The organism is Maribacter vaceletii (assembly GCF_003634105.1).
Lineage (GTDB): Bacteria > Bacteroidota > Bacteroidia > Flavobacteriales > Flavobacteriaceae > Maribacter_B > Maribacter_B vaceletii.
Genome location: NZ_RBIQ01000008.1, coordinates 461,374 through 576,716, shown reverse-complemented (window position 1 = coordinate 576,716; position 115,343 = coordinate 461,374). Strand labels below are relative to the sequence as shown.

Here is a 115,343-nt window from a genome sequence, read left to right as displayed (position 1 = left end):
CTATTTTAAGCATATCAAAAGTACTTATTGACTCCATAATTCATTTTGTTATAAATACAACTCAACGGGTAAATATACAGACTAATTTCACATTTGTTGATAATTATTTATATGGATTTTTTACTTATTTTTGGAATATATCCATATTTTTACACTATGGAAACATTCTCTCATGGCAAAGTTAAAAAGCTAGAAAGGCAACACATGCCCGAAGTATCTAAACAAACAGGCTTTCCTAGTCCGGCTACGCACTATATGGAGCCTAAGATAAGTTTAGAACAAGAATTAATTACGAATAATGATGCTACTTTTTATGTACGTATAGACAGTAATGCGTTACAAGAGTTTACAATTTTTAAGAATGATGTTTTAATTATAGACCGTTCCTTTTATCCAAAAAAAAATAGCTTAGCAATGGTGGTTATAGATGGGGAGTTTAAAGTTATTAAAATTGAATTAGAAGCTAAAGAAAAAGAATTTACACTTTGGGGTGTTATTACATATATAATACATGCTTGTAAATGATAGCACTGGTAGATTGTAATAGTTTCTATGCGTCTTGTGAATTGGTTTTTAGGCCAGATTTAGTAGGTAGGCCTGTAGTGGTTTTAAGTAATAACGATGGTTGTGTTATTGCAGCAAATAAAGAGGCGAAGGCTTTAGCAGATATTCCAATGTTTGAGCCTGTTTTTAAAATTAAAAAACAACTTATAGCTAATAATGTAGTCTTTTTTTCGTCTAATTATACGTTGTATGGAGAAATGTCGCAACGCGTAGTTAATATATTAAAAACATTTTCTTCTAAAGTAGAAGTTTATAGTATAGATGAGTCTTTTATAGATTTAAGTACCGTTCCTCATGAAGAATTAGAAGCCTTTGGGCATCAAATAAAAAATACAATATATAGATTAACAGGTTTACCAGTAGGTGTAGGTATAGCAAAAACAAAAGTGTTGTCTAAGTTGGCTAATAAAATGTCAAAAAAAATTCCAAATAAAAATCATGTATGTGTCATAAATTCTGATGATGATAGGGTAAAAGCCTTAAAATGGAGCCCTGTTACAGGTGTATGGGGTATTGGTAAAAAACATAGTGAGCGTGTTATAGCTATAGGGGTAGCAACAGCTTATGATTTTACACAGTTGCCTATGGCATGGGTTCGTAAAGAAATGACCGTAGTAGGGGAGCGTACTTGGAGAGAGTTGCGAGGAGAGTCTGTAATGGAGTTTATTACAGAGCCTAAAAAGAAAAAGGCAATAGGTACGGCAAAATCTTTTGGTAAAAAATTAGAGAGTTTAGATATAATAGAAGAAGCATGCTCTTATTATGTAGGAGAGGTTGCAGAGGTTTTACGAGCACAAAATTCTTGTGCGAGTGCTATACATATTTTTTTAGTAACCAATTTTTTTAGCACAAAGGATAAACAGTATTCCAACAGTATTACCGTAAAATTAGCAATGCCAACGAATGATACTTTTATATTAGTAACCGAAGCTAAAAAAGCATTACATCTTATATATAAGGAAGGGTATAAGTATAAGAAAGTAGGGGTAAACCTTCTTGGTATTACTCCAGAAGAATATGTGCAAGGAAATCTATTTAAAATACCAACGGAATCTAAAAAGACCCTTACAAAGGTGGTAGATGAGCTAAATGTTAAGTTTGGAAAATTAAAAGTGTCTTCGGCTTTAGTAGGTACACGGGTAAAAGAGTGGGAGCTTATAAAAGAAGAGCGGAGTCCGCGTTACACAACACAGTGGAAAGAAATACTCACATTAAAAGATACATAACAAAGAAATTTAAAATTGTAGTAATACGTATAAAACTGTCATAATTAATTTATGGGGGTAGGGTAAATATAGTTGTAATGGCAGTACTAATGGGGTTCTTGCTACTCATTGTTCATGCTTATTAGTGTAAAAATGACAACCTGTCAGTTTTTTTTGCTTGGCATATTGTTTGTCGTTTACAAATCGATATAAAAAATTGCACTAATAATTTAAAACATATATAATGAGCAAAATTATAGGTATAGATTTAGGAACAACCAACTCTTGTGTTTCTGTAATGGAAGGTAATGAGCCTGTTGTAATCCCAAATGCCGAAGGAAAAAGAACAACACCATCTGTAATCGCTTTTGTAGAAGGTGGTGAAATTAAAGTAGGGGATCCTGCAAAAAGACAAGCAGTAACTAATCCACACAACACTATATACTCTATAAAACGTTTTATGGGGAATAAATTCTCAGAATCTAGTAAAGAGGCTGGTAGAGTTCCTTATAAAGTGGTAAAAGGAGATAATGATACTCCAAGAGTAGATATTAACGGTCGTTTGTATTCTCCTCAAGAACTTTCTGCTATGATTCTTCAAAAAATGAAGAAAACTGCGGAAGATTATTTAGGACAAGATGTGTCTAGAGCTGTAATTACAGTTCCAGCATATTTTAACGATGCGCAAAGACAAGCAACAAAAGAAGCTGGTGAAATTGCAGGTTTAACTGTAGAGCGTATTATTAATGAACCAACCTCTGCTTCTTTAGCATACGGTATGGATAAGAAAGATACAGATCAGAAAATAGTAGTTTTTGATTTTGGTGGTGGTACACATGATGTTTCTATCTTAGAATTAGGAGACGGTGTTTTTGAAGTACTAGCTACAGATGGGGATACACACTTAGGTGGTGATGACGTAGATCAAAAAATTATAGACTGGTTAGCTGAGGAGTTTAAGGCTGATGAAAATATGGATTTACGTGAAGATGCTATGGCATTACAACGTTTACGTGAAGCTGCAGAGAAAGCGAAGATAGAATTATCTTCTTCCGCGCAAACAGAAATTAATTTACCATATGTTACAGCAACAGCTTCAGGACCTAAGCACTTAGTACGTACGCTTACATTAGCTAAATTTAATCAGTTAATAGATGATTTAGTAAAAAGAACAATAGAGCCTTGTGCAACAGCATTAAAAAATGCAGGACTATCTAAGAGCGATATAGATGAAATTATCTTAGTTGGTGGTTCTACAAGAATACCAGCAGTACAAGAAGCAGTAGAAAAATTCTTTGGAAAAAAACCATCAAAAGGAGTTAACCCAGATGAGGTTGTTGCAGTAGGTGCAGCTATTCAAGGTGGTGTTTTAACTGGTGATGTTAAAGATGTATTATTATTAGATGTTACACCATTATCTCTAGGTATAGAAACAATGGGAAGTGTAATGACTAAATTAATAGAAGCAAACACTACTATCCCTACTAAAAAATCGCAAGTATTCTCAACTGCTGCGGATAACCAGCCTTCTGTAGAAATTCATGTTCTACAAGGAGAGCGTCCAATGGCAGGAGATAACAAGACAATAGGCCGTTTCCATTTAGATGGTATTCCACCAGCGCAAAGAGGAACACCACAAATTGAAGTTACTTTTGATATTGATGCTAATGGTATAATAAAAGTATCTGCAACAGATAAAGCAACAAATAAAACGCAGGATATTCGTATAGAAGCTTCTTCTGGATTAACAGAAGAAGAAATTGCAAAAATGAAAGCGGAAGCTGAGGCAAATGCTGAAGCGGATAAAGCTGCTAAGGAAACTGCAGATAAATTAAATGAAGCAGACGGAATGATTTTCCAAACAGAAAAGCAATTATCTGAATTTGGAGATAAGATTTCTGATGCTAATAAGAAGCCAGTAGAAGAAGCTTTAGAAGAGCTTAAGAAAGCTTATGAATCTAAAGATTTAGCGGTTATTACACCAGCTTTAGAGAAAATAAATGAAGCTTGGAAAGGTGCCTCTGAAGAAATGTACAAAGCACAAGCAGAAGCACAACAAGGAGGAGGAGCTGCTCCTGAAGGTGATGCTGCTGGAGCTACAGGCGGAGAAGAAGGAGATAATGTAGAAGACGTAGACTTCGAAGAAGTTAAGTAATTAAAATTACTTGATAACACACAAAAAGGGTTTGAATATATATTCAAACCCTTTTTCTATATAATATGTTTAACTAACTATTACCCTTCAAAGTCGTAATCATCCTCTCCACCTTCTCGATTTCCTCGTTCTCTTTGTTGTTGCTTTTGATTAAACCTATATCTGAAAGAAAGCGTTATTTGTCTTTCTCGCCTTTGAAATTCGCTATACGTTTCTACATTTAATGTAGTGGCTTCAGTTCTTCTTTTGCGAGTATTAAATAAATCGCTAACATTTAAGGATAATGATGCTTTGTCTTTTATAACATCTTTACTAAAACCTAAGTTAGTGCTAAGCACGCCTTTGTATCTATTTTGTGCATTAGAATTTGGGCCTCTATAAAATAAATTGGTCTGAAAATCTATTTTTGCAGGTAAAGGAATTTTTGCACTTAAGCGTGTAAACCAAGCAAAATTATTAGAATCAAAATTTTGAGTTATAGATTCGTTTAGAAAATTAGTGTAGGTATAGTCTCCTTTGCCAATTTGTTGAAACAAATTTACATTCCAAGTTAATCTCCAATTTCTTTTAGGAGTATAGGTAGTAGTTAGCTCCATTCCATATCTTGTGTCTGTAGCTAAATTTATAGGAGTTCGTACTTGTACTGGTACTAAAATGGGATTCGCCGTATCGTCAGGGTTTTCAATTTCTACAAAATCCCCTCTTTCTTGTGTAATAAACTGAAATACACCAGTAGATCGGTTGTAATATGCCGAGGTGGTGAAACTAATATTATCCCATCTTTTTAAATACCCTAAATCAAAAGCATTTGTATAAGTTGGGTCTAAATCTGGATTTCCTTGAAATAAATTTGTATTACTGGATCTAGACGGAAAAGGATTTATATATCTAGAACGTGGTCTTCTTAGTCTTCTACTATAGCTTAATGTAAATTGTTCTTTTTCAGAAAATTCGTATCCTAAAAATATGGAAGGAAACCAGTCAACATATTTTTTATTTGATATGTCATTGGTGTTAACTAATTCAATACCAATGTCTGAGGCTTCCATTCTTAACCCGCCAAGGATATTGAATTTATTAATTTTTGTACCTAATTGCATATATGCGGCATTTACATACTCTTTATAATTTAGCTCATTACTAAACTGGGGGTCACTATTGAATATGTTTTGTTCTAAAATCCCAAAATCAAAATCGGTATTAAAATTATTAAAGATACCGCGGTAACCTAATTCTAATTGGGAACTATTATTTTTTCCAAAAGGTAAAACGTAATCTAATTGTACTAATTGATTTTTTTGAGATTCATCATTAATAGTCTGTTCTGTATCTAATTGACTATTATCATTTAAAACCACTTCGTTTATTATAGAATTTTCTATGTCAATACCTCTAGAATACTGGTAGTCTATTTTTAATTCGTGGCCATCCTTATTAAATTTCTTTAGATAATTAACAGCGTACTGTACGTCTTCCTGTTCTTCCGCTTCATTTGTGTATCTGTTTCTTTGTATAGTAGGGTTTCTATTGGCGTCAAAATTAAAAAAATCAATATCTACAGTATTATCTCCATTAGATTTTCTGTAGACTAAAGAGTTTGTAATACTACTGGTAGAGTCAATAAATAATTCAAAACCAATATTGGTATTAAAACCATCGCTTTGCCTGTTGTAACCCCTTATTTCATCTTGATAGCTAGCGGTATTGCCTTGGGTGTCAAAATTTTCTTGTTCAAAGAGAGCGTTACCTGGAGAATCCCTATAACGATAAGAGGTATTGGTGAAAATGTTGAAGTTTTTTCGCCTTAAGTTTAGATTTACAGATGCGCCGTTATTTTTTGGATAACCAGTATAAACACTAACAGAACCATTTAACCCAGTAGTTTTACTTTGTTTAAGAATTATATTTAAAATTCCTGCAGTACCTTCAGCATCATACCTAGCAGAAGGGTTTGTAATAACTTCTACTTTTTCTATAGATTCTGCTGGGAGTTGTTGTAGCGCATCAGAGCTTAAACCAGATAGGGCAGAGGGTTTACCGTTTATTAATATTCTAACACTTTCGTTTCCTCTTAGGCTAATTGCACCTTCTTCATCTACAGTTACAGATGGTACATTATCTAAAACATCGGTAACAGAACCTCCTTTCACTGTTAAATCTGACCCAACATTATATACTTTTTTGTCTAATCTTAATTCTACAGTAGTTTTTTCTCCTACAACTTCTACGCCTTCAAGTTGTTCTAAATCTGGAATAAGTTTTATTATTCCTAAATCTTTAGATGCTCTTAAAACTTGTTCTTTTTGTTCGTAAGATTTATAAGATAAGTATTCTATTTTTATATTGTAATTTCCTGGAAAGGTTTCTATGGAAAATTGTCCTTTTTCATTTGTTATACCACCTGTAATGCGTTCAGGGTTTCTAACACTTTGAAGAATTAAAGTTGCGTATTCTAAAGGTAAATTGTCGTCTTTGTCTAAAACGGTTCCTGTTATTGTAATTGGGTTGGGTTTTTTGCCATTTGGTCTTTGCGCGTTAGAAATGCAGATTGTAAAAATAGCAAGCAATAACAGAAGTGTTTTTTTCATATCAATCTTTTTTTCGTTTCTTCTTCTTTTTCTTTTTGTTTAATTTTTTTGTCTTAGCAATGCCCTTTTTTTGCATTTCAACAAAAGCATCATATTTGTCTTGAGGTAAACCAGCTTTTAATTCTTTATCTTGGTTTTTTGTAATCTTTTCTAGACCCTCACGCATTTGCTCTGGACTTAATTCTAATATTCGCATTTCTATACGTTGTTGCAAATATTTTTTTAGCACAGAACTTAAAACAGCAGTTTCAAATTCATTTAAATTTAATGCCTCTGTAATATTTGGCATTTCATTATCTACAATTTGTGCAGCAGTTTTTGGCTCTTCCTTTTTAGGAGTAGATTCTACTTGTGGAAGATTGTTTCGCTGTCTCCCGTATCCGCCTCTATTTCCATATCCATAACCACCACCGCCATAGCCGTATTGAGCGTGTAATTCACTTCCTAGTAAAAAAAGAACTGCAAAAGCTAAAAAGCATTTTATATTAATTTTCATGCTGTAATGTTTTGTTAGATTAAAAAAAACTTAAGAGGTTTAATTGTGTCTAGTTAAAACTTTCTTAAAGTGTTTAATGGTTTTATTAAAGTTGAACATTCAATAAATGTACCATAATTTATTTTGGATGAAATAAAAAGCTAGTTACCTAACAGTTTTGTAATGTTTTCTAAAGGACGACCAATTACTGCCTTATCATTCTTAATTACGATTGGGCGCTCTATTAATTTTGGATGTGTAACCATAGCTTTTATAATATCGGCATCAGATAAAGATTTTCCTTTATATAGTTCTTTCCAAATAGCTTCGTTTTTTCGTACTAATTCTAGAGGAGAAATTTCTAATTTTTGAATTATGTCTTTAAGTTCTTTTTCAGAAGGGATATCTTCTAAATATTTTTTTACTGTAAATTCTTTTCCAGAATTTTCTAAAGCTTGTAATCCTTGTCTAGATTTACTACATCTAGGGTTGTGATATATTGTAATCATATTTTTTAATTTTCTTCTTCTTTTTGTCCCATCATCATTAAATAGGCTTTTAAAAACATATTTATGTCTCCATCCATTACAGCGTCTACATTACCTGTCTCTTTAGTAGTCCGTACATCTTTTACCAACTTGTAAGGGTGCATTACGTAGTTTCTAATTTGTGATCCCCATTCTATCTTCATTTTAGAGGATTCTATCTCTTGTCTTGCTTCCATTTTTTTACGCAATTCTATTTCATATAATTGCGATTTAAGCATTTTTAAAGCAGTAGCTCTATTGTCATGCTGGCTTCTAGAATCGGAACAAGAAATTTGAATGCCGCTTGGTTTATGTGTAAGTTGTACTTTGGTCTCTACCTTGTTTACATTTTGACCACCAGCCCCACTAGAACGTGCTGTAGTAATTTCTACATCCGCAGGGTTTATAGCAATTTCAATACTATCATCAACTAAAGGATACACATACACAGAAGCAAAAGAAGTGTGTCTTTTTGCATTACTATCAAAAGGGGAAATACGTACTAATCTATGTACGCCGTTTTCTCCTTTTAGCCAACCAAAAGCAAATTCGCCATCGATTTCTAAAGTAACTGTTTTAATACCTGCAACATCCCCTTCTTGGTAGTTAAGTTCTTTTACTTTGTATCCATTTTTTTCGCTCCACATCATGTACATACGCATGAGCATAGCTGCCCAGTCACAACTTTCTGTACCACCAGCACCAGCGGTAATTTGAAGTACAGCAGTAAGTTCATCGCCTTCTTCAGAAAGCATATTTTTAAATTCTAAATTTTCTAGAGAATCTAAAGTTTTTAGGTAATGTGTATGCACTTCTTCTTCGGAAACTTCTCCTTCTTTTAAAAATTCTACAAGAACTTCTAAATCGTTTACTAAAGTTTCTGAAGAGAAATAATCATCTACCCATTTTTTTTTAGATTGAATGAACTTCATGTGTTCTTGGGCTTCCTGTGCGTTATCCCAAAAATCTGGCGCTAAAGTTTTTTCCTGTTCATTCTCTATTTCAATAAGTTTCGCATCAACGTCAAAGATACCTCCTTAACGCACCAAGGCGATCTAAAAGACCTTTGTAGTGGTCTGTAGTAATTGTCATTCTAAATAATTTTAAGCAAAAATAGCGCTCTTTTTGTTTTAAGAGAAAGATTGTAGCGTTTTACTAATGGTTTAAATATAATATTTACTATTTTTTGATGCATATTAGTAAATAAAGGTAGATTTTAAATATGAATATTAATTTAATAAGTGATACCGTTACCAAGCCATCTCCAGAAATGTTGCAAGTCATGTTTTCTGCTGGTGTTGGTGATGATGTTTTTAAAGAAGACCCTTCTGTAAATTTATTAGAAGAAAAAACAGCGAAACTATTTAATAAAGAAGCAGCATTATTTTTTCCAAGCGGGACAATGGCAAACCAAACCGCTATAAAACTACATACGCAACCTGGAGAACAGCTAATTTGCCACGAATATTCTCATATTTATAATTATGAAGGAGGGGGAGTAAGCTTTAATAGTGGGGTTTCTTGTAAATTACTAAAAGGGAACAAAGGTTTTTTTGATGCAGAGCAAGTGGTTAAAGCAATTAATCCACCAGAGTTTTATCATAGTCCGCTTACAACTTTAGTAAGTATAGAGAATACAACCAATAAAGGAGGAGGGTCTTGTTGGGATATAGAAGAACTAAAAAGCATAAAAAAAGTTTGTACGGCTAATAAATTGGCTTATCATTTAGATGGAGCAAGATTATGGAATGCTCTGGTGGCAAAGAATGAAAAACCGGAAGAATACGGGGCAATTTTTGACACCATTAGTGTATGCTTAAGCAAAGGTATGGGGTGTCCTGTTGGTTCTGTATTAGTAGGTAGTAAAGAGCAAATGAATAAAGCTTTAAGAATAAGGAAAATTTTTGGTGGAGGAATGAGGCAAGCAGGATATTTAGCCGCTGCAGGAGTTTATGCTTTAGAAAATAATATAGAAAGATTAAGGGAGGATCATAAAAAAGCAAAAGAAATTGGTGAGGTGTTACGCACATTAACTTTTGTTAAAATGGTAGAGCCTATAGAAACTAATATTATAATTTTTGAAATTGATGATGCGTATAAAACAGAAAAAGAATTTTTAGAACAACTCTTAAAGCATGGCGTTTCTTTAATAGGAATGGGGGAAGGTAAATTAAGAATAGTTACACATTTAGATTATACTTTAAAAAAACATGAGGTATTTTTAAAAATCTTAAAAAATATATAACTTTTAAGAGATAGAAAAAATACTTTCTTTAGTATTAGTAATGCCATTTTCTAACCCGGCTTCAGAATCATATAGTTTACTTGAGCCTATAAGTTGTCCTTTTCTGTTTTTAAGGTTAAAAAGAAACTTACCATCAAAATTAGTTTTTCTTTCAAAAATGAGTTCTTTCTCATTGGTAGATTTTAAGTTATTAACGGTCTTTGCTGCTTCTACCTTATGATTAAAGGTAATGCTGTTAAGTAGTATGCTGCCACTTTTTGCTTTTAAGTTAAAAGTGTATTTATTATTAGCATCTTTTTTTATAGTAATCACCATTGTTAAATTTAGTCAATTAAAGTTATATAATTTTTCTTCACTTTCAAAAAGACATTATTAGGATTAAAAGTTAATTTTTTCTAAACAAAAAATGTATTTCATCGATGATTTTTGTGATTTTGTCTATTAAAATACTATTTTAGCCTTTAGTTGTCGGTATTTTTTCTTCTAAAAGTTAAATTAGCGGCAACTATATATTTTAACATTAATAAACACTATTACCATTATGAAAAAAATTTTATTTCTTTTTGCAGTTATGACTGCATCTGTGTCTATGGCACAAGATTTACCTGCAAATCCAGAACCTGGAAAGTGCTACGTTCGTTGTACAACTCCAGATGTTTATGTAAATGAGACTGTTACTTTAACAGTTAAACCGGCTTATAAGGTTTTAAAAACTGTTCCTGCAACTTTTAAAACAGTTACAGAAAGAGTAGAAGTTAAAGCTGCTGGAAAAAAATTAACAGTAGTTCCAGAAAAATGGGGAACAGAAACTGTTTCTTATGTTTCTAAAGAAGGAGGTAATACTTTAAGAATTACACCTGCTACTTTTAGACCATCTTCTGAAACTATTGAAATTAAGCCAGCATATGCGCAATGGGAATTAGGAGCTTCTGCACCTGATTGTGCTTCTGGTAATCCAGATGATTGTAGATACTGGTGTTACAAAGGATATCCTGCTGAATTTACAACTATAGATACGCAAGTTTTAGGAGCAGATGCTTCTGTGTCTAAAACACCTATTGGTTCTAAAAATGCAAGTTATACTAAAAGAGTTCTTATTTCTCCTGCTAAAGTAGTAGAAGAAGTTATTCCTGCAGAATACAAGACTATTACTAAAACAGTTTTAGATAAAGATGCATTTACATCTGAAGAAACTGTTCCTGCTGTTACAAAAACTGTTTCTAAAGAGGTTTTAAAACAAAAAGGTGGTTTAACTACTTGGAAAGAAGTGGAGTGTTCTTTAGTTGAATATCAAGCTTTACCAATAAGCTGGAACTTAGGTAGTGCAACTTTAACTTCAGCAGCAAAAAGTATTATTGATAATCGTTTAATGCCAGTTTTAGCTCAAAACCCAGGTGTTAAGGTAGAGTTAGCTTCTCATACAGATGTAAGAGGTACAGCGTCATCTAACAAAGACCTTTCAGAAAGAAGAGCTAAAGCGGTTGCAGATTACTTAATTTCTAAAGGAATTAATTCTAGTTTATTAGTAGCTAACGGTTACGGTGAAACTAAAACTAAGAACAGATGTAAAGAGGGTGTTTCTTGTACAGAAAGAGAGCACGCTGTAAACAGAAGAACTGAATTTAGATTGATTAACAACTAAATTTTAGTAACCAACCAAAAAAAAAGAGCCTCCGAAAGGAAGGCTCTTTTTTTATTTTATATCGTTTTGTTAGAGGTTGTTTTTTAATAAATCTAAATGGTATTTTACTTCTCCATTCATAGCATAACCAGAATACTCATCTAAAACATCTCCTTTAGAATCAATAATTTTAAGTAAAGGAAAAACGCCTTTTTTATTAAGCTTAGGTAATAAACTTTTGTTGTGGCTATATTGTTCTTTAGATAATAAATCCTGATTTCTTGGCATATCTATATACAATAATATATAATTGTCTGCTAAGGTTTTAAATTCCGAAGTTTCAAACAAATCACTTTTTAGCATTTTACACGGTGGGCACCAATCGCTGCCTGTAAAATATATCAATACATTTTTATCTTCTTTTTTAGATTTTTTTATAGCCTTATCATAATTAGTTAGCCATTTTGTATCTGAAGTAGCCTCTATGGTAGACTGGGCACTTAGTATAACAGGAAATAATAATAAAAATAAAAAACGCTTCATATTCTATCTTTTTAAAGTTTAATACAAAAAACTTGCCATTTTATTTAAATAACGAATCCATTCCCGGAATATTGGGCATACCATCTTTGGCAACAGCAGCAAGTTCCGTTTCATTTACTTGGGTTGCTTTAGCAATTGCACTATTAATAGTAAGTATAAGATAGTCTTCTAGTTGCTCTTTATCTTTCAATAGACTATCGTCTATAGTAACCTCTTTAAGGACTCTGTTAGCAGTAATAGTAACATTTAATAAGTTATCTGATGAACTTTCTTGTAGGGTTACAGTATCTAATCTTTTTTTTGTGGCTTCTACTTTAGCTTGGGTTTCTTTTAATTTACCCATCATTCCCATCATATCTCCAAACATGTAATTTGTTTTTATTGTTAATAACTTCAAAATTACTAAAATGATTGGATTTATAATTTTATTTAAGAAATGTATAAGAAATTAGATTTTTAAATAGTATTACTTTTGCATCTTTCTTTTTAAAATGAAATAGATACGCATGACTAAAGTTAATATTCCAGTAGTAAAAAAAATACCTAAAGAATTGGTTAAACATAATGATGTTAGGGTAGATAATTACTATTGGTTAAATGATAAGGAGAATAAAGAAGTTATAAATTATTTAAACGATGAAAATTCTTATTATGACTCTTTAACTGCACATACAAAAGATTTTCAAGAAGAACTCTTTTTAGAAATGAAGGGCAGAATAAAAGAAGACGATTCTTCTGTGCCATACAAGAAAAACGGCTACTGGTATGTAACTAGATTTGAAAAAGGAAAAGAGTACCCTATATTTTCTCGTCATAAAGAGACATTAAAGGCTCCAGAAGAAATAATGTTCAATGGCAATGAAATGGCTAAAGGACATGAATATTTTAAAATTGGAGGAATATCTATAAGTCCAGATAATACTTTGGCTGTTTTTGGAGTAGATACTGTTTCTAGAAGGCAATATACATTACAAATTAAAAACCTTGTAACAGGGGAAGTTTATACAGATAAAATAGAAGACACAACTGGAGGAGCAGTTTGGGCAAATGACAATAAAACTTTTTTTTATACTAAGAAGGACAGTGTTACATTACGCTCCGATAAGGTGTATAAACATACTTTTAATACAGAGGAAAAAGAAGATATTTTAGTTTTTCATGAAAAGGACGACACTTTTGGCGCTGGTGTTTACAAGACTAAATCTAAAAAATATATTGTAATAATCTCGTATAGTACTTTAACCACCGAGATGCGAATCTTAAATGCAGATACTCCAGAAGGAGATTTTGTAGTTTTTTCACCAAGAGTTAGAGGTTTAGAATATTCAATTTCTCATTATGAGGATTGTTTTTATATTTTAACCAATAAAGACCAGGCAACCAATTTTAAACTTATGAAAGTTAAAGAAGGAGAAACTTCTCATGAGTATTGGCAAGAATTTATACCGCATAGAAAAGAAGTGCTTTTAGAAGATGTGGATATTTTTAAAGATTATTATGTTTTATCTGAAAGGGAAAATGGATTAAATGCGATAAAAATTATTAGATGGGATAATACAAATAGTTATTATTTACCTTTTAATGATGAAACCTATACTTCTTATATAGGCACAAACCCAGATTATGATACTTCTATTTTAAGATATGGGTATAATTCTATGACAACACCAAGTTCAGTTATAGATTTTAATATGGATACCAAGGAAGAATTTGTACAAAAGGAACAAGAAGTTCTAGGAGGTAAATTTTCTAAAGAGAATTACAGTTCTAAAAGAATTTGGGCTACAGCAAGAGACGGGGTAAAAGTGCCTATGTCTATAGTATATCATAAAGACACCAATATAAATGAAGAAACTCCTGTTTTACAATATGCTTATGGTTCTTATGGGTCTACTATAGATCCTTATTTTTCTAGTATACGTTTAAGTTTATTGGATCGTGGATTTATATTCGCAATTGCGCATATAAGAGGTGGGGAATATTTAGGAAGACAATGGTATGAAGATGGAAAGCTTCTTAAAAAGAAAAATACTTTTACAGATTTTATAGATTGTTCTAAATACTTAATAGAAAATAAATATACAAGTAAGAATCATTTATATGCAATGGGAGGTTCTGCAGGAGGTTTATTAATGGGGGTGGTCATGAATATGGCTCCAGAATTATATAATGGTATAATTGCATCCGTACCATTTGTAGATGTGGTTACAACCATGTTAGACGATTCTATACCTTTAACAACTGGGGAATATGATGAATGGGGAAACCCAAATGATAAACAGTATTACGATTATATGAAAGACTATTCTCCTTATGATAATATTGCAAAGCAAGAATATCCTAATATTTTAGTTACAACAGGGTTGCATGACTCGCAAGTGCAGTATTTTGAGCCCGCAAAGTGGGTAGCAAAGCTTAGAGAGTTAAAAACAGATTCTAATATTTTAATTTTTCAAATTAATATGGATGCTGGTCATGGTGGAGCTTCAGGAAGGTTTGAAGCGCTAAAAGAAGTAGCCCAAGAATATGCATTTATGTTAGATTTAGAAGGGAAAACACCAAAAAGTCAAAAAAAATAGTAATTTTGTACCTGAATTTTTGTCAAAAAGATACTTTGATTAGTTCATGAACTTAGAAACCATTTTATGGAAAATAAGATAAATGCTTATAATAATATCCTAGAGTTAGTAGGAAATACCCCCCTTGTTAAGCTTAATAAAGTAGCTAAAGACTTTACAGGTAATTTTTACGCTAAAGTGGAGGCTTTTAATCCAGGACATTCTTCTAAAGACCGTATAGCTAATCATATAATTGAAGAAGCAGAACGTAAAGGTATATTAAAAAAAGGAAGTACAATAGTAGAAACAACCTCTGGTAATACAGGATTTAGTATTGCTATGGTTAGTATCATAAAAGGATACAAATGCATATTGGCAGTTAGTTCTAAATCTTCTCCAGATAAGATAGATATGCTAAGAGCAATGGGAGCAATAGTTTATGTTTGTCCTGCTCATGTTAGCGCAGACGACCCACGTTCTTATTATGAAGTTGCAAAAAAGATACATAAAGAAACAAAGGATTCTGTATATATTAATCAATATTTTAATCAACTAAACGCAGATGCACATTATAAATCTACTGGTCCAGAAATTTGGGATCAAACAAATGGAAATATTACCCATTTAGTAGTTTGTAGTGGAACTGGAGGTACAATTTCTGGAACTGGAAAATATATAAAAGAGCAAAACCCTAATGTAAAAGTTATTGGAGTAGATGCTTATGGTTCTGTTTTAAAAAGTTATCATGAAACAGGAAAGATAGATCAAGAAGAAATTTACCCCTATAGGATAGAAGGGTTAGGAAAAAACTTAATTCCTACTGCTACAGATTTTTCGGTAATAGACAAGTTTATTAAAGTTACTGATGAAGAAAGTGCACATATGGCTAGAACTATAGCTAAAACAGACGGTTTATTTGTTGGCTATACTAGTGGAGCTGTAATGCAAGCTGTAAAACAGTTAAGTGAAGAAGGAGAATTTACAAAAGATAGTAATGTTGTTGTAATTTTTCCTGATCATGGATCGCGTTATATGAGTAAGGTATATAGCGACCAGTGGATGGAAGCACAAGGCTTTTTAAACAAGCAGGCTGAAGAACAACCACAAGAAATACAATTTATTAAATAACAAGAAATTTTAAATTATATAAAAGCAGCAACTTTTAGGTTGCTGTTTTTTGTTTTCTAATATTTTATGAAACCTTAGTAAAAATCTTTATTTTTGCAGGTAGAACCAACTTAGTGCGATGAGAGACTTATTTGAGAGAATTATTGAGAATAAAGGGCCTTTAGGAAAATGGGCTTCACAGGCGGAAGGATATTTTGTTTTTCCAAAATTAGATGGTCCAATATCTAATAGGATGAAATTCCAAGGAAAAGATGTAATTACTTGGAGTATAAATGATTATTTAGGACTTGCAAATCTTCCTGAAATAAAAAAGGTAGATGGAGAAGCAGCTCTAGAACATGGTGCAGCTTACCCTATGGGGGCAAGAATGATGAGTGGACATACAGAGTTTCATGAACAGTTAGAGAACGAACTAGCAGCTTTTTCTCAAAAAGAAGCTTCCTATCTTTTAAATTTTGGATACCAAGGTTTTATGTCTGTAATAGACGCTTTGGTTACTAAAGATGATATTATCGTTTATGATGTAGATTGCCATGCATGTATTATAGATGGTGTGCGTTTACACATGGGTAAGCGTTTTACTTTTGTACATAATGACCCAGAGAGCTTAGAAAAAAACTTAGAGAGAGCAACAAAAATGGCAGAACAAACTGGAGGAGGAATTCTAGTTATTTCGGAAGGTGTTTTTGGAATGCGCGGTGAGCAAGGAATATTAAAAGAAATTGTAGCTTTAAAGGAAAAATTTAATTTTAGATTATTAGTAGATGATGCTCATGGTTTTGGAACCTTAGGAAAAACAGGAGCAGGAGCAGGAGAAGAGCAAGGAGTACAAGATCAAATAGATGTGTACTTAGCAACTTTTGCTAAATCTATGGCTAGTATAGGAGCTTTTGTAGCTGCAGACCAGGAAATTATAAATTACTTGAAATATAATTTGCGTTCGCAAATGTTTGCTAAATCATTACCAATGGTTTATGTAAAAGGAGCATTAAAACGTTTAGATATGTTGCGTACACAGCCAGAACTTAAAGCCAAACTTTGGGAAAATGTTAATGCATTACAGTCTGGTTTAAAAGAAAAAGGTTTTGATATTGGAACTACTACAAGTTGTGTAACTCCGGTATATTTAAACGGTAGTATACCAGAAGCTATGGCTTTGGTGAAAGACTTAAGAGAAAATCATGGAATTTTCTGTTCTATAGTTGTTTATCCGGTAATTCCTAAAGGATTAATATTATTACGTTTAATTCCTACTGCTACGCATACACTGCAAGATGTAGAAGAGACTTTAGTAGCTTTTTCTGCTATTAGAGAGCGTTTAGAGAATGGAACGTATAAAAGACTTTCTGCGGCTGTTTCTGCAGCTATGGGAGAATAATTTTTATAAAGAATTAATTATAAGCAAAAAAACCAAACTTGATAAGAGTTTGGTTTTTTGTTTTATAAGTTCTTTTTGTAGGTTCTTCTTCGTTTGTAAATTTCTGGTTTAAAATGTTTCCATATTTGTTTTATGGCAACATTGTCCTCCAATTCTGGGGTTCGTATACAATTAACAATTCCTTTTTCACTAAAAGTCTTGTGGTATTGATTAAACATAACTGCAGTAACACCTTTGTTTTGATATTCGGGTAGTACACCAATTAAATAAAAAATTACATCTTTACTATGTTTTTTGGCTTTTAATAAGTGATAAAAGCCAAAAGGAAATAATTTACCTTTTGCTTTTTGTAGCGCTTCAGAAAAAGAAGGCATAACAATACCAAAAGCTATTAGTTTATCCTCTTTATCTAAAATAAATTTGATATACTCTGGATTTATAAAACTTATATATTTCTTTTTAAAATATGCTTTTTGAATTTCTGTAATAGGAACAAAGGAAGATAACTGTGAATAGGTTTCGTTAAATAAATCAAACATTTTGTCTGCCATAGGCATAACCTCTTCTGTTTTAGTAAAACTTAAAGGTTTAACACCATATCTAGTTTGTACTAGCGAATCCACTTTTGTAAAAAACTTTGGGTCTGCATTAGAAAAAGGAAAACGATTTTCCATGTATTCTTTTTCTTTTACAAATCCTAACCGTTCATAATGCTCTTGGTAGTAGGCATGGTTATACCAAGTTATCATGGTTCCCATTTCAGAAAACCCTTCAATTAAAACACCAACTTTATCTAAATTAGAAAATCCTACAGGGCCTTCCATATATTCTAACTTATGTTCTTGACCTATTTCTTTTACTTTATTTAAAAGAATTTCAGAGACTTCCGTATCATCCACAAAATCGAACCAGCCAAAACGCATTTTTTTTATTCGCTGCTGTTTTATCTCAATCCAGTTTACAATGGCAGCTATACGACCTACTATTGTAGTACCTCTATAAGCAAGAAAAAAACGAGCTTCTGCATCTTTAAAAGCTGGGTTTTTATCTTTGTTAAAACTATCTAGTTCGTCATTAATTATAGGAGGAACCCATTGTTTGCAATCTTTGTAAATGCTAAAAGGAAATTTTACAAATTTCTTTAAATCTCCTTTAGTTGTAGCTTCTTTTAAGATTATCATGACATTTTGTTAATATAGCATAAAAGGTAAAAGTACAAATAACCAATAGTAATAACAGATTTATTATACTAAGTTTTTTTAGATTTTTATGACTGTAGAATTAGTCATAAAATAATCTTTTAAACGATCTAACTTTGGATTTAATTTTTCTGCTAGTATTACATACTGGCATTTTTTTATACTTTCTGATGTTGTTGTTAAAGAAGTAATTTCTTTACGCTGTATTAAGAAATCAGCATCATCAACAAAAAATATTTTTAATTGTGATATACTAACACCATTAGTTAAAAATAATTTCTGAAGGTTTTTTGGTGTGCTAATGAGTATGTCAATCCCCATATAGATTTCAGATTTTTGAATATCTATATGTAGTTCTTCATACCCCATATACACTCTAAGGTCTGTATATTTTGTAAATTCTAAAAATTTAGAATGTAACTCTTGCGCTTCTTTTTTATTTTCTACTATACTAATTGCTCTTGGTGCATCTCCTTCTGCCTTACACAGTAGTTTTTGTATGGTGTTAATAATCATAGCCGTAGTTTTACCACTTTCTTTGGGGGCTATGCCAAATATATTTGCGCCACTTTTTATTTTAGGAATTGCATTTTTTTGAAAAGTTGTTGCAGATTCTATTTCTAATCTTTCTAAAGCCTCTTTTAGAGAGGGATGGAGTTTTTTAAATGGCATTTACTTTGAGTTTAAAATAATTACCTATCTGTATAAAATGATAGAAGAACAAAGATAGTTGAAAAGTGCAACTAGCAGTGTTCTTCTTATTAAATGAATTTAAAAAAAGATTGGGTTTGTTCTTCTAAATTAAAACTCAATTACCCCATCCTCTTTTTCTTTTTTCTTGTTTTTAGCTTTTTTGTTTTCTTCTTTTTTCAATTTTTTTAATTGCTTTTTAGAAGGACCTAAGTCAATATCCTCTGCTCCTGAACCTTTGTTTTTTTCTTTTTTCTTCTTTTTCATGGAGTTCTTTTTAATAGGACCTCCATTTTGCCCTGCTTTTTGCTCATCTATAGAAACCTCAGGGTCTTTGTGAAAATCAAATCTATAAGAAGCTCCTAAAGAAATAAAAACTCTAGAAGGTGTGTTTTTAAAACTTGCGCCTAAATTAATATCAGCTTGTAGTCTTTCGCTAAGTAAGTGTGCTACACCTCCTCTAAGAAGGTTATCTGCATAACGGTCACTTTTAATCCCTTGGTTTTCTATAAAAACACTCCATTTAGGGTTTCTAAAGGCATGAGATAAAGATACTAAATAACTCATTTCAGGAAAATCTGTACTTATGCGATCGTATGCAAAATTAGTAATTAAGACAAATCTGGGAGTTAATCTACTTTGTGTTGCAACCATAGCTCTGTAAGATAAGTTAGGGTCTCCCACGTAAAAAGGGTTATCTCCAAATAAATAGTTTACACCAGCGTATACAGAAATGGCAGGTACTAAATTATCTAAGACAAATTTATTATTAGCTTTCCAGCTATATAAATTTGGGTTTGCTCTTTTTGGATTTATAAATGGGTCAAAAACTAAAAATTTTAAACCAATACGATTTCTAGAAAAGTTAGTATAGGAATCTTCTGTACCGTTATTCGCAAATGTAATATCTTGATTTTGAAATATGCCTTCCCAATTTATTTCCAATCTTTCAAAAAGAAGACCATATCGTAATGAAAATTCTGTGGCCCAAATATTAGATTGGGTGTTTAGTAGGTTATGGTCTTGTTGTTCATAGAGCAAACCAGCTTCTAACTGAACAACATTTTTCCCAACAGCAAATGCACTTACAGACTGCCCTGGTCTATTAGAGTTTATTACATTTGTATATTGCGAAAAACCTATAATAGGAATTGCAAAAAAAAGTGTAAAGAAAATATTTTTTAGCTTTTTTTGTTCAAAAGAACTTGCCATGGTCATGGTTTTAGTATTATTTTAAGACTTTTGCTCAGTAAGTACAACGCTAGAATTGTATTTTTGATATAAATTTTCACAAATAAAAATGGCATTTTTAAAGACAATTTTAATTATTCTTTTATTCTATTATTTATTTAAAATAGTAGCAAAATGGTTTGCGCCTAATATTTTAAGGTATGCTGCAAAAAAAACCGAAGCTCATTTTAAAGAAAAAATGAATGATTTTTCGCAGCAAAACAATGTTAAAGAAGACCCTATAGGTGATGTTATAATTAATAAAAAGACAACTCAAAAGAGGAGTAACGGTAAAAAAGTTGGAGAATATATAGATTTTGAAGAGGTAGAGTAACTATCTTTACAGTACTAACGACTATCTTATTTTAATGAAATTAGGTTTTAAAGCACTTTTTGTACATTTTTTTGTTCTTGTTTTTTTTGTAATAGCAGCTTTGCTATATTTTAACCCTGTTTTACAAGGGAAGGTTATACAACAATCAGACATTGTACAGTATACAGGTATGGCAAAGGAGCAGAATAACTTTAGAAAAGTTACTGGCGATGAACCGTACTGGACTAATAGCGCTTTTGGAGGTATGCCAACATTTCAATTAGGAGCGTATTATCCACATAATTATGTAAAAAAATTAGATAGTTTAATTCGTTTTTTACCCCGCCCTGCAGATTACTTATTTGTTTATTTTTTAGGGTTTTATATTCTTTTATGTTGCCTTAAGGTTGATTATAGGTTAGCTGCTTTAGGTGCATTAGCTTTTGGTTTTTCTACCTATTTAATTATAATTCTTGGAGTAGGGCATAATGCTAAAGCACATGCTATAGGCTATTTACCTATGTTGTTAGGCGGTATTGTTTTAGTTTTTAGGAAAAAATATATTGGAGGTTTTATACTTACTGCAATTGCAATGGCATTAGAAGTAGGCGCAAACCATTACCAAATGACGTACTATTGTATGCTCCTAATATTAATTATGGGAGCTGTTTATTTAGTAAACGCTATTCTTAAAAAGAAGTTTAAACACTTTGTAATTTCAATAGGAATATTACTATTAGCCGTAGCATTTGGTATTGCTACAAATGCCACAGGTTTAATGGCTACAAAGGAATATGCAGATTGGAGTACCAGAGGAAAGTCAGAACTTACAATTAACCCTGATAGTTCTCCTAAAGAGAATAAAGGCGGACTTAGTAAAGAGTATATTACACAATATAGTTACGGAATTGTAGAGTCTTTAAACATTTTTGTTCCTAGATTATTTGGAGGTTCTAATGGAGAAAATTTAGGTGAAAGCTCTAAAACATTTAATTTTTTAACCGATCAAGGAATAACAAGAACACAAGCAATCTCTTTTTCTAGTAGGTTGCCTTTATACTGGGGAGACCAGCCTGGTGTAGCTGCGCCAGCTTATATTGGAGTAGTTATCTTTTTCTTATTTATACTAGGATTATTTTTAGTACAGCGCAAAGCTAAGTGGTGGTTACTTGGTGGTACAATTATGTCTTTAATTTTATCTTGGGGAAAGAATTTTAGCCTATTGACTGATTTTATGATAGACTATTTTCCGTTGTACGATAAATTTAGAGCAGTGTCATCTATACAGGTAATATTGGAACTTTGTACTCCAGTTTTGGCTATTTTAGCAATAAACGAATTATTTAAAAATAAGGTTGCATCAGCAAAAAAAATAAATGCTTTAAAAATTTCAGCAATTACGGTAGTTTCTATTTTAATTGGTTTATTACTTTTTAAAGGAATGTTTAATTTCTCTGGTAGTGATGATGCTTTTATAAAACAAAATTACGGAGATGAATTAATGGCGTTGATTAAGCTGGATAGGGAAGCTGTGTATACGAATGATACGTTACGTTCTCTTTTATTTGTTGCTCTAGCATCAGTAGCTTTATGGTTGTATATTAAAGGTAAGGTAAAAGAAAATCTTCTTGTTTTAGGGTTAGGAGTTTTAATTCTGGTAGATTTAGTAGGTGTAGATAAGCGCTATGTAAATAAAGATGATTTTGTTAGTAAAAGACAAATGAATGAACCTTTTAGACAAACTGCTGTAGATAAACAAATTGCAAAAGATAAAGGTAATTATAGAGTATATGACCCTCAGGAGGGATTAAATGGTGCTCGTACTTCGTATTTTCATAAATCTATAGGAGGGTATCATGCTGCTAAACCTGCTGGTATTCAAGATTTGTTCGATTTTCATATTTATAAAGGTAAAGTAGGCGTGTTAAATATGCTTAATGTTAAGTATGTTGTACAGCAAGATGAAGAGGGTAGAAGTTACCCAGCAGTTAATCCAGAAGCTAATGGTAATGCATGGTTTATTAAAAAGCTAGTGCCTGTTACTACAGCAAATGAAGAAATACAGGGGTTAGGTACTTTAGATAATAAAAACGAAGCTATTTTTAATACTTCAAATTTTCCAAATATAAATAGATTCGCTTTTCAAACAGATTCTACAACAACAATTCAACTTACAGATTATAAACTAAATTATTTAACCTATATTTCTAAAAATGAAAATGCAGGTGTAGCTGTATTTTCCGAAATGTATTATGGTAATGGTTGGAATGCTTATATAGATGGTGTATTAACAGACCATTTTAAAGTGAATTATGTTTTACGAGCATTAAAAATACCAGAAGGGGAACATAAAATAGAATTTAAATTTGAACCTAAAGTTGTAAAAGACGGTAGTACAATAGCCCTAGCAAGTTCCTCATTATTAGGATTTTTAATAGTACTAGGAATAGGTTTTACTTTTTGGCGTTCTAGAAAAAAGGAAAAAGTGTAATGAAAAAAGTGCTGATAATAGCATATTATTGGCCGCCTGCTGGTGGGCCAGGAGTGCAGCGTTGGCTAAAATTCATTACATACCTAAGAGATTTTAATATAGAGCCTGTTCTTTATATTCCAGAAAACCCGCATTACCCAATACAAGATACTAGCCTTTTAAAAGAAATTCCCGAAGGAATTTTTATTTATAAAAAACCAATTTTTGAACCTTATAAATTGGCAGGTATCTTTTCATCAAAAAAAACAAATAGAATTAGTTCTGGATTAATTCAAACAAAAAAGCAATCCTTTTTAGAAAAAGCCTTTCTATGGGTTAGAGGTAATTTGTTTATTCCAGATGCTCGCAAATTTTGGGTAGAACCTTCTATTTCTTTTTTAGAAGATGTTATTAAAAAGGAAAAAATAGAAACAATTATTACTACAGGACCACCACATAGTGTACATTTAATTGGTTTAGGTTTAAAGAAAAAATTAAATATTACATGGATTTCAGATTTTAGAGATCCCTGGACAACCATAGGCTATCATAAAAAACTAAAGTTAACAGAAGCATCCAAAAGAAAACACAAGCTATTAGAAAGCAAAGTTTTAAATAGTGCAGACAAAATTATAGTAACTAGTGCTACAACTAAAAATGTGTTTAAAGCAATAACAAAGCAGCCTATAGAAGTAATAACAAATGGTTACGATATTCAAATAGCTAACGATGTAGCTTTGGATTCTAAATTTACAATAGCCCATATAGGTTCGTTATTAACAGGACGAGACCCTAATGTTTTGTGGCAAGCTTTATCTGAGTTACTTATTGAGAATGCTGATTTTAAAAAACTTTTTAGCTTGCAATTGGTAGGTGTTGTTAGTGATGATGTTCTAGAGAATATAAAAAAATATAGTATTCATAATAATACTGAAATTGTTGGTTATTTGTCTCATAACAATGCTATTTCGTTTCAAAGAAAATCTCAGGTATTACTTTTAATTGAGATAAATTCAGAAGAAACCAAAGGAATAATACCTGGGAAAGTTTTTGAATATTTAGCAGCTAAAAGACCTATTCTTGGGGTAGGGCCTAAAGACTGGGAAGTTGGACAATTAATAAAAGAGACCAACGCAGGAGAAGCTTTTACCTATGATAGTAAGGAGAAATTAAAAGAGATTATTCTAAAATGGTTTAACTTGTATCTTGTTAATAAATTAAAAAGTACTTCTAATAGTATAGAAAAGTATAGTCGTAAAGCATTAACAGAACAATTAGCTAAGCATCTTTAATGGGAATAGTATTAAAACAGTCATTAAAAAACACATTAGTAACCTATTTAGGTTTTGCTATTGGGGCTATAAATACATTGTTTTTATATACTAGTTTTATGAAAGAGGAGTATTACGGTCTTATTCAAGTAATATTATCTATTTCTGCTGTTTTAATGCCACTTATGGCTTTTGGAGTACCAAATACTTTAGTGAAGTTTTATAGTGGTTTTAAAGAAGGTAAAAGCAAAGAGTCTTTTTTAACTTTAATGTTATTTCTTCCTTTTTTGTTTATAATACCTATAGCACTTATTAGTTTTTTCGCTACAGATATAATAGGAAATATACTTTCTGCTAAAAACCCAATAGTAAAAGAATATGTTTGTTATATTTTCTTAACAGGAATGGCAATGGCTTATTTTGAGATTTTTTTTGCTTGGGCAAAAATTCAAATGAAATCTGTCTTTGGAAATTTTATGAAAGAGATTTTTTGTAGAGTAGGGCAAACCATTCTATTACTATTGCTATGGAAAAAAATAATAACAATAGATGTATTTATAAAAGCTTTAGTTGGGTTTTATATTCTTAGAACCGTTGTTATGAAGGTCTATGCTTATAAATTACGCATGCCTAAATTAATGTTTAGCTTACCAAAAAACACAAAAGAGATTATTAAGTATAGCACTTTAATTATTTTGGGAGGGTCTACGGCAATTGTATTATTAGAGGTAGATAAAGTGATGTTAAATAATTTTCTAGAAATAGAGAACGTTGCCTATTATGCTGTTTCAGGTTTTATAGCCACAACTATAGCAGTGCCATCTAGAGCAATGCATCAAATTACATATCCAATAACGGCAACATATATTAACACAAAAAATTATATTTCTTTAAAAGAGTTGTATCAAAAAAGTTCGCTTACTCTTTTTATTATTTCAGGCTTATTATTTTTATTAATTATAATAAATATTAAAGATTTATATTCTTTTTTGCCAGAAGCATATAGTAATGGTTTTCTTATTGTTTTTTGGATAGGTTTAGCAAAAGTTTACGATGCTCTTTTGGGGAATAACAATTCTATTTTGTTTAATTCAGATTATTATCGTTCTGTTTTATTTTTAGGGGTTCTATTAGCTGTTTTAGCTGTAGGGTTCAATTTTTGGTTAATCCCAGAATTTGGAATAAAAGGAGCTGCAATAGCTAGTTTTTCTGCTTTTTTTGTTTATAATTCTTTAAAATTACTTTATGTAAAAGCTAAATTTAAAATACAACCTTTTACTAAAGAGACTTTGAAAATTTTAGGATTATTAATAAGTATAGGGTTTGTATTATACTATATACCATTAAATCTCTCTCCAATTTTAGCGATACTAATTAAAAGTAGTTTGGCATTTATTTTATATACAGGAATGTTATATAGATTTAATATTTCTAGAGATGTAAATATTTTAATTGATTCTATTATTAATAGAATATTTAAGTAACTTGTTTGTAACAAAACAAGTAATATAAACTCTTTTGTTGTAAACTATACTTGTATTAAAAAAACAAAAAATTTCTGAAAATGAAAACTAGAAGAGAATTTACTAAGCTCGCTGCATTAGGAGTTTTAGGAGCAATACCTTTTAATGGTTTAGCTAACCCTTTATTTAACTCTGTAGTAGATCTGAATACAGGTTTAGACATTTCTATATTTTCTAAACATCTTCAGTTTTTAGATTATGAGACTACAGGGGCAATGGCTGCAGAAATGGGATTTTCTGGTGTAGATTTAACAGTGCGGCCAAAAGGTCATGTATTGCCTTCTAATGTAGAAAAAGACCTTCCAAAAGCTATTGCAGCAATAAAAAAAGGAGGCTCTTCATGTAAAATGATTACAACGACTATAGAAAATGCCTCTAAACAATTAGATATTGAAGTTATAAAAACAGCAGCCAAAGAAGGGGTAATGTTTTACAGGTCCAATTGGTTTGCTTATAAGAAAGAAATTTCTATGGAAGATTCTTTAGCTTTTTATACAGAAGAAATCCAAAAATTAGGAGAATTAAATAAAAAATTTGGAATTATTGGTTGTTATCAAAACCATGCAGGTTTAAAAATTGGAGGTTCGTTCTGGGAAGTAAAAAAAATTTTAGAAACAGTAGATTCTAATTATTTTGGTGTACAGTATGACATTAGACATGCAACTGTAGAAGGAGGTGGGTCTTGGAAAAATGGGTTAGCATTGTTACAATCTTATATAAAAACTATAGTCCTTAAAGATTTTAAATGGGCACAAATAAAAGGTAAATGGAAGCTTGTTAATGTGCCAATAGGAGAAGGTATGGTAGATTTTGATGCTTATTTTAAATTGTTAAAAAAGTATAGTTTAAAACCACCGGTTTCTTTACATTTAGAATATGATTTAGGAGGTGCAGAGAAGGGCAAGCATAGTATAACAGTAGATAAGAAAGTTGTTTATGATGCTATGAAAAAAGATTTAAAAACAATTAACACTTTGTGGAAAAATGCATAAAAAAGAAACCCCGTAGCATATAAATTTGCTACGGGGTTTACAACCAACCTAAAAACTTTCTTTATTTTCTTCTGCTACTTCTAGTAGTTACAGATTTAGAATTGCTTCTAGAACTTCTAGAAGGAACTTTTGTTACTCTTTTAGAACTACTACTTCTTGAAACTGTATTTCTACTTCTAGTAGGTGTTCTGCTAATCGTTCTTTTATTATTAGAACTTCTTGTAGATACACCAGTACTTCTAGAGTTTCTTTGTGTATTATTGTTTCTTTTTGCAACGGTTCTATTTGTTGTTCTAGATACAGGTTTTCTATAGTTCTTAGTAGTACGTGTTACCGTAGTACTTCTAGGTGTTCTTGTTACTTGTCTTTTTGTTACCGTATTTCTTCCAGAATTGCTTCTATATGTTTTTGTATTACCTCTTTGAGCTGTACTTCTTTTTATAGAAGTATTATTTTTTCTATTTGCTCTATGAGTAATGTTTCTATTTGTACTTCTACTTCTAGAAGTGTTAGAACGTACAGCAACTCTTTTGTCATTTCTATAAACTTTAGATCTAGTATTACGCATTTTATTGTACCTGTGTTCACGTCCAATTTTAGCGTACACTCTTCTTGTATTATGTCTATATGGTCTATGATATGTATAACGAGTAGGAGTGTAATACCTTCTATATGGTCTGTTAAATACTAAACATAAATTAATAGATGGTCTTAAAAATAACCTGTGAAAAGGTCTAAAAACATAGGTTCTATTATACCTGTTAATATAACCAGTATGGTAGTTAAAAATTCCTCTTTGGTTATAGTATACATGCATACCACCAACTCTAAATACTCGTCCGTTTCTATATGCAATATCTATATTTCCTATGTTAGATACACGTCCGTAATAATCATAAAATACAGGAACATTTTCTACTTGTATTACAGCACCATAATCATCATATTGTGCGTAAGGGCTATAATCATAACCAGAGTTAAATGTTACATTTCTATTTGTTCTTCCTAAACGGTTATCTATATAAAAATCGAATTCACCATCTGGGAATACAGAAAACGTAATGCCATTTTCTACAAAAATAAATGAGTTGTTGTATTGATAAGCATTGCGTGTTGCAACCTTATCATCAGTTGTACTAGCGTAGCTACTTAATGTGCCTAAAACAATCGCTGTAAAAAGGAGTACTAATTTTCTCATGATATAAGGTTTTAAATTCTGAATGCAACTATTTACATTCTCTTAGTACATACCAAACAGCGTGCCAAAAAAATAGTATTATGTTTAAGTTACTTATAATCAGTAATTTAAAATATAATTTATCAATATTTAATTATACTAATTTCTCTTTTAAATAAGGTGCGGTAATAGATTTTTTGTTTTTTACTAGCACTTCAGGAGTGCCTTGCGCAATTAATTGGCCACCATTATCACCACCTTCTAACCCTAGGTCTATAATATAATCTGCACATTTAATTAGTTCTATATTATGCTCAATTACTACAATAGAATGTCCTTTTTCTATTAAAGCTGTAAAAGATTTTAGTAGTTTTTTAATATCGTGGAAATGTAAACCAGTGGTTGGTTCATCAAAAATAAATAAGGCTTTGTCTTTTGTTTTTCCTTTTACTAAGAAAGATGCGAGTTTAATACGCTGTGCCTCGCCACCAGAAAGGGTAGAAGAGGATTGGCCTAAAGTTACATAGCCTAAGCCTACATCTTGTAAAGGTTGTAGTTTGTTTACTATTTTATTTTGCTCGTGAATTTTAAAGAATGCAATAGCATCATCTATTGTCATAGTTAAGACATCATCTATACTAGCATTTTCAAATTTTACCTCTAATACTTCTTTTTTAAAACGCTTGCCGTTACAAACATCACATTCTAAATGTACATCGGCCATAAACTGCATTTCTACAGTAATTTCACCATCACCTTTACATTTTTCACATCGACCACCATCTACGTTGAAAGAAAAGTGTTTGGCTAGATACCCTCTAATTTTGCTTAATTTTTGTCCGGCAAATAAACTACGAATATCATCATAAGCTTTTATGTAGGTAACAGGATTAGATCTAGAAGATCTACCAATTGGGTTTTGGTCTACAAACTCTACATGTTTAATATCCTTATACTTTCCTTCTACAGATGTAAACTGTCCTGCCTTTTCTCCATAACCCCCAACTTCTTTTAATAATAAAGGGTACAGTAGTTTTTTTACTAATGTACTTTTTCCGCTACCAGAGACACCAGTAACTACGGTAAGTACATTTAGAGGAAAGAGGACATCTATATTTTTAAGATTATTTTCTCTAGCTCCTTTAATTTCTATATAATTAGAGAATGGCCTCCTTTTTTTTGGAACTTCAATTTTCATAGTACCATTAAGGTAACTGGCAGTTAAAGAATCGGTTTTTAAAACTTCTTTTAGCGTTCCATTAGCAACAACTTTTCCGCCATGAGTTCCTGCTTTTGGGCCTATATCTATAACCTGGTCTGCAGCTTTCATAATATCTTCATCATGCTCTACAACAATAACGGTATTGCCCAGGTCTCTTAAAGATTGTAATACTGTAATTAAGTTTTCGGTATCTTTTGGGTGTAGGCCTATACTTGGTTCATCTAATATATACATGGAACCAACTAAGCTACTTCCTAAAGATGTAGCTAAATTTATACGCTGACTTTCCCCACCAGAGAGGGTGTTAGATTTTCTGTTTAAAGTTAAATAATTAAGTCCTACATTGCTTAGGAAACCTAATCTAGAATTTATTTCTTGTAAAAGTCTAGTAGCAACTTTTGTATCGTGTTCATTTAGTTTTAAAGTGGAGAAAAAAGCAATTAACTTTTCTATAGATAAATTAACAAGTTGGTTAATAGATGTATCGCTAACCTTTACATAATTGGTTTCTTCTCTTAACCTACGCCCTTTACAAACCGGGCATTTTGTTTTTCCTCTATATCGAGAAAGCATTACTCTGTTTTGTATTTTATAACTCTTTTCTTCTAACATAGAGAAAAAACCATGGAGTCCAGTAAAATAAGAGTTGCCATCCCAAACCAGTTGCTTTTGTTCATCAGATAGTTGAAACCAAGGTTTGTGAATCGGAAAATCAAACTTATAGGCAGCATTCACCAAATCATCTCTGTAGGCGCTCATGCTTTCTCCTCGCCAAGCAAATATGGCATTTTCATATACAGAGAGAGCGGTATTGGGAATAACTAAATCCTCATCTATACCTATAATATCTCCATAACCTTCACATTTAGGACAGGCTCCATATGGATTGTTAAAACTAAAAAGATGTACATTGGGTTCTAGAAAATGTATTCCGTCTAATTCAAACCTATTACTAAAAAAGCTTTGTTTTTGTGTGTCTAATTCTTCTATAATACAACTGCCTTTGCCTTCAAAAAAAGTAGTATCTATTGCATTTGCTAGGCGATTATAAAAATCTTCATCATCTTTAGTAATAATACGATCTATTACTAAATAAAACTCTTTTCCAATATTTTCTGGAGCTTGGTCTATTCGTAAAACTTTATCCTTATACTTAATTCTTGCATATCCTTGTTTAGAAAATAGCTCTAAAGATTTAATAGCATCTCTGTCTTCTGCGATAGTTATAGGAGCTAATAAAAGTAACTTGGTATTCTCTGGGTAACTCTTAACATGGGTAACCACATCTGTAACCGTATGTTTTTTTACTTGTTTACCAGAAATTGGGGAATAAGTTTTACCAATACGCGCAAATAAGAGTTTTAAATAATCATATATTTCTGTAGTTGTTCCCACAGTGGATCTTGGGTTTGTAGAATTTACTTTTTGTTCAATTGCAATAGCTGGAGCTATGCCTTTTATATAATCTACTTTTGGTTTATTAAGTTTTCCTAAAAACTGTCTTGCATAAGAGGATAAGCTTTCTACATAACGCCTTTGACCTTCAGCATAAAGTGTATCAAAAGCTAAACTAGATTTTCCTGAACCTGATAATCCAGTAATAACTACCAATTTATTTCGTGGAATTACAACATCTATATTTTTTAAATTGTGCAGTTTAGCACCTTTAATTATGATGTTTTCTTTTGGATTAACTTCTAGAATTGTAGACATGATATTATTTAGAAAAACAAAGATACAATATGCCTTTAATTTATACGCAAAGTAATTAAACTCGGGGGCTAAAAGTTATATATTATATAAAGTCATTTGTTTTTAACATTTAATTTTTAGTATATTTGACAAACACTAAATGTTAATACGCCTATAGAAACAAGATTACTTTTTAAAGTTAGAATAGTACCCACAAGACCTTTTCACATGAAAAGGCCCCCAATTTTGACACTAAAAAGTAAAACTCTATGGAACTACAAATTAACGATTCTCTACTAGTAAAGCAATTTATAGATGGCGATGAAAGAGCATTAGAAGCTCTTATAAACAAACATAACAAACGTATTAACGGTTTTATTTATTCCAAGGTCGGTGACCGTGAAGTAACCGAAGATATTTTTCAAGATACTTTTATGAAAGTTATAAGAACCCTTAAAAGAGGGGCTTATAATGAAGAAGGTAAATTTTTACCTTGGGTAATGCGTATTGCGCATAACTTAATTATAGACCATTTTAGAAAAACGAATAGAATGCCAAAGTTTGATGGCTCGGATAGTTTTAGTATTTTTTCTATGATTGGAGATGATAAGTTAAATATTGAAAAACAACTTATTAAGGATCAAATAAATTCTGAACTTTCTCAATTAATTAAGGAATTGCCTAAAGATCAACAAGAAGTTTTAGAAATGCGTATATATAAGGATATGAGTTTTAAAGAAATATCTGATAATACAGGTGTAAGTATTAATACAGCTTTAGGAAGAATGCGCTATGCATTAATTAACCTTAGAAAGATAATTGAGGAGCATAATATAGTTTTAACGAATTAATAGGTAAAAGGTCGACTAGTTTTATTACATTGTGCAATGATGGCGTTCTACTATTGAAACAAAATCAAAAGTACTATGGAAAAAATTTACACTAAAGCACAAAAAGAATGTGAACTTATAAAGGCGCAACCAGAAACGATTCAGTTTTTATTAAACTATTCAAAGTCTTTAAAAGTTACAGAAGCTAAAGGAATAAAATTTGAGAGTAACCTAAACTAGTTGCCACTACAATATATATTAAAAGCCATTAAGAAATATTCTTAATGGCTTTTTTGTTTTTACTACTCTCTTTATTATTAAAGAGTGCTATTTATATAGTATAACGTTGTGCTACATTGTTAATAGTAAATCTTCTTTAGCAACTATACATATGTTAAAATATTGTGTAAAAAATAGAAAACAGCACTTTCACATCAAAAAGTAGGGGTTTTACAACATACTTTTTATGAAGGCCTATGTTTTATATAGTTTTAGACTGTAATTAAGAAATCCTATTGATTTTTTATTAAACAAATAAAATAACCATTAACTAAGAAAAGCCCCCTGATCTTAAAAATTAAAAAAAATCATATGTCAGTACAAATTGAAGATTCAGAATTAGTAAGAGATTATATTAGCGGTGATGAAAAAGCACTAGAAATACTAATCAACAGACACAACCAACGTATTACTAGTTTTATCTATTCCAAAGTATTAGATAGAGATATTACGGAAGATATTTTTCAAGACACATTTATTAAAGTTATTAAGACTTTAAAAAAAGGTAGATATAGTGAAGAGGGTAAATTTTTACCATGGGTTATGCGTATTTCTCATAACTTAATTATAGATCACTTTAGAAAGAACAAAAGAATGCCAATGTTTGAGGGGAGCGATGATTTTAATATTTTTTCTGTTATTGGTGATGATAAATTAAATGCGGAAAAGCAATTAATTAAAGATCAAGTAAATTCTGATTTAAGAATATTAGTAGAAGAATTACCAGATGATCAGAAAGAAGTTTTGTTAATGCGTATTTATAAGGATATGAGCTTTAAAGAAATTTCTGAAAACACTGGAGTAAGCATAAACACTGCTTTAGGAAGAATGCGCTATGCATTAATTAATCTTAGAAAAATCATAGAAAAGAATAATATAGTACTTACAAGTTAAAATTACTTTAGAGTAGTGAAGCAATATTTCTAATTTAGTGCCGTTATCTCTGTATAACAATATTAGAAATATGGAAAAAATTTACTTTGAGTACCAAAAAAAATTCAGTCCGGTAAAGGCAAGTACAGAAACTATAGAATTTCTAATAAGTTATTCTAGAGCACTTTACACTGTGAAACATGAAGATCTAAAATTTGATATTCTGTTAAACTAAAAATATAAGCCCGTTATTTACGGGCTTTTTTACTTTTATAATAGTCGTTTAAGATTGTTTTTCTTCCAATAGTTTTTGTAATTATATCATTTTCTAAATTCCACCCCCTAGCTGGGCTATAATCACGGCCATACCAAATTATTTGCAAATGCAAATCATTCCATAATTCTTTCGGAAATAACCTTTTTGCATCTTTTTCTGTCTGCACTACATTTTTACCATTAGTTAATCCCCATCTATATAATAGTCTATGTATATGTGTATCTACAGGAAAAGCGGGAATACCAAAAGCTTGAGAAACAACAACACCTGCAGTTTTATGACCAACTGCGGGAAAAGTTTCTAATATTTCCATTTCTTTAGGAACAATACCATTGTGATTCTCTACTAACATTTTAGAAAGCCCATGAATCCCTTTAGCTTTCATAGGAGAAAGACCAATTGGTTTTATAATTTCCCTAATCTCATCTACCGTTAATTTTATCATATCATAAGGATTGTCCGCTTTTGCAAAAAGTAACGGAGTAATTTTGTTAACCCTAACATCTGTACTTTGGGCAGACATAAGTACTGCAATTAGTAGGGTGTAAGGGTCTTTGTGATCTAAGGGTACAGGAATAGTAGGGTATAATTCTTTAAGCGTAGTAATTACAAACGGAACCTTTTCCTTTATTGTCATATTTGGTTTATTTTTATACAGAAATAGAACTATAAAACTAAATAAAATTATATATGAAAACATTAAAAGTAGGGGATAAAGTTCCAGATTTTTCTGTTAAAGATCAAGATGGTAATACTGTTAACCTATCGGACTATAAAGGAAAAAAACTTATTGTATTTTTTTACCCTAAAGCAAGTACACCTGGTTGTACAGCAGAAGCATGTAATTTAAGAGATAATTATGCAGAATTACAAGCGCAAGGTTATAGTTTACTCGGTGTTAGCGCAGATTCAGAAAAAAGGCAAGCCAAATTTAAAGAGAAATACGATTTTCCTTTTCCGTTACTTGCAGATGAAGATCATACTGTAATTAATGCATTTGGTGTTTGGGGACTTAAAAAATTTATGGGTAGAGAATATGACGGTATTCATAGAAAAACCTTTAAGGTAAATGAAGATGGTGTTGTAACTTTAGTTATAGATAAAGTAAAAACTAAGGACCATGCTGCACAACTTTTAGAGTAAAAAAAAGCATCAGATGTTTATCTGATGCTTTTTTTATGAGTTTTTACAAGAAAATTATTTTTTCTTAGTTACAATTTCATCTGGTTTTCTAACAAAAAGCTGCTTTTCTTTTATCATTTCGGCAAGACCTTTTGGTATCATTTCTTCCCATCCTTCTTCATTGTTTGTTATTTTTTTAAGAACATCTCTAGAGAAAATATGCATAATTTCTGGGTCATAATCAAAAATATCCATAACCTTTCCGTTGTATTTAAAGAACTTATAGAGTTCTTTCATTCTTGGATGTACTTTAACATTATTACTGGTCATTACTTGCCCAGTTTCTGCGTTTTTCATTGGGTATAAATAAACTTGTAAATCTTTAAAGAATAATTTACCAAATGCTTCTAAAATACCACCACTTAAATGTCTATAGTATTTTTCGTCAAAGATGTCTACTAAATTATTAACCCCCATTGTAAGGCCAATTCTAGCTTTGGTATAATTATTAAAATATTCTACAAGTTTGTAGTATTCTTGGAATTTAGAAATCATTACAGTGTGCCCTAAAGAACAAAGTAATTGAGCTCTATCCATAAAATCTTGTTCGTCAATCTCTCCAGAAGCTTTTAGGTTAGATAAGGTTATTTCAAAAATAACAATAGTTTTTTCTTGATCAACCATTTTGTCTCGTATGAAAATATCATACGATTTTTTAAACATATCTTCGTTAACCTTAGTTACAGGTCTAAAACTACCTCTAAGAGCTAGAATATTCTTTTTATATAAGACTGCGGCAGGTAATAAATTATTACCATCAGGCCCAAACATAACAGCATCTGTCATATCATTCTTAATAAGCCTTAAACTCATTAAGCGGTTATCTACATTTTCAAAATTAGGGCCAGAGAAATTAATCATATCAATTTCAACAGTATCTTTATCTATGTGATCGTATAGGTATTGTAATAATTTTTTTGGATTGTGGTATTTGTAAAAAGCACCATATATTAAGTTAACACCAAGAATACCTAAAGTTTCTTGTTGTAAGCGAGCTTCATTTTGTTTAAAACGAACATGTAAAATGATTTCGTCTAATTCTTTTTGTTTTGGGTCTAGTTGAAAACGAATACCAATCCAACCATGACCTTTATAACGCTTAGAAAAATCAATAGTTGCAACAGTATTTGCATAAGAGAAAAACAGACGATCTGGGTGGTTTTCTCTACTAATACGCTCTTCCATTAATTGCATCTCATAATCTAGCATTGTTTTTAAACGTGCTTGAGAAACGTATCGACCATCATTTTCTACCCCATAAATAGCATCACTAAAATCTTTATCATAGGCACTCATTGCTTTTGCAATTGTACCAGATGCGCCGCCTGATCTAAAAAAATGCCTTGCAGTCTCCTGACCTGCACCAATTTCAGCGAAAGTTCCATATATATCTGGGTTAAGATTTATACGTAATGTTTTTGCTTTTATAGAAGGAACGTTTTCAAATATATTATTATCCCTTTTAAGAACTGAAGCCATTTTTTAAAATTTAATTTTCACAAAGTTAGAAAGTTTGCGCAATCAATTAAATATTTATGTTATAAATTTGAAAGAAAATAATTATAGTTTGAAAATTACTTTTTTGGGAACAGGAACTTCGCAAGGAATCCCAGTTATTGGGAGTACGCATCCTGTATGTTTAAGCAGTAATCCAAAAGATAAAAGACTTAGAGTATCTGTTCTAGTTCGCTGGGAAAATTATAATTATGTAATAGATTGTGGACCAGATTTTAGACAACAAATGCTTTCAAATCCTATTTCTAGACTAGATGGGGTGTTATTTACACACGAACATGCAGATCATACTGCTGGTATAGATGATATTAGACCTTTTTTCTTTAGACAGGGAGATATTTCTATTTATGGGCATAAAAGAGTTTTAAAATCTTTAAATAAAAGATTTGATTATATTTTTGCACAGGAAAATAGATATCCTGGTGCTCCTGCAGTTTCTGCTAATGAAGTTATAAATAATAAAAACATACCTCTAGGAGGTATAGAAGTAATACCGATAGAAGGTGACCATAATAATTTACAAGTTTTTGGCTACAGGTTTCTAGATTTTACTTATTTAACCGATGTTAAGTATGTAGCAGAGGAAGAAATAGAAAAAATAAAAGGGTCAAAAGTTTTAGTAATTAATGCACTTAGAGAAGAAGCCCACCATTCTCATTTTAATTTAGAAGAAGCTTTAGCTTTTGTAAAAAAAGTGAGTCCAGACAAAGCTTATTTTACACATATTAGTCATCTTTTAGGTTTTCATGATGATGTGGAAAAAAAATTGCCAGAAAACGTACTTTTGGCTTACGATAACCTTACCCTCACTATTAAATAAAACCAAATTCATGAAAAATAAACTTTTTCTTTATCTATTTATTTTTGCATCTTTAATAGCATTATACCTTTTTGTTAGCGGCGGCTCTATGGTAGATGCCAAAGAAAAACGAATTGTTGGGCTAGAGAATAAAGTAATTCAATTACAAGATTCTGTACAAGTAACAGAACTTAAGGCGTTAGAAATGCAATATTTTTCTTTAGAAAATAATGACGATGCATTGGCATACTACGATCATTTAAATATAAAAGATGCAACACGTTACATTTCTGATAAATTACTAGAAACAAACGAGACTAAAGGAAATAATCCTTTAATACCTTATGAAGGTATGGAGAACGATTTTAAGATAAACAAGATTAAAATCTTAAATCACAAATGGATTATTGCCGATTTCTCTGATGGCAAATATTGGGGAGAGGTTCTTATTAAATATGAGCTTAAGGATGATTTAGGGGTAGATTTTTCTCTTGTTGATAACCTATTATACACTAGAAGCAATTAAATTTTATCTTCTAGCCACTTTTTAAAAGAATAGAAATTTTGTGGCGCTACACCATGACCTACAGGAAATTCTTCATACACATGTTCTATTCCTAAATTAGAAAGAAAAGGTGCCGATTTTTGTGCCCATTCTACAGGAATTACTTGGTCTACAGAGCCATGAGAAGCATATATATTTAAAGAAGTATGTAATTTTTTTGTATAACCTTCTTTTAAAATTGCTTCATTAATGTAGCCACTTAAAGCTATTACATTTTTTATTTTTTCTGGGTAGGATAAAGCAACAGCATAACTAAGAATGGTACCTTGGCTAAATCCTAATAAAGTTACATTGTCTTTGTCAAGACTATAGGTTTTGCAGGCTTCATCTATAAAATTTATTATTTTATCTCTAGATTCTATAGCTTGTTTATCATCACTCCATTTTCCTTTTTCTGCATCAAAATTAATCGCATACCATGCATTACCTTGTGGTTGCATAGGGTAGGGAGCTCTTACCGATATTATGCAAAGTTCTTCTGGCAATTCTGGAGAAAAAGAGTATAAATCTTCTTCATTACTACCGTAACCATGAAACATAAATAAAACCGGAATTTTTCCTTCTGTAATAGTAGAAGGTTTAATTAAGTGTTCTAGAGATAATGGAGCTGTTGTCATAAATTATTGAATAAAAGTAAACCATTTTTGAAATAAAGGACCTAAAACAGGAACCGATTGTTTTTTATCTGTAATAGCACCAATGAAACCATATCCCCATAAAATAATATAAAAAATATACAATCCATACCATGCATAGGTATTAAACCATTGACTTAAAAATAAGGCAAAACCTAAAAAAGTAATATGTAAACCAAAAGCTTGTCTAGTATGAAACCTAGCATAATCATGCTTTGGCTCTAAATTCATGGTAATTGCTATTAAAGCACCTACAATAGTAAAGTATGCTGTTATTGCTGTAGTTTTTCCTTCAGGCATTCTTGAAATTTTTTGCAAGTTATACATTTTGAAACTAAAAAAGAGGTGCAATTTGCACCTCTTTTTGTTATTCTATAAAATAGAATACTTTATTATCCAATATCACCAATAATTGGCAATTTTTCATCTTTTAAGTTATTAGCATTCATTACCCCTAATACCATAAAAACTAGTGGTGCATAGGATAAAAACCTTAGGATAGAAAGCCCAGTAACAGATATTATAATTCCAATAGAAACAGATATTATTATCCCTAGGATAAATACTCTTAAAGATTGCCCTATATGGAAAGAAACAAACTCATTTTCTTTATCCCCTCTGGTGCTAAAATATGCTATTAACAATCCAATAACAGTAATGTAGCTTATTATAGCCATTGTTTTTCCTTGTTCTTTTGTGCTCTGATCCATTTTGTTTAGTTTTTAGTGGTTGTTATTATAATATTTAAAGGTAGTTAAAAAAGAACTTCATTATTGGCAATAATACCATATGCTTTTCCTTTAAGTTCTTTTCCTATAAATGCAGAGTTTTTACTAGTAGAAACGCTCTCTTCTCTTTTAAAGATAAAAGTTTCTTCCGGGTTAAAAAGCGTAATAAAAGCTTTTTCTCCTTCTTTAAATTTAAGAGTCTCTAAGCCATATCTTTCCCTTCCTTTTGTTAAAAGTTCAATAGTTTTTTCTAATCCAAAAAGAAGATTAAGAGAACCAAAAGCACTTTCTAAACCAGTGGTGCCATAGTCTGCATTATCAAACTCTACTTTCTTATTTTCAATATTTATTGGTGTGTGGTCCGATGTTACAAAATCTATGATTCCGTCTTTAACTCCTTTTACTAAAGCTTTACAATCTTTATTAGTTCGTAAAGGTGGCATTACTTTGTAATTACTATCAAAATCATGTAAAACAGTATCGTCAAAAATTAAATTATGTATGGCAACACTACAACTTACATTAAGTCCTTTCTTTTTTGCGTCGGCTATTAATTTTACTCCGTTTGCTGTAGATATTGTTGGTATGTGTAGTTTGCCTCCAGCATATTCCAATATAAATAAATCTCTAGCTATTTGAAGTTCTTCTGCTAGTGCAGGAATACCTTTTAATCCTAATTTTGTACTAACGGTTCCTTCGTTTACAATACCTTTACCTGCTATTTTTTTGTCTAAAGGATAAGAGTATACTAACCCTTCAAAACTTTCGGTATATTGTAAAGCAATTTTTAAAAGATTAGGATTGCTTATTGGGTGTTTTGCATCATAAAAACCAACTGCACCCGCATTTTTCATATCAAATAATTCTGCTAAAGATTCTCCCTTTGCATCGTTAGTTAGGCATCCTAAAGGGTATAAATTTACTCCTTTATTTTGGGCAGCATTTTTTAAGAAAACAATATCAGAACTAGTATCTGGAACAGGGGTAGAGCTAGGGTTTAGAACTAGGTCTGTAAAACCGCTTTTGGCAGCAGTTGCTATTCCATTAGCAATAGTTTCTCTTTCCTCATAACCTGGTTCCCCAAAGCTTACACTACTATCAAACCAACCAATAGATACATGTAAATTTTTTAGCTTTATTTCTTTTGTATTTGCTGGAGTATCTATTTTAGATGCTATAGAAATGATGCTTCCATCCTTTATAAGAATATCTCTTTTTTTAAGATGAAGTGCTTTATTGGAACTATCGACTATTATGGCAGATTTTAAAAGTATATTCATAATACGTTGCTTTTCTTTTAATCGGTCTTTTTTAGTGTAAAAAGATATATCTTACTTTAAAAATTTTTGAAATATTATTTCAAGAAATACAAAAAGCAATGCTAAAATAACAAACCATTTCCAAAGGGCATTTATAGAGTTGTTTTTTTGCATTTCTGTAAAAAGGTTTTCTATGCTTGATCCAACACTTTTTGCATTTAAATTTTCTAGTGGTACATAAAGTAAATTACTTTCCTTACGAGGATAATTAAAACTTATGTTCTGTATTATATTCTCTTTATTTATTATTTGATATGTACCATCTTGCGTAGGATTATCAAAAAAGGATAAACTTACTTTATTAGCAAGAGATATTTGTCTTGGTATAAATTGATATTCCCCTTTTTTTACCTTTAAAATTTGGTCTTTTCCTAAAGAAACGTTTAAATCTAAAGTTGTATTAGTTCCTAGTTGTGTATATAATTTTGGCAATTTTAAACTTTGTGTAGCCATAGAATAAAAAGTAGGGACAATTAAAGGCGAATTTTTAAAATTAGAATTCTCCTTGGAAAGCGAAGCAGAAAAAAGATAAAACCCTTTAGAACCTATTAAGAATGCTGCATTATTTTGATAAGATAATACTGTAGGGGCATTAGAGTTTATAGTATAATTAGTTTTAGTAATTGGGTTTTGAAAATTGGTTACTTTTTTCTCAAATACATTAGTATATAAAGGGTGATTAAAAGTAATGTTTGCTATTTTTTGCTCTTTGTTTATGTTTTTTTGTAGACTACTATTATAATAAGATGATGTTAATGTTTTATAAGAGTTTGTATTAATAGTAACGTCTGGAATAATAATTAATGTTCCTCCTTCTTTTGTAAACGAATGTAAAGCAGTAGTTAAAGAATTAGGAATGGTAGCCAACTCATTAAGAACTATAGTGTTTTGCTTTTGTAATAAACTATAGTTGAGATTTTTTAGAGAAAGGGATTTGAGACTAAATTTATCTTTGGTATATATTCTATTAAGGAAAGAATTATTTTTTCCTATTACTAGCACCTTTATTTTAGGAGCAATAGCTAAGTTAAAATATAAGTTGTTATCGTATTTAAGTCCTTTATCTACAATATGTAATTTCCCATGTATAGTTTCGTTTTTTGGGATAGTAAAAGTTACGGTTGCTTTTTTGTTATTATTAAAAACGGCTGCGGTTTTGGCAATAAGTTTGTTATTGTTATAAAGAGAAACTGGCGTACTTTCAGTATCTGTAGCACTAGTTAACTTTGCAATAATATTTAAGTTTTCATCTCGAACTTCCTTTAAGTAAAGAGAATCTATGCTAATATTAGATATGTTACTTGGTCTTTTAACAATAAAGTTGGTATTACTTTTTTGTAAACTATCTAGCTTTATAGCAGCCATGTTTTCTTGAAAATCAGAAATTACTATGCTATTTTTTATAGAGGAAGTATTATCAGAAAAAAGGGTGCTTGCTTTTAATAAAATAGCATCTAAAGGTAACTGTGAGGTACTATGTTCTAAAGAAAGTAAGTTGTTTTGAATTTCTTTAATGGTTACATTTTTATAAACTTTATTGTTGGTAAAAAGACTTATTTTTTCATTCTTTGGAATGGCTTTAAGTAATTCTTGAATACTAGAATTTAGTAAAGTTCCATTCTCTGTAGTTGCTTGCATGCTAAAAGAATTGTCTATATAAATTACAGTTTCTTTTTTAGCTAAAGCTGTTTTACTTGCTAAAAAAGGTTGTGCAAAAGCAAGAATTAATGCTGCAATAATTCCTAATCTACTTAATAATAATAACCATTTTTTTATAGAACTGCTTTTTCTGGATTCAGCAATAACTTCTTGTAAAAGTTTTACATTGGTAAAAGGTGTTTTTTTAAATTTTCGAAGCTGAAAAAGATGAATAATAATAGGGATAACTAGTAGAAAAAGCCCCCAAAGAAGATCTGGATATTTAAACAGCATTCATCATATTAATTTCCCAAAGATACTTAAAAAATTAAGCATAAGTTTCTTTTTTTATTTAAGAAATATTCTAGCAAAAGATAAAGTAATCTTTTCCCTGTTGTTTGTTTTTTTCTAAGAAAAATTTTTTAATTTTTAGTTGTTCTTCTTCATTTGCAACAGTGATTATACATTGCGGATTTTGTAACTCAGAAATAGAATTAAAATGCTCTAGGGTTTTGTTATAAATTTCTTTCCCAATTTTTTTTGGGTTATCGCAATGCCAAGTAAATGGAATGTTTTTTGAGTTTAAAATTTTAGCTATTTCCTTTCCTTTATTTCCTGCACCCCAAAGGGCAAGAGGTCTATTCGCATTAAAATCTAATTCTAAAAAATAATGCATTTTTAGATCAATAAAGTAATTAGCTGCATAATGTTCACTAGTTCTAGAAGTTCGGTAACTATAATCTCGCCAATGGTGTAATACTATATTGCAAGGAATTACTTTTAAATCATTTTTGTAAAATCTAAAAGCTAAGTCGTAATCTTCAGGATATCTACTAGAGAAAAAAGCACCACTAGTATCAAAATCATCCTTGTGTACCATCCAACAAGGAGAAGGGATTACACATTCTTTATATATTTCTTTAAAATTATCGCCCTTTTCGGTTAGAGAGTTTAGCCAAGATTCGTAACGGGCATAACCATTGCTAATACCTTCTTTAGCAAAATAATGTACTTTACCTGTAGCCAAATAACCAGTTCCTTTTTCCGTTAAACTTTCTACCATAATAGAAAGTTTATTTTTTGGCATAATATCATCAGAATCCATTCTTGTAATAAAATTTCCTGTGCTTTTTGCATAAGCTAATCGTAATGCGTCAATAATTCCTGTTCCAGAATTAGAATACACTTTAATTTTGTTACAATTTTTTGCATATGTCTTTAAAATAGATAAGCTAGAATCTGTAGAGCCATCATCGATAGCTAAAACTTCCCAATTTTTATATTCTTGTTGTAGTATAGAATCAAGGCACTCTTCTAAAAATTTTTCTGTGTTTTTTACCGGAATAAGGATGCTTACTAAAGAATTTTGCATGGGTGCAAGGTAATTAAAAGGAAAAATAAAATATTGTTCTTTTGTATTCTTCCTTTTAATTATATGTGAAATTAGGAGTGACTATTTTTAATTGGCACTAAAACTCCATACTTGACCTATAGCTTGTCCACTGTTAGTATCTTTAGAAACAATTTGCCAATAATAGGTGGTAGCTGTATTTATGTTAACATTTAAAGACTCCGCAGTTTGGTTGTCACCAACTTTAGTTACAGGAGGATTTACAGTGTCAAAATATACATCATAAGTAAGAGGGTCATTGTCAACGTCACTGCCGCTCCATTCTAAATTAATAGATACACCTGATACATTCTCATCAATTGCTGGTGCAATTAACTTAGGTGAAAAGGGTAAATGATTTGTTTCTCCTACACCCTCTGTATAAAACTGATATGTTGTAGAGTACTCACTACTTAAATTTTTACTATCTATTGCTTTAACACGCCAGTAGTATGCAACCTCTTTTTCTAAAGTTACCATTTTAGAAGTTGTAGAAACGTCATAGGAATTATCTATGGTAGAAAATGCATTGTTTTTTGAAATTTCAAGCAAGTAAGAGACACTATCGCCATCTGGGTCTGTAGAAGCTTCCCATTTAAAATCTAAAACGTTTGTAATACACAATAGATTATTGGTTGGGTATGTTAAAGAAGAAACTGCAGAAGGTGCGTGGTTTTCTGGAGGTGGTGTGCCCGGTTTATCATCACCTTCAGAACCATTTCCACTTTTTGAGCATGAGAACAATAAGCCCCCAATTATAATTAATAAATTTATTTTTTTCATTGTTTTTAGTTCTTTATAATTTGGAAATACGTAGGTTTTTTTCCTTTAATTTTTACAAAATATATTCCTGCAGGGTTGTTTTCTAAATTCAGATTTACTTTTCCTGATTGTATTTTGTATACTTTAGAAGAGACTAATTGAGAATTTATATTATATAACTCTATAGAAATATTGCCCTCATTCATAGGTAATGAAAGTTGAAAAGCATTGTTTGTTGGATTAGGATAAGCTATTGTTGTGTGTAATAAATCAATAGATTTAACAATAGTTCCTTCACATAAAACACCTGATTTTACTTTAACAACATCACCATGATTAACATCTACAGAAAAAGAGTTGGATAGTGTTTCGTATACTACTTGGTCGTTTATAGAAACACTAAAAGGAGCTGTTCCTTTTTCTATATTTAAAGAAAATTTGTGTTCACTTAATAAAGATATTCCTTGAATCTCTGCGGCTTCTTTTATTTCAATATTAAAACATTGACTTTCTGTTTTTCCGTCTATAGAAATACATAAATTATAATTGCCAGGTTCAATATTTTCTAGTGTAATATCTTTAGTGAAATCTGTAGTAGTACCATTAAAAGAAACAATGTAATCATTACTACTATTGGCAACAATATTTATTTTACCATTGTTTTGATTAGGACATGTTTCGGTAGTTATTGCTATAGTAAAATCAGCGTCAAATACCGTTTTTTCTACGGTAGATATTTGAGCTTTGTACCATCCACTTCCCCAACCAGCAGACCAAATAATATTTTGATCATAAGGATCTGGTTTAAGGTCAACTATTCTATCAGAATGTGCTAAGCCTTTATTTATTTTTGTCCAAGCAGTACCACCATCAAGAGAAAGGTAGGCACCAGGGTTTTTAAAATCATTAGCCTTTGTGTAAATTTGAGTAGCAGCAGAAATTAAAATAATATTAGAGTCTAAAGGAGACGTTTCTGTTTGCCATATAAAAGGCGCTTCAAAAATACGATCCCATGTAGCTCCATCATCAGTACTTTTCCAAACACCACCTGCATTAAATACTCCAGAACGAGAACCTGCAGATAAAAACATGTCTTTTGTATTTCTATCAATAAATATATCGTTAACAGATGCTATTTCCGAAGGTATTGTCATTGGTGTCCAGCTAACAGCACCATCAACAGATTTGTATAAAGCTCCTACAGGATGATTTAATGTTGCAAAAATTGTTTGTGGGTCATCAGGATGCATAGCAATCTCACTTACGCTAGTATTAGATAGGGGACTAGGGTTATTAACATTCCATGTAACCCCGCCATCATTAGATCTATAAACTCCATATTGTCCTTGAGTTAAAGTTGGACCAGGACCAGAGCCACCAACACCTCTTACATTTCTATTTACAGCAACAAAATACATGTTATTTGGAGTAACCGGATCTATTAGTAGTGAACGTTGATGTGCAACACTGGATGAGATTCCAGAAGCTGCATCAAAAATAGTAGCTATGTTTGACCATGTTTGTCCTCCATCTGTAGACTTACGTACTTTACCTCTGTGGGTTTGACGATCTACTAAAGTATAAATAGTGTTTGGGTCATTTGGGTGTACTGCTACCGCAGAGATAGAATGTGCAGATTTGTAACCTCCAGTATCAAAAGTTTGACCTTCAATTTGTTCTATTACTACAGCATCTGGATTTGCCCAGCCATCTAAATCTGTTGTTTGCCATAAACCATGCTCGCCACTACATAGTAGTTTACGATTTTGTATACCAGTTTCTAATAACATAAATCTTCCTGGAAGCGCATTATTACCTCGTCCAACCCATTTGTTACTTCCTGAATTGGTTTCAAAATCATCTATTTGTTCCCAGCTATTTCCACTATTATTTGTTCTAAATGTTTGTTGAGCGATAACGGTAAAAACATCACCATTGGCATTTATAGCTAGTGCTCGTGTACCTTGGATTTCACTTAAATCATCCATTTCTGTTTGTACATGAGAAAAATCCATATTAGCAGTAGTTGTACTAAGGCCTGTTTTGTTATTCCAATAACTAGCATTACTGTTATTTAGCCAATATTTCCCGTTTCTAGCGCAGGGAAACCAAGTAGTTCCTCCATTTTCTGTTTTCCAAATATCTCCAGGGCCAAAACCATAGTCGTGTTTTGTGTTTTGAGAAATGTAAATTTCATCTTTGTTTAATGGATTAACAACGATTCTATTAAAGACAGATAGTACATTAGACGGATAGGTAGTATGTGTAGCTTTAGAATCATTTATAGACATACCAAACCAATAGCCTAATGATCTGTGGTAGCGATTACGTGCAGACCAGTCTGTAACTGTTGTAAAATCTATACCTAAATCACCAGTAATACTTGTCCAGCTTGCGCCATTATCGGTACTCTTATATACCCCTCCTGTAGAGTTTATAGCGCTACCACTAGCTGTAAAAACAGTTTGTTCTACAAGAAATAAAGTAAAAGTTCCTGTGCTTGATTCGTAATGAGATGTTAAGTCACGAGGTAAGTTATTAGGTAAACCTGTTGAATTTGCAGTCCAAGTGTCTCCAGTGTCGGAACTTACATAAACACCATGACTAGTTGCCATAATCATATTTTGTGGGCTACTAGGGTTGAATATAATTCTACCTACATCTAAATCATTAGAAAGATTAGTAGCTACTTTTGTCCAGTTAGCTCCTTTGTCAGTTGTTTTCCATACATAACCATAACTAGCTCTACTTTGTTTTCCTCCGTTTGGATTTGCTTGACTTCTACGTACCGCTTTAACGTTCCAGAAATCACCAGCACCTAAAAACCAAATATTATCATTTGTAGGGTGTATAGCAACTTTAGAATGTACCAGCCCCATGTTGGAAACTGAACTCCAAGTTTTTCCTCTATCATTAGTTTCATAAATTTCACCTCTTGTATTACTGGATGTTTGGTTACTGGAAAAGGCTATTCCTAAATCTGGATTTTGTGTTGAAAATTGAATGTCAATCACACGTCTCATTTCTAGTCCAGAACCATCGTAATCTTTTAGTGTCTGCCAAGTTAGACCGCCATCCCATGTACCAAAACTAGCGTGCATATCTGGACCACTAAACATAACGTTTGTATCTGTTGGGTGACACCAAAATTCTTCACAATAACCAGATGTGCCAGGAGCAAAGCTTTCCCACTCTATATCTGGGTCAGATACAACACGCTCTGTTTTTATCTTATTAAAGAAATCAGGGTCGGTTTGTGCACGTGCACTAAATTGAAAAAATACTATGGTAAGAAATAGGATTATTTTTGTTGCTATTTTCATTTAATTAAATATTATAATATTGCAGAATAGCTGCTAATTTTTGGTAACTATAGAATGCGTTTCAAAAAACTATTAGGCATATAAAAAGTTTTTTAATTATCGCATACCTATTTGTTACAAATTAAGTGTACATCGGGTTTTCGTAACGATTTTTATGATTGTTTTTTTACACCATATGATCAAAATTATAGGGTTTGATATATGGTAGTACGAATGTCTTTTGTTGATATTAACCCTTCTTTTGGCGTCTTTTACGAAAGAATTTTACAAGAATGTACAAGGCAATTACAACAAAAAATAAAATAATACTCTTTTGTATTTTTGCTTGTATTTTTTATATACATTTACAGGGTAAACTTTAGGGGTGTTCCTTTTTTGGGACTGAGACATACCCTTTGAACCTGATGCGGTTAGTACCGCCGAAGGGAAAAGTTGAAAAACGTATTGCAATATACGTTTGCAACATTTTCATAGAATGCACCTTATTTTCTTCCGGTGTATGTTTATTTCAAAGTCGTTTTAGCCCTTTAAGATTTACAGCATATTTTAAATATACTGTATATGATTACTATTTATGTTAATGATTCTCCGTTAGAGATACGGAAAAATACCAACGTTTTAGAGCTTTTAAAAGAACTAAAATTTCCTATTCAAGGAGTTGCAGTAGCAATAGATAATACGGTTATACCAACTGCTACTTGGGAAACACATCTCTTAGACACTAATAATAAAGTTTTAATAATTCAGGCTGCACAAGGCGGGTAAAAAAGTAAAGAGTAATTAGTATTAAGTACTAAGTAGCTCATTTTAATAAAAAATATATAATCAAGGAATACTTAGTACTTAGTACTCAGGACTTAATACTTTCAAAGAAATGAAAAACAAAGACACAGCACCAAAAGAAGGGCAAATAACCAGAAATCCCTTTCCAAACTCTAAAAAGATTTATGTGCAAGGAAAAATTCACCCGCAAATTAAAGTTGCAATGCGTGAAATTTCTTTGAGTGACACTAAAGATTCTATGACAGGAAAATTGACTCCAAACGAGCCGGTTACAGTATATGATACTTCAGGGCCTTATACAGACCCAAGTAAAGATATTAATGTACATAATGGTATTGAAAGAATTAGGGAGCAGTGGATATTAGATCGTGAAGATGTAGAGGAATTAGATGCTTTCACTTCAAAATATTGTAATGAGCGTTTAAACGATTCTAGTTTAGATCATATGCGTTTTGATTTAAAGCATAAACCTAAGCGTGCTAAAAAAGGGCAAAACGTAACACAATTGCATTACGCTAAAAAGGGAATTATTACCCCTGAGATGGAGTATATTGCTATTCGCGAAAATCAGCGAATTGATGAAATGACGGAGATAAGAAAGCAACACAAAGGAGAACACTTTGGGGCTTCTATTCCAGATAAAATCACACCAGAATTTGTGCGTTCAGAAGTAGCAAGAGGTCGTGCCGTAATACCATCAAACATAAACCACCCAGAAGCGGAACCGATGATTTTAGGCCGTAACTTCTTAGTAAAAATAAATGCAAATATTGGTAATTCTGCCACCACTTCATCCATTGAAGAGGAAGTAGAAAAAGCGGTATGGGCTTGCCGTTGGGGAGCAGATAATATTATGGATCTGTCTACAGGACAAAACATTCATGAAACTCGCGAGTGGATTGTGCGTAACTCACCAGTTCCAGTAGGGACAGTACCAATTTATCAAGCTTTAGAAAAAGTAAATGGTGTTGCCGAAGATTTAACCTGGGAAATTTTTCGTGATACGCTAATAGAACAAGCAGAACAAGGTGTAGATTACTTTACCATTCACGCTGGTGTTTTGTTGCGTTATGTACCAATGACCGCAAAACGTGTAACAGGAATTGTATCTCGTGGAGGTTCTATTATGGCAAAATGGTGTTTAGCACACCACAAAGAAAGTTTCTTGTATACTCATTTTGAAGAGATTTGCGAGATTTTAAAATCTTATGATGTGGCTTTCTCTTTAGGAGACGGATTACGTCCAGGTTCTGTAGCAGATGCTAATGACGAAGCGCAGTTTGCAGAATTAGAAACTTTAGGAGAATTAACGCAAATAGCTCGTAAGCATGAAGTTCAGTGTTTTATAGAAGGGCCAGGTCACGTGCCCATGCATATGATTAAAGAAAACATGGAAAAACAAATCGAGGTTTGTGATGAAGCTCCTTTCTATACCTTAGGGCCTTTAACAACAGATATCGCTCCAGGTTATGACCATATTACTTCCGGTATTGGAGCAGCAATGATAGGATGGTATGGTTGCGCTATGTTATGTTACGTAACACCTAAAGAACACTTAGGATTACCAAATAAAGAAGATGTACGTGTAGGTGTGGTAACTTATAAGTTGGCTGCCCATGCTGCTGATTTAGCTAAAGGTCACCCAGGGTCTCAGCATAGAGATAATGCTTTGAGTATGGCGCGTTTTGAATTCCGTTGGGAAGATCAGTTTAACTTAGGATTAGATCCAGAGCGTGCTCGCGAATATCATGATGAAACCTTACCTGCAGCAGGAGCTAAAGTTGCGCATTTCTGTTCTATGTGTGGCCCAAAATTCTGTTCTATGAAGATTTCACAGGAAGTTAGAGATTTTGCTGCAGAGAATGAAATTGTAGATAATGAAGTTATTGCAAAAGGATTCGAAGAAAAATCTGAAGAATTTAAAGAAAAAGGTTCAGAAATATACCATTAGTAAATAATACAATTGGCAATGTGCAATTAACAATAACTCTTGAGTTATATATTATTGTTCATTGTTCATTGTCAATTGTACATTGTTAATTGACAAAATGATAGTTTTAATAGCACCAGAAAACGATGTTGCCAACGAAATTGAAATATTGAACCAGTTATTTCAAGAAGGTTTACAGTATTATCATTTAAGGAAACCTAATAAAAACTATGCGGAACATTGTGCGTATTTAAATCTAATACATTCAAAATACCATAACCGCATAGTAGTGCATTATTTTCATGAGTTAATAAATGAGTTTTCTTTAAAAGGAATTCATTTTCAAGAACAGAAAAGAATAGACCATATAGATAATCCTGGGCAGTATTTTTTAAACTTAAATATGTATGGAAAAACAATTAGTTCTTCTTTTCATGAACCGAAAGTGTTAGAGAATTGCGATTTTGAATTTGATTATCATTTATTAAGTCCCGTGTTTTCATCCATATCTAAAAAAGGCTATGAAGGTCGTGGTTTTAATGTGAATAATATTGATAAAAGAATTGTGGGTATGGGAGGTGTAACTACTACGAATCTATCTGAGTTTGATAAACTAGGTTATAAAGGTGTTGGTGTTTTAGGGGGAATTTGGAATAGTAATGAACCAGTGGAAATTTTTAAAACAATGAAACGTCACTTCAATTAACAATGTACAATTGGCAAAGAACAATTTACTATGAGTAAAAATATTATTTTAGATAAAACCTATGACTTTGCAGTGGAAGTAGTTAAACTTTCACAGAAATTAGTTTCTGAAAAGAAAGAATACGTTTTGTCTAAACAAATACTACGCTCGGGAACTTCAATAGGAGCGAATACGGAAGAAGCTATTGGAGGGATTTCTAAAAAAGATTTTATTTATAAATTATCAATTGCCTATAAAGAAGCTCGTGAAACCAAATATTGGTTAAGAATATTAAAAGATACTGGATACATCAACCAAGAAGAATTTAAAATTTTGTTTGATAAAGTTGAAGAAATCCTAAGGATATTGTACAAAATCATCAATTCATCTAAAAACAATATCTAATATGGGGAAAAGGAATTGTTCATTGCCAATTGATAATTGCATATTGACTATAGCTGGTCACGACCCTTCAGGGGGTGCTGGTTTAACTTCAGATATTAAAACATTTGAAGCGCATGGTTTGTATGGACTTTCTGTTTGTAGTGCGATAACAGTTCAAAATGATATTGATTTTAAAGCATGTATTTGGACAGACACAGAAGTGATTTTAGCTCAAATTGAAACACTTTTTGAGCGTTTTGAAATTTCAGTTGTTAAGATTGGAATTATTCAGTCTTGGGAGATATTGTCAGAAGTTTTAGATAAGTTGCATATCTTAAATTCAGAAGTTAAAATTATAGTAGACCCAATACTAAAAGCAACAGCAGGTTTTGATTTTCATGCAACCGAAAATCAAAATTTGTTAGACTGTATTTGGGATAAGTGCTTTTTAATCACACCCAATTACGATGAAATTAAGCTGCTATACCCAGAAAAAGATATAGAGGCAACCATTGCGCATATTTCAGAAAAAACAAATATCTATTTAAAAGGCGGACATAGAACCGATAAAAAAGGTTGGGATGAATTGTATTATAATAAAATTGTTCAAATCAATATAGAACCTAAAGCAAAAAGTGTTTATGAAAAACACGGAAGTGGTTGTGTATTATCTTCTTCTTTAGCTAGTAATATAGCTTTGAAAATAGAATTAGATGACGCTGCTAAAAATGCAAAATATTATACAGAACAGTTTTTAAATTCTAACGATTCTCTCTTAGGGTTTCATCAAAAAATTAATACTATTAAATCCTCAAATTCTTAACTTCTAATAAATATAAAAATGATTATACCTAAACTACATTATATATCGCAAGGAGAAAGTCCGCAGGAACATTTAAATAATATTCAAAAAGCATGTACATCTGGCGCGGAACTAGTGCAATTGCGTTTAAAAAATGTATCAGAAAAGAAGATTTTGAAAATAGCGATGAAAGCACGTGAGATTACGGGGCATTTTCAAACAAGGCTTATTATAAATGATTATTATAAAATAGCTAAGGAAGTAAAAGCAGATGGAGTTCATTTAGGAAAGAAGGATACGTGTCCTATAGAAGCACGTAAATCTTTAGAATCGTGGCAAATTATTGGTGGCACAGCAAATACTTTACAGGATTGTGAGGCATTAGTCACTAAAGGAATTGACTATATAGGTTTGGGGCCATATAGGTATACAACAACTAAGGAAAACTTAAGTCCAGTACTAGGTATTTTAGGATACCAAGCGATTTTAGATGAGTTAAAAGCGGATACGCCAATTATTGCTATTGGTGGTATTGTAACAGAAGATGTTTCAGAGATTTTAAAAACGGGAATTTCTGGTATTGCAGTTTCTGGAGAAATTACTAGAGATTTTAATAAAATAGGGGAGTTTCATAACTTATTAAATACAGGTAGTGCTTTAGAACAACGCCATAGTTTTGAAAAATAATAGAATGTAAAATGAAAGATATTTTAAAAATAGCCGATAAGACTTTTAATTCAAGATTATTTACTGGAACAGGTAAATTTAATAGTTCGCAAAAAATGAGAGAGGCTGTATTGGCTTCGGAAAGCGAATTGGTTACGGTTGCCCTAAAACGAGTAAATGTCCAGAATGAGAATGATGATATGCTGGCACATTTAAAAGGGAATCATATTAATTTATTACCAAATACTTCTGGTGTTCGTACAGCAAGGGAAGCTGTTTTTGCGGCAGAATTAGCAAGAGAAGCATTGCAAACTAATTGGGTGAAGTTAGAAATTCATCCAGATCCTAAATACTTATTACCAGACCCAATAGAAACTTTAAAAGCTGCAGAAGAATTAGTTAAGCAAGGTTTTGTGGTTATGCCCTATATACACGCAGACCCCGTTTTATGTAAACGTTTGGAAGAAGTAGGAGTACAGTGTGTTATGCCCTTAGGAGCGCCAATTGGGAGTAATAAAGGTTTAAAGACAATAGATTTTTTAGAGATTATTATTGAACAAAGTACCGTTCCGGTTATAATAGACGCGGGTATTGGTGCGCCATCTCATGCGGCTTATGCTATGGAATTGGGAGCTGATGCCGTTTTGGTTAATACTGCAATTGCAGTGTCACAAAACCCAGTAGAAATGGCTACTGCATTTAAAATAGCAGTACAAGCTGGTAGAATGGCATACAATGCAAAATTAGCGCCTGTAAGGAAAGAAGCGGAAGCTAGTAGTCCGCTAACTTCTTTTTTAAGTTAGTTTTTGATATCAACTCTTAGCCTTTAGCAAAAGAAGTATTTTTTAACAACGAACAACAGATAACCAAAAATCAAAAGCCAGAAAATAAATGTCTTTTAAAAGCACCTTTGAAAAATACGATTGGGATATTTTAGAGAAAGAAATATATACTTATTCTTCAGAAGATGTTAAACAAGTTCTTCAAAAAGAAAAGATAGATTTAGAAGATTTTAAGATTCTTATATCTCCTGCTGCTAAGCCGTTTATTGAGGAGATGGCACAACGTAGTAGTGCAATTACTAAAAAACGTTTTGGAAATACAATGCAAATGTATGTGCCTATGTATTTGTCTAACGAATGCCAGAATATTTGTACCTATTGTGGTTTTAGTATGACAAATAAAATTCCAAGAAAAACACTTACAGATGCAGAGATATTAAAAGAGGTAAAACATATAAAAAATTTAGGCTATGACCATATTTTATTGGTCACAGGAGAGGCTAATAGAACGGTTGGTGTTTCGTATCTTAAAAATGCAATAGAGCTTATAAAAAAACATTTTTCTAATATAAGCATAGAAGTGCAGCCATTAGATCAAGAAGAATATGAAGAATTAGTTGCTGAAGGTTTGTATGCGGTTTTAGTATATCAAGAAACGTATCATAAAGCAACGTATAAAGAGCATCACCCAAAAGGAAAAAAATCTAACTTCGATTATAGATTAGATACTCCAGATAGACTAGGAAAAGCGGGAGTACATAAAATAGGAATAGGAGCTTTGTTTGGTTTAGAAGATTGGAGAGTTGATAGTTTCTATACCGCTTTACATTTAAAATATTTGCAAAAAACGTATTGGAAAACTAAGTATTCTATTTCTTTTCCAAGACTGCGGCCACATGAAGGCGAGGTACAGCCAAAAGTAGAAATGACGGATGCTGATTTGGTGCAATTAATCTGCGCGTATAGGTTGTTAGATGAGGACGTGGAGTTATCTATGTCTACCAGAGAGAGCCAACTATTTAGAAATAATATTATAAAACTAGGAATTACTTCTATAAGTGCAGAATCTAAAACCAACCCAGGGGGTTATAGTGTAGAGCCACAATCTTTAGAACAGTTTGAAATATCGGATGAGCGATCTACTGCCGAGGTTGCTAATATGATAAAATCGCAAGGGTATGAAGTGGTTTGGAAAGATTGGGATAAAAGTTTTGTTTAAAGTACAAAATAATATAACCCCTATAATAATGAAATCATAGAGGCTATATTGGGCACAATACAGTATTATTTACATTTGTTGTAGTTTGTATAAAGCTTCAGATTTACTGTTTACGTTTAGTTTTTCATATATATTTTGAATATGGTAATTAATAGCGCTAGGAGTAACAAATAAAGTTTCTGCTATATCCTTGTAAGTAGCTCCCTTACATAAATGATCTACAATTTGATTTTCTCTACTGGAGAAAAAAGCATAGGTCTTTTTTCGAAAATTCTGAATAACCTGTTTAATTATAGCATTACCCATAATTTCGCCCTCAGATGAAATAGTATGTAAGGCTCTTTTTAACCTTTTAGAGCTTAATGGTTTTGTTAAATACCCATTAGCACCATTTTTAAAAGCTTTTTTTATAAGCTCAAAAGAGGGGTTTTTGCTAATCATTATAATTTTTACATATGGGTCTTTTCTTTTTAATTGTGCTATTCCATTTATACCATTGCTTCGTAGTAAATCTACTTCAGAAACTATAATATTAGGTTTTAAGGAATCATATTTCTCTAATACTTCATAGACTGTGGTGTAAATTCCTATTAAGGAATACTCCTCAAAATTTTTAAAGTATTCTTTATAGATAGCATTATAATTAGGGTCTTTTTCTATTACTATTATTTTGTGCAAATTAGATTTCATAAGCTGTGTTTTTAATACTTGCATTCTTATCTGGGGGGATTAAAAATGCAAGTAATATTATTAAAAAAATGGTGTTATGCTTTTTAAATAAAACATAGGAATCCCTTTCTAAAAGAAAAACATTTTTTTTAGATAGTGTTAAAGCAACTGTAAATAGTAGCTTTAAAGCTCTTTAATACTTTTTAATAAGTAGTAATAGAAGAATTATAATGCTGTCGTAGGTTAAGAAAATTTAGATGCATTATTTGCTGTAAAAGTTGTCGTATTCCAGGAACTATTTTTCGAAATTTTAGAATACTAGATTTTTTAGAGTAAAGTTTTACTTCCATATTTGGGGGGTTTTAGGGTTAAACATATACCTATTTATTCGCTTACTTAAATATATTAATTTATTGTATTTAATCGTTTAAATTGCGCGAAAATTCGTTCAAATGCATTCTTTTTGTTGAATTTTTTATTTTTGTTAGATGAAATGCACTAATAATAAAAAGGAGGGAAGTGTTACTCCCCCCAGAGTCCCTCCTTTTATCTGCACAAAAACATTTAGTTTTTTTAAAACACTATTAATCTTCGTAAATATTGGCAGCGGTTGCTGTATTATTATTTACTTGCATAATCCATTTTTCATGATTGTATTTTCCATTTAGGTTTGATGTATATGCTATTTCGGCATCTTGCTTGTAATTATAATCTGCTAAATACACGTAGTAGAGTCCGTTTTCTTTATTAAAAAACTTTCTGGCATCTAAGCCTTGTTCTTTTAAAGTATGTATAAAGGAGTCTAAATATTTTTTAGTCTTATATACGTTTGCTATAACATAGTAGCCAGATTTTACTCCCACAATATCCTCTTGGTCCAATACTTTAATAGGAAGCTTTACATAATGTCTTGTTTCTTTATTGGGTAATGATTTTATAATTTTTGTTTTAGGGGTACTTGTCTTTTTATGTACTGCAAGACTATTATATGTTTTTTTAACAGGTATGGTAGTAGGTTTTTCAGTCGTATTTCTTCTAATTTCTGATTTTACTAAACGTGCTAAAGTTTTAAATCGCTGCTCTAAATCTTTATTTCGAGCGGCTTCAATAGAGTCTTGTCTCATAATTAATGCATCTAATATTAATCTATTTTCATAGGCCAAATCATTTGTATTTAGAGGTGTTTTTATTATTTTTTCAACTACAATTTCTTTCTTTTTCTCAATTTTTTCTTCTTCTTTTATGGTATTCGCTACTTTAATTGCTTGGTTTTCAGCAAGCACTTCGTTTTTATCAGCTATAAGTTGTAATATTTGCTCTTCATAGTTACGTATAATACCATCTATTTTTTTGTCTTGTGAGTTTTCTGTAAATGCACCACCATAAGCATTTGTATCTTTAAAAGTATACGCAAGTGATAGTTCGTGATTCCACCCAAGGTTAGCTTCTTCTGTGGCTACATTTTTTTCCATTAAATATCCTAAAGACATTTTTTTACTTAAGTTAAATCCAACTCCTGCCGAAATTCCATTTTCTAGATCATAGGTGCCTTGTAGCCATCCATATTTAGGCATATCTAACACCAAAGCTCCCATATAAGAAATAGAATTATCTATATTTTGACCTATTTGTAATAGTGGAAGCAGTCTAGCTTCTTTAAAAATACCTCTCGTGTTATTAAAATCATAGGTATACTGTAAAGATGCTTTTATAGTTTTAGAATTAATATTTGTGCTAAACTCATTGGTACTTTGATTGTACTTTAGTAAATCTGTAGCATAAATGCCAATATCAAATTTACCAATAGAAAGAGCCATGCCTGGTTGTATAGCTAGCTTACTTTCTTTTTTTGCATCACTAATTTGCGTATCATTTGTATTAGCAACAATTCTATTTTTGTCTACACCTTCATTGTAATACGTAATATTAGTACCAAAAGTAAGTTTGCTATTAGCACCTAATTGTACACCTGTAGCATAATTAGCATTAAAGCCAAATTGTTGCACTACGCCAGACCATTGGCTATATACACCAATACCTAAAGCAGTGTTCTCATTTATTAAATTGCTAAATCCTAAATAATAATTCTGACTATTATCTTCAAAGGTGGTATACTGGTTACGGTGTAAAATTGTTAGGTAGGATTTATTCTCGCGAACTAGAGAGAACGTGGGGTTTACTAAATACCTATTAAAAAACAATTGATTGTGGTAACCATTATTACTGTTACTATTGGTAACTGTTTCTTGTGCATTTACTGTTTGCATTTGTAATAGCAGGTAAACAATAATTAGTACACAACTTTTTAGAATTTGGGGGGTGGAGTTCTGCATGACACTAAAATTTGGGTTCTTTTTACTCGATAATCGAGATTTAAATGCTCCGAGGCTTACCTCGAAATCAAAATTAGTTTCCTAATAAATGCCTCGTGGGCTTGCCCTGAGGTAGTTTACTATGGGGCTTCTACCAAATTTAGATATGTTACTTGTTCATTTATCTAAATAGATAGTCTAGAATATAAAATGGTTAGTGTTTTGTATTCTTATGGTGCTATTCATCTTCAAATACAGAGTTGGTGTAGTTTGTATGTGTTGCATGTGTTGTTAAGGCTTCAAGAGAATTATATATATTCTTTTCTGTTGCTCTTGGTTTTATAGAAAAAGCAACTTGTTGTAAACCCTTTTCTGCGGTACCTCTATTACTAACTACATAGCCTTGTCCATTATCTTTAAAAGCAATTGCAAAATCGTCTTTATTACTATTTATAGATGCTCCTAAATTAGTAGAAGGACTAACTTTTCTTTTATAAACATTAGATACATACACATCTAAGCCACCATATCCTTTGTGACCTTCGGAGGCATAAAATAAAGACGTTCCGTTTATAATTTTTGGATATAAATCGTTCTTTTTTGTGTTTACTTTTTGACCTAGATTTTTTGCAATACCAAGAGAACCGTCGATATTTATTTCGGAAACATATATATCATATTTTCCAAAAGTTCCTGGCATATTAGATGCAAAGAATAGTCTTTTTCCATCGTCGGAGACTGTTGGGTGTATGCTAGAATAGTGTTTAGGACAAAGTGCTATTTCTTTTATGTTTGTCCACTTTCCATTTATTTTTTTTGCGGAATAGGTTTTGTAAACCATTTGCTTTTTTGATAATACACCTACCTTAGGTTTTATATAAAAAGGTTTGCTAAAATAAGCAGTTTTACCATCTTTAGTTACAGATATAGGGGACTTATACGCATTTTTATAGAGTAAAGCTTTATCTGTAGAATATTCTTTTGGAGCGGTTTCCTGTTCTATTAAAGTTTCTAAACTTGCTGTAGTATTTGTGTTTAGGAAATCTAATTTCCTAAAATTAGTATGTTTACTAGTCTTGTTTACTTCGTAGTCTTTTTCTATTTCTGCTACCCAGTCTTTATTACTAGTTATTCCGCTTGGTGTTTTAACTTTTTCAAGGGCATAGTTATAACGTTCTGTGTAGTTTCCTTCTAAATCTCCCATTTCTTTTAATTTAGTATACCAAAAAACAGAAGTATCATAATTTTCCATTAAAAAATGTGCATTTCCTAAATCTTGAAAAATGGCATTATCAGAATAACCAAGCTTTTGGAGCTCTAAGTATTCTTTTACTCTATTATTCATTTTAGTACTAACACTTAAGTTATTGTTAGCAGGAGTAGATTTTTGTGCAGATAGTGCAAAAAAGCCTAAGCTAAATACACAGGAAAGCAACATGGTGTAGGTTAAATTGTGTTTCATAACGTAAGATTTAAATGTTTGTTTGTCAAAGTTGCAGAAACATTCTAAATCTATCATTAGTAAAAATTCATAGTTTTTTTATCAGTAAATACTAAAAGAAGGGTTTTTAAAATTGCTTTTTAAATTCTTGGGGAGTACTTTTTGTTTTAAGTTTAAATACTCTAGAAAAATAAGCATAGTCTTCATAACCTAATGTTTCAGATACTATAGAGAGGGTGTTTTTGGAATGAATTAATAATCTCTTGGCTTCCAGTATAACTCGTTCAGAGATTAATTCAGTAGTAGTTTTATTTAAGGATGATTTGGTTATTCTATTAAGGTGTTTTGTTGTTATATTAAGTTTGTTAGCATAAAATAGAGCAGATTTTTCTTTTCTATAAAATTTTTCAATAAGAATTTCTAATGCTTCTAAAGTTTCTAGATAAGTAGATGAAATTACTTTCCTGGGCTTTATTTCTGTAGAATAAATTCGGCTTAAATCTATATAAGTTAAATTAATAAGACTAGCTATTTTTTGATTTTTGTAAACGTAATTAGTATTGCTTTCGTTATTTATTTCTTTAAACCTATTTTCTAGAACTTCTAATTCTGTAGTTTTTAAATGTAAGTTTGGTGGGTTTTTATAAGAATAATAAAAGGGAAATTGTGAAAGGCTTTTTGATGAAAAGTAGAAATTATAGAACTCTTGTGTATGAAAAAAGATAAACCCTTCTGGAGGGCTTTTAAATAACCAACTATGTACCTGTCCTGGTTTTAAGAAAAAAACACTTCCTGGTTTTATGGAATAGGTGTTAAAATCAATTTCATGAATTCCAGTTCCTTTCATGAAAAGTACGCATAAATAAAAGTCGTGCTTATGGGCTTTATGTATAATTTTTTCATTTTTCCTTAAATGTCTAGAAAGTATATTGCTATAAAAATTTAGTTGGGTTTCCTCTTGATCAAACTGTTTAATATTTAATATTGGTACCGTATTCATACAATTACATATGTCTTAAAAGTACAAAAAATAGAGAAAATTAACCTAGAATATATATGTTATAGTGTTTTATTTTTGTAATTATCTAATAATTATGTGTTTAGTTATTTTTAATTCGTGTTTTAATAGGAGGTAATGAAAGTGTTAAAAGGAACAAAAGTATATAGTATTTTAACAGGAAATTGTCCTGTTTGTCAAAAAGAAAGTATGTATGTAGAGCCTAATCCATATAAATTGGGTAGTACATTACAAATGCATGAACGTTGTTCACATTGTAATACAAAATATAAAATAGAACCTTCTTTTTTTTATGGGGCAATGTATGTAAGCTATCCTGTAGGTATAGCTTTTGCAACTGCGGCTCTTGTAATTGCGTATTACTTTTTTAATTTAACTATTATAAGTTCTTATGTAGTAATAGTTGGTGTTATGATAGTTTCTTTACCAATTATTTTAAGGATTTCTAGAAACATCTGGATTAACTTTTTTATGAAGTATAAAAAGGTATAATCTATTCAAGAATAATCCCTTTTACATCCACATTATAATTTATAAAGGAGTTCCAAACACCATTAAGCCATAATAATACTTTTTTTCCTTCATTGGCTACTATAATGGGTCTAATATTTCTGTACTCAGAATTTTGTGTTATTGGTTTCCATGCAATTGTTTCTATTGTGTCATTAGAATTAATTTTAGCACTATAAATTTCATGCGTGCCTCCAGTAGCTTTTCCAGTATTAGGGTTTACGTCTGTAGATATGTATACCATAGATGGGTCTTCAGGGTCAAAATCCATTAGACCAGTATAACTACTTTCTATACTGTATAAACAAGTTCCTGCATATGCAATTTCTTTGTCTATCCATTTTTTTCCGTTCCAATGTGCAACTCTGTACCTATGGTCGTTATTATTTATATATAAGGTGTAACCAATATATGGGTTGTTGTTTTTATCCTTAGCGCTAGTGCAGGTCCAAGCAGAATTAGGAACACTCTCACAATATTCAGGTTTTTCTTTAGTTTCACTTCCAATAAATATTTTTTCTGCCTCTGATGTAAATAGTGGAGTACTAGTATATTTTTTTATTAAAGTTCCATCAGCCTTATAAAAAGCATTGTTTTTAAATTCGGCATAATAAAGACTATTACCGTAATTTCTTGGGTGCCCATCTGTAAAAGAAACGCCTACAGTATTAGCATCTTTCTGCAAGTATTTAGCATAGGGCCTTTGTCTTCCTTCTACATCATCAGCTATAAAATGACTACGATTCCCCCAAGTTTCTCCATTGTCTTTAGAAGTAATAAAACTAGGGTTGTATGTAGGGCCATCTCTAAAGAAATTATAGAGTAGGTTTTCATTTTCCATGTAATGCAAGTTCATGTAGGTTACCCCAAATGTTTCTTCATATTCATGATTAAATTCTTTAGTAGTATTCCAGTCTAAATAATTGTTAGAAGATGTAGTGCTGTAATAATGTTTTTTTTCAGAACCATGTTTAGCCCAAAAAGCAAGAATACTTCCATCTTTTCTTGTAAAAAAAGCAGGAACATTATGGTCGTCTTTCTGAAAATTTTTGTGTAAAATATATTCTCCTTCGTTTTCTTTATTTTTTAAATCGAATACAGAAACTTTTACATCTCCTGTTTGCCCGCTAAGACCACCTAATACCACTTTATTGTTTTTAATTATTGCTCTAGGGTCTTGGTACCAGCACCAACCACCGTCTTTCATAAATGTAAATACACTAGTATTTGTTATAGCGTTTTTACTTAAGTATAATTCGTTCTTTTTTGCATATTTATACATTTCTGAACCAGCAGCTAAAAAAGCACCTGTACCATAAACTTCAGAGTAATCTTTATAACTAACTCCTGGTTGCGCACCTATGCCTTGTACATAAGTAAGCATGCCTTCTTGGTTTACAGCATTAACCAATGCATTCCACCCTTTTAGTAATACAGGTTCATAAGTAGCTTTATCTAGTATATTTTGATTTATGCCCCAAGCTAAGCCAAATACAAAGAATGAAGTACCGCTTGTTTCTATATTTTCATATGTTTTTAAGTCGCCAAGAATACCAGAAGACCAAGTGCCATCTTTGCGCTGGGTTCTTTTTAGGGTATTTGCCATTTCTTTAAAGGTGTTTATATAAAAATTGGTATGTTCCCAATCTTTAGGAAAATCTGGTATCATAAGCGCTAAACCGCCAAATACCCAACCATTTCCCCTAGACCAGAATATTTTTTTAGCATTCTTTTCTCTTTTATCAAAATAATTAGCATCTCTATAAAATAAAGCCTCTTCTTTATCCCATAATAAATCGTAGGTTTTTTTATATTGACTATGCATGTAATTTAAATATGTAGCATCATTTTTTTGTTTAGCCAATTTTGCCCAAACAGGAGGAGCCATAAATAAAGCATCGCACCAATCCCAGTGTAGTTTATCCTTTTTTTTGTCAATTAAAATAGAATCAAAACGTTGTTCTAAATGTGTTTTACGTTTGCCATGACTGTTACCATAAACTGTTTTAAGTTTTAAATATAATTGTCCTACGGCATGATCATCTGCATGATATTTTCTTTTTAATAACTGCCAATCATTTTTTTCTGCAATACTGTTTAGCCATTCTAAATAAGAATTATCCCCAGCAATTTCTCCCCATTGGAACATACCAGAATACAAGGCAGCATTTGTCCAATCTAATTCATGATGTTTAATGCGTGTATGCCAATTTTTTCTTTTTTCTATAGGGGGTAGGGCTCTATATTTTCCCATATCTTCAAAAGTATTTATTTGCCAATCTGCTACTTTATTATTTATAGCTTTTATACTGGTTGAAGAAGGAATTTTTGAGGAAGTTTTACAGCTACTAAAATGGATTAGAATAATAATAACTGATAAGTATTTTAGTAACGAGTTAGTCATAAGGTAATTTATTTAAGAGTTATGTAGTAAGTGTAATCTAAATGTATTTCTAGTCTTAAATATAATTGAAGTTGTTAGAGTATTTAGATTTAACCTATATTTAACGGTACTTATAACGGTTAAAAGTTAATTGTAAATAACTGTTTTACTAGTTTTTATGGATAAAAAAGAGATAAGTTCTAAAATATTACAAAGTAAAATTTTCTTAAAAGCACCTAAGAGTTCTGCTTTATTAAGATATTTAGTGCAAGCAGATTTAGAAGGGAGTTACCTAAAAGAAAATATAATAGATATAGAATTTTTTGGAGGTAATTTAGAGGCAGATAAAACGAATGCTAGAGTACGAGTTAATGTCTATAATTTAAGAAAAAAGCTAGAAGTTTATTATGCTTCTCAAGGGAAAGAGGACACATGGAGATTAATTATTGATAAAGGACAGTATGGAATACGGTACGTAAAAGTTTCTAGTCTAAAAAAGAATACAAAAAGCATTAGTTTTTGGCAAGTATTACCATACTTGGGTTTACTATTAGTCTTATTAAGTTTTTTTGTAAATAATAGTCTCCTTAATGCTCCTAAAGTTTGGAGAGATTATTTTAAAAACGATTTTAAAACTACCATGTTTATTGGAGATGCCTATAGCCTTTATGGCAGAACGATTACTGGTGGGGTAGGAGTAACCAGAGATTTTAAAATTAATAATGCAACAGAATATTATGATTTTATTGAGATAAATAAAAAGTATAAAGACTTATTAAAGCCTTCACCTTATTCCTATATTACAGGAATGGGAGCCTATGCAGCAAATAATATATCTAGAGTGTTTTCTAAGTATACTAAATCTTTTACTATACGTTTTGCATCTAAAACTACTTATGATGATTTAAAAGAGGGGAATATAATTTACGTTGGTCCTTTTCATAGAAGACAAAAATTCACAACTTTATTTAATAATGAAAATAGACATTTTAAAATTTCTGATACTACTTTACAAATGGTAAATATTCCTAATAAAAAAGATAGTGTAATACATTTAACAAACACACCTCCTGATATGGAATATGCAATAGTTTCTAGATCAAAGAGTCTTAATGCTAAAGAGCAATTTTTATTTTTTTCTAATCATGATATAGGGGTGTTAGCTACGGTAGAGTTTTTTTCTAATAAAGATTCTTTGGCAGTATTTACTAGTAAATATTTAAAAAATAAAGATAATTTTACTGCTGTTTATAAGGTATTTGGAAAAGATAGAACAAATATGAAAAAGGAAACTATATGCGTTGTGCCTTTTTAATTAACACCTTTCATTGTAAGTATTGTTGTAGCCCAAACAATTACTGAAGAAATAAAAATACCAATTGTATTAGCAACAAATGCTCTTTTCTTTTCCATCTTAAATAAATAGCTTGCTATACTTCCTGCATAAACTCCTGTGCCAGGTATAGGTAGCATTACAAAGAATATTAATCCCCAGAAGCCGTATTTTTTTATTTTATCTCCAGAACCCACTTTTGCTTTACGGGCAACATATAAAGCAGATTTTTTGTAGAAATGCATGCGTAATAAATATTTATTTATTTTTTCTAGAAAGAAAAACATTAAAGGAAAAACAAACACATTAGCAGCAAAACAAATTACAAATACTAAATATTTGTCTAACCCATTTAATAAACCATAGGGAATACCAACTTTAGCTTCTCCAAAAGGGGAGATACTCCATAAGAATGCTATGATATAATCTTGTATCAAAGAAAATGTAGTTTTAAAAATAACGTACAAAGCTATGACTACAGATTCAATTTTTAAGCTTTTAAATCATAAATATTTTCTAATTTTTTAAGTGATTCTATAATTAATGTTCTAAATATGTAAGATTATTTTTGTAATTGAGAAAAAAATTATTCTAACTCAAGACCTGCCCACAAATTACTTACAGATATTTCAGTGGCTTTCTTTAAATCTTCTTTTGCTTGTTTTTTCTTGTTTAGACCTTTGTATCCAAGACCTCTCATTGTATATGCTAAAGATTTTTTTGTGTTTTCACTATCTTTTTCTCCAAAGATTTGAAAGTAACTATTCTCATCAGAATTAAAATTAAGTTGTTTGTCTCCATTAGTAACAAGAGAGTTAAAAATTTCATTTGCTTTAGCTTTGTTTCCTAGTTTTAAAAAGCTTAACCCTTCATAATAACTCATAAAACCACTTCTTTGTTTTTTGTTTTTTACACTCTCTACCTTAGTAGATAGCGTATAAAATATTTTGGCCTCTATAGTATTGCTTAGGGCTTCATAAGCTAAACCTATAAAGTAATTAACCTGTATTTCTCTATTTCCAAACTTTGCTCTACCAGCAGCCTCATCTGGTACTTGTGCTAATAAAAAATGTTCTAATGCTTTTTTGTAGTTTTTAGCTTTATAAAATTTAATTCCTAAAGACAATTGTGCATCTATAATATTTTCACGAACTCTAGAGGTTCCCTCTCTATAGCTAAATGTTTTATCTTTTAAATAAGTTACCACCTTATCTGCTTGTCCTGCTAGTGTAAGTACTTGCATTTGCCTAACAAAGGCATCATCTCTATTTTTCACATATTTATTATTACCTTCAAAAATTGCAAGTCTCTTTTCTAAAGGACTATTATTTAATTCATAAAGAACATCCAATTCATTATAAAAAACAGCATCTGTATTATCTAATGTAATTGCTTTTTCATAAGAAAGTATAGCTTTAGGATAATCTTTGTAATGGCGGTAATAACCAAAACCTATATTTCTATGTGCCATTGCTAGTTTGGGAGCGTTTTTCACTGCGTTTTCCCAATGTAATATTGCTTTTTTGGGTTGTTTGTCATATAAAATGTTACCTAAATAGTAATAAGCTTTACCGTCATTAGGATTGTATTTTATGGCCTTTTTTAAAACTTCAATAGTTTCAAGTCTATAAGGAAAAATACCCTCTTCTGATAAAGATTGTGCTTCACTAAATAGTTTTTTAGCAGCATCTTTATTTTTAAGTTTATCCTGTATATACCCTAGGTAGTATATAGAAATAGGATTTTTTCCTTTGTATCGTTTTAAAACATCTTCAGATTCTTTTAGCATACCATCATTAAGATATTCTACAGCTAATTCTATATAGTTTTGATCAAAGTTTCGCATTTTTTTGTTTAGAGATGCAAGTAAAATAGCAGCTTCTTGTTCTTTGTTGGTTTCTTTGGCTGTTAAATAAAGTTCATTTTGTATTCTAAAATTAAGTGGGTCTATATTAGACACTTGTTGTAATGTTTCTAAGGCACTATTATAATTCCCTAATTTTCTTTGAATAGCAGATTTTAAGCCATATAATCTAGTGTTTTTTGTATTACTAGAAATAGCTTCATTAATTTCTTTAAGACCCTTTTTGTAGTTTTTATTTATAGAAGATATTTGAGCTAATTCAAAAAATGCTGCAGAAAAATAAGCATTATCCCAAGTTGCTCTATAAAGCGTATCAATAGCTTCTTCATATAATCCTAGTTTTTTTAATGTTATACCTTGTAAATACAATCCTTCTCCGTTAGACGGTCTTGTATAGTTGTTTGTTTGTCTTTTTATAGCTCTAGAAAAATAAGTTCTTGCAGTAGTATAATCCCCATTTTTAAGTAATTTATTTCCAATTGCGATATTTGTTTTGGTATGATTGGGGTCTCTTTTAAGAGCTTCTTTATAATAGGGGGTTTCTCCTCCGTTTGCAGTTTTATAAAATTGTTCCATTCTATTACCTACAATAAACAATTCTTCTACACTAGTAATATCTTCTGGAGCAGCAGGAGGCGTAACAACAGGAGGTAGGTTTTTAGTGTTTTTAGGATCTTTTGGTTTATAGGATATAATTACAAAATCAGTGTCCAAATCTTTTAGTTCCGTATATAGGTTTGTAAATTTATATTCGGAATTTATTTTAATTTTTTCTGTAAATGCTTTTTCAGGAGAAATTAGTATGTCTTTTTCTAATACTACTTGGTTTCCATTTTTTAAAGTAATTCTAGCATTTTTTACTTTTTGGGTGGAATGATACCCCAAGAAAATTGTATTATTTTCTCTTTGCTCTAAATTAACGGCAGCATTAAGATTTGCGTTTTTAAAACCTTCAATGTCTTTAACAGGATACCAGTATTGTTTCCATTTTTTTACTTCATATGGTCTTATCCAAGTATAGTCTGGTTGGTTGTCAGAAAATGCACCAACCATAATTTCTACATATGGGCCACTAGTTTCTGTTAATTTTCCCTCTGTATTTTGTCCTACTTTTCCTGAGCCCCATTCCCAAAGTTTAGCACCTTTTACAATATTATGGTCGCCAATATGTACTGTTCCACTATTTTTTCCATGGTCATAACCTCCCATAAAATCCTCTTTTAAATCATGAGCAAAAAACGAAGCATGTTCTTTAACATTTTTCCACCTACTTATATCTACTCCTTTTGTAAAATCTTGTCCTCTATAAATATCATTAGAAATAGGCCACCTTGTAAACTGATTTTTTTGATGAAAAGTAACAAATTCAACACTTGGCGGAAATATAGTTTGGTATGTATTGTTGGTATGCGCAGCAACATTTGCCCAATATAAAAAATTATGAGTGTAAGGTGTAGGGTTGTAAATAGACACTTCTGCTTCAAAATAAGATTTGCCAGGAGATACTGTTATGCCTACATTCCATCGCATTCTATGTCTTGGTTCTGTTTCTCCTATAAAAATTGTTTTACTACCATCTTTATTTTTAACTAAATCATAATCCATAGGTAGAAAAGTAGATGCTCTGTGATGGTGTAAAACACACCATTCTATTCCTCCAGAAACCCATGCACCTGTCATTCCTATATTACCAGGTTTTACCTCATTATTTTTATAAATATAATTGTAGTCATTGGTTTTATCTGTAGCGTAATATAATTTACCACCAATTTCAGGAGTAATACCTAATTTTATATACTCATTTTCTAATATAAGAGCTTTCCAATCTTGCATAGTTCTTTCCCCAGAAATTTCATCATTAGTAGCATACGGATAAATAACTCTCTGCGCGCCTTGGAAATTACCATTTGTAAAAAACATAGGAGCTTTTTCAGAAGGCATAACTTTATATGTTGGTAGCGTCCAAGATTCTTCGGTCATTCTTACTTGTGCAAAAAGACTATTAATACTTATTAAAATAAAGAGAGCAAAAAATGTAAAATAATTACGTTCTGTTTTTTCCATTATATTGAGTCTTTTTAAAGGGTTATTATGTTAAATTCAATTTTTGAAGGTAAAAATTATTAATACTTCTTTAAATTTAAGAGAATATTGAATAAATAAATAAAAATTAGGTATGCAAAACCTATTCAAAGTTTTGCATATAGTATATATAGGGATGACAGAACAAGATTATTTAAACTATTGTTTATCTCAAGTAGAGAAGAAATTAAAATGGAAAAAATCTTCTTTATGGAAAGAATCAGATTTTATAAAACTGGCAGATACTATTTCTAATGCATCAGAAATATCTATAAGTCCGCATACTTTAAAAAGATTATTTGGGAAGATAAAGTATAAAGAGCATTACAATCCGCAACAGGCTACTAAAAATGCATTATCTAAATTTTTGGGATACGCCTCATGGGAAGATTTTATTAAAAATCATAAAGAAAACATTTATAAATATGAAGATACTGTTACTAGCAAAAATAAAGGGAAGTTAATCTATATAATTCCCTTATTAATTGGCGCAATAGTTTTTGTAGTTTATAGTGTTAAAAGCAAAGAACATATAAAAGATAAAGTAGAAGAGCCTTTTCTATTTGCTTTGAAAGACTCTGTAGGTACGGTACCTTTTACGGTACAAGCTAATTATGATTTTTCAAAAAATAGTTCTGAAAGTATTTATATAGATTATGATTTTAAGCACCCTGTAATGGGAGATCAAATAATAAAACTAAATAAGAACAAGTTTGCATATAATTTTACCTACCAAATTCCGGGCTATTATCAAATGTTAGTAAAAGACAATCTAGACACTTTAAAAACTAAAAATATATTAGCAATGTCCAAAGGTTGGAATAGTTATTTAATAGATGAAGGTTATATTGGTAGGTATTGGATGGATAACAAAATGCCTAAGAATACGACAAAAGATTATTTGTATTATTCTCCAAATGAAATGAAGCAAAATGGAATAAAAGTACCTCCAGTTTATTATTTGGTAAATAGGATTTTTAAGAAATTTAATATAGATGGGGATAATTTTACATTAAAAACCAAATTTAAAAATGCCAAAGCATTTGGAGGTATTACTTGTTACGATTTTATTTTACGATTGTATTGTGAAAATAATAAGAATAATATAAAATTAATGGAAACAGGTTGCTCTCAATTTTCAGGATTAAAATTTGGAGAAAATACAATTAATGGAAATCATGAAAACTTATCAGATTTTAAGATAAACCCAGAAGAATGGAATACTTTATTTATAAAAGTTCTTAAAAAAAATGTAAATGTTTATGTAAACAATGTGGAGATTTACAAAGGAAATTACACCAATCCTAATGGGGATATTATAGGAATAGAAAATTCTTTTAAAGGCTCAGGGATGTTAGATTATCTTGAAATTAAAGATTTAACTACCGGAAATATATATTTAGATAATTTTGATTAATAATAATATAGCTTTATAGATTTTAAACAAGTTGTAACTTTCTTTTTTTTAGGTGTTTATGTAATTATTGTTTTTGTTTTAGCTTTTTTTTATAAAAAAAGTTGTTTTTTCATTTTTTTTGATTTCATTTGTCCTGTACAATTCAGCATAAGATTGAATTTGCATTTAGCATTTAGCTGAGCATTATGAAATGTGTTTCTGTGTTCGGACTTTGGGAGTTTAGGAAGTCAAAACCCAAAGTAGCTTATCAGATAGGTAGCCGAATTTTAAAGCTAACTTCCGAAGGTAATATTACAATTGTGCAAAGCCAGCACAACTACTTCTTTATTCCCACAACTAGGGAACAGATTATTATTTGATCTACTACATCATTTTACTTTTTATTCTGTAATAGGCACACCTATTACCCTATCTCATATTTTTTATTTTTTAATTATTTTATTAAATGAACACTAAGTATAGTGACTTAATTAACCAAACCTACGAGTTTCCACAAGAGGAATTTAGCGTAGAAAACGAAAGTTTAAAATTTCATAACATTCCTTTAAATGAGCTAGTTGCAAAGTATGGTAGCCCTTTAAAATTCACATATTTACCTAAAATATCGGAGAATATTAATAGGGCAAAACTATGGTTCGCAAATGCGATAGAAAAAAATAAATATAAAGGAAAATATAACTATTGTTATTGTACTAAAAGCTCTCATTTTCAACATATTTTGCATGAGGCTTTAAAGAATAATATTCATATAGAAACCTCTTCTGCTTTTGATATTGATATTGTAGAACAATTAAAACAAGACGGTAAGTTACATAAGGATGCTTATGTAATATGTAACGGTTTTAAACGTACGCAGTATATAGAAAACATTGCAAGATTAATAAATAGTGGCCATAGCAATTGTATCCCTATTATAGATAATTATGAAGAAATAGATTTACTATCCGAAGAGATAAAAGACACCTTTAAAATAGGTATTCGTATTGCCTCAGAAGAAGAACCAAAGTTTGAGTTCTATACCTCTCGCCTGGGAATAGGATATAAGAATATTGTGCCTTTTTATGAAAATCAGATAAAGGATAATGATAAAGTAGAGCTTAAAATGCTTCATTTTTTTATAAACACGGGTATTCGTGATAATGCATATTACTGGAATGAGCTAGTAAAATGTTTAAAAGTGTATACGAGACTTAAAAAAATATGCCCGTCTTTAGATAGTTTAAATATTGGTGGAGGTTTTCCTATTAAAAACTCTTTGGCTTTTGAGTATGATTATCAATATATGATTGATGAAATAATTAATCAAATTAATGTAGCATGCGCAGAGGCAGATGTTCCTGTTCCTAACATATTTACAGAGTTCGGAAGCTTTACAGTAGGGGAAAGCGGAGGTGCTATTTATGAGATATTATACCAAAAGCAACAAAACGATAGAGAAAAATGGAATATGATAGACTCTTCTTTCATAACCACTTTACCAGATACATGGGCAATAAATAAACGCTTTATAATGCTACCAATTAACCGTTGGGATGATGAGTACGAGCGTGTTTTATTAGGTGGTTTAACTTGTGATAGTGATGATTATTATAATAGTGAACAAAACCGTAATGCAATTTATTTACCTAAATACAAGAGAGATAAGCCTCTTTATATAGGATTCTTTAATACAGGAGCATACCAAGAAACTATTGGAGGGTATGGTGGTTTACAACATTGCTTAATTCCGCAACCAAAACATATATTAATAGATAAAGATACAGATGGGAATTTGGTAACTACATTATTTAACCCTCAGCAAAAATCGGAAGATTTCTTAAAAATATTAGGGTATAAGAAACAAGAAAAAGCGCAAGAAAAAAACAAAGAATTAATTACAGCTTAATAGCAACTAATAGTACTTAAAATAATACAATGAACACAATAAAGAATTATGCAGGCATTGCCGATAAATTCGCACAACTAGAAACAGCAAAAGTAGTTTTAATCCCTGTACCTTATGATGGTACAAGTACTTGGGGTAAAGGCGCAGATAAAGGGCCACAAGCTTTTTTAGAAGCCTCAGAAAACATGGAGCTTTACGATATAGAAACAGCTTCAGAAGTTTATGAGCAGGGAGTTTATTTAGCAAATGCAATTACAGAAAATAGCTCGCCAGAAGCTATGGTAAATGCAGTGCATAAAACAACAAAAGAATATATAAAACGGAACAAATTTGTAACTCTATTTGGAGGTGAACACTCTATTTCTATAGGAACAATTAGAGCATTTAACGAGTGTTTTAATAATCTTACTGTATTGCATATAGATGCACATGCAGATTTACGTAAATCATATGAAGGAACACCATATAACCATGCCTGTGCAGTACACGAAGCAAGCCAAAATACAAATCTTATTCAGGTAGGTATACGCTCTATGGATGCTATAGAAAAAACGTTTATGGATGAAGAAAAAACATTCTTTGCACATGATATGATGAATGATGAGTATTGGATGGATAAGGTAGTGGAATCTTTAACAGAGAATGTATTTATAACTTTTGATTTAGATGCTTTAGACCCATCTATTATGCCATCTACTGGTACTCCAGAACCAGGCGGACTGTTATGGTATGAAACTTTAGAATTTTTAAAACAAGTATTTGAAGAAAAAAATGTAGTTGGTTTTGATATTGTAGAACTATGCCCAAATGTAGTAGACAAATCTTCAGATTTCTTAGCGGCAAAACTATATTATAAAATGCTTAGCTATAAATTCATGGGACAAGATGCTGATGAGGATTATGATAATACATACAATACAGACAGAAAAGAAGTAAACACAATTTTAAAATTTACAGACAATGAAGACTAAAGGCGCTATATCTAATTTTATAGAAAATTACTATTTACATTTTAATGCAGCAGCTTTAGTAGACGCTGCAAAAGGATATGAAGAGCAATTAGAAAAAGGCTCTAAAATGTTAGTTTCCTTAGCAGGTGCAATGTCTACTGCAGAATTAGGAAAAATATTTGCAGAAGTTATTCGCCAAGATAAGGTGCATATTATTTCTTGTACAGGTGCCAATTTAGAAGAAGATATAATGAACTTAGTGGCACACTCGCATTACAAGCGCGTACCTAACTATAGAGATTTAACGCCACAAGATGAGTGGAATTTATTAGAGAAAGGACTAAACCGTGTTACAGATACATGTATACCAGAAGAAGAAGCTTTTAGAAGAATACAAGAACATATTGTAAAAATTTGGAAAGATGCCGAAGCTAAAGGAGAAAGCTATTTGCCACATGAGTATATGTATAAATTACTCCTTTCTGGAGTTTTAGAAGAGTATTATGAGATTGATATAAAAAACTCTTGGATGTATGCTGCTGCAGAAAAAAAACTTCCAATTGTTTGCCCTGGTTGGGAAGATAGTACTATGGGAAACATTTTTGCTTCTTATGTTCTAAAAGGAGAATTAAAAGCAACTACCATGAAATCTGGTATAGAATATATGACTTTCTTAGCAGATTGGTATACTAATAATTCCGAAAAAGGGATAGGTTTTTTTCAAATTGGCGGTGGTATTGCTGGCGATTTTCCTATTTGCGTTGTGCCAATGTTATACCAAGATATGGAACGTACAGACACACCTTTCTGGAGCTATTTTTGTCAAATTAGTGATAGTACAACCAGTTATGGTTCTTATTCGGGTGCAGTACCTAATGAGAAAATTACTTGGGGAAAATTAGATATTAATACACCAAAATTTATAATTGAGAGTGATGCTACTATAGTGGCGCCTCTTGTTTTTGCTTACCTTTTAAATATGTAATTATGGATAAGAACGCACATTTAAACCGAGTTATCGTAGACTTTAAAAAACTAACACCAGAAGTATTAAAGCTTTTGGTAGACCGTTACCCAGATGGGTATGATGATAACGATATTATTTCCTTTAGAAACTCTCATGGGGAACGTATAGAGGCGGTAGAAGTTTTAACTGTTGATACTAAGTATTTGGTGAAAATTAGTGAAAAGCTAGAGTATACTATGGAGAATTATGATGAGGAAGATTACGAAGATTTTGATGACGACGATCCTGCTGCAGTTCCAGAACCAGACCTATCATGAAAATAGAAGATATAACTAATATAGAGCTTAAGTTCCTAGATTTAAATGATTATCAGGAGCTTAAAAGTGCAATGATTTCTGTGTATTCTAGTATGCCTGGTGCATATTGGAAAGAAGAACATATAGAGTCTTTAATAACTAAGTTTCCAGAAGGGCAGGTTGTTATAAAAATTAACGGTCAATTGGCAGGTGTTGCTTTATCTATTATAGTAGACTATGATAGGTTTAATGAGGAACATACCTATGAGCAAATTACAGGAAACTATTCTTTTAACACACATGATAATGAGGGAGATATACTATATGGAATTGAGGTTTTTATAAAACCTCAATTCAGAGGGCTTCGTTTAGGACGTAGATTATATGATTATCGTAAAGAATTATGCGAAAAACTAAACCTTAAAAGTATTGTTTTTGGTGGTAGAATGCCAAATTTTCATAAACATTCTGGAGAATTAACGGCTAAAGAATATATAGCTAAAGTTAAAAGAAAAGAAATTGCAGATCCTGTATTAAATTTTCAAATCAGTAATGATTTTCATCCTGCAAAAGTAATGCGTGGTTATTTAGAAGGCGATAAAGCATCTAAAGATTTTGCTATTCTTATGGAGTGGGATAATATTTACTATCAAAAGCCATCAAAAAAAGCAGAAACAAAGAAGAAAGTTATTCGCCTTGGGTTAATTCAGTGGCAAATGCGTCCGTACAAAAATTTAGAAGCTTTACTAGAACAGGCAGAATATTTTATAGATGCAGTTTCTGGTTATCGTTCAGATTTTGCACTTTTCCCAGAGTTTTTTAATGCTCCTTTAATGGCAAAAGATAACCATTTGTCTACACCAGATGCTATTAGAGAATTAGCAAAACATACTGATGCTATTGTGCAAAAATTTTCGGAGTTTTCTATTTCGTATAACATAAATATTATAACAGGAAGTATGCCGCAGGTTATAGATGGCAGATTGTATAATGTTGGGTATTTATGTAGAAGAGATGGTAGTATGGAGCGGTATGAGAAATTGCATGTAACCCCAGACGAAGCTAAAGTATGGGGAATGCAAGGAGGTACGCAATTAAAAGCTTTGGATACCGATTGTGGTAAAATAGGAGTGCTTATTTGTTACGATTCGGAATTTCCAGAACTAAGTAGATTGCTGGCAGATGAAGGTATGGATATTTTGTTTGTTCCTTTTTTAACCGATACCCAAAATGGCTATTCAAGAGTGCGAAATTGCGCACGTGCTAGAGCTATAGAAAATGAGTGTTATGTAGCAATTGCTGGTAGCGTTGGTAACTTGCCTAATGTGCAGAATATGGATATACAGTTTGCGCAATCTATGGTATTTACACCTTGCGATTTTTCTTTTCCTACCAATGGTATTAAAGCAGAAGCTACCCCGAATACCGAAATGATTTTAATTGCAGATGTAGATATAGATTTACTTAGAGAATTAAATCAATTTGGCGCAGTTCGTAACTTAAAAGACCGTAGAAAAGATATTTTTGAATTACGTAAAAAATAGTATGTAAAACTTAACCTTTAATCACATTTATAGGTTTGTTATTTAAATAGGCTTCTAAATTATGTGTAGCAGTTTGTAATAAACGCGCTCTAGATTCTTTAGGAGCCCATGCTATATGTGGTGTAATTATACAATTTTTAACTTCTAAAAGAGGATTTGTACTAAGCATTGGTTCTTCCGAAATAACATCTAATGCAGCACCAGAAACATTACCATTTTGCAATGCAATTTTTAAATCTTCTTCATTTACTAGTTGTCCGCGAGAAGTATTAATAATCTTAACACCATCTTTCATTTTAGAAATGTTTTTGGTATTAATAATGCCTTCTGTTTCTGGAAGCAAAGGGCAGTGAAGACTTATAAAATCTGACTCTTCTAATAAAACATCTAAAGAGACAAATTTACAATTAGCAGTTTCTAATACTGGTTTTTTTGTTCTACTATAGGTAATAATTTGCATGCCAAAAGCTTGTGCTAATTTTGCAGTAGCTTGCCCAATAGCACCAAAACCAATGATGCCAAAAGTCTTTCCAGCAAGTTCAATCAAAGGAGTTTTCCAAAAACTAAAGTTTCCATTTTTTGTCCATTCTCCATCATGTACAGCGTTAGAATGTAAACCAGTATTATGGCACATTTCTAATAATAAAGCCATTGTCATTTGTGCTACAGAAGTAGTGCTATATGCAGGTACATTAGTAACAGTAATACCTTTGTTTATTGCAGCAGTAATATCTACTACATTATAACCAGTAGCTAAAACACCAATATATTTTAGACTGGGAGCATTATCAATAACCTCTTTTGGTATAGGGGTTTTATTAGTGAAAATTATAGAGGCATTACCAATAGTTTTTAAAACAGTTTCTGGGTCTGTAGGAGTACGACCATGAACCGTTACATTCCCTAATTTTTTCATGCTATCCCAACTTAAATCACCAGGGTTAAGTGTATATCCATCTAAAACTACAATTTCCATATATTTTATTTGTGTATAAAGATAAAGTATGAGGAGTGTAGAAAAAAAACAGATTAGTACTTTCTTTTTTGGAAAAAAAGTTTTGTTTATTGTTTATTTGTTACTATTTCGTTTTAAAATTTATATTTATCCTTTGTTAATTAACATATTTTTGAATATTTAATAATTTTAGTGTAGTTTTATTCTACCGAAACCAAATACCTGAATGCCAACAAAAACCAACCTATCTAGCAATTTATTAGTACTAGAGTTTAGAAAAAGCAATAAAAGAGCTTTTCGTAAGCTTTATGAGCTGTATTGGGAGGTTATGTATGTTAAAGCTATTTCTATTGTAGAAAATGAAACTATAGCTAAAGATATTGTTCAAGAAATTTGGATAAAATTATGGCAAAAAAGAGAGGCTATAGAAATACGAAATTTTGAAGCTTATATTCATACATCAGTAAGAAACAATTGTTACAAATACCTCAGGGATAAGAAGTTTTCTTCTGTGCGTTTAGATTTTATTGAAAAATCATATATAATTTCAGAGTCGGCTTCTAAAAAGCAGCACGATTTAGAAGAGACTTTAAGTACTATTAAACAAGCTATGAATAGTTTACCAAAACGCTGTAAGCAAATTTTTGAGTTAAGTAGATTTAAACACTATTCTAATGAAGAAATTGCGATGGAACTTGGTATTTCTAAAAAATCTGTTGAAAATCAAATTTCAGTTGCTGTAAAATCCATAAGAAGTAATATAACTATCCTTTTGATTTTTATTTTTTCGTAAAATCACTCTACATTATTTTTCAATTCAACAACTATATGTGTTATTTTTTATGACATATTAATTTATTTTACAAATTTATTAAATGTTAAAAAAATGTTAAATACAATTTTTTTGTGGGAAAAAGACCCCCTAAAAGAGTCTTACTAATGTATACTTATTATTATGAAAGAAAAAGAATTTAGAAAGCTTTTAGAGAAGTCTATAAATGGCTCATTAACAGAGCAAGAAGAGATAGCTTTAGAAAATTTTGAAGAAGAATATAGGATACATAAAAATGAAAATAATTTTAAAGATGAAGAATCAAAAAATAATTTAAAAGAAACTATTTGGTCAGATATTAATAAAAATATAGATGGGTCATCAAGATCAACCACAAAATTATGGAAAGTAGCCTCCGTAGCAATAATAGTATTAGGTATACTGTTTTTTGGTAGTAAATATGCCACTCAAAAAAGTGATAGTGTAGAGTTATCTCCTAAAGATGTTATTACTTTAGAATTAGAAGATGGCACTATAAAAGTTTTAGACGAAGAAAATAACACGCCTCTTTTTAATGCTTCAGGGAGTGTAGTTGGCAGGCAAAATAAAAACCAACTAGTATATTCTGATGTAGAAACTAAAACAGAAAAATTAGTATATAATACCTTGACTATTCCTTATGGCAGAACTTTTGAGTTGTTGTTGTCTGATGGCACAAAAGTGTATTTAAATGCGGGTTCCTCTTTAAAATACCCAGTAAAATTTATAAAAGGTAAAGAACGCTTAGTCTATGTAACAGGAGAGGCACTTTTAGATGTTAGCGAAGATAAAAAACATCCTTTTATAGTAAATGCAGATAATCTTAATGTTAAAGTTTTTGGAACCGTATTTAATGTAAATGCGTATCCAGAAGATAATGTAACCGAAGTTGTTTTGGTAGAAGGTTCTGTTGGTCTTTATACTAATGAAACTAAAGAAGGAGAAATAGATAAACGCTTAGTTCCTGGTTACAAGGCAAGTTTTAGTAAGCAAAATAAAGATATAAAAAGCAATGCAGTTATTACAGATATTTACACTTCTTGGATGAAAGGGGAACTTGTTTTTAGAAATATGATTTTTGATAATATTCTTAAAAAATTGGAAAGGCAATATGATGTTAAGATTATAAATAAAAATAAAAGCCTGTCTAATGAAAAATTTAATGCAAGCTTTGGAAGTAAGCCGCCTATTAAAGAAGTTTTAGATGAATTAAAAATAACCTATCATTTAGATTATGAAATAGATGGGAATATTATAATACTTAATTAATTAACTTAAAATAAATTAACTGCCTATGTAAAGTAACGTAACTAACACAAAAACATATCATAATAAAAAATCGGAAAATGGTGCAACATTTCCCGATCGGTTATGATGTGATTAAACTCAAAAAAGAATAACCACAATTTTTAACATTACAAAAGTATGAAAAAACAACCTTCTAAACCAAAAGGGCGGTTTTATCCGTTATTAAAATTTGATCTTAAAATGAAACTTAGTCTCCTATTATTTTTTGTATCATTCATTGCACTGCAAGCAAATGACACCTACTCACAAGAGACAAAAGTTACACTTAATTTAAATGATGTATCTGTAAGTCAATTTTTAGATGAAGTAGAAAGCAGCACTAAATTTCGTTTCGTATATAAATTAGCAGATATAGATTTAAATAGGACCATATCTATAGCAGCCAATAAGGAACCTATAAATACTATTTTAAATCAAGTGTTTAGTACAACAAAAACAAAGTATAATATTATAAGGAAACGTATTTATTTAACAGAAAAAAATAACTTACCTATTGCTACTACAAATGCTGTAGAAAATGTTACTTCCAATATTCAGGCCAGTATTTCGGGAGTAATTGTAGATGCAGATGGTATTCCACTACCTGGAGCAAATATTCTTGAAAAGGGAACAAGTAATGGTACACAGGCCGATTTTGATGGAAACTTTTCTATAACACCTTCCAGAGAAAAACCAACCCTTGTAATTTCTTATATTGGGTATGTTACCCAAGAAGTTGTAGTTGCAAACCAAACAACAATTAAGGTTGCAATGGCAGAAGATGCAGCAGCATTAGACGAAGTTGTAGTTGTAGGGTATGGTTCTCAAAGAGTAAAAGACGTTACGGGTTCTGTTGTACAGGTTACCGCTAAAGACTTTGCAAAAGGAGCTAATACTAATGCTTTTCAGCTTTTACAAGGAAAAGCCTCAGGAGTTCAAATTAGTCAATCTAGTAGTGCACCAGGCGGAGCGGTAGAAATTAAAGTTCGTGGACTAAACTCAGTAAATGGCGGTAACGGTGTTCTAGTAGTTGTAGATGGGTTGCCAAACGGTAATGTAGATGCTTTAAGCCCAGATGATATAGAATCTATTCAAATACTAAAAGATGCATCTGCATCTGCAATTTATGGTTCTAGAGCAGCTAACGGGGTAGTTTTAATTACAACAAAACAGGGTAGCAGAAGCGGCCTTAAAGTTTCCTATAATACCTATGTTGGTATTCAAAACGCAGCAAAACGGATAGATATGCTTAATGGGGAGCAATATATGGAAACTCTAAACGCATTAGACTTTGAGTCGGATCCAGCAAATGCTACAGACCCAGCTTACACTCCATTATATACCGATGAGCAAATAGCATCAATTGGTAATGGCTTTAATTGGCAAGATCAAATTTTAAGAGGTGGTGTAATGCAAAATCACCAACTTTCTCTTTCAGGTGGTAACGAAAAAGCAACCTATTATGCGTCTTTAAATTATTATGATGCAAAAGGGGTGCTTAGAAACACAGGAGAAAATAGATACAACGCTCGAATAAATGTAAATGTAACGCCTACAGATAAATTAAAAATTAACTTTAATTTAAATGCCAATAGAACACTTACAGATTTAATGCCTTTAGGAACCAATAGCATATCTGGTTCTGTAGCTGCAGCTTTATTATTTGATCCAACTTTAGATGCGCAATTAGATGCCCAAGGAAGGTATAAATTAAACCCTTTTATTCAGGTAGAAAACCCAGAAGCAATAATGCAAGGTTTTGACCAAAATAGAGAGAGGAATGAAATTATAGGTAATGCTAAAATTGAATATGAGATATTTGATGGGTTTAAAATGAACCTTAATCTTGGTGGTAGAATAAGCGGTACTAAATTTGATTCTTATGAGAATAGATGGACCCAAGCTGGTATTGGTGCTAAAGGATTAGGGTTGGTAAGAAATAATGATAATTCTTATGGTATTGCAGAGTACCTTCTTTCTTATGAAAAAGAAGTAGGTAATCATAATTTTAAAGTACTAGGAGGGGTAACCTATGAAAAATTTATCAATAGAGAAGTAGAAGCAACTGCAGAAGGGTTTTTGTCTGATGTTAATGGATCCGATTTCTTTGGAGCTGCTAACCCAGAAAGATACGCTACAGAAACAGAGAGGTTTGAGCCTACTTTGCGTTCCTATTTAGGAAGAGCTACATATGCTTATAAAGACAAGTACTTGTTAACAGCATCTTTTAGAGCAGATGGCACCAGTAAGTTTTCAGAGAAAAATAAGACAGCAGTATTTCCATCTGCCTCTTTAGGTTGGCAAATTGGCTCCGAACCTTTTATGGAAAAGCAAGAACTGTTTGATAATCTAAAATTAAGAATTGGGTATGGAGAAATAGGAAACCAAGCTATTAACAATTTTGAAACTATTTCAACATTTATTCCTGGGGCTAATGCAGTTTTAGGAGGGCAAGTTCTTACGGGAGCTATTCCTAGTAGAATTCCAAATAATAACCTTCTTTGGGAAACTACAAAAGAAATAAACTTAGGTCTAGATTTTGCTTTATTAGATTATAAGCTATCAGGAAGTATAGAGTATTATGTAAGAAACACATCGGACCAACTTTTTCAAAGACCAGTACCAACTTCTACAGGATTTAGCAGTTTTAGAGAAAACTTTGGAAATGTAAGAAACAAAGGTTTTGATATTTCTTTAAGTAGTAAAAATATAACTAATGATAATTTCTCATGGGAATCAGATCTAACATTTTCAACTTTAGATAATGAAGTAACGGAGGTGCCAGATTTTGTTGGTGGTGAAGTTACTGGTGGTGGAGGTTATGCCTTTGCAGGAGATTTTTGGGTAGTTAAAGAAGGAGAACCAATGGCTGCTTTTTATGGATACCAAATAGATGGTATTTATAGTACACAAGAACAAGTAGATGCTGCAAATGCAATATTTACAGACGGTAGTGCTCGTGCAGGATTAGGATACCCTATTGTAAGAGATGTTAACGGGGATGATAAGATAGATCCAAGTGATAGGGTAGTTCTAGGAAAACCTTTTGCAGATTATACTTTTGGTTTAAATAATAGGTTCAAGTATAAAAATTTAACCTTAGATGTTTACGTTTTAGGCGTACAGGGCATAGAGGCTTTTAATAATTTAATAGCAGAGTCTTTTTATCCAATTGATCCAGACCGTAATAAGCTGTCTGAATATTACTTAAATAGGTGGACACCAGAGAATATAAATGCGCAATATCCATCTATGGTAGAACCAGGTAATTATCAAGATGGTCGTAAAGTTAATAAGTGGACCATACAAGATGCATCGTTTGTCAGAATAAAGAATATAACATTAGGATATGATTTTCCAATGAAGGCACTTGGTTTACAATCGGCAAATTTCTATGTGTCTTTAGAAAACTTTTTCACATTCTCAGATTTTGATGGTTTTGACCCTGATGCAAATTCTGCAGGGAGTCAAAGTAGCTCTGCTAGATCGCAGAGAGGAACATTTGGTGATTATCCGCTTGCTAAAACAGTACGTATTGGCGCGAGATTTACACTTTAATTAATAACGAAAAATTTTTTAAAATCATGAAGAATACAATATATAAATTAGGATTATGCGTATTTCTCTTTTTGGGAGTATCATGTAATGATTTCCTAGAAGAGAAAGTTTTTACAGAATTTGATGCCGATGAATTTGTTGCTACAGAAGAAGGGATAGAAGCAATTCTTGTTTCTGCCTACGGTGCAACTAGTCCAGTAATAAGGGAGCGTTGGCATACATTTGCTGCCTACCCTTGTGATGATGAGGTAGAAGCAGGTGGTGGGTATCGTGGTAGAGTAGTACCTTTTGAAGAATATACAGTAGATCCAGGAAATGCAGATTTAACTACTACCTGGAATGAAATTTACGAAGCAATTCGTAACTGTAATTCCTTATTAGATTATATAGATGGTGTAAGTACAATACCTGTCGAAAAAATTGCTGCTTTTAAAGCAGAAGCTACTTTTCTTAGAGCTTGGAATTATTCAGAGTTATATGACCTTTGGGGGCCTGTACCATTAGTTACAAGTACATTAGATTTAAGTTTTGAATATCCAAAAGCTTCTGATGAGGAAATACGTACTTTCATAGAAACAGAATATCGTTCTGCTATTGCTGCTTTACCAGAAACGCAAAATGCAAATGGTAAAGCTACTAAAGGAGCAGCACAAGCTATGTTAGGTCGTTTTTTACTAAACACTAGACAATGGCAAGCCGCAGCAGATGTTTTAGAAGATGTAATTTTAGATGGTAATTATAGTTTGTTGACAGATGTAACTACGATGTTCTCTCATGAAAATGAAGGAAATAGCGAGTTAATTTTTGTTTTTGAAAACGAAACACTTTTGTCTAAAAATGCAATACCGGCACATAATTATCCTCCAGGGTATCAAACCAATTTTAGAAACTGGGGAGCACAATTACAATTGCAAAGAGATTTTGTTGCATCCTATCATCCTAATGACCAAAGAGCACTTCCTTGGGATCCAAGAGGAGAATTTGGTCCGGCTACTAATGGATGGATTTGCTATGAATATATAGATAAAGCGGGTAATTATGTGGATCTTATGAATGGTCCTAATCCTGGTAATAGATTTCACCCAAGAGCATTTAAATACACCCCTTCCGAAGATCCTTCTTTAGTAGATGACCAATTTTATCCTAATGATTGTGTTTTTATGAGGTACGCAGATGTATTATTAATGCGCTCAGAGGCATTAGCAATGATTGCAAATGCACCAACACAACCAGCAGTAGATTTACTTAATGAAGTTAGGTTAAGAGCACAAGTACCCACCTATACTTTAGCAGATTTTGCAAATTTAGACGATTTTATAGATGCTATGTTAGAGGAACGTGGATGGGAATTTGTAACGGAAGGTCTTAGGCGTAAAGATTTAGTACGTCAAGGAAGACTTATTTCTGACGCTATTTCTAGAGGAAAAACAAACGCATCTGATGATAAAATTTTGTTTCCAATTCCATTGTCAGAAGTAGATTCTAATCCTTTAGTAGATAATTAAAATTATTGCATTGAAGTTAGTTGTATGATAAAAAGCTGTCATTTTTTATATTATGATTTGGCAGCTTTTTAAAAATTTTATATTATAAGTTTAACTAAAATTGATACCCTTGAGACAGAAAAAAATTAAGATTTCATTGGCCTATTTTCTATTCGCTTCTGTAACGTTTTCGTATTGCCAAAAAGATAAGCCAAACATCCTATATATTATGTCTGATGATCATACTACCCAGGCAATTGGTGCATATGGTAGTAGGTTGGCAGGTTTAAACCCAACACCTACGATTGATCGTATAGCTAAAGAAGGTGTTTTGTTAGAGAACGCTTTTTGTACTAATTCTATTTGTACGCCATCTAGAGCTAGTATTATGACAGGACAGTTTGGCCAGGTTAATGGAGTAGTAGATTTAAATGGTAAGTTGGATCCTAAAAATCAATATTTACCACTAGAGATTAAAAAACAAGGCTATGAAACAGCAATGGTTGGTAAATGGCATTTAAAACATGCGCCAGAATCTTTTGATTATTATAATGTCCTTCCCGGTCAAGGGGATTATCATAACCCCACGCTTTATAGTAACGAGGGTGGAGAAAAGAAAGAAATTCGTTTTGAAGAAGACTTGGTTCGCGAAGTGAATGCTACAACGTATGACGGGCATTCATCAGATGTTATTACAGATATTTCTTTAGAATGGCTTAAAAACAAACGAGATAAGTCAAAGCCATTTTTATTGATGCATCAATTTAAGGCACCACATGATTTTTTTGAATATGCACCTCGGTACAAAGACTATTTAGAAGATGTAGAAATTCCTGAACCAGCTAATATGTGGTATAATGGTAACAACGGTTCTATTGCAACAAGAGGAGAAAATAATAAGTTGATGGATACAATAGGGTCATCTATTGGTCATAGAAATGTAATCCGAAACATGGGAATGCATATGGGGATAGACCCTAATATTCCTGATCCTGAGTATAAAAGAATGGCGTACCAAGAGTATCTTAAGCGGTATTTACGATGTGTAAAAGGGGTAGATGATAATGTGAAACGTATTTTCGACTATCTAGAAGCTGAAGGGATTATGGATAATACTATTATTATCTATACAGGCGACCAAGGCTTTATGCTCGGGGAGCATGATTATATTGATAAAAGATGGATGTATGAGGAATCTCAACGTATGCCTTTTTTAGTGCGATATCCTAAAAAAATAAAAGCAGGTTCTCGTACAGATGCTATGATTAATAATACCGATTTTGCTCCTACTATGATTGATATGGCAGGAGGTAAGGTACCAGACTACATGCAAGGGTCAAGTTTTAAATCTATTTTGGAAACCCAAAAGGAGCCTGAAGGTTGGAAACAAGATACTTATTACCGTTACTGGATGCATATGGCACATAAGCATAACAATCCGGCTCACTTTGGTATAAGAACCAAAGACTATAAACTTATTTTTTATTATGGTAGAGATTATAAAGTAAGAAATAATGAGGCTAGAGAATGGGCTCATAACCCAGCATCTATGTCCGATTTTGTTACTCCTGTGGCTTGGGAATTTTATGATCTTAAAAAGGATCCGGAAGAGATGGATAATAGATATGGAGAGGAAAAATATGCAACTATTATTAAAGGCTTAAAAACAAGACTTAAAGAATTAAGAAAAGAAGTAAAAGAAGACGATTCTAAATATCCGCAGATAGAGAAGGTAGTTAACGAATATTGGGATTAATATATTTTTCCAACCTACAATTACAAATAGTATTTGTTTTAAAAAGTTTATAATAAATTACATAGGTAAAGACAAACTATAGTCCTGTTATTAAAATTTTTAAAGTCCTTGTTTCTAGGAAGAAGCAGGGATTTTTTGTTTTTATAAAACATTAGAATAAAATTATTTCCTAAAAAAAATAAGCCATTTGATATTAAATTTAAATCATATAAGAATAAAAAAATAAAGAGTGTTTAGGACTTTTGTAGGTATATAAATACGATACAATGAAAAAATTAAGCATTATATTTTTTTTGATAATTAGTTTCTTTGGCACTAAGGCTTTTAGTCAAGACAAAAAACCAAACATATTGGTAATCTTGGCAGATGATTTAGGTTATGCAACTACAGGAGTTTATACCAATGGTAAAAGTAAATTATCAACGCCAAACATAGATAGTATTGCTAAAGAAGGGGTAACATTTACAGATGGTTATGTTACGGCATCTGTTTGTGGACCTTCTCGTTCAGGCTTACTAACAGGAAGATACCAACAACGTTTTGGTATTTATGCCAATTTCGATACGCAAAGGGGACCTGGAGTACCAGCATCTGAAAAAGTGATGGGTACTTATTTTAAAGAAGCTGGTTATAGAACAGCTGCTATAGGAAAATGGCATATTGGAGTAAAACAACCTGGACAACATCCAATAGATAGAGGTTTTGACAAGTATTACGGGTTTAATAGTGCACAAACAGATTACTTTAACTCCCCCATACTTTTCGATGGAAAAACAAAAGTGAAAAAACACAAATATCTCACTTTTCAGTTTACAGATGAGGCTATAGATTTTATAGAAAAAGGTAAAGAGGAAAAGGAGCCTTTCTTTATGTATTTGGCTTATAATGCCGTACATGGTCCAAACCAAGCTCCTAAGGATTATATCGCGAAATATACGGCAAAAGGCTTTCCTAAAAAGGTAGCTACACAAATGGCAATGGTAGATGCGTTAGATGAAGGTGTAGGTAGAGTGTTAAAAACTTTAAAAGAAAACGGACTAGAAGAAAATACACTAGTCTATTTTTTAAGTGATAATGGTGGTTTACCGGCTTGGTGGAAAGGAAGTAATGCACCTTGGAAAGGTTTTAAAAGAGAACAATGGGAAGGTGGCTGTCATGTGCAATTTTTAATGAAATGGCCAGGAAAAATACCCAAAGGAGAAGTTTGTAAGGATATGGTTTATTCGTTAGATATATTGACGACAAGCTTAGCAGCTGCGAATATTGAAAAACCCAAAGACATTACTCTTGATGGAGAAAATATATTAACCTTATTTAGTGCTAAAAATAAAGCCCCATTGCATAAATCTCTTTTTTGGGCAGGCTCGCATGTACCTAGATCTGGCGGAGCACATAAAAAAAAGGAAAAAGATTTGCCTTACCGAAAAGATGATGCCCCAGCTGCTTGGACAGTAAGAAGCGGTAAGTGGAAATTAGTACAAATAACAGAATTAGGAGAGCCCCAACTTTACAATTTAGAAAAGGATCCAACAGAATCTAAAAATGTTGCTCACGAGCAAAAAGGAATCGTTAAAAAATTAAGCAAGGAATTCAGTGTCTGGTTTAAAGATAAGAAAGAACCAATTGCTTGGAATAAAAAGTACTATTTAGATTTACAGAAAATAAAGTAAGTACTAGTAAAATATAATGTAGTTCAATTTTCAATTATTATATAAATGAAAACAATAAAAACAGTAATTGTAGCATTTTTAATGGGTATTCATTTTGTTGGTGCTCAGGATACATTTTTTGACGCCCTAAAGAAAGTAGATGTCGTATCTGATTCCAGTATAGTTTGGAGGCAATTTGGGCCAGGAATGAGCGGAAATAATAAATCAGCTTTTTGGCACCCTACAGATGTTAATACGCTATTTATTTCGCCTAATATGGGTAATTCCTATGTTACTAATGATGCCGGACTAACCTACCAAACTGTATTAGATGAGGATGGTCGTGGTATTAGGTATGGAGAAAGAGGACCAAATGAATTTGGAAGTATCGATTTTTCAAGGCAATCTTCAGAATTTGGTTTTGCAACAGATTTAAAAACTAAAGGCATCTTTGTTACAGCAAATAAAGGAAAAATTTGGAAGAAGCATGAAGGGGCATTAAGTACTTTCGGGAAAGCATATTTAAGTTGCGTTACTGTAAATCCTAAGGATGATAATATTTGGTATGTAGGCGCTGGTAGAATGAGGTATCTAGGCAAAATTTTATTTAGTAAAGAAAAGCCGCACGGAACATATACAGATGCTAAAAGCCAAGGAAAAGTATGGAAAAGTATCAATAGAGGAAGAACCTGGAAGCTTATAAATAGGGGGTTACATGCCAATGCTGAGGTGGAAACTATTGTTGTAGACCCTGTACAAACGAATGTTGTTTATATGTCTACCAATTATGGTTTTTATAAAAGCATTAACGGTGGTAAAAACTGGAAACTAAAAAATGAAGGCCTAGATACAGATGTAATTAGATCATTTAGCATGCACCATGATAAAAAAACCAATAAAAAAACACTTTTTTTAATCGCTAGTGTTTTGTGGGATGCTAAAGGAAAAACAATAACAGATAAAGCTGGTGGCGTTTTTAAAAGTACAGATGAAGGTGAAAGTTGGCAAAAGATAAATGGGGACTTGGCAATGGATATGTCCCATTTTAAAAATGACAGAACAGTAAGGAGAAGTTACTATCATACTTTGGGGTATTACTTTGGTGTAACGGATAAAAAAGCGGCTGAATTATATCCGGAGTTTCCTAAAAAAATTACGCAACGCTTTACGCAAATAAGTGTAGACCCTAATGATGTAAATAATATTTATTTAATAAATATGTACACCAATGCCTCTAGAAATAATTTTATGCCTGGAGCTATGTGGCGTAGTAAAGACGGTGGTAAACATTGGTATGTTACTTTTAGAAATGGAAAAAGATGGAATAAAGGTAAAGATGTAGCGTATTGGCAAAAGAGAGAGAACCCTACGGGGTCTAATGTTCGTTTGTTGTATTTAAATGATTGGATGAACAGGGATGATTATGATAGAAAATCGGTTAATTATGCCAAGTTTAATGCCAATGGTTCAGTATTACATACGCAAATGGCCAAAATATCTTTAATGTCTTATGATAAAGGAGACACTTGGGTAGATATTGATGATGTAGAAACTTCTGCGCATTCCGAGAGTTATATTGGAGCAGGAAACAGTAATATGCCAGGGCATGGTTTCTATCAGGACACCCGTTTTCCTGGAAAAGTATATTGTATGGCAGGAGAAAACACGTTATGGGTAACCAATGAGGAGACTAATTCTAAAAGGCCAGGAGCGCAAGCGGCAACTTTTCATAATTTAATAAATACGGAGGCTTCGTTAAGTGCTTATGCCATTCATCCTAAGGACAGCAAAATTCATTATTCCATGTATTTTAGGCAGCATGAAAGAGGAAATTTAATGCGTTCTATAGATGGTGGGAAGACTTGGTTAAAACATGGAACAGCCATCCCTAAATGGGAAATTAAGGCACATTCAGGAGACCAACCGGTACATCAAATAAATTTAATCTTTGATTATAATAATCCAGATACCATGTATTTTTGTGTGCCTAAATCTTCACATACTATAGAGTATGTTGGTAACAGTGAAACAGGCTTTGGGGTTCATAAATCTACCGATGGAGGAAAAACATGGAAAGAAATAAATAATGGTTTACCAGCTTCTTGTGATGTTAGTGCAATACGAATAGATCCTAAAAAGGCTAATGTATTGTATGCAACTGTTCAAAATAAAAATGGAGGGTTGTATAAAACAATAGATATGGGGGAGCATTGGAGTAAGGTAAAAAGTACTATAGATATTTCGGGAAAATATGGTGTAAATGATATTCAATTTGCCAAAGATGGGAAAGTATATATATCTGCTGGTTTTAAAAATGAAGAAGCCGATAAAGGTGGATTGTGGGTTAGTGATAAAAAGATGAAAAGCTGGAAACAGATTTTTCAATACCCATGGGTAAATAGGGTAGAAGTGGCTAAATACGATGCTGATATAATTTTAGTGTCTACATTACCAAATGCAAATGTAGAAGGAAGAAACGCTGGTACTTACTTGTCTAAAAATGGAGGAAAATCTTGGATAAAAATAAATAAAGGAAACGGGCAATCTGATAGGATTAATGATATAGCTATTGATTATACTACTCCTGGTAAATATTACGTATCTACATATGGTAGTGGGTTTTATGTAGCTAAAGAATGATGGTGAAAATAAAGCATTCTTACAAAATGACTTACTTAACATATAAGAACCGTAACAATAAAACTATAACGAAAGTTGTAGTTTTATTGTTTATTAGCATTACACTAAACCGGAATACAGCCCCTTTGTTTTTTATATAATTGTATTTACATTACATAGGATATAATAATAGTATTTTTCGCATTGGATACAGGATTGGTTTAAGAATAATTTTGATGGAGTTTGGGAGCATGGCGAGGCAATTCAAATAAAGACATTAGACACTTCAGGATGGGAGGTAGAGATAGATATAACTAGCATTTCCGGTGAATATGTATATTAACTGGATTCTTAATGAAAATGGAAAAAAGACTGGTACGGCGTAAAAATTGAGAATCAAAAATTTAGTGCAGCAAGAGATATAGGAAAGCTAAAATTTTTAATAGGTTTACCATAGAAACTTAATTTAGTTTTTTTAGTATTAGTTATTCTTTTTATAGTTTATTAGTATATTTGCTAAAACATACTAAATGGTAAGGTTTGAATAAAGGACAACAAACACGATTACATATACTTAAAAAAGCTTTTGATTTATCTTACCAAAAAGGGTTTCAGACTACTAGTGTTGATGATATTATACACTTAACCACGGTTACAAAAGGCTCGTTCTTTTATCATTTTAAAAATAAAGAAGAAATGGGATTGGCAATGATTAATGAAATTATACTTCCTGGTTTTAAAACATCGTTAATAGAGCCTTTAAAGGAGAGAGGCTCTACAAAAGAAGTGCTATATAAAATGATAAAATCTATTTTGTTAGAAGATGCTAATTTTGACCCTAGATATGGATGCCCGGCAGTAAATATTATAGAAGAGATGGCGCCTATTAATCAACAATTTAATAAAGCTATAAGTAAATTAATTGATGAATTATTATCCAAGTTAGTTTTGGTAATTGCTACCGGAATAGAAAATAATGAAATAGATAAAGATGCTAATCCAAAACACATTGCAAATTTTATTATGTCCGGTTATATGGGAGTAAGAACTCTTGGTAAATTATATGGGACTAAATCTTATGATAGTTACCTTAAAGAATTGAAAATTTATTTAAATACTTTGTAATTTTTTTTAATTTAAAAACATACCAATTGGTTAGTTTAATATGTATAATGCAATTTTATTTTTACACGCAATAATGAAATGGATAGTACTTATAGTAGTTGTTATTGCTATTATAAATGCATTTAAAGGATATTATAAAAATTCCACTTTTTCTAAAATAAATAATAGTCAAAGGCATTGGACAGCTACAATTGTTCATATTCAATTAATGCTAGGTGTGTCATTATATGTGCAAAGTCCAATTATTAAATACTTCTGGAATAATTTTAATCAAGCCTCAAAAAATTTTGATAATTTATTTTTTGGCTTGCTACATATATTTTTAATGCTTGTTGCCATAGCTGTAATTACAATTGGCTCGGCAAAAGCCAAAAGAAAACAAGAAGATAGGGATAAATATAAGACAATAATGGTATGGTTTACTATAGGTTTAATACTAATTCTTATAGCTATACCCTGGCCATTTTCGCCTTTAGCAAGTAGACCATATTTAAGAATATTTTAATATGAAATATTTTATAAATTCAAACATAGGTAGATTAAGGATTTTAGCTTTTTTAGAAGGAGTTTCACTTCTAATTTTAATATGTATAGCAGTGCCAATAAAATATATATATTTAAATCCTATTCCTGTAAAATGGGTTGGTCAAATCCATGGTGTATTATTTATACTCTTTGTGTTTAATGCACTTAAAGTTGGTATAGAGCAAAACTGGTCTTTTAAAAATACAACTTGGAAGGTAGTTGTAGCTTGTTTTGTGCCATTTGGTACTTTTTATATAGACAATAAAATTCTTTCAAAGGCACATAAATTAAAGATAAATCATACATCAAAAAAAATAAAATGATTTTAGTATTTAAAACCACTGTTAAAAACCTTAATAATATAAAACAGTTAAAAGGTAACTTAGATAAAATTTGCGAAGGGCGTAATTGGAGTTTTGATTTAGAGGATGTCGATAAGGTACTTCGTGTTGAAAGTACGAAAGATTTTTCTAAAGAACTTGTACATCTGTTAAATGATAATGGGTTTAAATGTGAAGATTTAGACCCTTCAGTACACTTGCATTAAGCTGTTATTTAAATAAAAAATATACCATACATGAACTCAATTGAAGTCATTTTATTAAACTTTTCTGAAATTAGAAGAAGAAGCATTAATTTGTGGAGCGGAATTCCGCTTCAAAATTTAAATTGGAGACCAGATAAAAGAGCATTTTCTATAATTGAAATGATTAGACATGTTTTAGAAGGAGAGCATCTTTTTCATAAAATAATACAAAATCAGGGGAATATAGGTAATTATAAATCACCTTGGGAGGATCTAGCATATTTGGATTTAAAAACGGAGTTAGATTTTTCTAAAAGATATAGAATAGAATTTTTAAATATGATAAAAGAATTAAATGAAGCAGATTTAAAAACTATTAGAATAGAAAGAAAAGAAGTTGGGCAGAGTAAAAATCTTGGAGATTATCTAAACAGGATAGCGTATCATGAATCCGTACATACAGGACAAATGCTACATTATTTAAGAGAAGCTAATATAAAAAGGCCAATTATATGGGATTAAATAATTTACTAGCACGTAATTGAAGCGTATTATTAAGTTAGAAGGAATGTTAGATAATCTAATTTTTTACAAAGGACAAGACGGTTATTTAGTGAAAGCTAAAAGCAGTGTTTCTAAAGAGCGTATTCAAAATGCCCCTGCGTTTTAAAGTACTCGTGAAAAAGGTTCAGAATTTGGAAATTCTGCATCATCTGGGAAGTTATTGAGAACATCAGTTAGAAACTTAATGATTAGAGTAAAAGATAATCGAGTTTCAAGTCGTGCTACTAAAAAAATAATACAAATTAATAACTTTGATACAAGTTTTATATGAGGTCAAAGAAATGTGGCTACAGGTTTAGCATTATCCGCTTAAAAATAACGTTTATACATCGTAGAAGTAGTATAGTTTCATTCTAATCTTTGAAGCTGATAAGCATATTATTGATTTGTATTTAAAAGGTGATATTTATAATTCATATTGGTATTATCGAAAACATATGGCAATTGAGTTAGGTGAAATTGGGTTTGGTACAGATTACAACCTTTATGATTTTCAAATTAAAAAACAACTTGGATTAAAAGGTTAGTTTTAACGAGAGTAATAGTTACACCTATTATATAAACAAAGGTAAATTTTTAGTATATTTACCCTCGTTAAGATAACACAAGTAAAATTTATCCTTGTTTAAAATGGCAAAATTTAATAGAAATACACCTTATAATAGCCTACCGTTATTACCACCAAAAACAACTTTAGAAACTACTAAAGTTTTACGCAAGACAATTGATGCCAGTAGAGCGTTAGCACAACTTAATGGTATGCTTACCAATTTACCAAACCCAACATTGTTTTTAGATACCATTCATTTACAAGAGGCTAAAGCAAGTTCTGAAATAGAAAATATAATAACTACTAATGACGATTTATATAAATCTTTAGTAGCAGATAAAAAATTTGATAACCCAGCAACAAAAGAAGTTATAAGCTACAAAGAAGCACTTTGGAATGGTTTGCAAGAAATTGAAACACGCCCTTTTATAAGTACAAATTTATGCATTGAAATTGTACAAAGCATTAAAAAAAATACCGCAGGTATTAGAACAACGCCAGGAACTGCTTTAAAAAATGCTAATGACGAAACCATATATACACCACCAACAGGTGAAGCCGTAATAAGGGAAAAGATGGCTAACCTTGAAACCTTTATAAATGGTGAAGATGCTGTAGACCCATTAATTAAAATGGCATTAATGCACTATCAATTTGAAGCCATACACCCTTTTAGTGATGGTAATGGTAGAACAGGACGTATTTTGTTGTTACTCTACTTAAAACTTGAAAAATTGTTAGATACACCAGCTATTTATTTAAGCGAATATATTATTAAAAATAAGGCTGACTATTATACTAAATTACGTGAGGTAACCGAAAATAACGATTGGGAAGGTTGGATACTCTATATGCTTGAAATGGTAGAATATACTGCAAACAAAGGATTGCAACGTTTAAAAGATGTTACCGATTTAATGGAACAAATGACCAAAGAAATTAGAGAGACTTTACCTAAAGTGTATACTAAAGAATTGGTTGAAATACTATTTAGATTACCATATACAAAAAGGCAATTTTTAATTAATGCCAAATTAGGTACACCAAAAACCGTTGGTAATTATTTAATGGAATTGGAAAAAGCTGGTTTTTTAATTTCTGAAAGGGTTGGTAAAGAAAAACTATACCTCAACCATAGATTAATGGCTGTGTTAGAGGCATCCTAATTTACTTGGTTAACGAAATGAAACATTAACCAACTAATCTCAATCGTGTAACTAAATGATGATATTGATGTTCAATGTGACCTATAAAAAAACAATAAATACTACACATTAAACAAACAAAAACTTGAGGTAAGGAATACTTGGATTTAACGATGATTTCTTGAGTTGAATTAGTTAATCAATAAAAAATACATATTAAATCTTTTCAATTGTTCAATGATTTTTACTCGGCTCTTTCTGCTTTAAACTTAGAATTTGGTGAATCAAGAACTATTCTCGTAAAGGCAATTTTAAAATCATTAAAAGTATCGATAAATATTAAGTGTTTTTTGTTTATTAAAAAGCATCTTATGGCAACGAAATTGGCAATAATAAAAATAAAACCCCGTAATCATTATAATTACGGGGTTTTTCTGCGGAGAAAGAGGGATTCGAACCCCCGGAGGTGTGACCCTCAACAGTTTTCAAGACTGCCGCATTCGACCACTCTGCCATTTCTCCTGAGTGCCTCATCAGCTATTTACTGAATGCGGGTGCAAATATAGAAAGCTTTTTTATTTTAATAAAGACTTTTCCTCTTTTTTATAGATATTTTTTTACTAAACCTAAGCTTTATCCTTTTGTAAGCTTATTAATCAATGGTTTAACAGTAGTTTATGTACTTAAAAAAATACTTCCTTACCTTTGTTTTTATGAAATTAAACCTAAAAAATACCTTTTCTAAGGAGCTTCCTGCAGACCCAATTACAGAAAATACTAGGAGGCAAGTTCCTCAGGCTTGTTTTTCTTATGTAATTCCTAAGAAAACTGCAAAACCAATGCTTTTGCATGTAGCTAGTTCCATGGCACAAGCATTAGGTATTTCGGAACAAGAGGCGTTAAGTAAAGATTTTCTAGAGATTTTTAGTGGTAATACCATACTTCCAAACGCCAAACCCTACGCCATGTGTTATGGTGGACACCAATTTGGGAATTGGGCAGGGCAGTTAGGAGACGGTAGAGCTATTAATTTAGGCGAAATAGAACATGCAAATAAACGTTGGGCAGTACAACTAAAAGGAGCAGGGGAAACCCCGTATTCTAGAACTGCAGATGGTTTGGCAGTATTGCGTTCTTCTATTAGAGAGTATTTGTGTAGTGAGGCTATGTATTATTTAGGAGTACCAACTACAAGAGCTTTGTCTTTAATGCTTACTGGAGATAAAGTACTTAGAGATGTTTTGTATAATGGCAATGCGGCTTATGAAAAAGGAGCGGTGGTTACAAGGGTAGCGCCAAGTTTTATACGTTTTGGAAATTTTGAAATTTTTTCTTCTAGGAATGATGCAAATACGCTTAAGAAATTAACAGATTATACCATAAAGTATTTTTATCCGCATTTAGGGGAGCCTTCTAAAGAGGCTTATGTTGCTTTTTTTAAAGAAGTAGCAGATAAAAGCCTAGAAATGGTGTTGCATTGGCAAAGAGTTGGTTTTGTTCATGGCGTTATGAATACCGATAATATGAGTATTTTGGGACTTACTATAGATTATGGACCTTATGGTTGGTTAGAAGGCTATGATTTAGGGTGGACACCCAATACCACGGATCGCCAGAATAAACGATATCGTTATGGAAATCAGCCACAAGTGGTGCAATGGAACCTTTACCAATTAGCAAATGCACTATACCCTTTAATTGGCGAGGCGGATGGCCTGGAAGAAATACTACATAATTTTAGTGCTACATACGATTCTAAAGAACAAAAAATGTTAGCTTCTAAAATAGGGGTATTTACCAATAAAAAAGGCGATGCAAAATTACTACACAGCTTGCAAGAACTTTTACAAGCTATAGAGACCGATATGACCATCTTTTATAGAGAATTGGCAGCGTTTAATACAGTAGCACCATTAAAAGGTTTAGAGGTGGTAAAAGAAGCTTTTTATAGCTTAGAAGAATTCACAGAGGAACTAAAAGAAAAATGGAATTTGTGGTTTACAGCTTATGCAGAAAGATTAGAGAAAGAAACCTTGCCTGCCAATGAGCGTATAGAAAAAATGCAAAAAATAAACCCAAAATATGTGTTGCGTAACTATATGGCACAACTTGCAATAGATGCTTCAGATAAAGGAGATTATAGTATTCTTAATGAATTGTTTATTATGCTCATGAAACCTTATGATGAACAACCAGAATTTAGTAAGTGGTATGCAAAGCGTCCAGAATGGGCAAGAAATAAAGTGGGTTGTTCTATGCTCTCTTGTAGTTCGTAAAAGGTAGAAAAGTATTAGTCAATAAATGTATTTACAGAAGTAACAAGATTGCACTTTTCTCGTAAATATTTCTGGAAATTAAAAGCAGTTTCATTGTCCTCAAAAACCATAGCTTGGTGTATGCTTGGGCTAAGTTCTAGGTGTCCTAATAAGTATTCTACAAAATACGTATTGTCATCCGTTAGTAAAACATAATGGCCGGGTTCTTTGGTAGGCATAAAGTATTTAAATTTCTAGAATCTTATTATGTACCTATAAAGTACAAAAAACAGCGTAATATACTGCTTTAATCTACTTTTTTATAGGTATTTATATTTTTTTTGATGTATTGAAGATTAAAGAGGGTATTCTGTAGTTGCGGTTATTTCTTTTAGAACAAAATAGCTTTCTAAAACTCCAATATTTGCAATTTTAGACAGTTTAGTTCTAACAAATTCATGATAAGCAGGAAGGCTTTTAATATTTATTTTCAAGAAAAAATCGACCTTACCCGCCATGTGATAGCATTCTTGCACTTCTTTAAGACCTTTAATTTGTTCTTCAAACTTTTCTATGAAGCCTTCATTGTGGTATCGTTGCGATACTAAGCAAATGGCGGTAACCGGTATATTTAATTTGCTTTGGTCTAATAAAGCAACGTATTTTTTTATTATACCTCTTTTTTCAAGTTTTCTAATTCGCTCATAAATGGGAGAAGCAGTAAGGTTTAGCTCTTGTGCAATTTCTTTAGTTGTTTTTTTAGCGTCTTTCTGTAGAATTTGTAAAATCTTAAGGTCGGTTTCGTCTATTTGCTCCATCACAGTTATTTTTAGTTGTAAAAGATTAAAAAACATGTTTAAAAAGTAAATAGTATGTATTTTAATCAATTGTAAAGATAAATTTACTTAATTTTTAATTATATGCAGTGTATTTATTTGAATAAGTAGCCAAATAATTAATTTTGTCCTATAAATATTATTTATTGAAAAAGGATAAAATATTAGTTACTGGAGCAGGCGGACAGTTAGGTACGGTCTTAGTAAAGGCATTACAAAAGCATAAAGGGAGGGCTAGTGTAATTGCTACAGATTTGTATGTAAAACCAGAAAAAGAAAGGGTATTACTTTCTTTAGATGCTACAAATGCAACTGCAGTAGAGAAAATAATAGAAGAATATTCTATTACACAAATTTACCATTTAGCAGCAATTTTATCTGCAAAAGGAGAGGAGCAACCCTTACAAACTTGGGATATAAATCTAAAATCACTCTTTACTATATTCGAAGCAGCACGGAAATACAAAGTAAATAAGGTGTTTTTTCCAAGTTCTATTGCTGTTTTTGGGGCATCTGCTCCAAAACTTAATACACCTCAAGACTCTTGTTTAGACCCAACAACCGTTTATGGAATTAGTAAAGTTGCAGGAGAGCAATGGGCAAATTACTATTATACAAAATATGGTTTAGATGTTAGGTCTTTACGCTATCCTGGAATTATAGGGCACCAATCCTTACCAGGTGGCGGTACTACAGATTATGCAGTAGATATTTACCATAAAGCAGTACAAAGAGAGCCTTTTGAATGTTATTTAAAAAAGGATACCGCATTGCCAATGATTTTTATGGAAGATGCCGTTAGGGCAACTTTAGAACTAATGGAGGCCCCTAAAAACCAAATAAAAACAAGGACTTCTTACAATTTAAATGCATTGAGTTTTACCCCAGAACAGGTAGCAAAGTCTATCCAAAAATGGTATCCAAACTTTAAAATAACCTATAAAGAAGATTATAGAGAGTCAATTGCACAAAGTTGGCCATCTTCTATTCTAGATACACAAGCACAAGAAGATTGGCATTGGGAGCCACATTATAGGCTAGATGATATTAGTAATGAGATGCTAACGGAATTAAAGAAAAAATACGATTTACAGTCACAATTATAGAATATTATGTACGGAAAAGTTAAGGATCAACTTAAAACGGAGCTACAAGAAATAGAAAACTCTGGTTTATATAAAAAAGAACGAGTAATAACAACCAAGCAAGGAGCAGAAATTAAAACTACTTTGGGAGAGCCTGTTTTAAATTTTTGCGCTAACAATTACTTGGGGTTATCCTCACACCCAGATGTTATAGAAGCAGGTGTAGAGGCTATGCGTTCTCATGGTTTTGGGTTGTCATCGGTACGTTTTATTTGTGGTACACAAGATATTCATAAGGAGTTAGAGAAAAAGACGGCTGAATTTTTAGGAATGGAAGATTGTATACTCTATGCAGCTGCTTTTGATGCTAATGGCGGTGTTTTTGAACCTTTATTAACGGCAGAAGATGCAGTAATTTCAGATGAACTAAACCATGCTAGTATAATAGATGGTATACGATTGTGTAAAGCTACTCGTCATAGATACAAGAATAATGATATGGCTTCATTAGAGGAGCAATTAAAAGCAGCATCTGGAGCAAGAAGAAGGTTAATTGTTACTGATGGTGTTTTTTCTATGGATGGGATAATTGCAAAACTCGATGAAATTTGTGACCTAGCTGACAAGTACGATGCTATAGTTATGGTAGATGAATGCCACGCCACAGGATTCATTGGGGAAACAGGAAGAGGAACCCATGAATACAAAAAAGTAATGGGTAGAATAGATATTATTACAGGAACCTATGGCAAAGCACTTGGTGGTGCCTCTGGTGGGTTTACTGCAGCAAGAAAAGAGATTGTAGATATTCTTAGACAAAAATCTAGACCTTACTTATTTTCTAATACACTGGCTCCTGCTATTGCTGGAGCATCTATTAAAGTATTAGATAAGATAAATGAGGATAATAATTTGATTAATAAATCTCAAGAAAATACTAAAAGATTTAGAAGTGGGATAGAAAAAGCTGGTTTTACCATTACACCGGGTGTGCATCCTATTGTTCCCATTATGCTTATGGATGCTAAGTTGGCGCAAGAATTTGCATCAAAATTACTGGGAGAAGGTATTTACGTTATTGCTTTTTTCTATCCTGTTGTACCAAAAGGGAAAGCACGTATTCGTGTGCAAATTTCTGCTTCGCATACCAAAGAACAAATAGATAAAGCTATTACAGCATTTACGAAAATAGGAAAAGAGCTAGGTGTAGTTGGCTAATTATGCACACTAGTTTTGCAAGCCGCAATTTTTTAATTGCGGTTTTTTTATGTCTTTTAAAGTAAATTGTTTCGTAGGAGAACGTAAAATATAGCTTTATTTTTGTGTCATGGAAGAATGGTATTATTACCCTTTATTAATAATAGTTGGTTTTGTAGTGGGGTTTATAAATACCTTGGCGGGTGGTGGGTCTTTACTTTCTTTACCGGTATTAATATTTTTAGGGCTGCCTTCTAATGTAGCTAATGGTACAAACCGTGTTGCTATTGTAATTCAGACCGCAATAGCTACTGCTGGCTTTAAAAGTAAAGGGGTTTCTACATTTCCTTTTAACGTTTACTTGGGACTGGCTGCATTTTTAGGCTCTATTATAGGGGCAAATTTAGCGGTAGACATAAAAGGGGAGACTTTTAATAAAATTCTTTCTATGGTAATGATGGTGGTGGTATTTATTATACTGTTTAAACCAAAAATTAAAATTACCGATTTAGAAGAAAGAGTAACTGGAAAGTATTTGTGGATAGGGTTAATAGTGTTTTTCTTTTTTGGTATTTACGGAGGATTTATAAATGCTGGTTTAGGGTTTATTATGATTTTGTTTTTACACTACGTAAATCGTATGAATTTGGTAAGAGCAAATGTTACAAAAGTAATGGTGGTTTTTGTATATATGCTTTCTGCTCTAGCAGTTTTTGTATTAAATGACAAGGTAAATTGGAAAATAGGCTTAATTTTAGCAATCGGAAATGGTTCTGGTGCTTGGTTTGCAAGTAGAATTGCGGTTACCAAAGGAGACGGACTTATAAAAACATTCTTAATAGTAATGGTCGTAATAATGTCCATTAAATTATGGTTTTTTAATTAAATAAATTAAGGTGAGTAATATAATAGATAGTTTAGAATGGCGCTATGCGGTTAAGAAGTTTAATACTTCTAAAAGTATAAGTAATGAAAATATAGAAAAGCTAAAACATGCTTTTAACCTTACTGCTACTTCTTACGGTTTGCAGCCTATAAAAATGGTAGTAGTAGCAAATAAAGAAATACAGAAAAATTTAGTATCATACTCTTTTAATCAGCAACAAGTGGGGCAAGCTTCCCATGTTTTTGTGCTTTGTGTTGAAAAAAGTAAAATGAAAAAAGCGGTTATTTCTTATTTTAATAAAGTACAGGATGTTCGTGGTACTAGTGATGAAATTATAGCACCATATAAAAAAATGATGCTTACTTCTTTTGAAAATAAAACTGAAGAGGAAATTTTTATTTGGTCCAAACACCAAGCATATATAGCTTTAGGTAATTTAATGACGGTTTGTGCTATGGAAAAAATTGATTCTTGCCCTATGGAAGGTTTTATTCCGCAAGGGTATAAAGATGTTTTGGGGTTAGAAGCATTAAATTTAGAACCAGTATTAGTACTGCCTATAGGAATAAGAGCAGAAGACGATATGTTTGCAGATTTTAAAAAAGTGCGTAAAGAAGTTTCAGAAAGTGTCATTGATATTAAGTAGTTTGTCTAAAGTCTCAATGTCAAAAGAATTTAACGTTTAGATTTTTAGTTTGAAATGATTTTAAATTTTTAACAACCAACAACCAACAACCAACAACCAACAACCAACAACCAACAACCAACAACCAACAACGAATATAGTATGCCAGGATTTGAATTATTTGGAGAGGAAGAAAAAAAACAAGTTAATGATGTTTTAGAAACTGGGGTTTTAATGCGCTATGGTTTTGATGGTATGCGTAACGGACAATGGAAAGCAAAAGAGTTTGAGAGCGCTTTGTCTAAAAGAATGCATACTAAATATACACAGCTAGTAAGTAGCGGTACTGCAGCTCTTACAGTTGCTTTAGCAAGTGCTGGAATTGGAACAGGAGATGAAGTAATTATGCCAACATTTACTTTTGTGGCAAGTTTTGAATCAATATTAGCATTAGGAGCGGTACCTATTTTGGTAGATGTTGACGCAACATTGACATTAAACCCTGCTGCTGTTGAAAAAGCAATAACGCCAAGAACTAAAGTTGTTATGCCAGTACATATGTGTGGTTCTATGGCAAATTTAAAAGCGTTAAAAACTATTTGTGATACACATAATTTACTATTGCTAGAAGACGCTTGCCAGGCAATTGGCGGAAGTTTTGAAGGGAAGCCACTGGGTAGTTATGGAGATTTAGGTTGTTTCTCTTTTGATTTTGTGAAGACGATTACAAGTGGGGAAGGTGGAGCTGTGGTCACAAATAATGAAAAGTACTATACTAATGCGGATCATTACTCGGACCATGGGCATGATCATGTTGGTAAGGATAGAGGAGCAGAGGAGCACCCTTTTTTAGGATATAATTATAGAATATCCGAACTGCATGCAGCAGTTGGTATAGCGCAATTAGAGCGTTTAGATTCGTTTTTAGAAAGACAAAAGCAATATTATACTATATTTAGAGAAGCATTAGCTACCATACCCGAAATAGTTTTTAGAGAAGTGCCAGAAGGCGGAGTAGAAAACTATTCTTTCTTAAGTTTCTTTTTGCCAACACAAGAACTAGCAGAAAATGCTCATAAGGCTTTAGGAACTGAAGGTGTAGATGCTTGTTTTTATTGGTTTCATAATAATTGGCACTATTATAGAAAATGGGAGCATTTAACCAACCAAACCTCTTTAGGAAAATTGCCAAAAGAGGTGCAAGAGCAGCTACCTGATTATACCAAATCTGATTTTTCTTTATCAGATAAGTGGGTAGGCAGAAATATTTCTTGCTTAATTAAACTTTCTTGGACAACTGAAGAAGTAAAGGAAAGAGCGCAAAAAATGGTAAAAGCCTTAAATAGGGTTTTAGAATAAGGGTTTAGTAACTTACGTATTCTACTATTTCTAATCCGTAACCTATTATACCAACTCTTTTTGTTGCGGCACTGTTGGTTAATAAGCGTAATTTAGAAATATCTAAGTTGTGTAAAATTTGAGCACCAATTCCAAAATCTCTAGAATCCATTTCAATAAGAGGAGCTTTATAAACCCCTTGTTTTTGTAGCTCTTTTAAATCTACCAAACGAGATAATAGATTCACGGATTCTAAATCCTGATTTATAAAGATTATTGCACCTTTTTCTTCTTTATTAATGGCATTAAACATTAATTCTAACTTCTTATTAGGATTACTTGTAAGTGTTCCAAGAATATCATTATTTACTAAGTTAGAGTGTATTCTAGTAAGTACTTTCTCGTCCTTAGACCAATTTCCTTTGGTTAGAGCAATATGCACATTGTTATTGGTTGTTTGTCTGTAAGCACGTAATCTAAAATCACCAAAACGAGTAGTAATGGTAAAATCGTTCTCTTTATTTATTAAACTATCGTGCTCCATGCGGTAAGCAACTAAGTCCTCTATAGTAACAATTTTTAAATCGAATTTTTTAGCAACATCCATTAATTGCGGAAGCCTTGCCATAGAACCATCTTCGTTCATTATTTCTACAATAATTCCTGCAGGTTTTAGACCCGCAAGTCTTGCAAAATCTATAGCAGCTTCTGTATGTCCTGTTCTTCTTAAAACACCACCTTCTTTAGCTACTAATGGGAAAATATGTCCTGGTCTAGCTAGGTCATGTGGTTTTGTTTCTTTTTTAGTTAATGCAATAACTGTTTTAGAGCGGTCGCCAGCAGAAATACCTGTAGTAACTCCTTCTCCACGTAAATCTACCGAAACAGTAAAAGCAGTTTCCATAGGGTCTGTATTGTTAGAGACCATCATGTGTAACCCAAGTTCAGAACAACGTCCTTCTGTTAATGGTGCACAAATTAAACCTCTACCATGCGATGCCATAAAATTTACGGTCTCTGGTGTGGCTAATTCTGCAGCTGCTAAAAAATCACCTTCATTCTCACGGTTTTCATCATCCACGACAATAATAACCTTTCCTTTTCTAATATCTTCAATAGCTTCTTCTATTGTGTTTAGCTGTATGTTGTTTTCCTTTGTCATTATTCAGAAACTAATTTTTTGTCTTTTTTTGGAATTAAACTTTTAAAGAAATCTATAATAATACCGCCTATATTTAGCATGCCTTTATCCGCTGTAGCTCTTCTTGTTAAAAATACACCTAAAGGAAGCATTATTAAAGTAGATAACCAAGCGCCTAATATTGGGTGAATATTACCTTCTTTAGCGTAGTTACCAGCAAAAACACCTATAAAGTAATATACTAGAAATAATACTATTGCAATTACCATAGGCAATCCTAAACCTCCTTTTCGTATTATAGCTCCTAGGGGTGCACCAACAAAGAAAAGTATAATACAAGAGAATGCTAATGCAAATTTTTTGTGTAGGGATAGTATATGAAGGTTGTATATTTTATAACGTTTTTCTAATTCTTGTTTTTTACCACTAATAGTATTTAAAATATTATTGGTGTTATTTTTTGCAGAAATTAGTATTTGTACTTGTTGTCTATCATTAAATAAATCTACAATATTAAAATCATCTGCAGTTATATCTATTTTTGTAATGGTAGAGGTGGTGTCTTTTATGTTATTTAAAAATTGTTCCTTTTCTATTTCATTAGGAGTTTTTGGTATTTCTTTTATCTTTTTTAACTTTACTTTTGAGAAAACCCCCATTCTATGAGAGATATTTTTAGAGAATGCTTTAACGATTCTAAAGTTATCTTTCTTTAAAGAGTCTATATCTTTGTTTAATCTAGAAACGTTTTTCATCTTATCGGTACTAACATCTCTATCGGCTTCTAAATCGTCATTATTTAATTCTGGTACCTCCATATTCATGGTATACGTATCAAAATTAGCTTTAGCAAAAGGGTATTTTAGTTTTTTATTATTCTTTTTGGCTTGTACATCTTCATAATAATGTCCATCGGTAAGTACTAGTTGTATTATTTCGGATTCTTTACTACTAATTAATTCTCCTTTTTTTGCTTTTATTACAGTACTGTTGATGTTTAATTTTGTTTTTTTATGAATAATTACATTTTTAAGAAACTTATCATTTTCTCCAGATTTTTCGTCTACCTTAATACTCATCCCTTCAAAATCACTAAATACTCCTTCGGCAATAATTGCGGCAGGTTTAACTTGAGCAATATTTTTTCTAAGATTATATATTTTTCTTTGGGATGCTGGTATTACACTATTGGCAAAAAAGAACGTTACAATGCCTAGAACACTTACAAAAACAATTAAACTAAGCATAGCTCTTTCTAACGAAATGCCAGAAGCTTTCATGGCAGCAAATTCATAATTTTCTGCAAAGGTTCCAAAGGTTAATATAGAAGAAAGTAATACGGTAAGCGGTAATACTTTTTCTGTTAAATCTGGCATTAAGTATAATAAGAATTTACCAATAATAACAATGTCTAATCCTTTACCAGCAAAATCGTCTATAAACAGCCAAATCGTTTGGAATATGAAGATAAACATCAATATTATAAACGAACTGACAAAATTGGATGTGAACCTGGATAGTATATATCGGTCTAGAATTCTCAATTGCTCTAATTTCTTATAATGTAGTACCCGTCATTCTTGTACTTACTTTCGTCAAAAGTAAATAAGGTTTTTGATAACGGCTGGTCTGTTTTAAAAGAATTAACAGTAATTGTGGTTTTAGTACTGTTTTTTCCAGTTTCTATAATCTTATAAATGTTTTTAGTACCTACATCTATCCCTATTAAAATAGATTGTATTTCTGTATTTGTTTCTATAGGAGTAACTTTTACGAATTGGATTTTACGGCCTTGCACATTTTGTAAAATATCCCAATCGTAGGTATGTCCTGTTTTGTAAAAAGTTAACATTTTAGATGGGGTAACCGTATTTTCATCTTCCGATTTATTTTCTATAGTTACTTCTTCATTTTCTGGAACAACCGTATAAACTTTAGAGCCATCAAAAAGTTGTTTAGCACCTAAATAGTTAAATAGGTACTTGTCTCCTTGTATGGTTACATTTCCTTTAGTTTCTTGGTTAATACCAGCTTCAGAATTGTGTAATGCTATTTTAAAGTCTACATAAATGTTTTTGTAGCTTTTTACATTAGTATATACTTGGTCTAAAAGAGTTTTTGCTTTTTGAGAGTTTTGTGCAATTGCAAAATTCGTTGCAAATAATACTAGGCATGCTATACATATCTTCTTCATTATAATCTACTTTTTTTCATTATTAAATATTTCTTCTAGTGCTATCATATCTGGCACATAAACTTGTCTTGCTTTACTACCTTCAAAAGGGCCAACAATACCAGCGGCTTCTAATTGGTCTATTATACGGCCGGCTCTATTGTATCCTAATTTTAATTTTCTTTGAATAAGAGAAGCAGAACCTTGCTGTGCAATTACAATTACTTCGGCAGCATCTCGGAACATGGCATCTCTTTCCGATATGTTATTATCAAGACTTGTGCCAGACTCTTCTCCGCTATATTCTGGCAATTCATGTGCTTCAGGATACGCTCTTTGTGAACCAATATATTCTGTTATTTTTTCTACTTCTGGGGTGTCTACAAATGCACATTGTATACGTGTTACATCATTACCTTGGGTATAAAGCATATCTCCACGCCCTATAAGTTGGTCGGCACCTGATGCATCTAGAATTGTTCTAGAATCTATTTTAGAGGTTACTCTAAATGCTATTCTTGCGGGGAAGTTAGCTTTTATAATCCCTGTAATAACGTTTACAGAAGGTCTTTGTGTTGCAATAATTAAATGAATACCAATTGCTCTTGCTAACTGTGCTAGTCTTGCTATTGGCGTTTCTACTTCTTTACCAGCGGTCATAATTAAATCTGCAAATTCATCTATAACTAAAACAATATATGGTAAAAATTTATGTCCGTCTTCTGGATTTAGTTTTCTAGATTTAAATTTATGATTATATTCTTTAAGATTACGAACCATTGCTTTTTTAAGTAGCTCGTATCTGTCATCCATTTCTATACAAAGTGAGTTTACCGTATTAATTACTTTTGCATTATCGGTAAGGATAGCTTCTGCGCTATCTGGAAGTTTTGCTAAGAAATGACGTTCTATTTTATTAAATAATGTAAGTTCTACTTTTTTAGGGTCTACTAAAACAAATTTAACCTCTGCTGGGTGTTTTTTGTAGAGTAGGGAGGTAAGTACGGCATTTAAACCAACAGATTTACCTTGACCAGTTGCGCCAGCCATTAGTAAGTGCGGCATTTTTGCTAAATCTACTACAAAGGTTTCATTACTAATAGTTTTACCAAAAGCAATAGGAAGCTCCATTTCTGCCTCTTGGAATTTTTTAGAAGCAATAACAGAACGCATAGAAACTATGGTAGAATTTTTATTGGGAACTTCAATACCAATAGTCCCTTTTCCAGGAATAGGGGCAATAATACGTATTCCTAATGCAGCTAAAGATAAGGCAATATCATCTTCTAGGTTTTTAATTTTAGAAATACGAACACCAGCTTCTGGAACAATTTCATATAAAGTAACTGTAGGTCCTATAGTTGCTTTAATTTGAGCAATGCCAATTTTGTAGTTTTTTAAAGTCTCTACAATCTTATTTTTATTTTCTTCTAATTCTTCTTGATTTATAGTAATGCTGCCTGTAGTACCATGCTTATCTAATAAATCTAAAATTGGGAATTTATAATTTCCTAGTTCAAGTGTAGGATCAAACTCGCCAAAATCTTCCACTAATTTTTTTGCAATGCTAGATGGCTCCTCATTCTCTTCTACTACCTTTTCTACTTCCATAGCAACCTCTGGAACCTCTGGTTTTATAACCTCTTTTTCTTCTTCTGGTACCGTTACTTCAAAATCATCCGATAATTTTATCTCTTTTTTGATAGAAGGAATTTCTTCTTTATGAGTATATGCATCTGGAATTACCGTATTTTTTTCTCCTTTATCTAAAGGAACAACCACTTCTTCTTTAGAAGATTTTGATGTGGAAGTTTTAAAGTCCGATTCTAAAGATTGTTTTTTATGCTTTATATAAGAAGCTATATTTTCTGGAGAAAATTTAAACAAACGAACCAAAATAAATATTAATCCAAACAATAGAAGTAATAAGACTCCTATTTTTCCGGCATAATCTTGAAGGAAATCGTTCATTTCATACCCTACTAAACCTCCTAGTAGTGGTTGTTTAATAGCAAAAAATCCTAAAGCAATAGATATCCAGATGATAAAAATAAATCCCCATATCCATTTTTTTAAAATCCCTTTTTTTTCTAATCCTAAAAAAAGGTATAAGCCAGTAATAGAAAGTAAAAAAGGAATAATTAAAGAAGCAATACCAAAGCCTTTATATATAAAAAAGTGACTAATATTTGCACCAAATTTATTAAGTAAGTTACTTGCTTTTTCATTTCTGTTTGCAAATTCAGACAGCATACTTTGGTCATCTTGCCATGTAAAGTAAAACGATATAAAAGAGAAGAATAGAGCTATACTAAAAAGAATAAAAATACTGCCTAACAAAATTTTATTTTGTTGGGATAGCTTAAATGTTGCCTTTTTCTTAGGAGTGCTTGCTGGCTTTGTTTTTTTTGCCTTTTTTGCCATGTAATCTTTTATTCTGAGGGCTAAATTACGAATTTACCTCTGAAGGTGTAAATTTTCTTTTTTAAAGAATTTTTGGTAAATAAATAATAAGACCAATAATGGTAGAAGCAATAGATACTAACATTACAGCACCTGCAGCAACATCTTTAATAAAACCAATTTTTTCATCGAATTCTGGATGAATAAAATCTGCTATTTTTTCTACAGCAGTATTAAGTCCTTCAATTCCCATTACAATACCAATTGCAAATATTTGCAAAATCCATTCTAAGTTAGAAATTTTAAAGTAAAACCCAGCAAAAGTCATTACTACAGCAATGAAAAGCTGGATTTTTATACTAGCTTCTGTTCTTATTAAAAGGAAGGCGCCTTTAAAAGCAAAGCCTACACTTTTAATTCTATTTACAAGAAAAGATTCTTTAGGCATTTATTAAGGCTTCTAAAGCTGCTTTGTAATTTGGTTCTTCTGTTGTTTCTGCAACTTGCTCGTTGTAAACTACACTTCCGTTTTTATCTATAACAACCACAGACCTAGAGTGTAGTGGTTGTAATGGACCGTCTGCAAAATCTACTTGGTATGCTTTTCCAAAATTACCATCTTTAAAATCCGAAAGAACTTCTACTTTATCTATTCCTTCAGCGCCACAAAACCTTGCTTGTGCAAAAGGTAAATCTTTAGAAATACATAATACTGCCGTATTTTCTAGTTCTGCTGCTTCTTGGTTAAATTGACGAACAGACTGTGCACAAGTGCCAGTATCTATACTTGGGAATATATTTAAAACTACTTTTTTTCCAGAATAATCAGATAATTGCGCGGTAGATAAATCGTTTTTAGTAAGTGAGAAATTTGGAGCTTTAGTGCCTGGTGTTGGTAAATTTCCTATAGTTGTTAATGCGTTTCCTTTTAGTGTTACAGATGCCATGATAGCGTTTTTATGGTTTAAGTTGTGAAATTAAAAAATAATACGTGGATATGTAACTTTTTTGCAAATAAAAAGTCCGTTACTCTAGAGTAACGGACTTTACTACTATAATAGGAATTGATTATGAGTCTATAGCACCCACAACACGTTGCATAAAATCATTTAATGCTTCCTTTTTTGGTTTACCTTCTCTTACAGCTTTACTTACTTCTAAGGCGCCATACATATTAGAGATTAGTTCGCCAATTACGTCTAATTCTTCATCTTTTAAAGAGGAAACCTCAGTAAGGTCTTCCAAAGTTTCTATAGTTTCTACTATATAATCTTCGTCATTAGCCTCAATAAAATTAGTAAGGTGTTTAATTACTGGTAACTTCATGTATCAGTTCTTTTAAAACATCATATTTATTGGTCTGCGTTTGGTTTTTAAATTTCCCATCTACAAAAGTTGCAAAAGTTGGTAAATTATCCACATTTGCTAATTTTCTAGACTCAGGAAATTTTTCTGCATCCGCCAAAATAAAAGTAACCTCTTCATTAAGAGAAGCTTCTTTTTTAAATTTTGGTTTCATTATTCTGCAGTTACCACACCAAGTAGCGGAATATTGTACCACTACATTATTATTTTCAGCAATTATTTCTGCTAAATTGTCTTTTTCTAATTCTAGTAACATGCTTGTATAATTTTAGTTTACATGAGCAGCTAAATACTCTGCAGTTCCTTTAGAGTTTGCTTGCATAGCATCTTTACCTTCTTCCCAGTTTGCAGGACAAACTTCTCCTTTTTCTTGAACATGCGTATAAGCATCTACTAAACGTAAAAACTCATTTACATTTCTACCAACAGGCATGTGGTTTATTCCTTCATGAAAAACAGTACCTTCTTCATCTATTAAATAGGTAGCTCTGTAGGTTACATTGTCACCATCTACAGTTACTACACCTGTTTCTTCATTGTATTGCTCATTAGTAACATCTAAAATGCCTAAAGTTGCAGCTAAGTTTCTGTTACTATCTGCTAATAGTGGGTAAGTAACACCTTCTATACCACCATTATCTTTAGCTGTGTTTAACCATGCAAAATGTACTTCTGCAGTGTCACAAGAAGCACCAATTACAACTGTGTTTCTTTTTTCGAATTCACCTAAAGCAGCTTGGAAGGCGTGTAATTCTGTAGGGCATACAAAAGTAAAATCTTTTGGGTACCAGAATAATAGTACTTTCTTCTTATTTTTTTGAGCTTCTTCTAATACATTTAACTTAAATGTATCGCCCATTTCGTTCATTGCGTTTACTTCTAAATTTGGGAATTTTTTTCCTACTATAGCCATTTTTTATTTTTTATGCTGTTAAATTTAAGTTGCAAATTTAGAGTTTAGCTTGCTAAAAAAAAGGTAGGAACTATTATAAATTCTAATTGAATAATAGTATTTATTAATGCTGTTTGTAACTTGTTAATTTTCAGTGGTTATGAAAATTTAAAATCGTAAATTTTAGTGGTTTTATTAATTTTGAATGCTAAATTTTTAGGCTTTAGAGGAAATAATTCTTCTAATTTTAATATTCAAGGCTGCAAAAAGTAATGTAGTAAAAGGACTAAGCCAATTAAAAATTGCATAAATAGCATAATCAAAAACACTAACTCCTAAAACTCCAGATTGGTATGCTCCACAAGTATTCCAGGGAATTAATACAGAGGTTACTGTACCAGAATCTTCTAGGGTTCTACTTAAATTTTCAGGAGCTAATCCTCTATCTTGATAGGCTTTTTTAAACATTTTTCCAGGAATAACAAGGGCTAAATATTGGTCACTTGCAATGGTATTTAAGCCTAGACAGCTTATTACAGTACTTGCAAAAAGGCCAAAAACACTTGTTGCTATAGATAGTAATGCTTTTGTTATCTTTGCTAAAGCACCAATGGCATCCATAATACCACCAAATACCATTGCAGAGCAAATAAGGTAAATAGTCCAAAGCATACCTTTCATGCCACCAGAGCTAAATAAGTCGTTTAATTTATCATTATCTGTTACAATTGCTGTGTCTGTGAAAATAGCATTAAAAACAGAAGTTAAATTAGAGTCTGAAAGATTTTCTAATATTTCTGTTTGAAAAAAGATAGCAAAACCACCAGCTAATGCCACACCAGTTCCTAGGGCTATTAATGGTTTAGTTTTTAAAAGTATTAGAGCAATTACAACTACAGGGACTATAAATAAATATAAATTTATATTAAATGTATTGTCTATAGTAGCAAGTAAACTACTAACATCTGTATTACCTGTTGTTGTAATGTTTAGGTTTAATAGTATGAAGACGATAAGGGTTATACTAATTGTAGGCACTGTAGTGTATGCCATATATTTTATATGGGTAAATAAATCGGTTCCTGCCATGGCGGGAGCTAAGTTGGTAGTGTCACTTAAAGGAGACATTTTATCTCCAAAATATGCACCAGAAATTACAGCACCTGCAATCATTCCTGAAGGTATTCCTAGGGCGGTTCCAATACCAACTAAGGCAATATCAACTGTTGCAGAGGTGGTCCAAGAGCTACCAGTGGCTATAGATATTATTGCAGAGATAATAACAGAGGCTGGTAAAAATATTTCTGGGCTTAAAACTTTTAGGCCATAATAAACCATTGCAGGGATAATACCACTCACAAGCCAAGTGCCAGCTAAAGCACCAACCAAAAAAAGAATCATTATTGGGATTAGTACGCTTTTTAGATTTTCTAAAATTTCGGCACCCATAGTACTTAATTTGGTTTTATTAAACAACCCCATAATTGCCGCAAAAAAACCACCAATTAAAAGAATAAATTGGTTAGAGTATTCTCCAAGCCATTCCCCATTAGCAAAGAAAATATTATATGCAAGCATACTCATTAAAAGAGCAACAGGTATTAATGCCTCCCAAATATTTAGTTCCTTGTTTTCTACAATATTTTCATTCTCAGGACCATTTGGGTTTAAGCTATTGTTATGCATGTAACTTTTTTTGATTTCCTTGTAATATTACGATTTTGAAAACAGTTCTACAAGCGGCAATTTGATAATTATTCTATGCTGTAACTGTATTTTTCTTTAAAATATTGAGTTGTAACATACAAGATTTCATCATTTCATAAGTTCTATGGATATCATTATCTAAGCCTATAGAAAAACGTATTAAACCATCTCCTAAGCCCATTTCTATTTGTTCTTCCATTGGTATTTCGGAAGATGTAGAAGTGCCAGGAGCGCTAAATAGTGTTTTGTAAAAGCCTAAACTTACTGCTAAATAGCCAAGTTTTTGGTCTTGTAACATTTCCATTAAGGCATTGGCATTCTCTAAGGAACCAACATCTAAAGTTAATAGACCACCAAAACCATATTTGGTATTCATTTGTTTTTTTAGGGTATTATGTCCAGTGTGCGATTCTAATCCAGGATATACCACTCTAAGTCCGTCTTTTTCAAATTTTTCTGCTAAATATTGTGCATTTTCACTGTGTTTTTGGATTCTAATATGCAATGTTCGCATATTTTTTAGGATAGAAGATGCTCTAAGGCTGTCTAGAGTACTTCCTAGTAACATACCAGCCCCACTATTTACATCTTTTAAGGCTAAACAAAAGTCTTTTGTGCCGCAAACTACACCAGCAACGCAGTCACTAGTTCCGTTTATGAATTTAGTTAAACTGTGTATTACTATATCGGCACCTAATTTAGCAGGGGCAATAGTAAGGGGGGAGAAGGTATTGTCTACTACTAATGGTATTCCGTGTTTTTTTGCCAATTTAGAAAGTGCTTCAATATCTGCTACTTCTAAAAGAGGGTTACTAACACTCTCGCAATAAATCATTTTTGTTTTAGGAGTAATAGCTTTTTCTACAGCATCTATATTTGTAATATCTAGAAAGGTAGTTCCTATTCTAAATTTCTTTAAAAAATTTTTCATAAAAGCGTAAGTACCACCATATATAGTTCTGCTACTTACAATATGGTCATCGGTATCACATAATTGTAAAATTACCGCTGTAATCGCCCCCATACCACTAGCAGTTACATTAGCAGTTTCGGTACCTTCAATGGCAGCAAGAGCCTCACCAAGGTATAAGTTAGACGGCGAGGAATGTCTACTATACAAATAACACCCCTCTGTGTTTCCTTCAAAAGTATCGAACATGGTTTTCGCAGAGATAAATGTGTAGGTGGATGAATCTGATATGGATGGATTTACTCCTCCATATTCTCCGAAATATTGTAAATCTTGTAAATTATTAGAAGCGTTATCTGACATAGTATTATTATTTTTATGTTATAAAAATATTATTATGGTGTGTTTTTGTCAATAGATTATTAATTATGTAGAAAATAAAACTATTAATTTTTAGATTTGTAGAATAAAATTAATAATTTATGCTGTGTTTATTGTTTAATTAGAAAATATTCCATGATAAAGTTTGATGAAAAGGATAGAAAGCTTTTGGCAATGCTCCAAGAGGATAGTAAAAACACAAACAAAGAGTATGCAAATAAGCTTGGTCTTTCTACTACAGCTGTTTATGAGCGTATTAAAAGATTGGAAAAGTCTGGTGTTATAACAAAGTATGTAGCTTTAGTAGAGAAGAAAAAAGTAAATAAGGCTTTTGTGGTTTTATGTCATGTAAAACTAATACAACATACAAAAGATAATGTGCTTCAGTTTGAACGCGAAATTTTAAAAATTGAAGAGATTGTAGAGTGCTACCATGTTAGTGGCGACTATGATTATATTTTAAAAATTCACGTAGAAGATATGGAAGCTTACCGAGCATTTATGGTGTCTAAACTTACCGCTATTGCTAATATAGGAAGTACACAAAGCACATTTATTATAAATGAAGTTAAGCATACAACAGCAATAGATGTATAAAAATCAGAAAATAACACTAATTTTGTTTATCAATAAAAACAATACAATTTTATGAGTTCATATGATGTAGCCGTTATAGGTTCAGGCCCTGGAGGATATGTTGCAGCTATACGCTGTGCACAATTAGGAATGAAAACAGCAATTATAGAAAAATATTCTACTTTAGGTGGTACATGTCTTAATGTGGGGTGTATTCCTTCTAAAGCTTTATTAGATTCTTCGCATCATTATGAAGATGCTATAAAACATTTTGATACCCATGGAATAGAAATTCCTGGAGAAGTTAAAGTGAATTTAGAAAAAATGATTGCTCGTAAACAAGCAGTTGTAGATCAAACTACAGGTGGAGTTAAGTTTTTGATGGATAAAAATAAGATTGATGTTTTTCAAGGTACTGGTAGTTTTAAAGATGCTACTACTATCATTGTGACTAAAGAAGATGGTAAGACAGAAACTATAGAAGCTAAAAATACAATTATAGCTACAGGTTCTAAACCATCTACTTTACCTTTTATAAAGTTAGATAAAGAACGTGTTATAACTTCTACAGAAGCTTTAAAGTTAAAAGAAGTACCAAAACACATGATTGTAATTGGTGGCGGTGTAATTGGTCTAGAATTAGGACAAGTATATAAGCGATTAGGAGCAGAAGTAACAGTTGTGGAGTATTTAGGTCGTATAATTCCAGGAATGGATGGTGCATGCTCTAAAGAATTAACCAAGGTTCTTAAAAAGCAAAAAATAAAATTTGCATTGTCTCATAAAGTAAAATCAGTTGAGCGTAACGGTAATGAAGTTGTTGTTAAAGCAGATAACAAAAAAGGAGAAGAGGTTACTTTTACTGGGGATTATTGTTTGGTAGCTGTTGGTCGCCATGCTTATACAGATGGATTAAATTTAGAAGCTGCAGGAGTTAAGCAAGAAGAAAGAGGTAGAGTAGCAGTCAACGCTCATTTACAAACGAATGTACCTAATATATATGCTATTGGCGATGTGATTAAAGGAGCTATGCTTGCGCATAAAGCGGAAGAAGAGGGGACTTTAGTAGCAGAGATTTTAGCAGGACAAAAACCACATATAGATTATAACCTAATTCCAGGTGTAGTGTACACATGGCCAGAAGTTGCTGCAGTAGGTAAAACAGAAGAGCAATTAAAAGAAGCTGGTGTAGCATATAAAGTTGGGCAGTTTCCTATGCGTGCTTTAGGTAGAGCTAGAGCTAGTATGGATGTAGACGGATTTGTAAAAATTCTTGCAGATAAGAATACCGATGAGGTTTTAGGAGTACATATGGTAGGAGCGCGTGTAGCAGATTTAATTTCCGAAGCCGTGGTAGCTATGGAATTCCGTGCATCTGCAGAAGATATAGCTCGTATGAGTCATGCACACCCAACATATGCAGAAGCGGTAAAAGAAGCAGCATTAGCAGCTACGGATGATCGTGCGTTACATGTTTAAGTAAGAAAAGTGTTTATGTAAAAAATCCCGTCTAAAACTAGACGGGATTTTTTTGTTTTAGTTACTTATGACTTCCATCACAGTAAGGAGGATTGCTAGTAAGTTTGCAAGTGCAAATTCTAGCATCTTTGTCTTCCTCTACTTGGAAAACTAAAGAACCTGGTTTTTCGTGTTTTTTATGAGAACCATCGCAAAACACATTAGTTTCGGAATGTCCGCATGTACACCATGCGTATCTTTTGTCTTTCTCTAAAGCTAATTTAACGGGTGTAAATTTTTTATCACTCATGTAAGTAGTTGTTTTATTTTAGTTGAAAACGCTAAAAATAGAGGAATCTAATACATAGGTGGTATTTAAGCTTTAATTTGAAATCAATCCAAATAAAAATTTAAACTATTTCGAGAGATTTAAACTTCAATAATTGAGTAATATACAACTAAGAATTTTGTGTTTAATTTGGAAAATATAAGTTCTTAATATAAAAACGTTTGTTTTTAAATTTTAATTAGTAAACTACCTCGACGCAAGCCTACGAGGCATTTGTTAGGAAATAAATTTTGATTTCGAGGCAAGCCTCGGAGCATTTAAAATCTCGATTATCGAGTAAATACTATTTTTCTATGTAACTTTAATGTTTGCGAAAAATAACAAACTACCTCAAGGTATATCCACGAGATAGTTATTAGGAACTAATTTTAATTTCGAGCTAAGTCTCGGAACATTTTAATCTCGATTA

The 115,343-nt window shown here is 31.7% G+C and carries 103 protein-coding genes, 1 tRNA gene and 1 riboswitch (1 of these 105 running past the window's edge); of the genes, 58 read left to right on the top strand and 46 right to left on the bottom strand.

The features are described 5' to 3' along the window. Positions 1 to 37 carry the beginning of an L-serine ammonia-lyase gene (locus tag CLV91_RS10095; RefSeq protein ID WP_121067312.1) on the bottom strand. It extends 1,388 nt beyond the left edge of the window, so the window shows 37 of its 1,425 coding nt (coding positions 1-37); it begins with the start codon at positions 35 to 37; its stop codon lies off the left edge, out of view. Between the two features lie 74 nt (positions 38 to 111). On the opposite strand from CLV91_RS10095, the gene CLV91_RS10090 reads away from it, so the two are divergent. The 3 genes from CLV91_RS10090 to dnaK all read left to right on the top strand — a co-directional run bounded on the left by CLV91_RS10090 (position 112) and on the right by dnaK (position 3,924). Next, complete coding sequence (locus tag CLV91_RS10090) at positions 112 to 525, top strand: S24 family peptidase (protein WP_245987172.1); 414 nt, start codon at positions 112 to 114, stop codon at positions 523 to 525. Beyond that, entirely contained in the window at positions 522 to 1,790 is a 1,269-nt protein-coding gene (locus tag CLV91_RS10085) for a Y-family DNA polymerase (protein ID WP_121067309.1), read from the top strand. The genes CLV91_RS10090 and CLV91_RS10085 overlap by 4 nt, the downstream gene beginning before the upstream one ends. Positions 1,791 to 2,013: 223 nt before the next feature. Continuing rightward, complete coding sequence (dnaK, locus tag CLV91_RS10080) at positions 2,014 to 3,924, top strand: molecular chaperone DnaK (protein ID WP_121067306.1); 1,911 nt, start codon at positions 2,014 to 2,016, stop codon at positions 3,922 to 3,924. Positions 3,925 to 4,004: 80 nt separating this feature from the next. Here dnaK and CLV91_RS10075 read toward each other — a convergent pair whose 3' ends face one another. The 4 genes from CLV91_RS10075 to prfB all read right to left on the bottom strand — a co-directional run bounded on the left by CLV91_RS10075 (position 4,005) and on the right by prfB (position 8,606). Further along, positions 4,005 to 6,512 carry a TonB-dependent receptor domain-containing protein gene (locus CLV91_RS10075; protein ID WP_121067304.1) on the bottom strand — a complete coding sequence of 836 codons (2,508 nt, stop codon included), beginning with the start codon at positions 6,510 to 6,512 and terminating at the stop codon, positions 4,005 to 4,007. 1 nt (position 6,513) lies between these two features. Continuing rightward, positions 6,514 to 7,008, bottom strand: a complete 495-nt coding sequence (locus tag CLV91_RS10070; RefSeq protein WP_121067302.1) for a hypothetical protein — start codon at positions 7,006 to 7,008, stop codon at positions 6,514 to 6,516. A gap of 140 nt (positions 7,009 to 7,148) precedes the next feature. Next, positions 7,149 to 7,496 (bottom strand): arsenate reductase (glutaredoxin), encoded by a 348-nt coding sequence (gene arsC / locus CLV91_RS10065; RefSeq protein ID WP_121067298.1) that lies wholly within the window; start codon positions 7,494 to 7,496, stop codon positions 7,149 to 7,151. 5 nt (positions 7,497 to 7,501) lie between these two features. Then, positions 7,502 to 8,606, bottom strand: a protein-coding gene (prfB, locus tag CLV91_RS10060) for a peptide chain release factor 2 (protein WP_121067295.1) whose coding sequence is annotated in 2 segments (ribosomal slippage) — positions 7,502 to 8,539 and positions 8,541 to 8,606 — 1,104 coding nt in all. Because the reading frame shifts where the segments join, the coding sequence is not laid out codon by codon here. 130 nt (positions 8,607 to 8,736) lie between these two features. Here prfB and CLV91_RS10055 point away from each other — a divergent pair. Then, a complete protein-coding gene (locus CLV91_RS10055; RefSeq protein WP_121067292.1) occupies positions 8,737 to 9,759 on the top strand; it encodes a threonine aldolase family protein in 1,023 nt (340 codons plus the stop codon). 3 nt (positions 9,760 to 9,762) lie between these two features. Here CLV91_RS10055 and CLV91_RS10050 read toward each other — a convergent pair whose 3' ends face one another. Beyond that, positions 9,763 to 10,071 (bottom strand): YegP family protein, encoded by a 309-nt coding sequence (locus CLV91_RS10050; protein WP_170146735.1) that lies wholly within the window; start codon positions 10,069 to 10,071, stop codon positions 9,763 to 9,765. Between the two features lie 229 nt (positions 10,072 to 10,300). Here CLV91_RS10050 and CLV91_RS10045 point away from each other — a divergent pair, with 229 nt between their 5' ends. Beyond that, positions 10,301 to 11,401, top strand: a complete 1,101-nt coding sequence (locus CLV91_RS10045; protein WP_121067286.1) for an OmpA family protein — start codon at positions 10,301 to 10,303, stop codon at positions 11,399 to 11,401. Positions 11,402 to 11,470: 69 nt separating this feature from the next. Here the strand turns inward: CLV91_RS10045 and CLV91_RS10040 are convergent, their stop codons facing one another. Further along, positions 11,471 to 11,923, bottom strand: a complete 453-nt coding sequence (locus tag CLV91_RS10040; protein ID WP_121067283.1) for a thioredoxin family protein — start codon at positions 11,921 to 11,923, stop codon at positions 11,471 to 11,473. A 40-nt stretch (positions 11,924 to 11,963) separates the two neighbouring features. Beyond that, positions 11,964 to 12,290 (bottom strand): YbaB/EbfC family nucleoid-associated protein, encoded by a 327-nt coding sequence (locus CLV91_RS10035; RefSeq protein WP_121067280.1) that lies wholly within the window; start codon positions 12,288 to 12,290, stop codon positions 11,964 to 11,966. Between the two features lie 139 nt (positions 12,291 to 12,429). On the opposite strand from CLV91_RS10035, the gene CLV91_RS10030 reads away from it, so the two are divergent. The 3 genes from CLV91_RS10030 (at position 12,430) to CLV91_RS10020 (ending at position 16,987) form a co-directional block, all read left to right on the top strand. Beyond that, entirely contained in the window at positions 12,430 to 14,502 is a 2,073-nt protein-coding gene (locus CLV91_RS10030) for a S9 family peptidase (protein WP_121067277.1), read from the top strand. 66 nt (positions 14,503 to 14,568) lie between these two features. Then, a complete protein-coding gene (locus CLV91_RS10025) occupies positions 14,569 to 15,609 on the top strand; it encodes a PLP-dependent cysteine synthase family protein (protein WP_121067274.1) in 1,041 nt (346 codons plus the stop codon). A gap of 118 nt (positions 15,610 to 15,727) precedes the next feature. Beyond that, positions 15,728 to 16,987, top strand: coding sequence for an aminotransferase class I/II-fold pyridoxal phosphate-dependent enzyme (locus CLV91_RS10020; RefSeq protein ID WP_121067271.1), 1,260 nt, complete (start codon positions 15,728 to 15,730; stop codon positions 16,985 to 16,987). A gap of 62 nt (positions 16,988 to 17,049) precedes the next feature. On the opposite strand, the gene CLV91_RS10015 is transcribed toward CLV91_RS10020, so the two are convergent. From CLV91_RS10015 to CLV91_RS10005, 3 genes are all read right to left on the bottom strand, one after another. Continuing rightward, positions 17,050 to 18,168: a GTP cyclohydrolase gene (locus tag CLV91_RS10015; protein ID WP_121067268.1), complete on the bottom strand. Its 1,119-nt coding sequence runs from the start codon at positions 18,166 to 18,168 to the stop codon at positions 17,050 to 17,052. Between the two features lie 78 nt (positions 18,169 to 18,246). Then, positions 18,247 to 18,858, bottom strand: a complete 612-nt coding sequence (locus CLV91_RS10010; RefSeq protein WP_121067265.1) for a DEAD/DEAH box helicase — start codon at positions 18,856 to 18,858, stop codon at positions 18,247 to 18,249. Between the two features lie 129 nt (positions 18,859 to 18,987). Further along, positions 18,988 to 20,088 (bottom strand): transporter, encoded by a 1,101-nt coding sequence (locus CLV91_RS10005; RefSeq protein ID WP_121067881.1) that lies wholly within the window; start codon positions 20,086 to 20,088, stop codon positions 18,988 to 18,990. A gap of 88 nt (positions 20,089 to 20,176) precedes the next feature. Between CLV91_RS10005 and CLV91_RS10000 the strand changes: the two genes are divergently transcribed. From CLV91_RS10000 to CLV91_RS09980, 5 genes are all read left to right on the top strand, one after another. Beyond that, the gene (locus CLV91_RS10000; protein WP_121067262.1) at positions 20,177 to 20,440 is read left to right on the top strand and encodes a DUF4834 family protein; all 264 of its coding nucleotides are present in this window, start codon (positions 20,177 to 20,179) and stop codon (positions 20,438 to 20,440) included. Between the two features lie 34 nt (positions 20,441 to 20,474). After that, positions 20,475 to 22,910 (top strand): YfhO family protein, encoded by a 2,436-nt coding sequence (locus CLV91_RS09995; protein ID WP_121067259.1) that lies wholly within the window; start codon positions 20,475 to 20,477, stop codon positions 22,908 to 22,910. Continuing rightward, the gene (locus CLV91_RS09990) at positions 22,910 to 24,181 is read left to right on the top strand and encodes a glycosyltransferase family 4 protein (RefSeq protein ID WP_121067256.1); all 1,272 of its coding nucleotides are present in this window, start codon (positions 22,910 to 22,912) and stop codon (positions 24,179 to 24,181) included. The genes CLV91_RS09995 and CLV91_RS09990 overlap by 1 nt, the downstream gene beginning before the upstream one ends. Continuing rightward, a complete protein-coding gene (locus tag CLV91_RS09985) occupies positions 24,181 to 25,644 on the top strand; it encodes a lipopolysaccharide biosynthesis protein (protein ID WP_121067253.1) in 1,464 nt (487 codons plus the stop codon). The genes CLV91_RS09990 and CLV91_RS09985 overlap by 1 nt, the downstream gene beginning before the upstream one ends. An 80-nt stretch (positions 25,645 to 25,724) precedes the next feature. After that, positions 25,725 to 26,675: a sugar phosphate isomerase/epimerase family protein gene (locus CLV91_RS09980; protein ID WP_121067250.1), complete on the top strand. Its 951-nt coding sequence runs from the start codon at positions 25,725 to 25,727 to the stop codon at positions 26,673 to 26,675. Between the two features lie 61 nt (positions 26,676 to 26,736). Here CLV91_RS09980 and CLV91_RS09975 read toward each other — a convergent pair whose 3' ends face one another. Together CLV91_RS09975 and uvrA are read right to left on the bottom strand one after the other, a co-directional pair. Then, the gene (locus CLV91_RS09975) at positions 26,737 to 27,873 is read right to left on the bottom strand and encodes a hypothetical protein (RefSeq protein ID WP_121067247.1); all 1,137 of its coding nucleotides are present in this window, start codon (positions 27,871 to 27,873) and stop codon (positions 26,737 to 26,739) included. A 133-nt stretch (positions 27,874 to 28,006) separates the two neighbouring features. After that, a complete protein-coding gene (uvrA, locus tag CLV91_RS09970) occupies positions 28,007 to 30,787 on the bottom strand; it encodes an excinuclease ABC subunit UvrA (protein WP_121067244.1) in 2,781 nt (926 codons plus the stop codon). A gap of 248 nt (positions 30,788 to 31,035) precedes the next feature. On the opposite strand from uvrA, the gene CLV91_RS09965 reads away from it, so the two are divergent. The 3 genes from CLV91_RS09965 (at position 31,036) to CLV91_RS09960 (ending at position 32,769) form a co-directional block, all read left to right on the top strand. Beyond that, positions 31,036 to 31,617, top strand: coding sequence for an RNA polymerase sigma factor (locus tag CLV91_RS09965; RefSeq protein WP_121067242.1), 582 nt, complete (start codon positions 31,036 to 31,038; stop codon positions 31,615 to 31,617). A gap of 75 nt (positions 31,618 to 31,692) precedes the next feature. Then, a complete protein-coding gene (locus tag CLV91_RS16865) occupies positions 31,693 to 31,836 on the top strand; it encodes a hypothetical protein (protein ID WP_170146734.1) in 144 nt (47 codons plus the stop codon). Positions 31,837 to 32,187: 351 nt separating this feature from the next. Continuing rightward, positions 32,188 to 32,769, top strand: coding sequence for a sigma-70 family RNA polymerase sigma factor (locus tag CLV91_RS09960; RefSeq protein ID WP_121067239.1), 582 nt, complete (start codon positions 32,188 to 32,190; stop codon positions 32,767 to 32,769). Between the two features lie 227 nt (positions 32,770 to 32,996). Here the strand turns inward: CLV91_RS09960 and CLV91_RS09955 are convergent, their stop codons facing one another. Further along, on the bottom strand, positions 32,997 to 33,662 hold the full coding sequence (locus tag CLV91_RS09955) for an endonuclease III domain-containing protein (protein ID WP_121067236.1): 666 nt from the start codon (positions 33,660 to 33,662) through the stop codon (positions 32,997 to 32,999). A gap of 53 nt (positions 33,663 to 33,715) precedes the next feature. Here CLV91_RS09955 and bcp point away from each other — a divergent pair, with 53 nt between their 5' ends. Continuing rightward, the gene (bcp, locus tag CLV91_RS09950; RefSeq protein WP_121067234.1) at positions 33,716 to 34,168 is read left to right on the top strand and encodes a thioredoxin-dependent thiol peroxidase; all 453 of its coding nucleotides are present in this window, start codon (positions 33,716 to 33,718) and stop codon (positions 34,166 to 34,168) included. 54 nt (positions 34,169 to 34,222) lie between these two features. Here the strand turns inward: bcp and CLV91_RS09945 are convergent, their stop codons facing one another. Beyond that, the gene (locus CLV91_RS09945) at positions 34,223 to 35,686 is read right to left on the bottom strand and encodes a TonB-dependent receptor (protein WP_121067231.1); all 1,464 of its coding nucleotides are present in this window, start codon (positions 35,684 to 35,686) and stop codon (positions 34,223 to 34,225) included. Positions 35,687 to 35,774: 88 nt separating this feature from the next. On the opposite strand from CLV91_RS09945, the gene CLV91_RS09940 reads away from it, so the two are divergent. Continuing rightward, positions 35,775 to 36,542: an MBL fold metallo-hydrolase gene (locus tag CLV91_RS09940; RefSeq protein WP_121067880.1), complete on the top strand. Its 768-nt coding sequence runs from the start codon at positions 35,775 to 35,777 to the stop codon at positions 36,540 to 36,542. A 10-nt stretch (positions 36,543 to 36,552) separates the two neighbouring features. Beyond that, on the top strand, positions 36,553 to 37,047 hold the full coding sequence (locus CLV91_RS09935) for a hydrolase (RefSeq protein ID WP_121067229.1): 495 nt from the start codon (positions 36,553 to 36,555) through the stop codon (positions 37,045 to 37,047). Here the strand turns inward: CLV91_RS09935 and CLV91_RS09930 are convergent. From CLV91_RS09930 to CLV91_RS09895, 8 genes are all read right to left on the bottom strand, one after another. Then, positions 37,044 to 37,703, bottom strand: a complete 660-nt coding sequence (locus CLV91_RS09930) for an alpha/beta hydrolase (protein WP_121067226.1) — start codon at positions 37,701 to 37,703, stop codon at positions 37,044 to 37,046. The genes CLV91_RS09935 and CLV91_RS09930 overlap by 4 nt on opposite strands. Positions 37,704 to 37,706: 3 nt before the next feature. Further along, on the bottom strand, positions 37,707 to 38,021 hold the full coding sequence (locus CLV91_RS09925; protein ID WP_245987171.1) for a hypothetical protein: 315 nt from the start codon (positions 38,019 to 38,021) through the stop codon (positions 37,707 to 37,709). 92 nt (positions 38,022 to 38,113) lie between these two features. Then, positions 38,114 to 38,431: a DUF4870 domain-containing protein gene (locus tag CLV91_RS09920; RefSeq protein WP_121067220.1), complete on the bottom strand. Its 318-nt coding sequence runs from the start codon at positions 38,429 to 38,431 to the stop codon at positions 38,114 to 38,116. A 44-nt stretch (positions 38,432 to 38,475) separates the two neighbouring features. Next, on the bottom strand, positions 38,476 to 39,729 hold the full coding sequence (locus CLV91_RS09915; RefSeq protein ID WP_121067211.1) for a dihydroorotase: 1,254 nt from the start codon (positions 39,727 to 39,729) through the stop codon (positions 38,476 to 38,478). Positions 39,730 to 39,780: 51 nt separating this feature from the next. Further along, positions 39,781 to 41,700, bottom strand: coding sequence for a BatA domain-containing protein (locus CLV91_RS09910; RefSeq protein ID WP_121067208.1), 1,920 nt, complete (start codon positions 41,698 to 41,700; stop codon positions 39,781 to 39,783). A gap of 70 nt (positions 41,701 to 41,770) precedes the next feature. After that, positions 41,771 to 42,778: a glycosyltransferase family 2 protein gene (locus CLV91_RS09905; RefSeq protein ID WP_121067205.1), complete on the bottom strand. Its 1,008-nt coding sequence runs from the start codon at positions 42,776 to 42,778 to the stop codon at positions 41,771 to 41,773. Positions 42,779 to 42,865: 87 nt separating this feature from the next. Beyond that, positions 42,866 to 43,579, bottom strand: a complete 714-nt coding sequence (locus CLV91_RS09900) for a fibronectin type III domain-containing protein (RefSeq protein ID WP_121067202.1) — start codon at positions 43,577 to 43,579, stop codon at positions 42,866 to 42,868. 5 nt (positions 43,580 to 43,584) lie between these two features. Next, on the bottom strand, positions 43,585 to 46,881 hold the full coding sequence (locus CLV91_RS09895) for a T9SS type A sorting domain-containing protein (protein ID WP_121067199.1): 3,297 nt from the start codon (positions 46,879 to 46,881) through the stop codon (positions 43,585 to 43,587). Positions 46,882 to 47,231: 350 nt separating this feature from the next. Further along, positions 47,232 to 47,326: riboswitch (TPP riboswitch) on the top strand. Between the two features lie 116 nt (positions 47,327 to 47,442). On the opposite strand from CLV91_RS09895, the gene thiS reads away from it, so the two are divergent. From thiS to thiH, 8 genes are all read left to right on the top strand, one after another. Continuing rightward, positions 47,443 to 47,646 (top strand): sulfur carrier protein ThiS, encoded by a 204-nt coding sequence (gene thiS, locus CLV91_RS09890; RefSeq protein WP_121067196.1) that lies wholly within the window; start codon positions 47,443 to 47,445, stop codon positions 47,644 to 47,646. Between the two features lie 109 nt (positions 47,647 to 47,755). Next, positions 47,756 to 49,615 carry a phosphomethylpyrimidine synthase ThiC gene (gene thiC / locus CLV91_RS09885; RefSeq protein ID WP_121067193.1) on the top strand — a complete coding sequence of 620 codons (1,860 nt, stop codon included), beginning with the start codon at positions 47,756 to 47,758 and terminating at the stop codon, positions 49,613 to 49,615. Positions 49,616 to 49,712: 97 nt separating this feature from the next. Then, positions 49,713 to 50,300 (top strand): thiamine phosphate synthase, encoded by a 588-nt coding sequence (locus CLV91_RS09880; RefSeq protein ID WP_121067190.1) that lies wholly within the window; start codon positions 49,713 to 49,715, stop codon positions 50,298 to 50,300. A gap of 30 nt (positions 50,301 to 50,330) precedes the next feature. Further along, entirely contained in the window at positions 50,331 to 50,684 is a 354-nt protein-coding gene (locus CLV91_RS09875) for a four helix bundle protein (protein WP_121067187.1), read from the top strand. Position 50,685: 1 nt separating this feature from the next. After that, positions 50,686 to 51,486 (top strand): hydroxymethylpyrimidine/phosphomethylpyrimidine kinase, encoded by an 801-nt coding sequence (locus CLV91_RS09870; protein ID WP_121067184.1) that lies wholly within the window; start codon positions 50,686 to 50,688, stop codon positions 51,484 to 51,486. Positions 51,487 to 51,504: 18 nt separating this feature from the next. Then, the gene (gene thiE, locus CLV91_RS09865) at positions 51,505 to 52,152 is read left to right on the top strand and encodes a thiamine phosphate synthase (protein WP_121067181.1); all 648 of its coding nucleotides are present in this window, start codon (positions 51,505 to 51,507) and stop codon (positions 52,150 to 52,152) included. An 11-nt stretch (positions 52,153 to 52,163) separates the two neighbouring features. Then, positions 52,164 to 52,934: a thiazole synthase gene (locus CLV91_RS09860; protein WP_121067178.1), complete on the top strand. Its 771-nt coding sequence runs from the start codon at positions 52,164 to 52,166 to the stop codon at positions 52,932 to 52,934. 88 nt (positions 52,935 to 53,022) lie between these two features. Then, positions 53,023 to 54,132: a 2-iminoacetate synthase ThiH gene (gene thiH, locus CLV91_RS09855; protein ID WP_121067175.1), complete on the top strand. Its 1,110-nt coding sequence runs from the start codon at positions 53,023 to 53,025 to the stop codon at positions 54,130 to 54,132. A 69-nt stretch (positions 54,133 to 54,201) separates the two neighbouring features. On the opposite strand, the gene CLV91_RS09850 is transcribed toward thiH, so the two are convergent. The 4 genes from CLV91_RS09850 to CLV91_RS09835 form a co-directional block, all read right to left on the bottom strand. Beyond that, positions 54,202 to 54,822, bottom strand: a complete 621-nt coding sequence (locus tag CLV91_RS09850; RefSeq protein WP_121067878.1) for a response regulator transcription factor — start codon at positions 54,820 to 54,822, stop codon at positions 54,202 to 54,204. Between the two features lie 563 nt (positions 54,823 to 55,385). Continuing rightward, on the bottom strand, positions 55,386 to 57,134 hold the full coding sequence (locus tag CLV91_RS09845) for a PorP/SprF family type IX secretion system membrane protein (protein WP_121067172.1): 1,749 nt from the start codon (positions 57,132 to 57,134) through the stop codon (positions 55,386 to 55,388). 217 nt (positions 57,135 to 57,351) lie between these two features. Further along, a complete protein-coding gene (locus CLV91_RS09840; protein WP_121067876.1) occupies positions 57,352 to 58,575 on the bottom strand; it encodes a TolB family protein in 1,224 nt (407 codons plus the stop codon). Between the two features lie 106 nt (positions 58,576 to 58,681). After that, positions 58,682 to 59,554, bottom strand: a complete 873-nt coding sequence (locus tag CLV91_RS09835) for an AraC family transcriptional regulator (protein WP_121067169.1) — start codon at positions 59,552 to 59,554, stop codon at positions 58,682 to 58,684. 135 nt (positions 59,555 to 59,689) lie between these two features. On the opposite strand from CLV91_RS09835, the gene CLV91_RS09830 reads away from it, so the two are divergent. Next, the gene (locus CLV91_RS09830) at positions 59,690 to 60,064 is read left to right on the top strand and encodes a DUF983 domain-containing protein (protein ID WP_121067166.1); all 375 of its coding nucleotides are present in this window, start codon (positions 59,690 to 59,692) and stop codon (positions 60,062 to 60,064) included. 1 nt (position 60,065) lies between these two features. Here CLV91_RS09830 and CLV91_RS09825 read toward each other — a convergent pair whose 3' ends face one another. After that, positions 60,066 to 62,486, bottom strand: coding sequence for a glycoside hydrolase family 88 protein (locus CLV91_RS09825; RefSeq protein WP_121067163.1), 2,421 nt, complete (start codon positions 62,484 to 62,486; stop codon positions 60,066 to 60,068). A 157-nt stretch (positions 62,487 to 62,643) separates the two neighbouring features. Between CLV91_RS09825 and CLV91_RS09820 the strand changes: the two genes are divergently transcribed. Next, positions 62,644 to 63,780, top strand: a complete 1,137-nt coding sequence (locus tag CLV91_RS09820) for a helix-turn-helix domain-containing protein (RefSeq protein ID WP_121067160.1) — start codon at positions 62,644 to 62,646, stop codon at positions 63,778 to 63,780. On the opposite strand, the gene CLV91_RS09815 is transcribed toward CLV91_RS09820, so the two are convergent. Beyond that, complete coding sequence (locus CLV91_RS09815) at positions 63,777 to 64,235, bottom strand: COG2426 family protein (protein WP_121067157.1); 459 nt, start codon at positions 64,233 to 64,235, stop codon at positions 63,777 to 63,779. The genes CLV91_RS09820 and CLV91_RS09815 overlap by 4 nt on opposite strands. A gap of 149 nt (positions 64,236 to 64,384) precedes the next feature. Continuing rightward, a complete protein-coding gene (locus CLV91_RS09810) occupies positions 64,385 to 67,726 on the bottom strand; it encodes a DUF5107 domain-containing protein (RefSeq protein ID WP_121067155.1) in 3,342 nt (1,113 codons plus the stop codon). Positions 67,727 to 67,838: 112 nt separating this feature from the next. Between CLV91_RS09810 and CLV91_RS09805 the strand changes: the two genes are divergently transcribed. The 6 genes from CLV91_RS09805 (at position 67,839) to CLV91_RS09780 (ending at position 74,803) form a co-directional block, all read left to right on the top strand. Continuing rightward, complete coding sequence (locus tag CLV91_RS09805; RefSeq protein WP_147406415.1) at positions 67,839 to 69,161, top strand: hypothetical protein; 1,323 nt, start codon at positions 67,839 to 67,841, stop codon at positions 69,159 to 69,161. Between the two features lie 445 nt (positions 69,162 to 69,606). After that, positions 69,607 to 71,046: an arginine decarboxylase gene (locus CLV91_RS09800; RefSeq protein WP_121067149.1), complete on the top strand. Its 1,440-nt coding sequence runs from the start codon at positions 69,607 to 69,609 to the stop codon at positions 71,044 to 71,046. 29 nt (positions 71,047 to 71,075) lie between these two features. Then, complete coding sequence (gene speB / locus CLV91_RS09795; protein WP_121067146.1) at positions 71,076 to 72,017, top strand: agmatinase; 942 nt, start codon at positions 71,076 to 71,078, stop codon at positions 72,015 to 72,017. After that, positions 72,007 to 72,981: a deoxyhypusine synthase family protein gene (locus tag CLV91_RS09790; RefSeq protein ID WP_121067143.1), complete on the top strand. Its 975-nt coding sequence runs from the start codon at positions 72,007 to 72,009 to the stop codon at positions 72,979 to 72,981. Before speB ends, CLV91_RS09790 begins: the two co-directional genes overlap by 11 nt. Before the next feature lie 2 nt (positions 72,982 to 72,983). Beyond that, entirely contained in the window at positions 72,984 to 73,280 is a 297-nt protein-coding gene (locus tag CLV91_RS09785) for a hypothetical protein (RefSeq protein ID WP_121067140.1), read from the top strand. Then, positions 73,277 to 74,803 (top strand): carbon-nitrogen hydrolase family protein, encoded by a 1,527-nt coding sequence (locus CLV91_RS09780; RefSeq protein ID WP_121067137.1) that lies wholly within the window; start codon positions 73,277 to 73,279, stop codon positions 74,801 to 74,803. The genes CLV91_RS09785 and CLV91_RS09780 overlap by 4 nt, the downstream gene beginning before the upstream one ends. Before the next feature lie 10 nt (positions 74,804 to 74,813). Here the strand turns inward: CLV91_RS09780 and CLV91_RS09775 are convergent, their stop codons facing one another. Next, positions 74,814 to 75,779, bottom strand: coding sequence for a D-2-hydroxyacid dehydrogenase (locus tag CLV91_RS09775; RefSeq protein ID WP_121067135.1), 966 nt, complete (start codon positions 75,777 to 75,779; stop codon positions 74,814 to 74,816). Between the two features lie 205 nt (positions 75,780 to 75,984). Here CLV91_RS09775 and CLV91_RS09770 point away from each other — a divergent pair, with 205 nt between their 5' ends. From CLV91_RS09770 to CLV91_RS09705, 15 genes are all read left to right on the top strand, one after another. Next, on the top strand, positions 75,985 to 76,551 hold the full coding sequence (locus tag CLV91_RS09770) for an RNA polymerase sigma-70 factor (protein ID WP_121067132.1): 567 nt from the start codon (positions 75,985 to 75,987) through the stop codon (positions 76,549 to 76,551). 162 nt (positions 76,552 to 76,713) lie between these two features. Then, positions 76,714 to 77,838 carry a FecR family protein gene (locus CLV91_RS09765; protein ID WP_121067129.1) on the top strand — a complete coding sequence of 375 codons (1,125 nt, stop codon included), beginning with the start codon at positions 76,714 to 76,716 and terminating at the stop codon, positions 77,836 to 77,838. Between the two features lie 156 nt (positions 77,839 to 77,994). After that, the gene (locus CLV91_RS09760) at positions 77,995 to 81,414 is read left to right on the top strand and encodes a SusC/RagA family TonB-linked outer membrane protein (protein WP_121067127.1); all 3,420 of its coding nucleotides are present in this window, start codon (positions 77,995 to 77,997) and stop codon (positions 81,412 to 81,414) included. Between the two features lie 26 nt (positions 81,415 to 81,440). Further along, positions 81,441 to 82,919 (top strand): RagB/SusD family nutrient uptake outer membrane protein, encoded by a 1,479-nt coding sequence (locus CLV91_RS09755; RefSeq protein ID WP_121067124.1) that lies wholly within the window; start codon positions 81,441 to 81,443, stop codon positions 82,917 to 82,919. A 109-nt stretch (positions 82,920 to 83,028) separates the two neighbouring features. After that, the gene (locus CLV91_RS09750) at positions 83,029 to 84,654 is read left to right on the top strand and encodes a sulfatase family protein (RefSeq protein WP_121067121.1); all 1,626 of its coding nucleotides are present in this window, start codon (positions 83,029 to 83,031) and stop codon (positions 84,652 to 84,654) included. 266 nt (positions 84,655 to 84,920) lie between these two features. Continuing rightward, a complete protein-coding gene (locus CLV91_RS09745) occupies positions 84,921 to 86,324 on the top strand; it encodes a sulfatase family protein (RefSeq protein ID WP_121067118.1) in 1,404 nt (467 codons plus the stop codon). Positions 86,325 to 86,369: 45 nt separating this feature from the next. Next, positions 86,370 to 88,943 carry a VPS10 domain-containing protein gene (locus tag CLV91_RS09740; protein ID WP_121067115.1) on the top strand — a complete coding sequence of 858 codons (2,574 nt, stop codon included), beginning with the start codon at positions 86,370 to 86,372 and terminating at the stop codon, positions 88,941 to 88,943. A 187-nt stretch (positions 88,944 to 89,130) separates the two neighbouring features. Continuing rightward, positions 89,131 to 89,265: an immunity 53 family protein gene (locus CLV91_RS17030; protein WP_262697344.1), complete on the top strand. Its 135-nt coding sequence runs from the start codon at positions 89,131 to 89,133 to the stop codon at positions 89,263 to 89,265. A gap of 197 nt (positions 89,266 to 89,462) precedes the next feature. Beyond that, positions 89,463 to 90,047 carry a TetR/AcrR family transcriptional regulator gene (locus CLV91_RS09730; protein ID WP_121067112.1) on the top strand — a complete coding sequence of 195 codons (585 nt, stop codon included), beginning with the start codon at positions 89,463 to 89,465 and terminating at the stop codon, positions 90,045 to 90,047. Positions 90,048 to 90,120: 73 nt separating this feature from the next. Beyond that, positions 90,121 to 90,552 carry a hypothetical protein gene (locus CLV91_RS09725; protein ID WP_245987169.1) on the top strand — a complete coding sequence of 144 codons (432 nt, stop codon included), beginning with the start codon at positions 90,121 to 90,123 and terminating at the stop codon, positions 90,550 to 90,552. A gap of 1 nt (position 90,553) precedes the next feature. After that, complete coding sequence (locus CLV91_RS09720) at positions 90,554 to 90,895, top strand: DUF3817 domain-containing protein (protein ID WP_121067107.1); 342 nt, start codon at positions 90,554 to 90,556, stop codon at positions 90,893 to 90,895. Next, entirely contained in the window at positions 90,892 to 91,119 is a 228-nt protein-coding gene (locus CLV91_RS09715; protein ID WP_121067104.1) for a hypothetical protein, read from the top strand. Before CLV91_RS09720 ends, CLV91_RS09715 begins: the two co-directional genes overlap by 4 nt. A 30-nt stretch (positions 91,120 to 91,149) precedes the next feature. After that, the gene (locus CLV91_RS09710) at positions 91,150 to 91,620 is read left to right on the top strand and encodes a DinB family protein (protein ID WP_121067101.1); all 471 of its coding nucleotides are present in this window, start codon (positions 91,150 to 91,152) and stop codon (positions 91,618 to 91,620) included. Positions 91,621 to 91,639: 19 nt separating this feature from the next. Beyond that, positions 91,640 to 91,768 (top strand): hypothetical protein, encoded by a 129-nt coding sequence (locus CLV91_RS17025; RefSeq protein ID WP_262697341.1) that lies wholly within the window; start codon positions 91,640 to 91,642, stop codon positions 91,766 to 91,768. Between the two features lie 524 nt (positions 91,769 to 92,292). Next, positions 92,293 to 93,378 carry a Fic family protein gene (locus tag CLV91_RS09705; RefSeq protein WP_121067096.1) on the top strand — a complete coding sequence of 362 codons (1,086 nt, stop codon included), beginning with the start codon at positions 92,293 to 92,295 and terminating at the stop codon, positions 93,376 to 93,378. 416 nt (positions 93,379 to 93,794) lie between these two features. On the opposite strand, the gene CLV91_RS09700 is transcribed toward CLV91_RS09705, so the two are convergent. Further along, positions 93,795 to 93,879, bottom strand: a tRNA-Ser gene (locus CLV91_RS09700). Between the two features lie 191 nt (positions 93,880 to 94,070). Here CLV91_RS09700 and CLV91_RS09695 point away from each other — a divergent pair. Beyond that, the gene (locus CLV91_RS09695; RefSeq protein ID WP_121067874.1) at positions 94,071 to 95,633 is read left to right on the top strand and encodes a protein adenylyltransferase SelO; all 1,563 of its coding nucleotides are present in this window, start codon (positions 94,071 to 94,073) and stop codon (positions 95,631 to 95,633) included. 14 nt (positions 95,634 to 95,647) lie between these two features. Here CLV91_RS09695 and CLV91_RS09690 read toward each other — a convergent pair whose 3' ends face one another. Next, positions 95,648 to 95,851 carry a hypothetical protein gene (locus CLV91_RS09690; RefSeq protein WP_121067093.1) on the bottom strand — a complete coding sequence of 68 codons (204 nt, stop codon included), beginning with the start codon at positions 95,849 to 95,851 and terminating at the stop codon, positions 95,648 to 95,650. Positions 95,852 to 95,968: 117 nt separating this feature from the next. Then, positions 95,969 to 96,430, bottom strand: a complete 462-nt coding sequence (locus CLV91_RS09685; protein WP_121067872.1) for an Lrp/AsnC family transcriptional regulator — start codon at positions 96,428 to 96,430, stop codon at positions 95,969 to 95,971. 164 nt (positions 96,431 to 96,594) lie between these two features. Between CLV91_RS09685 and CLV91_RS09680 the strand changes: the two genes are divergently transcribed. The 5 genes from CLV91_RS09680 (at position 96,595) to CLV91_RS09660 (ending at position 101,600) form a co-directional block, all read left to right on the top strand. Continuing rightward, positions 96,595 to 97,554, top strand: coding sequence for an NAD-dependent epimerase/dehydratase family protein (locus CLV91_RS09680; RefSeq protein WP_121067090.1), 960 nt, complete (start codon positions 96,595 to 96,597; stop codon positions 97,552 to 97,554). A gap of 6 nt (positions 97,555 to 97,560) precedes the next feature. Continuing rightward, positions 97,561 to 98,751, top strand: coding sequence for a glycine C-acetyltransferase (gene kbl / locus CLV91_RS09675; protein ID WP_121067087.1), 1,191 nt, complete (start codon positions 97,561 to 97,563; stop codon positions 98,749 to 98,751). Positions 98,752 to 98,860: 109 nt separating this feature from the next. Then, a complete protein-coding gene (locus tag CLV91_RS09670; protein WP_121067084.1) occupies positions 98,861 to 99,616 on the top strand; it encodes a sulfite exporter TauE/SafE family protein in 756 nt (251 codons plus the stop codon). Positions 99,617 to 99,626: 10 nt separating this feature from the next. Further along, a complete protein-coding gene (locus CLV91_RS09665; protein ID WP_121067081.1) occupies positions 99,627 to 100,262 on the top strand; it encodes an NAD(P)H-dependent oxidoreductase in 636 nt (211 codons plus the stop codon). 141 nt (positions 100,263 to 100,403) lie between these two features. Next, the gene (locus tag CLV91_RS09660; RefSeq protein ID WP_121067078.1) at positions 100,404 to 101,600 is read left to right on the top strand and encodes a DegT/DnrJ/EryC1/StrS family aminotransferase; all 1,197 of its coding nucleotides are present in this window, start codon (positions 100,404 to 100,406) and stop codon (positions 101,598 to 101,600) included. Between the two features lie 4 nt (positions 101,601 to 101,604). On the opposite strand, the gene ribB is transcribed toward CLV91_RS09660, so the two are convergent. From ribB to CLV91_RS09605, 11 genes are all read right to left on the bottom strand, one after another. After that, on the bottom strand, positions 101,605 to 102,741 hold the full coding sequence (gene ribB / locus CLV91_RS09655; RefSeq protein ID WP_121067075.1) for a 3,4-dihydroxy-2-butanone-4-phosphate synthase: 1,137 nt from the start codon (positions 102,739 to 102,741) through the stop codon (positions 101,605 to 101,607). Next, a complete protein-coding gene (locus CLV91_RS09650; RefSeq protein WP_245987168.1) occupies positions 102,741 to 104,195 on the bottom strand; it encodes an LptF/LptG family permease in 1,455 nt (484 codons plus the stop codon). The genes ribB and CLV91_RS09650 overlap by 1 nt, the downstream gene beginning before the upstream one ends. Positions 104,196 to 104,269: 74 nt before the next feature. After that, positions 104,270 to 104,914 carry a LolA family protein gene (locus CLV91_RS09645; RefSeq protein WP_121067069.1) on the bottom strand — a complete coding sequence of 215 codons (645 nt, stop codon included), beginning with the start codon at positions 104,912 to 104,914 and terminating at the stop codon, positions 104,270 to 104,272. Between the two features lie 6 nt (positions 104,915 to 104,920). Beyond that, positions 104,921 to 107,317: an FtsK/SpoIIIE family DNA translocase gene (locus CLV91_RS09640; RefSeq protein WP_121067066.1), complete on the bottom strand. Its 2,397-nt coding sequence runs from the start codon at positions 107,315 to 107,317 to the stop codon at positions 104,921 to 104,923. Positions 107,318 to 107,378: 61 nt separating this feature from the next. Beyond that, positions 107,379 to 107,744, bottom strand: coding sequence for a diacylglycerol kinase (locus tag CLV91_RS09635; protein ID WP_121067063.1), 366 nt, complete (start codon positions 107,742 to 107,744; stop codon positions 107,379 to 107,381). Continuing rightward, positions 107,737 to 108,243, bottom strand: a complete 507-nt coding sequence (tpx, locus tag CLV91_RS09630; protein ID WP_121067060.1) for a thiol peroxidase — start codon at positions 108,241 to 108,243, stop codon at positions 107,737 to 107,739. The genes CLV91_RS09635 and tpx overlap by 8 nt, the downstream gene beginning before the upstream one ends. Before the next feature lie 121 nt (positions 108,244 to 108,364). Then, a complete protein-coding gene (locus tag CLV91_RS09625) occupies positions 108,365 to 108,622 on the bottom strand; it encodes a DUF6952 family protein (RefSeq protein ID WP_121067058.1) in 258 nt (85 codons plus the stop codon). Then, a complete protein-coding gene (locus CLV91_RS09620) occupies positions 108,603 to 108,917 on the bottom strand; it encodes a thioredoxin family protein (RefSeq protein ID WP_121067055.1) in 315 nt (104 codons plus the stop codon). Before CLV91_RS09620 ends, CLV91_RS09625 begins: the two co-directional genes overlap by 20 nt. A gap of 12 nt (positions 108,918 to 108,929) precedes the next feature. Further along, positions 108,930 to 109,574 (bottom strand): peroxiredoxin, encoded by a 645-nt coding sequence (locus CLV91_RS09615; protein WP_121067052.1) that lies wholly within the window; start codon positions 109,572 to 109,574, stop codon positions 108,930 to 108,932. Between the two features lie 195 nt (positions 109,575 to 109,769). After that, positions 109,770 to 111,239 (bottom strand): Na+/H+ antiporter NhaC, encoded by a 1,470-nt coding sequence (gene nhaC / locus CLV91_RS09610; protein WP_121067049.1) that lies wholly within the window; start codon positions 111,237 to 111,239, stop codon positions 109,770 to 109,772. A 73-nt stretch (positions 111,240 to 111,312) separates the two neighbouring features. Next, positions 111,313 to 112,533, bottom strand: coding sequence for an aminotransferase class I/II-fold pyridoxal phosphate-dependent enzyme (locus CLV91_RS09605; RefSeq protein ID WP_121067046.1), 1,221 nt, complete (start codon positions 112,531 to 112,533; stop codon positions 111,313 to 111,315). Between the two features lie 153 nt (positions 112,534 to 112,686). On the opposite strand from CLV91_RS09605, the gene CLV91_RS09600 reads away from it, so the two are divergent. Together CLV91_RS09600 and lpdA are read left to right on the top strand one after the other, a co-directional pair. Then, positions 112,687 to 113,148 (top strand): Lrp/AsnC family transcriptional regulator, encoded by a 462-nt coding sequence (locus tag CLV91_RS09600; RefSeq protein ID WP_121067043.1) that lies wholly within the window; start codon positions 112,687 to 112,689, stop codon positions 113,146 to 113,148. Between the two features lie 51 nt (positions 113,149 to 113,199). Then, positions 113,200 to 114,606 carry a dihydrolipoyl dehydrogenase gene (gene lpdA / locus CLV91_RS09595; RefSeq protein ID WP_121067040.1) on the top strand — a complete coding sequence of 469 codons (1,407 nt, stop codon included), beginning with the start codon at positions 113,200 to 113,202 and terminating at the stop codon, positions 114,604 to 114,606. Between the two features lie 61 nt (positions 114,607 to 114,667). Here the strand turns inward: lpdA and CLV91_RS09590 are convergent, their stop codons facing one another. Next, positions 114,668 to 114,895 (bottom strand): CDGSH iron-sulfur domain-containing protein, encoded by a 228-nt coding sequence (locus CLV91_RS09590; RefSeq protein ID WP_121067037.1) that lies wholly within the window; start codon positions 114,893 to 114,895, stop codon positions 114,668 to 114,670. Positions 114,896 to 115,343 lie beyond the last annotated feature (448 nt).

Bases quoted from the DNA above. Each gene is read 5' to 3' on its own strand.
- CLV91_RS09640 (WP_121067066.1), bottom strand. From the start codon at position 107,317: ATGGCAAAAAAGGCAAAAAAAACAAAGCCAGCAAGCACTCCTAAGAAA.
- CLV91_RS09790 (WP_121067143.1), top strand. From the start codon at position 72,007: ATGAAGACTAAAGGCGCTATATCTAATTTTATAGAAAATTACTATTTA.
- CLV91_RS09685 (WP_121067872.1), bottom strand. From the start codon at position 96,430: ATGGAGCAAATAGACGAAACCGACCTTAAGATTTTACAAATTCTACAG.
- CLV91_RS10085 (WP_121067309.1), top strand. From the start codon at position 522: ATGATAGCACTGGTAGATTGTAATAGTTTCTATGCGTCTTGTGAATTG.
- lpdA (WP_121067040.1), top strand. From the start codon at position 113,200: ATGAGTTCATATGATGTAGCCGTTATAGGTTCAGGCCCTGGAGGATAT.
- thiE (WP_121067181.1), top strand. From the start codon at position 51,505: ATGATTATACCTAAACTACATTATATATCGCAAGGAGAAAGTCCGCAG.
- CLV91_RS09650 (WP_245987168.1), bottom strand. From the start codon at position 104,195: ATGTTTATCTTCATATTCCAAACGATTTGGCTGTTTATAGACGATTTT.
- CLV91_RS10040 (WP_121067283.1), bottom strand. From the start codon at position 11,923: ATGAAGCGTTTTTTATTTTTATTATTATTTCCTGTTATACTAAGTGCC.
- CLV91_RS10070 (WP_121067302.1), bottom strand. From the start codon at position 7,008: ATGAAAATTAATATAAAATGCTTTTTAGCTTTTGCAGTTCTTTTTTTA.
- CLV91_RS09850 (WP_121067878.1), bottom strand. From the start codon at position 54,822: ATGAAATCTAATTTGCACAAAATAATAGTAATAGAAAAAGACCCTAAT.
- CLV91_RS09920 (WP_121067220.1), bottom strand. From the start codon at position 38,431: ATGGATCAGAGCACAAAAGAACAAGGAAAAACAATGGCTATAATAAGC.
- CLV91_RS10010 (WP_121067265.1), bottom strand. From the start codon at position 18,858: ATGCCATTTAAAAAACTCCATCCCTCTCTAAAAGAGGCTTTAGAAAGA.
- CLV91_RS09820 (WP_121067160.1), top strand. From the start codon at position 62,644: ATGGATAAAAAAGAGATAAGTTCTAAAATATTACAAAGTAAAATTTTC.
- CLV91_RS09725 (WP_245987169.1), top strand. From the start codon at position 90,121: ATGAAATGGATAGTACTTATAGTAGTTGTTATTGCTATTATAAATGCA.
- CLV91_RS09695 (WP_121067874.1), top strand. From the start codon at position 94,071: ATGAAATTAAACCTAAAAAATACCTTTTCTAAGGAGCTTCCTGCAGAC.
- CLV91_RS09965 (WP_121067242.1), top strand. From the start codon at position 31,036: ATGGAACTACAAATTAACGATTCTCTACTAGTAAAGCAATTTATAGAT.
- CLV91_RS10045 (WP_121067286.1), top strand. From the start codon at position 10,301: ATGAAAAAAATTTTATTTCTTTTTGCAGTTATGACTGCATCTGTGTCT.
- arsC (WP_121067298.1), bottom strand. From the start codon at position 7,496: ATGATTACAATATATCACAACCCTAGATGTAGTAAATCTAGACAAGGA.
- CLV91_RS09805 (WP_147406415.1), top strand. From the start codon at position 67,839: ATGCAAAACCTATTCAAAGTTTTGCATATAGTATATATAGGGATGACA.
- CLV91_RS09775 (WP_121067135.1), bottom strand. From the start codon at position 75,779: ATGGAAATTGTAGTTTTAGATGGATATACACTTAACCCTGGTGATTTA.
- CLV91_RS09870 (WP_121067184.1), top strand. From the start codon at position 50,686: ATGGGGAAAAGGAATTGTTCATTGCCAATTGATAATTGCATATTGACT.
- CLV91_RS09710 (WP_121067101.1), top strand. From the start codon at position 91,150: ATGAACTCAATTGAAGTCATTTTATTAAACTTTTCTGAAATTAGAAGA.
- CLV91_RS09985 (WP_121067253.1), top strand. From the start codon at position 24,181: ATGGGAATAGTATTAAAACAGTCATTAAAAAACACATTAGTAACCTAT.
- CLV91_RS09615 (WP_121067052.1), bottom strand. From the start codon at position 109,574: ATGGCTATAGTAGGAAAAAAATTCCCAAATTTAGAAGTAAACGCAATG.
- CLV91_RS09740 (WP_121067115.1), top strand. From the start codon at position 86,370: ATGAAAACAATAAAAACAGTAATTGTAGCATTTTTAATGGGTATTCAT.
- uvrA (WP_121067244.1), bottom strand. From the start codon at position 30,787: ATGTCTACAATTCTAGAAGTTAATCCAAAAGAAAACATCATAATTAAA.
- CLV91_RS09765 (WP_121067129.1), top strand. From the start codon at position 76,714: ATGAAAGAAAAAGAATTTAGAAAGCTTTTAGAGAAGTCTATAAATGGC.
- CLV91_RS09660 (WP_121067078.1), top strand. From the start codon at position 100,404: ATGCCAGGATTTGAATTATTTGGAGAGGAAGAAAAAAAACAAGTTAAT.
- CLV91_RS09780 (WP_121067137.1), top strand. From the start codon at position 73,277: ATGAAAATAGAAGATATAACTAATATAGAGCTTAAGTTCCTAGATTTA.
- CLV91_RS09975 (WP_121067247.1), bottom strand. From the start codon at position 27,873: ATGAGAAAATTAGTACTCCTTTTTACAGCGATTGTTTTAGGCACATTA.
- CLV91_RS09825 (WP_121067163.1), bottom strand. From the start codon at position 62,486: ATGACTAACTCGTTACTAAAATACTTATCAGTTATTATTATTCTAATC.
- thiC (WP_121067193.1), top strand. From the start codon at position 47,756: ATGAAAAACAAAGACACAGCACCAAAAGAAGGGCAAATAACCAGAAAT.
- CLV91_RS09990 (WP_121067256.1), top strand. From the start codon at position 22,910: ATGAAAAAAGTGCTGATAATAGCATATTATTGGCCGCCTGCTGGTGGG.
- ribB (WP_121067075.1), bottom strand. From the start codon at position 102,741: ATGACAAAGGAAAACAACATACAGCTAAACACAATAGAAGAAGCTATT.
- CLV91_RS09785 (WP_121067140.1), top strand. From the start codon at position 72,984: ATGGATAAGAACGCACATTTAAACCGAGTTATCGTAGACTTTAAAAAA.
- CLV91_RS09810 (WP_121067155.1), bottom strand. From the start codon at position 67,726: ATGGAAAAAACAGAACGTAATTATTTTACATTTTTTGCTCTCTTTATT.
- dnaK (WP_121067306.1), top strand. From the start codon at position 2,014: ATGAGCAAAATTATAGGTATAGATTTAGGAACAACCAACTCTTGTGTT.
- CLV91_RS10030 (WP_121067277.1), top strand. From the start codon at position 12,430: ATGACTAAAGTTAATATTCCAGTAGTAAAAAAAATACCTAAAGAATTG.
- CLV91_RS09935 (WP_121067229.1), top strand. From the start codon at position 36,553: ATGAAAAATAAACTTTTTCTTTATCTATTTATTTTTGCATCTTTAATA.
- CLV91_RS09860 (WP_121067178.1), top strand. From the start codon at position 52,164: ATGAAAGATATTTTAAAAATAGCCGATAAGACTTTTAATTCAAGATTA.
- CLV91_RS09645 (WP_121067069.1), bottom strand. From the start codon at position 104,914: ATGAAGAAGATATGTATAGCATGCCTAGTATTATTTGCAACGAATTTT.
- CLV91_RS09760 (WP_121067127.1), top strand. From the start codon at position 77,995: ATGAAAAAACAACCTTCTAAACCAAAAGGGCGGTTTTATCCGTTATTA.
- CLV91_RS09635 (WP_121067063.1), bottom strand. From the start codon at position 107,744: ATGCCTAAAGAATCTTTTCTTGTAAATAGAATTAAAAGTGTAGGCTTT.
- CLV91_RS10025 (WP_121067274.1), top strand. From the start codon at position 14,569: ATGGAAAATAAGATAAATGCTTATAATAATATCCTAGAGTTAGTAGGA.
- CLV91_RS09960 (WP_121067239.1), top strand. From the start codon at position 32,188: ATGTCAGTACAAATTGAAGATTCAGAATTAGTAAGAGATTATATTAGC.
- CLV91_RS09905 (WP_121067205.1), bottom strand. From the start codon at position 42,778: ATGCAAAATTCTTTAGTAAGCATCCTTATTCCGGTAAAAAACACAGAA.
- CLV91_RS09880 (WP_121067190.1), top strand. From the start codon at position 49,713: ATGATAGTTTTAATAGCACCAGAAAACGATGTTGCCAACGAAATTGAA.
- CLV91_RS09900 (WP_121067202.1), bottom strand. From the start codon at position 43,579: ATGAAAAAAATAAATTTATTAATTATAATTGGGGGCTTATTGTTCTCA.
- CLV91_RS10035 (WP_121067280.1), bottom strand. From the start codon at position 12,290: ATGTTTGGAGATATGATGGGAATGATGGGTAAATTAAAAGAAACCCAA.
- CLV91_RS09705 (WP_121067096.1), top strand. From the start codon at position 92,293: ATGGCAAAATTTAATAGAAATACACCTTATAATAGCCTACCGTTATTA.
- CLV91_RS09840 (WP_121067876.1), bottom strand. From the start codon at position 58,575: ATGAAACACAATTTAACCTACACCATGTTGCTTTCCTGTGTATTTAGC.
- CLV91_RS09755 (WP_121067124.1), top strand. From the start codon at position 81,441: ATGAAGAATACAATATATAAATTAGGATTATGCGTATTTCTCTTTTTG.
- CLV91_RS09955 (WP_121067236.1), bottom strand. From the start codon at position 33,662: ATGACAATAAAGGAAAAGGTTCCGTTTGTAATTACTACGCTTAAAGAA.
- CLV91_RS09600 (WP_121067043.1), top strand. From the start codon at position 112,687: ATGATAAAGTTTGATGAAAAGGATAGAAAGCTTTTGGCAATGCTCCAA.
- CLV91_RS09830 (WP_121067166.1), top strand. From the start codon at position 59,690: ATGAAAGTGTTAAAAGGAACAAAAGTATATAGTATTTTAACAGGAAAT.
- CLV91_RS10000 (WP_121067262.1), top strand. From the start codon at position 20,177: ATGGCATTTTTAAAGACAATTTTAATTATTCTTTTATTCTATTATTTA.
- speB (WP_121067146.1), top strand. From the start codon at position 71,076: ATGAACACAATAAAGAATTATGCAGGCATTGCCGATAAATTCGCACAA.
- CLV91_RS09910 (WP_121067208.1), bottom strand. From the start codon at position 41,700: ATGCTGTTTAAATATCCAGATCTTCTTTGGGGGCTTTTTCTACTAGTT.
- CLV91_RS09770 (WP_121067132.1), top strand. From the start codon at position 75,985: ATGCCAACAAAAACCAACCTATCTAGCAATTTATTAGTACTAGAGTTT.
- thiS (WP_121067196.1), top strand. From the start codon at position 47,443: ATGATTACTATTTATGTTAATGATTCTCCGTTAGAGATACGGAAAAAT.
- CLV91_RS10075 (WP_121067304.1), bottom strand. From the start codon at position 6,512: ATGAAAAAAACACTTCTGTTATTGCTTGCTATTTTTACAATCTGCATT.
- CLV91_RS09835 (WP_121067169.1), bottom strand. From the start codon at position 59,554: ATGAATACGGTACCAATATTAAATATTAAACAGTTTGATCAAGAGGAA.
- CLV91_RS09690 (WP_121067093.1), bottom strand. From the start codon at position 95,851: ATGCCTACCAAAGAACCCGGCCATTATGTTTTACTAACGGATGACAAT.
- CLV91_RS10005 (WP_121067881.1), bottom strand. From the start codon at position 20,088: ATGGCAAGTTCTTTTGAACAAAAAAAGCTAAAAAATATTTTCTTTACA.
- CLV91_RS09945 (WP_121067231.1), bottom strand. From the start codon at position 35,686: ATGGCTTCAGTTCTTAAAAGGGATAATAATATATTTGAAAACGTTCCT.
- tpx (WP_121067060.1), bottom strand. From the start codon at position 108,243: ATGGCATCTGTAACACTAAAAGGAAACGCATTAACAACTATAGGAAAT.
- CLV91_RS09715 (WP_121067104.1), top strand. From the start codon at position 90,892: ATGATTTTAGTATTTAAAACCACTGTTAAAAACCTTAATAATATAAAA.
- CLV91_RS09605 (WP_121067046.1), bottom strand. From the start codon at position 112,533: ATGTCAGATAACGCTTCTAATAATTTACAAGATTTACAATATTTCGGA.
- nhaC (WP_121067049.1), bottom strand. From the start codon at position 111,239: ATGCATAACAATAGCTTAAACCCAAATGGTCCTGAGAATGAAAATATT.
- CLV91_RS09915 (WP_121067211.1), bottom strand. From the start codon at position 39,729: ATGAATATACTTTTAAAATCTGCCATAATAGTCGATAGTTCCAATAAA.
- CLV91_RS09995 (WP_121067259.1), top strand. From the start codon at position 20,475: ATGAAATTAGGTTTTAAAGCACTTTTTGTACATTTTTTTGTTCTTGTT.
- CLV91_RS09745 (WP_121067118.1), top strand. From the start codon at position 84,921: ATGAAAAAATTAAGCATTATATTTTTTTTGATAATTAGTTTCTTTGGC.
- CLV91_RS10055 (WP_121067292.1), top strand. From the start codon at position 8,737: ATGAATATTAATTTAATAAGTGATACCGTTACCAAGCCATCTCCAGAA.
- bcp (WP_121067234.1), top strand. From the start codon at position 33,716: ATGAAAACATTAAAAGTAGGGGATAAAGTTCCAGATTTTTCTGTTAAA.
- CLV91_RS10090 (WP_245987172.1), top strand. From the start codon at position 112: ATGGATTTTTTACTTATTTTTGGAATATATCCATATTTTTACACTATG.
- CLV91_RS09625 (WP_121067058.1), bottom strand. From the start codon at position 108,622: ATGAAGTTACCAGTAATTAAACACCTTACTAATTTTATTGAGGCTAAT.
- CLV91_RS09925 (WP_245987171.1), bottom strand. From the start codon at position 38,021: ATGCCTGAAGGAAAAACTACAGCAATAACAGCATACTTTACTATTGTA.
- CLV91_RS10015 (WP_121067268.1), bottom strand. From the start codon at position 18,168: ATGATAATCTTAAAAGAAGCTACAACTAAAGGAGATTTAAAGAAATTT.
- CLV91_RS09930 (WP_121067226.1), bottom strand. From the start codon at position 37,703: ATGACAACAGCTCCATTATCTCTAGAACACTTAATTAAACCTTCTACT.
- CLV91_RS09590 (WP_121067037.1), bottom strand. From the start codon at position 114,895: ATGAGTGATAAAAAATTTACACCCGTTAAATTAGCTTTAGAGAAAGAC.
- CLV91_RS09845 (WP_121067172.1), bottom strand. From the start codon at position 57,134: ATGCAGAACTCCACCCCCCAAATTCTAAAAAGTTGTGTACTAATTATT.
- CLV91_RS09980 (WP_121067250.1), top strand. From the start codon at position 25,725: ATGAAAACTAGAAGAGAATTTACTAAGCTCGCTGCATTAGGAGTTTTA.
- CLV91_RS09875 (WP_121067187.1), top strand. From the start codon at position 50,331: ATGAGTAAAAATATTATTTTAGATAAAACCTATGACTTTGCAGTGGAA.
- CLV91_RS09720 (WP_121067107.1), top strand. From the start codon at position 90,554: ATGAAATATTTTATAAATTCAAACATAGGTAGATTAAGGATTTTAGCT.
- CLV91_RS10020 (WP_121067271.1), top strand. From the start codon at position 15,728: ATGAGAGACTTATTTGAGAGAATTATTGAGAATAAAGGGCCTTTAGGA.
- CLV91_RS09895 (WP_121067199.1), bottom strand. From the start codon at position 46,881: ATGAAAATAGCAACAAAAATAATCCTATTTCTTACCATAGTATTTTTT.
- CLV91_RS09800 (WP_121067149.1), top strand. From the start codon at position 69,607: ATGAACACTAAGTATAGTGACTTAATTAACCAAACCTACGAGTTTCCA.
- thiH (WP_121067175.1), top strand. From the start codon at position 53,023: ATGTCTTTTAAAAGCACCTTTGAAAAATACGATTGGGATATTTTAGAG.
- CLV91_RS09670 (WP_121067084.1), top strand. From the start codon at position 98,861: ATGGAAGAATGGTATTATTACCCTTTATTAATAATAGTTGGTTTTGTA.
- CLV91_RS09620 (WP_121067055.1), bottom strand. From the start codon at position 108,917: ATGTTACTAGAATTAGAAAAAGACAATTTAGCAGAAATAATTGCTGAA.
- kbl (WP_121067087.1), top strand. From the start codon at position 97,561: ATGTACGGAAAAGTTAAGGATCAACTTAAAACGGAGCTACAAGAAATA.
- CLV91_RS16865 (WP_170146734.1), top strand. From the start codon at position 31,693: ATGGAAAAAATTTACACTAAAGCACAAAAAGAATGTGAACTTATAAAG.